General features: G+C 51.4%; 122 protein-coding genes and 1 tRNA gene (1 of these 123 running past the window's edge). 36 read left to right on the forward strand and 87 right to left on the reverse strand.

The window, feature by feature from the left end; genetic code table 11:
• The 6 genes from QGG23_03535 to QGG23_03560 form a co-directional block, all read right to left on the reverse strand.
• On the reverse strand, positions 1-1,516 hold a 1,516-nt coding region (locus QGG23_03535; protein ID MDP6048498.1), incomplete at its 3' end, for a hypothetical protein.
• Between the two features lie 424 nt (positions 1,517-1,940).
• Positions 1,941-2,543, reverse strand: coding sequence for a hypothetical protein (locus tag QGG23_03540; GenBank protein ID MDP6048499.1), 603 nt, complete (start codon positions 2,541-2,543; stop codon positions 1,941-1,943).
• 5 nt (positions 2,544-2,548) lie between these two features.
• The gene (locus tag QGG23_03545; protein MDP6048500.1) at positions 2,549-3,124 is read right to left on the reverse strand and encodes a hypothetical protein; all 576 of its coding nucleotides are present in this window, start codon (positions 3,122-3,124) and stop codon (positions 2,549-2,551) included.
• A gap of 264 nt (positions 3,125-3,388) precedes the next feature.
• Complete coding sequence (locus tag QGG23_03550; GenBank protein ID MDP6048501.1) at positions 3,389-3,925, reverse strand: CDP-2,3-bis-(O-geranylgeranyl)-sn-glycerol synthase; 537 nt, start codon at positions 3,923-3,925, stop codon at positions 3,389-3,391.
• Entirely contained in the window at positions 3,883-4,563 is a 681-nt protein-coding gene (locus QGG23_03555; protein MDP6048502.1) for an ATPase domain-containing protein, read from the reverse strand. Before QGG23_03555 ends, QGG23_03550 begins: the two co-directional genes overlap by 43 nt.
• Positions 4,564-4,660: 97 nt before the next feature.
• Entirely contained in the window at positions 4,661-4,846 is a 186-nt protein-coding gene (locus tag QGG23_03560; GenBank protein MDP6048503.1) for a hypothetical protein, read from the reverse strand.
• A 291-nt stretch (positions 4,847-5,137) separates the two neighbouring features.
• Between QGG23_03560 and QGG23_03565 the strand changes: the two genes are divergently transcribed.
• Positions 5,138-6,349, forward strand: a complete 1,212-nt coding sequence (locus QGG23_03565; GenBank protein ID MDP6048504.1) for an MFS transporter — start codon at positions 5,138-5,140, stop codon at positions 6,347-6,349.
• A 72-nt stretch (positions 6,350-6,421) separates the two neighbouring features.
• On the opposite strand, the gene QGG23_03570 is transcribed toward QGG23_03565, so the two are convergent.
• Positions 6,422-7,444 carry a fumarylacetoacetate hydrolase family protein gene (locus QGG23_03570; protein MDP6048505.1) on the reverse strand — a complete coding sequence of 341 codons (1,023 nt, stop codon included), beginning with the start codon at positions 7,442-7,444 and terminating at the stop codon, positions 6,422-6,424.
• 328 nt (positions 7,445-7,772) lie between these two features.
• Positions 7,773-9,377, reverse strand: a complete 1,605-nt coding sequence (ggt, locus tag QGG23_03575) for a gamma-glutamyltransferase (protein ID MDP6048506.1) — start codon at positions 9,375-9,377, stop codon at positions 7,773-7,775.
• A gap of 107 nt (positions 9,378-9,484) precedes the next feature.
• Between ggt and QGG23_03580 the strand changes: the two genes are divergently transcribed.
• From QGG23_03580 to QGG23_03595, 4 genes are all read left to right on the forward strand, one after another.
• The gene (locus QGG23_03580; protein MDP6048507.1) at positions 9,485-9,733 is read left to right on the forward strand and encodes a hypothetical protein; all 249 of its coding nucleotides are present in this window, start codon (positions 9,485-9,487) and stop codon (positions 9,731-9,733) included.
• 46 nt (positions 9,734-9,779) lie between these two features.
• The gene (locus QGG23_03585; GenBank protein ID MDP6048508.1) at positions 9,780-11,045 is read left to right on the forward strand and encodes an MFS transporter; all 1,266 of its coding nucleotides are present in this window, start codon (positions 9,780-9,782) and stop codon (positions 11,043-11,045) included.
• A gap of 353 nt (positions 11,046-11,398) precedes the next feature.
• A complete protein-coding gene (gene acs / locus QGG23_03590) occupies positions 11,399-13,366 on the forward strand; it encodes an acetate--CoA ligase (GenBank protein MDP6048509.1) in 1,968 nt (655 codons plus the stop codon).
• A gap of 478 nt (positions 13,367-13,844) precedes the next feature.
• Entirely contained in the window at positions 13,845-14,042 is a 198-nt protein-coding gene (locus QGG23_03595) for a hypothetical protein (protein ID MDP6048510.1), read from the forward strand.
• 626 nt (positions 14,043-14,668) lie between these two features.
• Here QGG23_03595 and QGG23_03600 read toward each other — a convergent pair.
• The 32 genes from QGG23_03600 to QGG23_03755 all read right to left on the reverse strand — a co-directional run bounded on the left by QGG23_03600 (position 14,669) and on the right by QGG23_03755 (position 42,842).
• Complete coding sequence (locus QGG23_03600; protein MDP6048511.1) at positions 14,669-16,618, reverse strand: S9 family peptidase; 1,950 nt, start codon at positions 16,616-16,618, stop codon at positions 14,669-14,671.
• Between the two features lie 541 nt (positions 16,619-17,159).
• A complete protein-coding gene (locus QGG23_03605; protein ID MDP6048512.1) occupies positions 17,160-17,888 on the reverse strand; it encodes a succinate dehydrogenase/fumarate reductase iron-sulfur subunit in 729 nt (242 codons plus the stop codon).
• A complete protein-coding gene (locus QGG23_03610) occupies positions 17,889-19,589 on the reverse strand; it encodes an FAD-dependent oxidoreductase (protein MDP6048513.1) in 1,701 nt (566 codons plus the stop codon).
• Positions 19,590-19,598: 9 nt separating this feature from the next.
• Positions 19,599-19,988, reverse strand: a complete 390-nt coding sequence (locus QGG23_03615) for a hypothetical protein (protein ID MDP6048514.1) — start codon at positions 19,986-19,988, stop codon at positions 19,599-19,601.
• A 103-nt stretch (positions 19,989-20,091) separates the two neighbouring features.
• Positions 20,092-21,348, reverse strand: a complete 1,257-nt coding sequence (locus tag QGG23_03620) for an adenosylhomocysteinase (GenBank protein MDP6048515.1) — start codon at positions 21,346-21,348, stop codon at positions 20,092-20,094.
• Between the two features lie 49 nt (positions 21,349-21,397).
• Positions 21,398-21,706: a DUF424 family protein gene (locus tag QGG23_03625; protein MDP6048516.1), complete on the reverse strand. Its 309-nt coding sequence runs from the start codon at positions 21,704-21,706 to the stop codon at positions 21,398-21,400.
• Entirely contained in the window at positions 21,703-22,113 is a 411-nt protein-coding gene (locus QGG23_03630; protein MDP6048517.1) for a translation initiation factor IF-2 subunit beta, read from the reverse strand. The genes QGG23_03625 and QGG23_03630 overlap by 4 nt, the downstream gene beginning before the upstream one ends.
• Before the next feature lie 291 nt (positions 22,114-22,404).
• A complete protein-coding gene (locus tag QGG23_03635) occupies positions 22,405-22,596 on the reverse strand; it encodes an RNA-protein complex protein Nop10 (protein ID MDP6048518.1) in 192 nt (63 codons plus the stop codon).
• A gap of 11 nt (positions 22,597-22,607) precedes the next feature.
• Positions 22,608-23,393: a translation initiation factor IF-2 subunit alpha gene (locus tag QGG23_03640; protein MDP6048519.1), complete on the reverse strand. Its 786-nt coding sequence runs from the start codon at positions 23,391-23,393 to the stop codon at positions 22,608-22,610.
• Positions 23,394-23,404: 11 nt separating this feature from the next.
• Complete coding sequence (locus QGG23_03645; GenBank protein MDP6048520.1) at positions 23,405-23,605, reverse strand: 30S ribosomal protein S27e; 201 nt, start codon at positions 23,603-23,605, stop codon at positions 23,405-23,407.
• Complete coding sequence (locus QGG23_03650) at positions 23,605-23,880, reverse strand: 50S ribosomal protein L44e (GenBank protein MDP6048521.1); 276 nt, start codon at positions 23,878-23,880, stop codon at positions 23,605-23,607. Before QGG23_03650 ends, QGG23_03645 begins: the two co-directional genes overlap by 1 nt.
• 2 nt (positions 23,881-23,882) lie before the next feature.
• Positions 23,883-24,440, reverse strand: a complete 558-nt coding sequence (locus QGG23_03655) for a hypothetical protein (protein ID MDP6048522.1) — start codon at positions 24,438-24,440, stop codon at positions 23,883-23,885.
• Entirely contained in the window at positions 24,440-25,675 is a 1,236-nt protein-coding gene (locus tag QGG23_03660; GenBank protein ID MDP6048523.1) for a DNA primase small subunit PriS, read from the reverse strand. Before QGG23_03660 ends, QGG23_03655 begins: the two co-directional genes overlap by 1 nt.
• A 217-nt stretch (positions 25,676-25,892) precedes the next feature.
• On the reverse strand, positions 25,893-26,966 hold the full coding sequence (locus tag QGG23_03665; protein MDP6048524.1) for a DNA primase large subunit PriL: 1,074 nt from the start codon (positions 26,964-26,966) through the stop codon (positions 25,893-25,895).
• 85 nt (positions 26,967-27,051) lie between these two features.
• The gene (locus tag QGG23_03670) at positions 27,052-27,189 is read right to left on the reverse strand and encodes a hypothetical protein (protein MDP6048525.1); all 138 of its coding nucleotides are present in this window, start codon (positions 27,187-27,189) and stop codon (positions 27,052-27,054) included.
• A 395-nt stretch (positions 27,190-27,584) separates the two neighbouring features.
• Positions 27,585-28,337: a proliferating cell nuclear antigen (pcna) gene (pcn, locus tag QGG23_03675; protein ID MDP6048526.1), complete on the reverse strand. Its 753-nt coding sequence runs from the start codon at positions 28,335-28,337 to the stop codon at positions 27,585-27,587.
• Positions 28,338-28,407: 70 nt separating this feature from the next.
• Complete coding sequence (locus tag QGG23_03680) at positions 28,408-28,731, reverse strand: transcription factor S (GenBank protein MDP6048527.1); 324 nt, start codon at positions 28,729-28,731, stop codon at positions 28,408-28,410.
• Between the two features lie 573 nt (positions 28,732-29,304).
• Positions 29,305-29,592, reverse strand: coding sequence for an RpoL/Rpb11 RNA polymerase subunit family protein (locus tag QGG23_03685; protein MDP6048528.1), 288 nt, complete (start codon positions 29,590-29,592; stop codon positions 29,305-29,307).
• Positions 29,589-30,161: an exosome complex RNA-binding protein Csl4 gene (locus tag QGG23_03690; protein ID MDP6048529.1), complete on the reverse strand. Its 573-nt coding sequence runs from the start codon at positions 30,159-30,161 to the stop codon at positions 29,589-29,591. The genes QGG23_03685 and QGG23_03690 overlap by 4 nt, the downstream gene beginning before the upstream one ends.
• Before the next feature lie 264 nt (positions 30,162-30,425).
• Positions 30,426-31,424, reverse strand: a complete 999-nt coding sequence (gene dph2, locus QGG23_03695; protein MDP6048530.1) for a diphthamide biosynthesis enzyme Dph2 — start codon at positions 31,422-31,424, stop codon at positions 30,426-30,428.
• Between the two features lie 86 nt (positions 31,425-31,510).
• Positions 31,511-32,002 (reverse strand): 50S ribosomal protein L16, encoded by a 492-nt coding sequence (locus tag QGG23_03700; GenBank protein ID MDP6048531.1) that lies wholly within the window; start codon positions 32,000-32,002, stop codon positions 31,511-31,513.
• 579 nt (positions 32,003-32,581) lie between these two features.
• Positions 32,582-33,148 (reverse strand): DUF655 domain-containing protein, encoded by a 567-nt coding sequence (locus QGG23_03705; protein MDP6048532.1) that lies wholly within the window; start codon positions 33,146-33,148, stop codon positions 32,582-32,584.
• Positions 33,149-33,183: 35 nt separating this feature from the next.
• Positions 33,184-33,504 (reverse strand): hypothetical protein, encoded by a 321-nt coding sequence (locus QGG23_03710; GenBank protein MDP6048533.1) that lies wholly within the window; start codon positions 33,502-33,504, stop codon positions 33,184-33,186.
• A gap of 11 nt (positions 33,505-33,515) precedes the next feature.
• Positions 33,516-33,806, reverse strand: a complete 291-nt coding sequence (locus tag QGG23_03715) for a 50S ribosomal protein L21e (GenBank protein MDP6048534.1) — start codon at positions 33,804-33,806, stop codon at positions 33,516-33,518.
• A 10-nt stretch (positions 33,807-33,816) separates the two neighbouring features.
• Positions 33,817-35,142, reverse strand: a complete 1,326-nt coding sequence (locus QGG23_03720; protein MDP6048535.1) for a signal recognition particle protein Srp54 — start codon at positions 35,140-35,142, stop codon at positions 33,817-33,819.
• 268 nt (positions 35,143-35,410) lie between these two features.
• Entirely contained in the window at positions 35,411-35,770 is a 360-nt protein-coding gene (locus tag QGG23_03725; protein MDP6048536.1) for a C2H2-type zinc finger protein, read from the reverse strand.
• A 117-nt stretch (positions 35,771-35,887) separates the two neighbouring features.
• On the reverse strand, positions 35,888-36,973 hold the full coding sequence (locus QGG23_03730) for a uroporphyrinogen decarboxylase family protein (protein ID MDP6048537.1): 1,086 nt from the start codon (positions 36,971-36,973) through the stop codon (positions 35,888-35,890).
• A gap of 60 nt (positions 36,974-37,033) precedes the next feature.
• Complete coding sequence (locus QGG23_03735) at positions 37,034-38,101, reverse strand: hypothetical protein (protein ID MDP6048538.1); 1,068 nt, start codon at positions 38,099-38,101, stop codon at positions 37,034-37,036.
• 16 nt (positions 38,102-38,117) lie between these two features.
• On the reverse strand, positions 38,118-39,191 hold the full coding sequence (gene asd, locus QGG23_03740; GenBank protein ID MDP6048539.1) for an aspartate-semialdehyde dehydrogenase: 1,074 nt from the start codon (positions 39,189-39,191) through the stop codon (positions 38,118-38,120).
• An 11-nt stretch (positions 39,192-39,202) separates the two neighbouring features.
• On the reverse strand, positions 39,203-40,639 hold the full coding sequence (locus QGG23_03745; GenBank protein ID MDP6048540.1) for an aspartate kinase: 1,437 nt from the start codon (positions 40,637-40,639) through the stop codon (positions 39,203-39,205).
• Positions 40,632-41,921: a threonine synthase gene (gene thrC / locus QGG23_03750; GenBank protein ID MDP6048541.1), complete on the reverse strand. Its 1,290-nt coding sequence runs from the start codon at positions 41,919-41,921 to the stop codon at positions 40,632-40,634. Before thrC ends, QGG23_03745 begins: the two co-directional genes overlap by 8 nt.
• A complete protein-coding gene (locus QGG23_03755) occupies positions 41,922-42,842 on the reverse strand; it encodes a homoserine kinase (GenBank protein MDP6048542.1) in 921 nt (306 codons plus the stop codon).
• A 173-nt stretch (positions 42,843-43,015) separates the two neighbouring features.
• On the opposite strand from QGG23_03755, the gene QGG23_03760 reads away from it, so the two are divergent.
• Positions 43,016-44,161, forward strand: coding sequence for an aldo/keto reductase (locus tag QGG23_03760; GenBank protein MDP6048543.1), 1,146 nt, complete (start codon positions 43,016-43,018; stop codon positions 44,159-44,161).
• Positions 44,162-44,653: 492 nt separating this feature from the next.
• On the opposite strand, the gene QGG23_03765 is transcribed toward QGG23_03760, so the two are convergent.
• Positions 44,654-45,688: a DUF362 domain-containing protein gene (locus QGG23_03765; GenBank protein ID MDP6048544.1), complete on the reverse strand. Its 1,035-nt coding sequence runs from the start codon at positions 45,686-45,688 to the stop codon at positions 44,654-44,656.
• A gap of 94 nt (positions 45,689-45,782) precedes the next feature.
• Positions 45,783-47,027: a serine hydrolase gene (locus QGG23_03770; GenBank protein ID MDP6048545.1), complete on the reverse strand. Its 1,245-nt coding sequence runs from the start codon at positions 47,025-47,027 to the stop codon at positions 45,783-45,785.
• Positions 47,028-47,523: 496 nt separating this feature from the next.
• Between QGG23_03770 and QGG23_03775 the strand changes: the two genes are divergently transcribed.
• Complete coding sequence (locus tag QGG23_03775) at positions 47,524-47,868, forward strand: Sjogren's syndrome/scleroderma autoantigen 1 family protein (protein MDP6048546.1); 345 nt, start codon at positions 47,524-47,526, stop codon at positions 47,866-47,868.
• Here the strand turns inward: QGG23_03775 and QGG23_03780 are convergent.
• From QGG23_03780 to QGG23_03820, 9 genes are all read right to left on the reverse strand, one after another.
• Positions 47,865-48,716, reverse strand: coding sequence for a DMT family transporter (locus tag QGG23_03780; GenBank protein ID MDP6048547.1), 852 nt, complete (start codon positions 48,714-48,716; stop codon positions 47,865-47,867). The two genes, QGG23_03775 and QGG23_03780, sit on opposite strands and share 4 nt — an antisense overlap.
• Positions 48,717-48,906: 190 nt before the next feature.
• Entirely contained in the window at positions 48,907-49,671 is a 765-nt protein-coding gene (gene tmk / locus QGG23_03785; GenBank protein MDP6048548.1) for a dTMP kinase, read from the reverse strand.
• 81 nt (positions 49,672-49,752) lie between these two features.
• Positions 49,753-50,895 (reverse strand): Xaa-Pro peptidase family protein, encoded by a 1,143-nt coding sequence (locus tag QGG23_03790; protein MDP6048549.1) that lies wholly within the window; start codon positions 50,893-50,895, stop codon positions 49,753-49,755.
• A 72-nt stretch (positions 50,896-50,967) separates the two neighbouring features.
• Positions 50,968-51,378, reverse strand: coding sequence for a DUF126 domain-containing protein (locus QGG23_03795; GenBank protein ID MDP6048550.1), 411 nt, complete (start codon positions 51,376-51,378; stop codon positions 50,968-50,970).
• Complete coding sequence (locus QGG23_03800; GenBank protein MDP6048551.1) at positions 51,375-52,562, reverse strand: aconitase X catalytic domain-containing protein; 1,188 nt, start codon at positions 52,560-52,562, stop codon at positions 51,375-51,377. The genes QGG23_03795 and QGG23_03800 overlap by 4 nt, the downstream gene beginning before the upstream one ends.
• A gap of 54 nt (positions 52,563-52,616) precedes the next feature.
• Positions 52,617-53,957 (reverse strand): UbiD family decarboxylase, encoded by a 1,341-nt coding sequence (locus QGG23_03805; GenBank protein ID MDP6048552.1) that lies wholly within the window; start codon positions 53,955-53,957, stop codon positions 52,617-52,619.
• Positions 53,950-54,291, reverse strand: coding sequence for a hypothetical protein (locus QGG23_03810; protein ID MDP6048553.1), 342 nt, complete (start codon positions 54,289-54,291; stop codon positions 53,950-53,952). The genes QGG23_03805 and QGG23_03810 overlap by 8 nt, the downstream gene beginning before the upstream one ends.
• Positions 54,260-54,406: a hypothetical protein gene (locus QGG23_03815; GenBank protein ID MDP6048554.1), complete on the reverse strand. Its 147-nt coding sequence runs from the start codon at positions 54,404-54,406 to the stop codon at positions 54,260-54,262. Before QGG23_03815 ends, QGG23_03810 begins: the two co-directional genes overlap by 32 nt.
• Positions 54,407-54,486: 80 nt before the next feature.
• Positions 54,487-54,732, reverse strand: a complete 246-nt coding sequence (locus QGG23_03820) for a hypothetical protein (GenBank protein ID MDP6048555.1) — start codon at positions 54,730-54,732, stop codon at positions 54,487-54,489.
• Positions 54,733-54,940: 208 nt separating this feature from the next.
• On the opposite strand from QGG23_03820, the gene QGG23_03825 reads away from it, so the two are divergent.
• Positions 54,941-56,887, forward strand: a complete 1,947-nt coding sequence (locus QGG23_03825) for an STT3 domain-containing protein (GenBank protein MDP6048556.1) — start codon at positions 54,941-54,943, stop codon at positions 56,885-56,887.
• A gap of 20 nt (positions 56,888-56,907) precedes the next feature.
• On the opposite strand, the gene QGG23_03830 is transcribed toward QGG23_03825, so the two are convergent.
• Together QGG23_03830 and QGG23_03835 are read right to left on the reverse strand one after the other, a co-directional pair.
• On the reverse strand, positions 56,908-57,057 hold the full coding sequence (locus QGG23_03830; GenBank protein MDP6048557.1) for a hypothetical protein: 150 nt from the start codon (positions 57,055-57,057) through the stop codon (positions 56,908-56,910).
• A gap of 302 nt (positions 57,058-57,359) precedes the next feature.
• Positions 57,360-57,524 (reverse strand): hypothetical protein, encoded by a 165-nt coding sequence (locus tag QGG23_03835; GenBank protein ID MDP6048558.1) that lies wholly within the window; start codon positions 57,522-57,524, stop codon positions 57,360-57,362.
• A 16-nt stretch (positions 57,525-57,540) separates the two neighbouring features.
• Here QGG23_03835 and QGG23_03840 point away from each other — a divergent pair, with 16 nt between their 5' ends.
• The 7 genes from QGG23_03840 to QGG23_03870 all read left to right on the forward strand — a co-directional run bounded on the left by QGG23_03840 (position 57,541) and on the right by QGG23_03870 (position 63,141).
• The gene (locus tag QGG23_03840) at positions 57,541-57,702 is read left to right on the forward strand and encodes a hypothetical protein (protein ID MDP6048559.1); all 162 of its coding nucleotides are present in this window, start codon (positions 57,541-57,543) and stop codon (positions 57,700-57,702) included.
• Positions 57,692-58,123 (forward strand): peptidylprolyl isomerase, encoded by a 432-nt coding sequence (locus QGG23_03845; protein ID MDP6048560.1) that lies wholly within the window; start codon positions 57,692-57,694, stop codon positions 58,121-58,123. The genes QGG23_03840 and QGG23_03845 overlap by 11 nt, the downstream gene beginning before the upstream one ends.
• Positions 58,124-58,373: 250 nt before the next feature.
• A complete protein-coding gene (locus tag QGG23_03850) occupies positions 58,374-58,772 on the forward strand; it encodes a translation initiation factor IF-5A (protein ID MDP6048561.1) in 399 nt (132 codons plus the stop codon).
• A 15-nt stretch (positions 58,773-58,787) separates the two neighbouring features.
• On the forward strand, positions 58,788-59,714 hold the full coding sequence (locus tag QGG23_03855; protein ID MDP6048562.1) for a deoxyhypusine synthase: 927 nt from the start codon (positions 58,788-58,790) through the stop codon (positions 59,712-59,714).
• 84 nt (positions 59,715-59,798) lie between these two features.
• Positions 59,799-60,809 carry a carbon-nitrogen hydrolase family protein gene (locus QGG23_03860; protein ID MDP6048563.1) on the forward strand — a complete coding sequence of 337 codons (1,011 nt, stop codon included), beginning with the start codon at positions 59,799-59,801 and terminating at the stop codon, positions 60,807-60,809.
• 363 nt (positions 60,810-61,172) lie between these two features.
• Positions 61,173-62,555 carry a hypothetical protein gene (locus QGG23_03865; GenBank protein MDP6048564.1) on the forward strand — a complete coding sequence of 461 codons (1,383 nt, stop codon included), beginning with the start codon at positions 61,173-61,175 and terminating at the stop codon, positions 62,553-62,555.
• A gap of 154 nt (positions 62,556-62,709) precedes the next feature.
• Positions 62,710-63,141 (forward strand): nitrilase-related carbon-nitrogen hydrolase, encoded by a 432-nt coding sequence (locus tag QGG23_03870; GenBank protein MDP6048565.1) that lies wholly within the window; start codon positions 62,710-62,712, stop codon positions 63,139-63,141.
• A gap of 40 nt (positions 63,142-63,181) precedes the next feature.
• Here QGG23_03870 and QGG23_03875 read toward each other — a convergent pair whose 3' ends face one another.
• Positions 63,182-63,346, reverse strand: a complete 165-nt coding sequence (locus tag QGG23_03875) for a hypothetical protein (GenBank protein ID MDP6048566.1) — start codon at positions 63,344-63,346, stop codon at positions 63,182-63,184.
• 146 nt (positions 63,347-63,492) lie between these two features.
• On the opposite strand from QGG23_03875, the gene QGG23_03880 reads away from it, so the two are divergent.
• Together QGG23_03880 and QGG23_03885 are read left to right on the forward strand one after the other, a co-directional pair.
• Positions 63,493-64,038, forward strand: coding sequence for a dihydrofolate reductase family protein (locus QGG23_03880; protein MDP6048567.1), 546 nt, complete (start codon positions 63,493-63,495; stop codon positions 64,036-64,038).
• Positions 64,039-64,273: 235 nt separating this feature from the next.
• Complete coding sequence (locus QGG23_03885) at positions 64,274-65,038, forward strand: creatininase family protein (GenBank protein MDP6048568.1); 765 nt, start codon at positions 64,274-64,276, stop codon at positions 65,036-65,038.
• Positions 65,039-65,281: 243 nt separating this feature from the next.
• On the opposite strand, the gene QGG23_03890 is transcribed toward QGG23_03885, so the two are convergent.
• Positions 65,282-65,548 (reverse strand): hypothetical protein, encoded by a 267-nt coding sequence (locus QGG23_03890; protein MDP6048569.1) that lies wholly within the window; start codon positions 65,546-65,548, stop codon positions 65,282-65,284.
• Between the two features lie 215 nt (positions 65,549-65,763).
• On the opposite strand from QGG23_03890, the gene QGG23_03895 reads away from it, so the two are divergent.
• On the forward strand, positions 65,764-66,465 hold the full coding sequence (locus QGG23_03895; protein ID MDP6048570.1) for a membrane protein: 702 nt from the start codon (positions 65,764-65,766) through the stop codon (positions 66,463-66,465).
• 81 nt (positions 66,466-66,546) lie between these two features.
• Here QGG23_03895 and QGG23_03900 read toward each other — a convergent pair whose 3' ends face one another.
• From QGG23_03900 to QGG23_03925, 6 genes are all read right to left on the reverse strand, one after another.
• Positions 66,547-67,317, reverse strand: a complete 771-nt coding sequence (locus QGG23_03900; GenBank protein MDP6048571.1) for an HD domain-containing protein — start codon at positions 67,315-67,317, stop codon at positions 66,547-66,549.
• A 116-nt stretch (positions 67,318-67,433) separates the two neighbouring features.
• Positions 67,434-67,519: transfer RNA gene (locus QGG23_03905), tRNA-Leu, on the reverse strand.
• An 8-nt stretch (positions 67,520-67,527) separates the two neighbouring features.
• Entirely contained in the window at positions 67,528-67,935 is a 408-nt protein-coding gene (gcvH, locus tag QGG23_03910) for a glycine cleavage system protein GcvH (GenBank protein MDP6048572.1), read from the reverse strand.
• Positions 67,932-69,056 (reverse strand): glycine cleavage system aminomethyltransferase GcvT, encoded by a 1,125-nt coding sequence (gene gcvT, locus QGG23_03915; protein ID MDP6048573.1) that lies wholly within the window; start codon positions 69,054-69,056, stop codon positions 67,932-67,934. Before gcvT ends, gcvH begins: the two co-directional genes overlap by 4 nt.
• Before the next feature lie 80 nt (positions 69,057-69,136).
• Positions 69,137-69,670, reverse strand: coding sequence for a hypothetical protein (locus tag QGG23_03920; GenBank protein ID MDP6048574.1), 534 nt, complete (start codon positions 69,668-69,670; stop codon positions 69,137-69,139).
• Positions 69,671-69,737: 67 nt separating this feature from the next.
• Positions 69,738-69,968, reverse strand: a complete 231-nt coding sequence (locus QGG23_03925; GenBank protein MDP6048575.1) for a hypothetical protein — start codon at positions 69,966-69,968, stop codon at positions 69,738-69,740.
• Between the two features lie 245 nt (positions 69,969-70,213).
• Here QGG23_03925 and QGG23_03930 point away from each other — a divergent pair, with 245 nt between their 5' ends.
• On the forward strand, positions 70,214-70,849 hold the full coding sequence (locus tag QGG23_03930; GenBank protein MDP6048576.1) for an MBL fold metallo-hydrolase: 636 nt from the start codon (positions 70,214-70,216) through the stop codon (positions 70,847-70,849).
• A 45-nt stretch (positions 70,850-70,894) separates the two neighbouring features.
• Here the strand turns inward: QGG23_03930 and QGG23_03935 are convergent, their stop codons facing one another.
• Positions 70,895-72,319 carry an amidohydrolase gene (locus QGG23_03935; GenBank protein ID MDP6048577.1) on the reverse strand — a complete coding sequence of 475 codons (1,425 nt, stop codon included), beginning with the start codon at positions 72,317-72,319 and terminating at the stop codon, positions 70,895-70,897.
• A 328-nt stretch (positions 72,320-72,647) separates the two neighbouring features.
• Here QGG23_03935 and QGG23_03940 point away from each other — a divergent pair, with 328 nt between their 5' ends.
• Positions 72,648-73,331, forward strand: coding sequence for an HAD family hydrolase (locus tag QGG23_03940; protein MDP6048578.1), 684 nt, complete (start codon positions 72,648-72,650; stop codon positions 73,329-73,331).
• A gap of 15 nt (positions 73,332-73,346) precedes the next feature.
• Here QGG23_03940 and QGG23_03945 read toward each other — a convergent pair whose 3' ends face one another.
• Positions 73,347-74,777 carry a M28 family peptidase gene (locus QGG23_03945; protein ID MDP6048579.1) on the reverse strand — a complete coding sequence of 477 codons (1,431 nt, stop codon included), beginning with the start codon at positions 74,775-74,777 and terminating at the stop codon, positions 73,347-73,349.
• A gap of 221 nt (positions 74,778-74,998) precedes the next feature.
• On the opposite strand from QGG23_03945, the gene QGG23_03950 reads away from it, so the two are divergent.
• From QGG23_03950 to nadA, 4 genes are all read left to right on the forward strand, one after another.
• Positions 74,999-75,871: a hypothetical protein gene (locus QGG23_03950; GenBank protein ID MDP6048580.1), complete on the forward strand. Its 873-nt coding sequence runs from the start codon at positions 74,999-75,001 to the stop codon at positions 75,869-75,871.
• A gap of 161 nt (positions 75,872-76,032) precedes the next feature.
• Positions 76,033-76,512, forward strand: a complete 480-nt coding sequence (ndk, locus tag QGG23_03955; protein ID MDP6048581.1) for a nucleoside-diphosphate kinase — start codon at positions 76,033-76,035, stop codon at positions 76,510-76,512.
• Positions 76,513-77,381: 869 nt separating this feature from the next.
• Positions 77,382-78,239, forward strand: coding sequence for a carboxylating nicotinate-nucleotide diphosphorylase (gene nadC / locus QGG23_03960; GenBank protein ID MDP6048582.1), 858 nt, complete (start codon positions 77,382-77,384; stop codon positions 78,237-78,239).
• A gap of 1 nt (position 78,240) precedes the next feature.
• A complete protein-coding gene (nadA, locus tag QGG23_03965; GenBank protein MDP6048583.1) occupies positions 78,241-79,167 on the forward strand; it encodes a quinolinate synthase NadA in 927 nt (308 codons plus the stop codon).
• A 349-nt stretch (positions 79,168-79,516) separates the two neighbouring features.
• Here the strand turns inward: nadA and nth are convergent, their stop codons facing one another.
• A complete protein-coding gene (nth, locus tag QGG23_03970; protein MDP6048584.1) occupies positions 79,517-80,167 on the reverse strand; it encodes an endonuclease III in 651 nt (216 codons plus the stop codon).
• A 374-nt stretch (positions 80,168-80,541) separates the two neighbouring features.
• Here nth and QGG23_03975 point away from each other — a divergent pair, with 374 nt between their 5' ends.
• Positions 80,542-82,317: an amidohydrolase family protein gene (locus QGG23_03975; protein ID MDP6048585.1), complete on the forward strand. Its 1,776-nt coding sequence runs from the start codon at positions 80,542-80,544 to the stop codon at positions 82,315-82,317.
• A gap of 860 nt (positions 82,318-83,177) precedes the next feature.
• Here the strand turns inward: QGG23_03975 and QGG23_03980 are convergent.
• The 6 genes from QGG23_03980 to QGG23_04005 form a co-directional block, all read right to left on the reverse strand.
• A complete protein-coding gene (locus QGG23_03980; GenBank protein ID MDP6048586.1) occupies positions 83,178-84,119 on the reverse strand; it encodes a Gfo/Idh/MocA family oxidoreductase in 942 nt (313 codons plus the stop codon).
• A 105-nt stretch (positions 84,120-84,224) separates the two neighbouring features.
• Positions 84,225-85,043 carry a hypothetical protein gene (locus QGG23_03985; protein MDP6048587.1) on the reverse strand — a complete coding sequence of 273 codons (819 nt, stop codon included), beginning with the start codon at positions 85,041-85,043 and terminating at the stop codon, positions 84,225-84,227.
• Positions 85,044-85,109: 66 nt separating this feature from the next.
• The gene (locus tag QGG23_03990; protein ID MDP6048588.1) at positions 85,110-86,291 is read right to left on the reverse strand and encodes an ATP-grasp domain-containing protein; all 1,182 of its coding nucleotides are present in this window, start codon (positions 86,289-86,291) and stop codon (positions 85,110-85,112) included.
• Between the two features lie 107 nt (positions 86,292-86,398).
• Positions 86,399-87,490 carry a DUF354 domain-containing protein gene (locus QGG23_03995; GenBank protein MDP6048589.1) on the reverse strand — a complete coding sequence of 364 codons (1,092 nt, stop codon included), beginning with the start codon at positions 87,488-87,490 and terminating at the stop codon, positions 86,399-86,401.
• A gap of 56 nt (positions 87,491-87,546) precedes the next feature.
• Positions 87,547-87,795 carry a hypothetical protein gene (locus QGG23_04000; protein MDP6048590.1) on the reverse strand — a complete coding sequence of 83 codons (249 nt, stop codon included), beginning with the start codon at positions 87,793-87,795 and terminating at the stop codon, positions 87,547-87,549.
• Positions 87,792-88,700: a hypothetical protein gene (locus QGG23_04005; protein ID MDP6048591.1), complete on the reverse strand. Its 909-nt coding sequence runs from the start codon at positions 88,698-88,700 to the stop codon at positions 87,792-87,794. The genes QGG23_04000 and QGG23_04005 overlap by 4 nt, the downstream gene beginning before the upstream one ends.
• 580 nt (positions 88,701-89,280) lie before the next feature.
• On the opposite strand from QGG23_04005, the gene QGG23_04010 reads away from it, so the two are divergent.
• The 3 genes from QGG23_04010 (at position 89,281) to QGG23_04020 (ending at position 92,757) form a co-directional block, all read left to right on the forward strand.
• Positions 89,281-90,087, forward strand: a complete 807-nt coding sequence (locus tag QGG23_04010) for a GNAT family N-acetyltransferase (GenBank protein ID MDP6048592.1) — start codon at positions 89,281-89,283, stop codon at positions 90,085-90,087.
• A gap of 667 nt (positions 90,088-90,754) precedes the next feature.
• A complete protein-coding gene (locus QGG23_04015) occupies positions 90,755-91,618 on the forward strand; it encodes a M14 family metallopeptidase (protein MDP6048593.1) in 864 nt (287 codons plus the stop codon).
• 2 nt (positions 91,619-91,620) lie between these two features.
• Positions 91,621-92,757 (forward strand): Gfo/Idh/MocA family oxidoreductase, encoded by a 1,137-nt coding sequence (locus QGG23_04020; GenBank protein ID MDP6048594.1) that lies wholly within the window; start codon positions 91,621-91,623, stop codon positions 92,755-92,757.
• Between the two features lie 5 nt (positions 92,758-92,762).
• Here the strand turns inward: QGG23_04020 and QGG23_04025 are convergent, their stop codons facing one another.
• On the reverse strand, positions 92,763-94,001 hold the full coding sequence (locus tag QGG23_04025) for an amidohydrolase family protein (GenBank protein ID MDP6048595.1): 1,239 nt from the start codon (positions 93,999-94,001) through the stop codon (positions 92,763-92,765).
• A 133-nt stretch (positions 94,002-94,134) separates the two neighbouring features.
• Here QGG23_04025 and QGG23_04030 point away from each other — a divergent pair, with 133 nt between their 5' ends.
• Positions 94,135-94,929, forward strand: coding sequence for a creatininase family protein (locus QGG23_04030; GenBank protein MDP6048596.1), 795 nt, complete (start codon positions 94,135-94,137; stop codon positions 94,927-94,929).
• A gap of 58 nt (positions 94,930-94,987) precedes the next feature.
• Here the strand turns inward: QGG23_04030 and QGG23_04035 are convergent, their stop codons facing one another.
• Positions 94,988-95,170: a hypothetical protein gene (locus QGG23_04035; GenBank protein ID MDP6048597.1), complete on the reverse strand. Its 183-nt coding sequence runs from the start codon at positions 95,168-95,170 to the stop codon at positions 94,988-94,990.
• A 284-nt stretch (positions 95,171-95,454) separates the two neighbouring features.
• Between QGG23_04035 and QGG23_04040 the strand changes: the two genes are divergently transcribed.
• The gene (locus tag QGG23_04040) at positions 95,455-97,059 is read left to right on the forward strand and encodes an amidohydrolase (GenBank protein MDP6048598.1); all 1,605 of its coding nucleotides are present in this window, start codon (positions 95,455-95,457) and stop codon (positions 97,057-97,059) included.
• A 182-nt stretch (positions 97,060-97,241) separates the two neighbouring features.
• Entirely contained in the window at positions 97,242-98,732 is a 1,491-nt protein-coding gene (locus tag QGG23_04045) for a leucyl aminopeptidase (GenBank protein MDP6048599.1), read from the forward strand.
• Between the two features lie 36 nt (positions 98,733-98,768).
• Here QGG23_04045 and QGG23_04050 read toward each other — a convergent pair whose 3' ends face one another.
• Both QGG23_04050 and QGG23_04055 read right to left on the reverse strand, forming a co-directional pair.
• Positions 98,769-99,533 (reverse strand): NAD(P)-dependent oxidoreductase, encoded by a 765-nt coding sequence (locus tag QGG23_04050; protein ID MDP6048600.1) that lies wholly within the window; start codon positions 99,531-99,533, stop codon positions 98,769-98,771.
• Positions 99,530-100,414, reverse strand: coding sequence for an MBL fold metallo-hydrolase (locus tag QGG23_04055; protein MDP6048601.1), 885 nt, complete (start codon positions 100,412-100,414; stop codon positions 99,530-99,532). The genes QGG23_04050 and QGG23_04055 overlap by 4 nt, the downstream gene beginning before the upstream one ends.
• A gap of 410 nt (positions 100,415-100,824) precedes the next feature.
• Here QGG23_04055 and QGG23_04060 point away from each other — a divergent pair, with 410 nt between their 5' ends.
• Positions 100,825-101,949, forward strand: coding sequence for a M20 family metallopeptidase (locus tag QGG23_04060; GenBank protein ID MDP6048602.1), 1,125 nt, complete (start codon positions 100,825-100,827; stop codon positions 101,947-101,949).
• Positions 101,950-102,211: 262 nt separating this feature from the next.
• Here QGG23_04060 and QGG23_04065 read toward each other — a convergent pair whose 3' ends face one another.
• From QGG23_04065 to hisG, 9 genes are read right to left on the reverse strand one after another with little or no spacing between them, the layout of a single operon-like run.
• Entirely contained in the window at positions 102,212-102,547 is a 336-nt protein-coding gene (locus QGG23_04065) for a phosphoribosyl-AMP cyclohydrolase (protein MDP6048603.1), read from the reverse strand.
• Complete coding sequence (hisF, locus tag QGG23_04070; protein ID MDP6048604.1) at positions 102,544-103,344, reverse strand: imidazole glycerol phosphate synthase subunit HisF; 801 nt, start codon at positions 103,342-103,344, stop codon at positions 102,544-102,546. Before hisF ends, QGG23_04065 begins: the two co-directional genes overlap by 4 nt.
• A gap of 3 nt (positions 103,345-103,347) precedes the next feature.
• Positions 103,348-104,064 carry a 1-(5-phosphoribosyl)-5-[(5-phosphoribosylamino)methylideneamino]imidazole-4-carboxamide isomerase gene (hisA, locus tag QGG23_04075; protein MDP6048605.1) on the reverse strand — a complete coding sequence of 239 codons (717 nt, stop codon included), beginning with the start codon at positions 104,062-104,064 and terminating at the stop codon, positions 103,348-103,350.
• On the reverse strand, positions 104,061-104,675 hold the full coding sequence (gene hisH / locus QGG23_04080; GenBank protein ID MDP6048606.1) for an imidazole glycerol phosphate synthase subunit HisH: 615 nt from the start codon (positions 104,673-104,675) through the stop codon (positions 104,061-104,063). The genes hisA and hisH overlap by 4 nt, the downstream gene beginning before the upstream one ends.
• Complete coding sequence (gene hisB / locus QGG23_04085; GenBank protein MDP6048607.1) at positions 104,675-105,250, reverse strand: imidazoleglycerol-phosphate dehydratase HisB; 576 nt, start codon at positions 105,248-105,250, stop codon at positions 104,675-104,677. Before hisB ends, hisH begins: the two co-directional genes overlap by 1 nt.
• Positions 105,251-105,252: 2 nt before the next feature.
• The gene (locus QGG23_04090) at positions 105,253-106,392 is read right to left on the reverse strand and encodes a hypothetical protein (protein ID MDP6048608.1); all 1,140 of its coding nucleotides are present in this window, start codon (positions 106,390-106,392) and stop codon (positions 105,253-105,255) included.
• Positions 106,389-107,483 carry a histidinol-phosphate transaminase gene (hisC, locus tag QGG23_04095; protein MDP6048609.1) on the reverse strand — a complete coding sequence of 365 codons (1,095 nt, stop codon included), beginning with the start codon at positions 107,481-107,483 and terminating at the stop codon, positions 106,389-106,391. Before hisC ends, QGG23_04090 begins: the two co-directional genes overlap by 4 nt.
• Positions 107,480-108,760, reverse strand: coding sequence for a histidinol dehydrogenase (gene hisD, locus QGG23_04100; GenBank protein MDP6048610.1), 1,281 nt, complete (start codon positions 108,758-108,760; stop codon positions 107,480-107,482). The genes hisC and hisD overlap by 4 nt, the downstream gene beginning before the upstream one ends.
• Positions 108,757-109,740 (reverse strand): ATP phosphoribosyltransferase, encoded by a 984-nt coding sequence (hisG, locus tag QGG23_04105; protein MDP6048611.1) that lies wholly within the window; start codon positions 109,738-109,740, stop codon positions 108,757-108,759. The genes hisD and hisG overlap by 4 nt, the downstream gene beginning before the upstream one ends.
• Positions 109,741-110,364: 624 nt before the next feature.
• Here hisG and QGG23_04110 point away from each other — a divergent pair.
• Positions 110,365-111,270 (forward strand): site-specific DNA-methyltransferase, encoded by a 906-nt coding sequence (locus QGG23_04110; protein MDP6048612.1) that lies wholly within the window; start codon positions 110,365-110,367, stop codon positions 111,268-111,270.
• 287 nt (positions 111,271-111,557) lie between these two features.
• Here QGG23_04110 and QGG23_04115 read toward each other — a convergent pair whose 3' ends face one another.
• The 3 genes from QGG23_04115 to QGG23_04125 form a co-directional block, all read right to left on the reverse strand.
• Positions 111,558-111,794 carry a sulfurtransferase TusA family protein gene (locus QGG23_04115; GenBank protein ID MDP6048613.1) on the reverse strand — a complete coding sequence of 79 codons (237 nt, stop codon included), beginning with the start codon at positions 111,792-111,794 and terminating at the stop codon, positions 111,558-111,560.
• Positions 111,795-111,869: 75 nt separating this feature from the next.
• Positions 111,870-112,304 carry a rhodanese-like domain-containing protein gene (locus QGG23_04120; protein ID MDP6048614.1) on the reverse strand — a complete coding sequence of 145 codons (435 nt, stop codon included), beginning with the start codon at positions 112,302-112,304 and terminating at the stop codon, positions 111,870-111,872.
• Between the two features lie 68 nt (positions 112,305-112,372).
• The gene (locus QGG23_04125; GenBank protein MDP6048615.1) at positions 112,373-113,434 is read right to left on the reverse strand and encodes a hypothetical protein; all 1,062 of its coding nucleotides are present in this window, start codon (positions 113,432-113,434) and stop codon (positions 112,373-112,375) included.
• Positions 113,435-113,942: 508 nt separating this feature from the next.
• On the opposite strand from QGG23_04125, the gene QGG23_04130 reads away from it, so the two are divergent.
• The 3 genes from QGG23_04130 (at position 113,943) to QGG23_04140 (ending at position 115,284) form a co-directional block, all read left to right on the forward strand.
• Entirely contained in the window at positions 113,943-114,827 is an 885-nt protein-coding gene (locus QGG23_04130) for a serine hydrolase (protein ID MDP6048616.1), read from the forward strand.
• A 96-nt stretch (positions 114,828-114,923) separates the two neighbouring features.
• The gene (locus tag QGG23_04135; GenBank protein ID MDP6048617.1) at positions 114,924-115,100 is read left to right on the forward strand and encodes a hypothetical protein; all 177 of its coding nucleotides are present in this window, start codon (positions 114,924-114,926) and stop codon (positions 115,098-115,100) included.
• 52 nt (positions 115,101-115,152) lie between these two features.
• Complete coding sequence (locus QGG23_04140; protein MDP6048618.1) at positions 115,153-115,284, forward strand: hypothetical protein; 132 nt, start codon at positions 115,153-115,155, stop codon at positions 115,282-115,284.
• Positions 115,285-115,309: 25 nt separating this feature from the next.
• On the opposite strand, the gene QGG23_04145 is transcribed toward QGG23_04140, so the two are convergent.
• Positions 115,310-115,343, reverse strand: partial view of a DUF362 domain-containing protein gene (locus QGG23_04145; protein ID MDP6048619.1) — the end only. It continues 797 nt past the right edge of the window; 34 of the gene's 831 nt are visible here — the last part of the coding sequence; its start codon lies beyond the right edge, outside the window — the gene reads right to left on this strand; the stop codon is at positions 115,310-115,312.

A 115,343-nucleotide genomic window follows, 5' to 3' on the forward strand; every position in this document is an offset into this window, starting at 1 on the left:
TATCAGCAGTGTATACATCACCAGTAACATCCGCGCTATCGGTAGAGTTAGCCCACATAACGGTTACAGCGGTTGCATCCGTTTCAAGGAAGCCCTCACCGGTTAGCGTTAAGTTTTGACCGATTGCAACCTCGATTGGTGACCCAGACAGAGACGTGTCTTCAGTTACCTCGTAGGAGGTAGACATCGAGTTGGTTGCGTCTGTAACGGTCACTGTGTAAGAGCCAGCGGCCATGCTTGGTACGTAAAACGTATCGGATAGGAACTCGTTGGCGGCTATACTGCCGTTGTGTATAACGAGTGTATCACCCATTGTGACGTTATACTTTCCACTAGCCTCGAAGCCAACTCCGGATACGACTACACCAGATCCTACGTCTCCAGAACTCGTGCCTAAAGTCATAGACATGAGACCTATCTTGTAGGTGCCTGTATCGCTCACACCGTATACTAGATCCTGAGCAGTTACCACGTAAGTAGTGAAGACAGCTGATGGAACCGTAAGGGTTGCACTGAATGTACCGTCAGCTTCCACATCGGCAGTTACTGATGATGTGGCAAGGGAGACGGTTATATCACTGCCTTCTATCTGGGTGAAGTTAACCCCGGTCACGGTGACCGTGGTTCCCGGGACTCCGTGAGTCGGTGAGACCGTTATCGTAGATTCACCGCCATTGCCAATCGTGAAATTGGCGTAGGCCGTGTATGTGCCGTCTGTGACAGAGATGGGGTATTTGCCCTCACCTGCGGAGGGTATAACGACAGTTCCGGTGAACGCTCCGTCATCGTCTACGGTGAAATCATCATCTGTGATGTTCATGATATTTGCGGCTAAAGCTACTGCTGAATTCCATGCGACATAACCATCTACAGCGGTCTCATTGATTTCGACATCCGCAGTAAAGCCTCTCCCCGTGATTGTAACTTGGTAACCTTCGGGGCCCTCATCCTCTGTGAGGGTAATAGCTGCGCCGATCGTGAAACTATGAGTGGAAGTGTTATTGCCATCTGTCACGTTGATTGTATAAACCCCATAATTAACATCGGGAACGTCAAAGGTGATTGCGACACCACCGTTTGCATCTGTCTCCGAGTTATTTACTATTGGGTTGGTGTAAGTAGCATTCCAGAAGGTGGTGTTTACGTCTTCTTGATCAGCGAAAAAACCTGTAATGGTAACGATGAGATCGTCACCAGGTATCCCACTGTCAATATTTAGGTCAATCTCTGGACTGACAGTTATGGCTTGAGACATTGCATTATCAACGGTGTCACTCACCCAAATATAGGAGGTGCCAGCCGGTGTATCGGGTACAAGAACATCCATTTCATATGTTCCGTCGTTGGCGACCGTGGTTGTGTTTAGAACTGTGCCACCAGTCACTAGGTCCCAGTAAGCTGAGACTGTAGAGCCTGGAACAGAGGATGCTGCACCACTAATACCGATAATATCTCCAACTTGGACAGTAGTATCATCGGGAACTACGGTTGTGGCTAAGACAGATATGAATGGCATAGCGAACGAAAGGGTTAGAATTGTTAGTACGAATATTGATAAAATCTTTTTAGAGTATTTTTTCATTTTTCTTTTCACTCTTTATTTATCGTTCGAGCCAGAGATGAATTATACTCAAAGAGTAACCTCCACCCTACTCGACGATTGGTTGAAAAGCATAAATCGATTACTTAAGTCTATGTCTACAGGAACCTATCCTGTGTATACAACACACGCAAAAAAATGGTTGAAACAGGAAAGAATAGGGGTTGCAGAGTAAATATAGGGTCTTAGCATCCATATAAACTGGTATAAAAACCCTAAGCAAGACCTATACTCCTCATATCCCATAAAATAGAAGGATTAAAAGATTTAGGGCTTTAATAAATACGTTAAAACCAACCCCAATTGAGATAAAAATTAACAGGTAACAATAAACCCTGATTCACCGTCTGTTATAGGTATGAAAAACCCTCTTGAAGCTCAACTTTGCGAGACCCCTAATAAAGTGAATCTCATCCTTCTCGTAGCCTAGCGGAGCCATAAGACCTACAACATAGCTAACTAAGAGCTCTGTCATCTCCTCGGAGAGGGAGAATGAGGCAAACCTTAGCTCAACTTTCATCTCGTCGTGCGTCATCTCAACCTCGTCAAGGTTCCAGGAGACCTTCAACGCCCCTCCGATCACGTCGATAGCATTCTCACCGAAAAGGGTCCGGAGATACTCCCCGTTCCATCTCCCAGCCTCGTCCCAGTCAGAAAGAGTAACCTCCTTTTCAGTAGAGTATAAGGCCTTAACTACCTTATCGAGAGTCTGGCGGGGAACTTGGATCGCCCCGGCAGCAAGCTGGACCCGGTGAATCCGGTGTGATTCAACGGCCTCACCTAAGGGCATCAAAATGTCCTCGGCTCTCAGGGCCTCCTCGAGGTTCTCCGCTGAGTACGCAGCCAGGGACAGCCCCTTTCGGGTAGCCGCCCGCTGGAGCCGGTCCAGCAGCTCCTCAGGCAGAGATAGGAGTTTATTATCAGACGTTGTCTCAGGGATCATCATGCTCACCGTGGGCTCGTGAAGGTGAGCCGAATCATCCCTTTACTATTCTCAGTCTCTGTATGCTCCCAGCCGAAAGTCTCCATGACTCCCCTAATGAAGAGGCCATGCATCTCGGTGAACCCGTCGGTGTACATCTCCCCAACGCAGGAGATCACGATGCGCCCCCCATTCTGCTTCTCGATGCTGGTGACAGGTTTCCCCAAGGAGAGAAGTTCCAAGGCACTCTTGAAGGAGGGTACAGGATCGCCCCCCTTATCAGCAAAATACCTTCCATACCACCTGCCAGTCTCATGCCAGATCTCAGCGAGCTCATCCCTGGCCTTCTCATAGGCGAGCCCTACCACCTCGTACAGAAGCTTTTCTACGGTGAAAGTAAAGCCCAGGGTCTTGGCCTTCTCAATCTTCTCCCGGTTTTCGATGATGTTATTGAGACTGAGTCCCATTCCATCCGCTCGGAGCACCTGCTCAAGGATCTCGTTAAGCGTGCTATAGACCGTAGAGCCCCGCCTCTTGGCGATCTCGACGAGCTTGTTGGCGATTTCTTCATCAGCGGCAAGCATCTTTCTTCTGGATGACAAGGGCCTGTTTCACCTCAGGAGGGCCTATGGCCCCCATTATAGAATGCAGTGGGTGATGTCCTCAACAACCTTGCCGGTATCCTCATCGTCAACCGACCCTCTGACAACGAACCTGGATAATCTACCCCCGATTGATTATAAAGCTATAGATTATAACAAGAAGGTGATGCACCAATATAGTAGTCCTTCCCTAGCAATCATATTAGCCCCTCCGCGTGCGGTTGGTTACTGATACGGATATAGGGAGTACGGAAATGCACGCGGTTACCATGGATTGCTCTTAAGTTTGAGAGTCCAAGCTACTATATTGCTGAGGTAGTGGATAGGGAGAGTCGCGATTAGGATCCCTACGGCCTGATCCCATCTGGGCGCCTGAGCAGTAAATCCAACAAGGATCACTGCGAAGACGATAAACCCCATCTGATCGGCGATGGGGAGGAGTGCTCCCGGCTTAAGATTCGCTCTCCTCTTGAAAAAGGACACGATAAGATCGCCCCCGATCGCTCCGATGGAGAGTAGGGCGGCCTTGAGTGGGCTCCCCTGAATTAGACCAATGAGGAAACCAGCTGCGAGACCAGAGATAGTCCCCCGGAGGGTCTTATGGTTCCCGAAGAGGGGCTTTCCGTCGACCCAGTTCTTGCCCTTGTCAAGGGGGCCATCGCCGCTCAGCACCACAGGGGTTGCGTTAGCTATGTAGGCGGGGAGGTAGATGTAGACGGTCTCCGCGAACCAGGTCAAGAGAGGGAGGTTCATGGTATTTAGGCCTCCTCGATGCCGGTCTCCCCCAGTTTGAATCTGCATGACCTCTGCTCATCTCCGGGTTTCTTGAGGATCGCCTGGCGTACCCCCTGCATTGAGGTGGTCTCAAGCTTTAGGATGGTGTCTGACCAATATCTTAGGAGTCTCTGGGCCACAGGCTCCACCTCCGGGGGGTCTCTATCCAAGATGCTGTGGACCTGCCCTGTGACGAGTATTGCTGAGTCTTTGATTTTAGCGGTCTCTGAGAGAAAGCCCAACTGCCGATTAAGCTCTTTATTAGATCTAAATGTCCTCTCAGAGCGCCCTGTCTCGAGGCGGTAGGGCCCTGTTATTGAATCGACTACGATGGGAATATTCCCGTTGTGAAGGAGGTCGGAGAGGCTCTCAATGGTCCTGCCCTGCTCATGGAAGCTCATGGATCTCCAGATGAGCAGGCGCTCCAGGGCCTTAGGGTCCTTGGTGATCTGGGTTAGCCGTCGTGTAGAGAGCTTGTTATCTGAGTCGATGTAGTAGGCCTTAGCCCAAGGGTCTCTCTCGAGGTGTCTTACCAGACTTGTGAAGGCAATAGTTGTTTTCCCCGTAGAGGCCTCACCATAGATGAGGGAGACGGATCCGTACCTGAACCCTCCCCCCAGTAGATCATCTAGCGGGGATAAGCCTGTAGGGAGACGTCGTTCCATCTAGGGTCATGTTGGTAAGCGTTCACGTGTTTATATAAAAGTCGCTTTCCTGCTGGATGCCGGTTCAACGCTCTTACCATTGTCCTTTATCTGTGAGTTAACGTTCTTCAGAGTCACCGCGGTCGTTCTCTAGGGGGAGGCGACGCAGGTAGCTACCACCGCTGATCCCCTGAGCAGTTATGCCTGCTTCGTCGAAAGTAATCCAGTAGATATTCTCGAGGATATGACAGGCGATGAATGAGTAAATTAGAGATAGAGGGGGTAGGCGTATCATAAACTCCAATGCGGATCTGTAAAGCTTTCAACGAGACAGTTCAAGATGAAATATCCGGAACATGATTCAGGGAAAACCCGATTTGAAGCATGTGGCGATTGATTCTGATCCTAGGATTGACAACGTCTTAGCCCTTCCCTCGACTTTCAGCCCCCCAGAGTTACGCATTGAGAGTCTCACTATTGTCGCCAATAACGTGAGTCTTGCCAGGGGATCTTCCCGTAAAGGTATGGAGGTCAATCATTTTAGCTGTTGCCGACGGGGGAATCCGTTATTATCATCGGTGGATCATCTTGATCTGTGGAGGGAAATGGTTCCAGAGGGCGAGCTCTCCTCGTCCTATCAATCTCCCTATTCCTTGGGCTCACGTTATGGTTCAGCTCTGGTACGGTTACCTCCCAGTTAGCATCCGTCTTTGATGCCTCAGGGCATGGTAGGGCTCTCTTGGGCGTGGGGCTCACCGGAGGGTTCGTGGTGGGATGTTTAGTTTATGCCTTCCTGAACGTGGCAGACGTCTATGACGCAAGGAGTGTTTACGTGGCCTCCGCGTTGGCAGGGGGGCTTGCTAATGGGGTCGCTGCTTTGGGGTGGTCTTTGGGGGTGGTGATTCTATTCCGATTCTTGACGGGTTTCTTCCTAGCAGGGGTCTACCCCGTGGGTATGAAGCTAGCGGCCTCCTGGTTTCAAGAGGACCGGGGGTTAGCGCTGGGAGTGATGGTGGGTGCATTGACCCTAGGTTCTGGGCTTCCTTACCTGATAGGGATGCTGGGGTTCCCGGGCTGGAGAGGTACCATGCTTGCATCGTCAGGGTTGGCGGGTTTAGGGGGGTTACTAGTCGGGCAACTCTTCCGGGAAGGGCCTCATGGGGTGGGGGCCGTAAATTTTGAGGTGGGTAAATTTGCGGAGATACTGGGGAACGGAGCTCAGAAACTAGTGTTCGTAGGTTATTTCGGACACATGTGGGAACTCTACGCAATGTGGGTCTGGGTGCCAGTGTTCCTGAGAGAGTCGTATCTTGGGGCTTATCCGAGTTCGGACCCCATGGGGTTCGTGTCAGTAGGGGCTTTCCTGGTGTTCCTGTTCGGGGCGGTGGCTACGGGAGTAGGGGGGAGAATCGCGGACTCATGTGGGCGTACAGTTTTTACGGGGGGTATTCTGGGCTTGAGCGGGCTGATTTCCCTGGTGATAGGTTTTTTTTTCGAATATCCGTATTTAGCGTTGGCTGTTGCAGTGGCGTGGGGAGTAGTAGTGATTCCTGATTCACCACAATATTCGGCGATGGTGGCAGAGTTGGCGGAGGAGGGATATGTAGGGACGGCATTGACCCTGCAGATGGCCTTGGGATTCCTTTTGACGATCTTCTCCATCCGGATGGTGCCGTGGTACGTTGGGATGGTTAAGTGGCGATATGGGTTCACGATTTTGGGTGTGGGCCCTCTGGTGGGGATCGCCTCAATGTACTTTTTGAGAAGGCATCCGGACTCTGTGAGGATTGCAGGTGGAAGGAAATGACCAGCCAGCTGGGGTTTACCCTTCGCGCAGGGTCCGCAACGATGTTTTATTCCAGAAATGGTTTATGGGTGGCTATTCCCCCACAATTTCATACCTTAGAATCCCAATGGAGGGGATCTCACACTCCAGGACATCCCCAACATCAAGGTACCCGTTGGGCCAGCTGCGGGCTACCCCGGCCACTGTCCCTGTAGAGATGATGTCCCCAGGCTCTAAAGTGGTTCCATTAGAAAGGTACTCAATGATCCGGGGTATCCTGATGATCATCGTGGATAGATCCCCGTTTTGCCTCGTATCCCCGTTCACCCGAGTTATGAGTTTCATGGGCGGGTCGTAGGGGTCTGGGACCTCGTCACGGGTTAGTATGCATGGGCCCATGGGACCGGCATTGTCCATTCCTTTCCCTTTAGTCCAGTTGATGTCGTTCTTGAATAGCCTAAAGTCCACGTCTTGGGGGAACCCCTGGTCCCGAGCACTCACGTCGATGAGGATGGTATAACCCGCGATATGATCATATGCTTCCTCCTGAGAGATGTACTTCCCCTGCTTTCCTATGACCACCGCGAGTTCGCACTCATAGTCCATCTTGTCTGTTGCCCGCACCTTGATTACGGGCCCTTGGGGGCCCACCACTAGCCCGGGGGGTTTTTGGAAAATATCGGGGACACTCAGCTTCATCCCTTTGAGCCTTATTATCTCCGCAGCCCTTGCCTTAGGATCCTTTATACTCTCTGTCGCATGGCCGTAGAAGTTCACTGCAGTACAGTACAATTTCCCCGGTGAAGGAATAGGTGCTTCTAGCCTTACCTCTTCAAGCTTAAGCCAAAGTCTCTCTCCATCTAGGCCCTCTTTGTCCCCAGACTGGTCCGCCATGTACTCGAGGGTCGCCCTCGCAGCCTCCATAGCCACCTCTCCGCCAATTAGGAAGGCTCTCATCGATGGCGGGATGAGGCCAAGGGCCAATATGCAAGCGTTCATCCTCCCGTGTGCCTCCCTCAGGTACACAGCATAAGCTGAGGTAAGATCTAACACCTTGGCGCCCACGAGGGCCCCGATTCTCTCCTCGGTGTGCATCTTGAATGTAACGAGCTTCATATGGTAGAGCTAGAGAAAGGTCGGTGTATATTTGCTTTCAGATAAAGTGGATCTCAGTTCGCGCGTGGTGATAGCAGTAAAGAAGACTTTGCTCACGCGGCTATACGCTGTCATGTGCGTCCTGTCGTATTGATCAATGAGACTCTCCATCTAGAGGCTTATGACGACGAAGGCAACCATGAAGCTGCTAGAAGATAGGCCCATGGAAGCAACGAAGAATATTAGTCCCAACATAAGAATAGGGCTGGATCGGAAAATACTCTTCTCTCTTGGGGGACCGCCTTAGATAAATGAGAGGATGCCAGGGGGTGGTTAGTAAATTGGGCCTTCACCAGCCAACTGCCTGGCCATCGGCCCGGGAGTCGGAGCCCGCGCATAGAATCCCTGTTTCAGGGTCCCTGAGGATGATCTGACCTCTCCCGAAAGATACACGGGTGTACCCAGAGGCGGGGACCACCTTGTGGCCCAAACTTGTGAGGGCGGCTATGGTCTCCGGGGCAATCCCCTCTTCGAGGAGGATGTTGCCCCCGCTGGTGCCGTCAACGATATTGAAGCGAGGGGCATCGAGGGCCTCTTGGGGGTTCATTCCGTAGTCCACCATATTCACCACAACCTGAACGTGACCCTGGGGCTGCATAAAGCCCCCCATTACTCCAAAAGGACCGTGAAGAAGCCCGTCCCTGAGCATCATACCAGGGATGATCGTATGGTATGGACGTTTTTCGGGCTCCAATCTGTTGGGATGGCCCTTCTCTAAGGTGAAATTGGCTCCTCGGTTCTGGAGGGTAAACCCACAGCCCTTGGGTATAAGGCCCGTCCCGAAGCCCATATAGTTGCTGTTGATGAAGCTGCACGCGTTCCCTTCACCGTCCACTGTGCAGAAATAGACAGTGTCCGATCCTGCAAAGGGGCTCCCCCTCCCAACGGTCACTAAGGCTGCGGCGGAGTTTATGAGCCTCCGGCGCTCCGCTGCGTAGCCCTTGGAGATGAGTTCATCTATCGGGACGTGAACGATGTCAGGATCAGCAATGTACCATCTGGCGTCGGCGAAGGCGATCCGCATCGCCTCTATGAGAGTATGGAGGTGACTGACGCTGGAGTGCTTTATTCCCTCCAAGCTATACCCCTCAAGGATGTTTAGGGCTATCAATGCGGTGATCCCCTGGCCGTTGGGGGGGATCTCTACCACTTCGGTGCCTTTGTAGTCAACGCTAATGGGATCGGGGAATGTACTTTTGTGGTATTTGAGGTCTTCCGTTGTCATGACTCCACACTTAGAGTCTAGGAGCTCTACGATCGCCTCGGCGATCCGGCCCTCATAGAAGCCCTGCTTCCCATGATCGGCGAGAGTGCGGAAGGTCTGGGCAAGGGTTGGGTTCCTCATGAGCTCTCCTGTTCGGGGGGCCCGGCCGTCAATTAGCATCTCCTCGGAGTGAGGACCCGACTTGAGGCTCGATACTCCAAGGGCCCACGCCCTGGCTGTGAGAGGGGCAACGGGGAATCCGTCCTCCGCGAGTCTGATGGCCGGCTCCAACACTTTGCCGAGTTCCATGGTGCCGAAGCATTCTAGGGTGTCGACCCAGCCTGCTGCGGCCCCAGGAACGGTGACAGTATAGACCCCATTCCGAGGCATCGTGTCATATCCCAAGTTGTATAGAAGATCTGGCGTGAGGGCTGCAGGGGATCTACCGCTGCCGTTGAGACCCAGCACCCGCCCTTTCTCGGCGTGGTAATAAAGACAGAAACAGTCCCCTCCGATACCCGTAGAGGAGGGCTCGGTGACGTTGAGGGCCGCTGCGGTGGCGACAGCAGCGTCCGCAGCATTGCCACCGACCTGGAGGATATGCAGGCCCGCCGCAGAAGCGAGGGGCTGGCTTGAGGCTACCATACCATGGGTGGTGTAGACGGGGCTGCGCCTTGAGTCAAACTTCATAGAGGGGGGGACGTTCTTTGGGTGTGATAAGCTTGGTGGTTATGAGGAGTGGATAGAAGGGGAGGTTCCGGGAGATTAGAGGCGAGGCTATATATGATCCCTGTGACGTGGGGGGAGAGCCCAAAGCTTGTCCCGAACGCCTAGAGCCCCTCCCACGGTGGGCCCCCATCTGCACCACGGAAAAGGAAATTCCCTCCACGTTGAAGACCACCTACAGGACACCCGCCGCCATAATGGAGGCCACGATGGATTTGTACGTTAAGAAATCTATGGAACACAACTCTAGGTTATGGATTGGAGAAGGATTAAGGCATAATATTACTTTTTATGGACTAACCCGGCACAACAATCATTAAAGGGGAAGGGGAAACCGACAGAAAGAAGTTCTGAGGGTTGCATGACATGACAAGTAAATCCTATTTTCGCATCACAAAGGATGTTTTCTCTAACAGGAATATCCTCACCATCGCCCTAACCACCTCGGCGTTTACCCTCATGGAGCAGGGCTGGCGCCCCTTCTGGAACCTCTATCTCAAGACTGAGCTAAACGCATCCATCCCCGCTCTAGGCCTGCTTGCAATGATCCAGTCCTCGGAGCGCCTCCTGTTCCAGCTCCCCGGGGGGCTCCTAGCCGATAGATTCGGCCGCCGGAAGATCATAGTTTACGGCACCGCGCTGCGGATCATCCCCCCTCTAATATTCATTCTAGCCGCTGACTGGCGCCACATTATTCCTGGGCTCCTAATAAATGGGGCCGCGAGCATCTACATGCCAGCGTATAACGCCATTATTGCTGACAGTCTCCCCGAGATGCAGCGGGGCGCTGGCTTCGGGGCGTTCCGGATGATCATCTCAATCCCCAGAATCGTCTCCCCCATCATCGGTGGAGTGGTTATGGATGCCCTAGGTTATAGGAAAGGAGTCAGAGTATTCCTTTTCCTTACAGTCATTGTCTCTATCATTGTGACAGTGGTAAGGAGTAGGGTCATTACCGAGACCTTGGTGGACGACAAACCTAAGATCACTAAGGAGGAAAAGCGGGGCATGCGTGCGTCACTCGCCGAGAAATTCAATCTTCCTAGATCCATGTGGATTATGGTGGTGGTCGCCGTAATGGGGAGCTTCGGGGTTCGAATGGTTCGGGAGTTCCTCCCCATCTATGCAGTTGAGGTCGTGGGGATCACAAACACCCAGCTCGGCCTTGTCCAAACAACTGTGGGACTTATCACTGCGGCCATGGCACTCCCAGGGGGAATGTTCGCCGACCGCTACGGGCGAAAGCCTCTCATCCTCGCATCTAGAATAATAACCCCACTCACGATGGGCGCGATCACCCTCACATACAACTTCCCCACATATTATCTCGCCCGTTCCCTGAGCAGTGTCGGGGACGCCCTGGGGGGTGGTGCCAACAACTTCGCTGGGGGGCCCGCCTGGGATGCCCTTGTCACAGACCTCGTGGAAAAGTCAAAACGAGGGACAGTGATGGGCACCATCGGAACCGTCACTGGAATATTCGGTGCCCCTTCCTCTATAGTAGGGGCATGGCTTTGGCAAACCTATAGTCCCAACCTCCCCTTCCAGCTAAGTATGGTCTTTGGGCTAATAGGCGCTGGGATCTTCGCCTTGGGAGTCAAGGAGCCAAAAAGAAAGAAGACCTTAGACTGACGGATGACACCAAGTTCAGACACTCGCGTGTACAAACATCATATGTGGATTAATATCAACCTGTATCAGATTTCCTGCGCGCGATATAAACGGAAAAAGAACGGTCCCTATTTACCCAATAAAAAAACAGGAGATCCACCGATAATAATGAAACGAAGAAGGAACAAGGGCCTCCTTTTATCTCGGCGTATACAAGATTCAAACAGAGCATAGATAAGTGGTTTTATCGCACATCCTGATCTTCTTTAAACATTCAGGGAAAGACTCGCTTGGTTAATCAATCGTAGAAATTGGAAAAAAGGAGAAATTCTAAAAGTTATATTTAACTTGCTGCTAATTAGACTTGGCCTTTCATGAGCGAAGATACTCTTGCAGCGCTCCCCGTGGATGAAAAGTTTGAACCTAACCAAAAGCTGAGGGAGACCTGGAAAGCCTCCATAGCGGACCCCGATGCATTCTGGGCCGAGGAGGCTAAGCAGCTCGACTGGTTCAAGAGTTGGAACAGAGTCCTAGAGTGGGAGGATAGGCATGCCCGCTGGTTCAACGGTGGAAAACTAAATGCAAGCTACAACTGTTTAGACCGTCATGTAGCCACGGCGAAAAAGAACAAGGTCGCCTACATTTGGGAAGGTGAGCCCGGAGACAAGAGAGTGATTACCTACGGTGAGTTATACCGGGAGGTCAATAAATTCGCCTCTGCCCTAAAGGAGCTGGGAGTGAAGGAGGGTACTTTCGTCGCGATGTACATGCCCATGATCCCAGAGCTCCCCGTTGCAATGCTAGCGTGCGCCCGCCTAGGAGCCCCATTCACTCAAGTCTACTCCGGCTTCAGCGTCAAAGCATTATCAGAGAGAATTCGGAGCACCGAGGCGGAGATCATTATAACTGCTGACGGAGTTTTTAGGCGAAATAAGGTCATCGACCTAAAGGGGGTCGTAGATAAGTCCGCAGACCAGTGCCCTAGCGTCAGGAAAGTTATCACTGTGGAGAGGACTAAACACGGCGTGGAGATAAAGCCTGACAGGGATATCTGGTACCACGATGCTATAGCAGAGGCAAAGGAGAAATACGTCGAACCTGTGCCAGTGAACTCGTCCCATATCCTATATGTCCTATACACATCGGGAACCACCGCGAAACCCAAAGGAGTCCAGGTCTGCACCGGCGGATATCTCACATATACGGCCTCCACATTGAAATGGGCATTCGACGTGAAAGATGAGGACGTTTGGTGGTGCTTCGCCGACGTAGGATGGGTTACTGGCCACAGCTATATCGTATTTGCCCCCTTGGTCTTGGGCCTCACCAGCGTGATGTATGAGGGGGCCCCTGACACCCCTGACCCCGGGAGGACGTGGAGGATGATCGAGAGTTACGAAGTCAACAAGTTCTATACATCCCCCACACTATTAAGGCTCCTAATGAAGTTTGGGGACGAGATCCCCGCAAAATCTGACCTTAGCAGCCTAGAGATCCTGGGCACAGTCGGGGAACCTATTAACCCAGAGGTCTGGAGATGGTATTACAGAGTCATTGGAAAGAAGCGTTGCCCTATCATTGACACCTGGTGGCAGACTGAGACCGGGGGATTCATGATCGCCCCTGCCCCCGGCATCCAGCTCTTGCCCCTGAAGGCGGGCTCAGCCACATTCCCTATGCCTGGAATAGACCCCATAGTGGTCAACGAGGACGGGGACCCTGTGCCTGCGGGGGAAAAAGGTTACATGGTCATCAGGAAGCCTTGGCCTGGCATGCTCATGACTCTATACAAAGACGACCAAAGATATCTAGACTATTACTGGAACAGATACCCTAACGCCAACGGGGACCGCTTCTACACCGGAGACTACGCCGTCCAAGACAAGGACGGCTACTACTGGCTCTTAGGCAGAAGCGACGATGTCCTTAAGGTTGCAGGGCACAGGCTGGGAACCATCGAGCTCGAGGACGCCCTAGTTAGCCACCCAGCTGTCGCGGAAGCCTCCGTCGTGGGCATAAAGGACCCAATAAAAATGGAGGTGCCCATCGGCCTCGTGATCCTCAGAGTGGGGAAAAAGCCCAGCCCTAAGCTCGCCCAAGAGCTGAGGCTCCATGTGAGAAAGGTGATCGGTCCCCTAGCAACTCCAGCAGCTATCTACTTTGTAAGGAGTATGCCAAAGACCCGGAGCGGGAAGATCATGCGGCGGGTCATCAAGGCCATAGTTGAGGGGGAAGCCGTGGGAGACACGTCAACCTTGGAGGACCAGGCCGCAGTGGAAGAGGTCAGAAGAGTCGTTGAAAGCAGCAGGGCTGACTCAGGGTTAGGTAACGCCGTTTCCTAGACCCATTTCCATTAAAAAATAGTAACTAATGCATCGTACGACTCAGTGGCCGCTAGGTTAGTGAGGATTGGTGTAAACATCTGCGCAATATCAGAGATTTTGCTTTGGATGATAGACCATGAACATAGGATGCTTAGTACATAAGGTCTTTTTCCTGGAAAACTGGCACTAGGGAATGATGCCAAGAATCATTGTCAGCTAGTTGATTGACCCAAGGATAGAACCGCAAGGCCATGATCCCCTGGGAACGTGTATCTTCTAGATCAGAGGGGTGTATGATTAACAACTTATTCAAACGCAGGATCCCAGTCTATCATCTCGACCTCAATCCCACATGCTTTTAGAATATCTACAGATAGCATTGTAGAGTAATAAAAGAGTTGCAAGGTGTGTAAAGTACCTGTTTAATCTAAATGTTATTTGCAACAATCACATATGGAAATAGATTTAAATGATGCTTGAGTTTCGAGGTTAATCAATGGATCAGAAAAAAAAATATAGGGTATTCTGGCTGGTCTGGGGCCTCGGCATTAGCGCCCTCACGCTGGCCCTTATTAGGAATTACATGGTAATCAAAACCCTTGACCCCCTCTGGATAATGGCGATTGCCCATAGTTATGCCTCCACCGCTATCATAGCGGGGATCATCAAAAAGAGTGAGAAGATTCCGGCCTAGAGAACGGACCATGATTATTATCCACTATCAAATTTCATGTCTCACTTGAAAAGAGTAAAAGACAGCTAAACATTTTTCTCCTCTTAAAGATAAACCAATTAGAAACAGTGGCCTATATCAAGTTCCTCCTAATCCTGCTCATCATAAGCTGTTCACACCCCGTACGGGCAGAGAAACTTCGTTAAATATCCTACTTGGAGGACTCAGGTGATAGTCTACGGCTCGTTGGAAACGGGAAAGAAGGGAGAGACCTATATTGAATCCGCCACGGAGATTGACGCCTACCAGAGCATAATGCCAGCCACCTAAGGAGGGCGGGTCAGTCCTGGATCGCGTACATAATCAATGCGACTAGCCCCTCAAAATCCACATAATTTCAAATATTTAAAGAACTTAAAATTCATGGATAAACGCCGAGCTCAGAAGAATTCTAAGTAACTATTTCGTCACTTTATGAACGTCAAGTCATGACGTGAACATGCACACTAATGCATACATCTAGGAAAGTAATGAGAATAACACACACGCTGGTTTGATCACTATATCTGAATCAACGCTATGCGCAGCGTACATGGTGATGACCTATATCTTTAATTGCGAGCGGTGTCGAAAAAGAGAAGAAGAAACTAGAGGTATTTTTTAAACCAGCGGATTATATGGTTGAGCCGTTCCTCCTTGTGCTTCGGCTTGTGTATGCCGTGACTCTCCCCCGGGAAAATGACCATCTCGCTGGGGATGCCGAGGACCTTGAGAGCCGTGAACCACTGCCAAGCTTGGTCTAGGGTGCATCTGTAGTCCAACTCGCTGTGGATGATTAGCGTCGGCGTCTTCACCGAAGCCACATACCTTATAGGCGACATGGAAAGGTATTTTTCCTCATCGGCCCAGGGCACTCCCTCCATATCGTACTTTCCGTGAGTCCATCCGATGTCACTGGTGCCAAAGTGGCTGTACCTGTTACATGTACTCGCCTGGGGTATGGCCGCCTTGAATCGATTGTCGTGTGATATGATCCAGTTGGTCAAGAAACCACCCATGCTGCTGCCCATGACACCCAACCTCTGGGGGTCGATGAAACTATAGTGCTCTAGCACGTGATCAACGGCATCCATAAGGTCTGCGTACTCCTGCTTACCGTAGTGGCCTGAAACCTCCCCTTGGAACTCCTCGTTATAACCACCGTTCCCCCACTGGTTGACGTACATAACGACCCAGCCCTGGGCTGCCAGCACCTGAAACTGATGCATGAAGCCGTAACCGAAGCACCCTGCAGAGCCTCCTCTGATGCAGAGCACCAAGGGGTACTTGTCATCCACCTTGAGGCCCTGCGGCCTCATCAGCCAGCCCTCTACAGTGTGGCCTCCAGAGGACTTGAACTCAAACCTCTCGTGGCCGCAAATCTCGGTTTCCTTTACGTATCTACTATTGAAATCAGTGATCCGCCGCAGCTTGTCCTCCTCCTTTACCCAAAGCTCTGTAGGAGACATAGTGGAAACAGCATTGTAGGTGATAACGTCGTTTCCTGAAATGCTCCAGGCCTCAACGCTGTGGTCGATACCGCCTAGGACGACCTCGACCTCCCCGCCTCTGCTAGGCACCCTGTAGAGGCGGACCGCGCCGCCATACGTCGAGTTGAAGTATATAGCCTCGGCGTTCGCAGACCACTGAGGGTTGGGATTAGGCGAGCGGACCCTGATGTCACAGCTCAATTTGTACCCGATATCCTGATCGAAGCTCCGGGTGAGGTTCCTGGATTCCCCGCCCTCTGTGGGGATAAGCCAGATGTCTTGGTTGCTCCACAGCCGCCGCCTGTAGTCATGACCAATGTAAGCGATGACATTACCCTTGGGGGAGGGCTTGAGAGAAGTAATGACTCTTTGACCATCCGTCAGCCTTCTTGGCTCACCTCCCCGCACGTTCACGGAGTAGATGTACTGATCTCGGGTCATGTCTGCGTTTTCTTCAAGATTGCCTATGAAAGCGATGTCTTTGCTGTTATTCAGCCACTCGGCGGCGTTGACATCAAACTCGCCCCTAGTTATCTGCTTGAGTTTTCCACCCTCAGCGGAGACGGTGAAAAGGTGATTGCTCCTGCCTTCTAGATAACCGACGCCATTAAACTTGTACTTTATATGTTTAATGACCATAACGTCGCTCTCCGGCGCCTCATCTCTAAAGGAGGAGGTGAAAAGGATCTGTCTGCCGTCTGGGGACCATCGGGGGGAGGCTGCGCCCCCTTCCACTTCGATTATCGGTCTCGCTTTGCCGCTCTCTAGGGGTATTACGTGTATATGGGAGGTATTTGTCTCCCTCCCAAGGGGGGTGGAGGTGAAAAGGAGGAGGCTTCCATCAGGAGACCAAACAGGGTTCCTGTACTTCCCCACTTCAGATGTGAACTGGACTATCCGCCCTGTCTTGAGATCTGCCGTCCAAAGGCTGCTCATATAGTCGTTCTTCTCATAGTCCATAGTAGTGTGAACGAAGGCTATCCGCTCTCCATTAGGAGAGACCTGAGGATCAGACACGAAGCGCAGATTCCTTAGATCTACGACCCCTACGTTCCTCTTCCTCATCATAAAAACCACTTATAACCCTAATTCGTAATCAATAAAAAGGATTAGTTGTAGCTTACCAACAAACAAACACATATTCTCCCACCAATACTGCTCTATGAAAAAGAGTTGAGAGAACGTCATAACAGTTGATGATTCGTCTTATGACACTGAAAAAGGGCTGCTCTTATAGGGGATTGGTGTTCTAGCAAGTGAGAGCGGATTTATTGCCGATTTGCAGGTTTAATATTGAGGTTTCGAAGGTTCCAAGGGTACCGAAAGAAAAGGGGTAGAGAACATACAAATGAGGGTGAAAACTTGGAAAGATGAAACTTCCTGGATTATATGATAATTTGATCCTCTAACTACAGAGTTCCAATGACCTTTGAACCCGGACAAATAATCTTTTATTTAGAAATGCGCACTAGAAGAAACCCATCCACAGCGCGCAATGCAGGCATACATCCACCTTAGCGAGCATTACAGGAGGTATGGTCACCGGGTATCTCAGGAGGTCAAGGTTGTAAAGCTCCAGAACCTAGACGGATTGTCTAAGCCTTAGGTCTCAGGTTCTTCCTATTAGCCTAGATCTGAGGATCAATCTCCTGAGTTGAGCTATATGTTGGCCGGGGTTGATATCCTTTGGGCAGACCTCTGCACAAGTAAAGGCATGATGGCACCTCCAGACCCCTGAGGCAGAGCTATCTGCCCGAGCCAGCCTCAGGCGCCTAGTTTCCTCAAGGTCTCTAGAATCAACGACAAACCTATAGATCTGGGCGAGGGCAGCTGGGCCCAGGAAGTAGGGCTCAGAAGCGGCGATGGGACAGGACGAGGAACATGCTCCACACCATATACACCCCGAAGGGGATCTGTATTTACGGAACTCCTCAGGGTCGACCCTAGGCGCCTCCACCTCAGGGTCGGGGTGGATAAAGGGCATCGCGGCCTCAATTTGCTCTAGGAATGGATCTATATCCACCACAAGGTCCTTGATGACCTCGAAGTGGGGGAGAGGCTCCACCCGGATCCTAGAGCCTAAGGAGGAGACCTGAGTTTCGCATGCGAGCATCTGGACCCCGTCCACCAGCATCGCACATGAGCCGCAGATCTTGAATCTACAGCTGTACCGTACGGATAGGGTGGGGTCGAGCTCCCTCTGGATATGAATTAGGCAGTCAAGCACCGTCATCCCAGGGCGGACAGGGACCTTATAATCAACAAAGTAGGCTTCCTGGTCCTTTGTGGGGTCAAGCCGATAGATTATAAACTCAACTTCATCCCGTTTGGCGACCATCTAGTATTCCCTCACCTCCGGGGGCCACCTTATGATATTCACGGGTTTGTACTCAAACACAGGCCCCTCCGGTGAGGAAAAGGCTAGGGTGTGCTTGAGCCAGCCCTCATCATCCCTCTCCCTGTAATCGGTCCTGTAATGGCTCCCCCTGCTTTCCGTTCTCCTAAGGGCGCCCTCCACAATGGTGAGGGCAACGTCGAGCATCCCCTCCAGCATCAGGGCGTCGATGATACTGAGGTCAAAGATCCCTGACCCCGTGGGCACCCCCGCCCTCGAATAAAAATCGTTCCTGAGGGATTGAACTCCAAAGACTCCACGGCTGAGGGTTTCAGATTCCCTGTAGACACCAGTGTTCTCCCACATTGTCATCTGCATTACGTCCATTATGCTGTAGGGATTGAGAAAATCACCGGCTTCGGCCTTCCCATGAAGGGAGGCAATGGTATCCTCAGCCTCTTTAAGTGCAGCGGCGATGGCAGTATCCCCACTGAATTCTCTCCAAGGCGCATCCTGAGACGCTGCAACGCCCGCCCTGGCGCCGAGGACGATACAATCGAGGAGACTATTCCCCCCGAGCCTGTTAGCGCCATGAACACTAACGCAGGCGCACTCGCCAGCGGCGTAGAGTCCCTCGACCCTAGTCCTGCCATCTACGTCGGCCTCAATGCCGCCCATGGTATAATGCTGTCCAGGCTGGACGGGGATGGGCTCCTTCCGAGCGTCTATCCCAGCGAAGCTGAGGGCAAGGTCCCAAATCTGGGGGAGATCATTCATAATAGCCTTTTCCCCGAGGTGAGTGATGTCTAGATGGATGTATTCTCCCTCTAAGCCTCTTCCCTCCAAGAGCTCAGTATGGATGGACCGAGCAACGATATCTCTTGGGGCAAGCTCCATCTTGTCCGGGGCGTACTTCCTCATGAAACGACACCCATCAGAGTTGAGGAGATAGCCCCCCTCCCCTCTGGCCCCCTCGGTGACCAAAATGTTGGTTCCATACAGGGTTGTAGGATGAAACTGAACGAATTCCATGTCCATAAGGGGGGCTCCCGCCCAGTACGCCATCGCCATTCCGTAACCCATACTGTGATGAGAGTTAGTGGTCCTCGAGTAGATCCGCCCTGAGCCCCCAGTCGCCATAACCACGGCCCCTGTCTGGTAAGCCTCCAGCTCCCCGGTTCGGATGTTTAGCGCAACTACACCCTTGACCCCTCCCCCGTCCACCGCGAGTCTCAGGGCCACTCTCTCATTGTAGAATTCGACGCCCAGCCTCAGAGCCTGCTGGTAGATGGTGTACATCACCGCGTGCCCCGTATGATCCGCGGCGTAACAAGTCCGGGGAAAGACAGCCCCCCCGAAGGGCCTCTGGGCAATTCTCCCGTCTGGAAGCCTGCTGAAGGGGCATCCCCAGCGGTCAAGCTCCAGGACCCTGACGGGAGCATCCCTGCAGAGGACCTCAACGGCGTCCTGATCCGCTAGGAAGTCAGCACCTTTCACAGTATCATAAGCGTGTCTCTCCACATTATCGGAGGGGTCGGCGTTCCCAAGGGCCGCGTTGATGCCGCCCTGGGCCGCGACTGAGTGGGATCTTACAGGGTAGACCATACTAAGAACGGCCACATCCCTCTCCAGAGATTTGGCCTCAATGGCCGCCCTAATCCCGGCAAGGCCGCCGCCCACGATCAATATTTCGTGCGTCTTCATGTAGGCCCCTCAGAGACCGACGACGGCGAACCAGTGAGCTAAAAAGATGAGGGTGAGTCCAAGGACCCCTATGAAGAGCCGGTCTTCGTTTACAGTAGCCCAATCGAACGCCTCTACGAGAATTACCCGAACCCCGTTCAGGGCGTGGTAGGCCCCGGGGATGATAAGGAGGTCAATGGTAACCAGCCTTCCACCTGGGACATGAACGCCAAACTGGTTCTTCAATATGTGGAGGCTGATGATCCCAAGGAGCATGATGCCGGTTATCCGATGGAGGAGCCAGGCCCACATCCCGAGCCCCTTTCCCCTTGCATGTGTGACCCAGTGGACTACGTTCCGGGTGCTCGCCGATGGGTTCCGGACATCCCTTTGCTTCGGGCCATCTTCTTCCTCTGACATAGGACCACATGGAAAATACAGATCAGGTTATTGAAAACAGTTGCACTATTTGAAAGGCTTATTCTAATTAAGTAAAAAGGGATGAGTAAGGAAAAGGGGTAAGTTAGACTGTACCCTCTTTCCAGGAGGTGAGGTATTTGACCTGCTCTTGGGTGAGGGTGTCGATCTCGAGGCCCATACTACTCAGCTTCAGCTTCGCCACGGTCTCGTCGATGCTCTTAGGGACGTCGTAGATCTTCGGCGGAAGCTTATCCCCAGTCCACACCCACTCGGCAACCAAGGCTTGGTCGGAGAAGCTCATGTCCATCACCTCGCTTGGGTGGCCCTCAGCCGCTGCGAGGTTGACCAGACGCCCCTCTGCGAGGAGGTAAAGCTTTCTGCCGTCCTTGAGCTGGTATTCGTCCAGACTATCCCTGAGTCTCCGCTTCCCCGTGGACAGCTCCTCGAGGGCGGGTATGTTCACCTCAACGTTGAAATGACCCGAGTTCGCCATGATGGCCCCGCTCTTCATCGCCTTGATGTGGTGTCTGTCGATGACATGGACGTTCCCAGTACTCGTAACGAAGATGTCCCCAACCTTCGCCGCCTCTGCCATGGTCATCACCCGGAACCCGTCCATGACCGCCTCCAGCGCCCTCAGCGGGTTCACCTCAGTCACAATGACGTTAGCCCCCATACCCCTGGCCCTATCGGCAATGCCCCTAGCGCACCAGCCGTATCCCCCCACCACAAAGTTTTTTCCAGCGAGCAACACGGCTGTGGCCCTCAGGATGCCGTCGATGGTACTCTGACCCGTACCATACTGATTGTCAAACATGTGCTTGGTGGCGGTGTCGTTTACCGCGATGATTGGGTATTTGAGCTCCCCGTCGGCCTCCATCGCCCTGAGCCTAATGACACCGGTAGTGGTCTCCTCGCTTCCCCCTTTGATATTATCGATTAGGCCCTGGCGGTGGCTGTGAATGGCGTTTACTAAGTCAGCCCCGTCGTCTGTAGTGTAGTTTGGCTTATGATCCAGCACCTTGTCGACGCACCAGTAATACTCATCGGAGGTCTGTTCCCTCCACGCGTAAACCGAGGTCCCGTCACTGACTAAGGATGCAACCACGGCGTCATTGGTCGAGAGGGGGTTAGATCCGCAGAGTATTACCTTAGCCCCCCCAGCTTCCAGGGCCTTCACGAGGACCGCTGTCTCCTTGGTGGCGTGGAGGCAGGCCCCTAAAATGACTCCCTTTAGGGGTTTCTCCTTCTCGAATCGCTTTGTTATCAGAGCCAGAACCGGCATATGAGCCTTGGCCCATTCGATGAGGAGCGTCCCGTCGTTTGCAAGTCCCTCGTCCTTTATCTTATAACTCGGCAAAAAATACACCAGCTTGACTTTGCGTCTCGAGTATATGGAGGTTATGGCATTATAGGTGGACGATCTGGGCGTGGGGCACGTCACCGAGGTAGATGATCCCTGCCTCCTGAACAAGGTTATACTCGATAGCCGCCTTGACGATCCTCACTCCCACCATGTTAACAATCGTGGCCTTCCCCATAGCCTCTATAGCCTCCGTGAGGCAGCAGAGGGTACCCTTATAGAACCGTTCACTCACCTCAAATGGGGTTCTCCCCCCTTTCAGGGTCATCCCCAAAATCTCCGCGTCGCATACCGCAACCAAGAGGTCCCGTCCTTGGCGAATCGTGTTAACGTAGACCTCTTCCAACGGTCTCACTTCCCACCTATGGAGCTCCGGGCCCCACAGGCATCGCATTGAAGGAAGAAGAGGCGCCTCTCTTTCACGATCTGGGTGTCAGGTCGCTTACAAACGGTGCAGACCACGTACTTGGCGGAGTAAACGTCCAGAAGGTTGCGGATGGAGTCACGTCGGAAACGGCCTTGGAAAATCGCCCGGGTACCGTCGAATCGGGGCAATGTGGCCATCTCCCCAGAGAGGAACTTGAGAAGATGCTCCGGGTCCCTACCAACATAGTCTGCGATATACTTGAAGTTCATGATTACGGTTCGCCGTCCAATGCTTCTTACATCGGGGCGGGGGACAGTCCACCTCTCATAGATCTTAACTTGCTCAGGGATTTCCCCGTAGGCCCTGTCGAGCATAGCCCTGTAATCTTTTTCCATTAAGATATGTTCTCCTTTACTCCGATTTAACCCAGTTGCCTAGGCTTCAAATTCTACGCGGAGCCATCCTCAAAAAGGTTTCCGCGCGCTTTAGTCTCCCATTTTGGGTATCCAGAGGGAGAAACCTGTGACGAGGACTCCCACCTTTTAGAACACACACACATATCTTAATCGCTTCAACAAAGGACGTACTAGATATCTTCATATAACTCTTAATAATCCATTTCACCTATATTGTAATGGTAAAAAACAAGTTTCAAAATGCTCCCCCACACGGAAAGCATATGTGAATCATGCAGAAACAGTCTTTTTGTCCTTATCGCGCCCAACTCGACGCATTTTAAGCCGGTATTTCCGGTATTTATCCTCCAATGAAAACTTGGCGGGATAAGGAAGCTTGACTGGCCCTCCGCACTTTGGGCAAGAATCCGTTTGGAGGGTGTAAAGGCCACATAGTTTACACCGTCTTAGAAGCAAGACCAAGGTGAATCTCCCTAACTTCTAGAGAATGAGATATTACCCTCTTGACCCTCCCAGGCCTCTGTAGCGAACTGGATCACTTCGCCGAGGGCAATCTCTGCCTTCCTGTAATCTTCTGCAGTGACCTCAATCCTGTATTTCGGCGAGGCTAAGCTGTAGATACTAGCCTTGGCATTGAGGTCTATTGCGACATTCTGCGCCTCGTTCAGCGTCTCCTTAATCTCATTGATGCCCCTCGGGGCCAAAGATGTGATCTCAAGCTCCCCTTGGATAGTTACACCTTTGATAACAATTTTATCCAAAGCGATCGCGGCGAGAATCTTAGAGGCCTTTTTGGTTACCCCGGCCTCATGAAGAGCTTCGGCCCCACGCTTAGCAGCTGCTTCAAGGCCATCGTAAAGGCTGCCGTAGTACTCTACTATCTTGGTCCCCCTCTTGATATAGAAGTCATTAACGTCAACTTTGAGCTTGGCCGCTGCGGCCGTTATGAGAGTCTCGGCCTTGCGGTGCTTCTTCCACTCTTCCAGCTTTCTCCTCTTATCGTCTTGGCTGACTCGTCTAAGAGATAAGTCTATCTGGCCCTTAGAGGGATCGACCCGCTGAACCTGAAGGACGGCCTTTTGCCGCTCCCTAACGTGGCTCCGGATGTTCCTTACCCAACGAGACGAAATCTCCGAAATATGGAGGAGCCCTTCCTTCCCCCTATGCTCGTCGAGGGAAACATAGGCTCCGTGACCCACGATTCTCGTGACCGTGACGACGACGATGTCCCCGACCTCAGGCCACTCGGGTTTTCCCATGCTCAATCGGTTTACCCCAAAACGGCTAAGATTGGACTATGGATCTTTGCCTTTCCACCAGTCGGCTCAGCCATTATCTCCCCACAAGTCCTACAATTAATGACGTGGGTTGTGTGACTGAAAATTATCTGTTCACTCTCGCAGGTCCTGCAACGGACTCTGAGAAACCTAGAGGATGGCCGGGGTATAAGTGTCTCCCACTTCATGGACATCAAACGACCTCCAATTTCCTGAGCCTAATACCCTTCCTCTGGAGTGTGTAATTACACTCAATGCACTTCAGCATCTGGGTCTGCTTCTTGGAAACCTTTGCCTGATTATGTTGGAGAGGGAATTTTTGGCCGCCGAAGCCTTTCTTTCGCCTCGCCTGATGTCTCTCCCCCTTCTTTGCGCCTCTCCTCTTTCCAGCCTTGTAGATGGAGACTGAGTGATCTGTGTGGGTATTGCACCTTGGACAGTAGGTCCGCATGGAACTAGGAATCTTCATCTCTAAATATCGACCTCTTTTGCGATGCCCCGCCTTATTAGGTTTTCAGCGTTCTCCACGGGGAGGGATACTACGTCCTCAGGCTCAAAGGGGCCGTATGTCTTCATGTCAATCCCCATGATCGCAGGGACTGCCTGGAGGAACCGGACCACCTTAAGACCCGCCTTTTGTGGGGGCTTTGCGTCTACATGAGGTAAGCGCCCCATTAATATATCTTTCAATCCCCCCTCGTAGCTCATCAGAAGACTCCGGAGGTCGCTGAGAAAGCTTCTCTCTATCTGAGTTAAGGAAGATCCGGCTATCGCAATCCTGTTAAGCTCCGCCTCTACAATCTTCCTAAGCCTCCTGCTGGAAATTTCTTTGAGGAGTCTCTCAACGTTAACCTGTTCCTTCTCTGAGATCCGCCCCTTTAGGGAGGTTTTATCGAGCATTCGATTCTCCCTCCTAAGTTCTGCGAGGTACTCAGTCATTTTCCCAAAAAAATTATCTGGGAGAGCCTGGAGTTCCCCAGAACGCTTCTCCCTCTTACAAACATCTAGGAGCCTTGAGTATTTATCCATCAGTTCACAACCCTCGCCGACTTTCTGCACAGGAAAAACATCGCGACCGCCATGGGAAGCTCTTGGGTCTCCTCTTTGAAGGGCCCATAGCTCTCCCCCTGGAGACTGATCTCGGGGGCATGTTTAATGTAGATCTTCTTATGCCCCTCTTGGAATGCAACAGCTTTGGTAAGAGGATCATAATCCGGGAGGTCCTCGATGGTGACGTTCTGGGTGAGCCATCCCGTCTTACCATGGAGAGTATTGGGAAGCCGTATCAATCTTTTGAGATCAGTGGTCACCACGGTATCGATCGCCGAAGCCTGCTCTTCCACTGCTATATTCAGCAGATTTCCCATGGACTTTTTGTCAATATATCGTACGATGCGGCTGGGATGCTGATTCATCAAAGAAGAGAGGATCTTGTCTTTCTCCACGACCAGATCCCGGGTGGTTTTCCTGCTCAATCTCAGCGCTTTAATCTCATCAGGGGTCGACTTTCCGATGAAATCGTAAAGGGCCCTGATGGTTCTTCCCCTCCAGCCACCGCGCTCCAGCATGGATCCGCCCCCCGCATGCCTCGGGGTAAGGCCTTGATATTGGGCCTCTATCCCTATCCCTAGGATGTAATCCACCACCTCCCGCCTTGCCAGCTGATCGAGTTCCTTTGCCACCGGGCTCCTCACATGGACATGGTACCCCCGATTCCCCGAAAAGTTAACCGAGAGCTCGGAGGGCTGGAAGCCAAAATCCTGGATCAGCATATCTATGAGCTTCTGGGCCTCGTACTTCGCTGCGTCAAGGCAGTTCCCGCATATCCAATTCTCTAGGAAATAGGTTGCTTTACCACAACCCGGGCAACGTTCCGGGGGATGCCCCTTCCCTGCCTCTCCGCAGGCCTTACAGGTCCAGCGGTCATGGATCTTCTGGCAGGAGAGAACAAAGTGGTCTGCGTCTATGTCAAAAATAAGGTCCGCCCCAATCCAGCCCTTTTCCACCATTGAGGCCCGGGGTTTATTGTAATAAGCTGCCGAGAAGTAAGAGTGGGCAGGGGAGTAGTTCCTCAGATATCCCCTGAGCTCCTCGATGACCTCGAAACCGATGTGGCGGAACATGGTCCTTCCCCTGAATGAGAGAAACCCGAACTCACGATGCTTGATCTCTGGGGGAGCATCCACGCACTGAGCTCCGGTAGAATAAAATTTACCGAACTGATTCGAGACGTACTCTACGCTTCCCAAGTCCTGCTCGATCATTTGTTCACACTTAATAGAATTTTCGAAACTTTAAAAACCACTTTCCTTAAGGGGAGGAATATTAATCCTGAAGTCATTGTACTCACAATCTCCACATAGCTCCGGGTTGTACCTCACGAGATTGTCATACTTCCTGCAGAAATGAAGACCGTAATTGACAAGCCGTAAAGTCTTATCATTCTGCTCCTTGGCTCCTATCGCTCCCTTCTCCTGCACATTAATTATCCACGAGCGCTAAGTCCGCACTTTCCAGACTTTGTTTTCTCTGGATGTCCCTCACCTTTATTCTGTAAAAGTGTAAAGGATGCTTGGTGTGCTGACAGAGCCTCTCAGGGTTAATGCAAACGCTGTGGGTCTTGAATGTGGAACATGTGGGCGGCGTATATTTGGTCCGACCCCCCCTGAGCCCGGCTATGTGCTCTATCTGGTACCGAGTAAACTCCTCATCGAAATCTGTAACGGACATAAAGAGACTCACGATCTCGTCAATATCCATCCCCACATTGATCAGGAAAGACGTAAGGCCGAACCGCTCCATATGGCTGAGCCTCTTTCCCACCATAAGTCCCTCGTACGCATGCCGAATGCATGGGGGAAAAGCTTCGTTCACGAGTTTCGGGGGAAGATCACCCCCCATTAGTCTCATCCTATTCTCCTCGAAAATCTTCTTGAGGATCTCCACTTTAGCCCCAAGGGGACCGGGGAGAGATATCTGGCCGCGTTTTGAAACCAGATTTTTGATTCGCCCTTGGATCTCTTCCTGTAATAGCCTGCTTGCCTCCCTCCTTGTTAGAAGAACGTAACCTCCCTTCATAAGCCGGTTCACGATCTTCCACTTGGGCTCTCTGAAAACCGCAGCATTCCTCAGGTAATCACTAAAAAGCAACTCAAACTTATACACACGTCCGTCAAGCCTCTCGTCAACAAGTCTGAGGGTCCAACCGAATTCGAGTCTTGCGATCTTAGCCAATCGCTCCTCCGTCTCGTCTTTCAGGAGTCCTTGAGCCCTCACCGCCTCCGAGAGGGCATATCTTCTGAAGAGGAATTCCTCTCCCAAGGCGGTAACGAACATGTTGCCTACAGGAAAAGATAACAGCTCCATGATAGTGTCTTCTAGCTCGGAGGTAGTCTCACCGTTTATTATGGCCTGAGCGACTCGCTTCTCGGCCCGGTCCAGGACTTTTGCGTGTCCTGGATCCATAAGATCCTCTAAGGTTAGGTCTATGGCATGAACGAGTGTAACAGCGTTGTGGAGGAAAGGGTATTTAGCAGCCTCCCTCTCGGAGATCACTTTTGGGCCACTTCCAAACCTATGGAAACACGGGGGAATATTATCCTTTTCCCAAAAAGTGCCAGGCTAGATTGGACCTTTGACCCTAATAGAGGCTACACGCGTACCCTCGCTCAAGCAGTAGAATGCCATTTCCAAGCGTGTTCCTAGAGGTCGCCGTCCCTCTAGTCTCCGTGGTCTTGCTGAATATCAGTGCTACCGTTTTCTTTTCGAAAAGTAACATCAACAGGGATTACGAAAATAGATTCATTAGTTGAGTGAACTGGTCGGTCCCCTTCCATGTGAACGCTAATCCCTCCATCGACTTGATGGCAGTTATAACGCATCTGACATAGACATGTTGGGGGGGGTTAACGTGATAGAAAAAGAGGTAGAAAACAATTCTCTCAACGGGGATGATGTCAGTCATAAATGCGAACTACTCGGGTAGTGCATTCAGTCTTGCGCGCGCGTCAAATCCCTCTAGATCAGGTCTAACGAGGGCATTAATGGATCTTAGGAGATGCAAAAGCTCCATCATTAAAGGTATAAAAACAGAAGAACCGGACAATTTGAGATTCCTCTTGGCAATTTATGTTAACAAGTGAACCGTGAAAGTAAAGATTTATTACAGAAAAGTTAGACGCCGATACAGGGCGCCAAATAGTATAACAGATGTCCTTGGGGGAGCTCGAAATCCATCTTAATGGGCATATCTGTAGAGATCTCCAGGTTGGCGACCTCGCTGGATGCCGTGACTGCGTTAACGATGTCCTGGAGGTAGCTTAACGTGAAAGTGGCGCTCGCGGCCTCCTCCATTTTGATCTCTAAAAGTTCGTCAGAATCCTTCGCCCACTCGCTATGAGCGCTCCCCATATCCCCAGTGGCGTTCACTTTGAAGATGTCGCTCGCGACCTCCATCTTAACATGTTCACTTACCAGGGTAGAGTCCCTGATGGCCCTCCGGAGGCTCTGAGTTAGGATTCGCGCTGAAGCCTTGAAGAAAATCTTGGGCTGAGGTACCTCGTCGTCTAGGGGCTCTAGGATTGGCATAGAGAACCTGCGGGTGTGTCCACCCCTCTTACAGTGAATGTTCAGCCTAGCGTTGGGCTCATCTAGTCTAATCCGAACATTCTCGTCCTTATCTACTCTGTCAATGAACTTGAGGAACTCACCGATGTTCAGGGTGAGCCTATTCTCCCCCTCACAGATGTATTTGTCAAAGAACTCACTAGGGAGCTCAAAGTCTACCATGGCTACGTGGCTCGGGTCCATAGCTAGTAGCTTCATCTTGGCCCCGTCTATATTGAAAGTTCCCTCGTCGACGATGACCGATAATGCTTTTACCAGGTTTCGGAAGGTGTCGATTCGTGATAATTCTACTTCAAACAATGGAACCCCTCAGTTTTGATGGTGGTTATGACTATACTTAGGCATGGAGTTATCTAAAAAGATGCCCCCTTCAGGCATAGCTTCGCCATGTATGTGAACATTTGGTGCAGCGGAAGAATTGAGTGGCGCTCTCGTCGATGCCCCGGGTTTGAACCATCCACCAGAAGGCACTGGCGTTGTCACATTTTTGGCATTTGATCTTGGTCTGGGGGAGGACATTCAGATTCTTCTCCTTCGTGCCGATCATGATGATCTTTTCTTGGCCCTTGTTTTCTCTGGGGATGGATCTCTCGGCCTCAATCTGCTCTTCTGCCCCGCACTTTTTACAGACATACATCTTTTGATTAACGTCGAGTACAAGCATCGTTTCACACTCTGAACAGAATTTTACCAAGAATACCCTCCTGCTGCCAACCTCTACTCTAAAAAGTTATTTTTAAAGATTATGTTTGTTAATTTAGTTTGAATGAATCGGCTAAGAATCGGGCAATCCAAAAAACCACGAAGTATATATTATGGTTCTTGGACTGGACTTCAGGATTCTTGTTACTTTGTTCTCATCTACCTTGAATACGGGGGGGGCTTGGAACTTGCGTTTCGGCGAGGTGGCCTTGAATCATAAGGCTAGAGCGGGCTTCCCTGTCCTCAGAGATAATCTCTAGAAAAGCGATCTCTGCGCTGTCGTCAAAAAGGTCTCGGTGAAAGAGGATACCCCTTGTCTAAGGGTGATGGCCGGAGATTTTCGTCGCCCCGACTATATCTGTGGTTAGGGATTGGATCCCCAGAACTGGTCTTTAAGACTCCATCTAGCCAGTACTCCTCCCTAATACAACACTAACGGTTTCATAGATACTTTTAGGGAGGACTCTGAATGATGGGATCTGATGACCCGTATCTCTTTCTTGATTCTCTGAGTCTTTATCACACCTCTGAGGCATCAAATCTCTAAGGGCGTTTTTTCATGGTACTAGTTTCTCTTAGCGATCTCTGCCTTAAATTTCTTTAAAAAGTCTGCGAGGCCTTTCTTGGCATCTTTGGCGCCCCTGATGAGAACTCTATCGAAATCCGACCCCCTCTTCAGCGTGACATAAAATACGGACCTGTCCATTAAGGGGTGGGGACGGGAGTATCCTGCTAACTTTACGTTACCGATCCGGAGTAGGGAGCTCTGCAGTAGGTTGAGGAGAGTGTGTCCCTCACCACCGAACTCCAGCTGAAGCTGCTTCCCATTTACACTGACTTTGTTGAGCTTCACACGAGATCCTCCTTCCCGTAGGTGGATGCAATCTTTCTCCTCTCGCCCCGGTCACATTTAAGACAGTTGAGACGGCCCTGCTGCAGCTCCAAGATGGAACCGCACCTAGTGCAATAACCAAAGACCACACCATACTCAGGGCCCCTGACCGAGAGCAGGATCATCCTGTTCTTGGTATTGATTATCCTGGCTTTGATGATATCACTACTCTTCATGGCCATAGCCATATCTCTAGAGAACTCTCTCTCTACGCTACTGATGTGGATCTCCCCCGTCCACGGCTTGGCTATATTCTCGCCGTCTATCCTGAAAATATCCACCCTGGCGTCCCTCCTCATCACGGAACCTACCTCAGCCATAACGTCTGAGCCCTCCAAAGGGAGGATAAGATCCCTTGTCTTTTTTTCTACTTTAACGCGCCTGTCTATGAGGTCGTAATGGGCCCTCCCGAGCTCAGCGGATCGAACATCCCCATGCAGTTGATAGGCTCCTACCCCCTTTTGGAAGACCTCAATCACCGCTAGTTCCGCGCCGGGGAATACGTCCTTATCTTCCATCTTTTTCGCCATTGTTTTCGGAAACCCTTAGTTTTGTGTTGAATCCTTGAGTATGTTTGAACCCTCTATAGGATCGTTTGGTTAAACTTTGAGAGCTCAGGGCCTCTAATCGCTCCTCTTTTTAATAAACCCTATGATCTACCAAATCACATTGGATATTATCGCCAAATTCTATGCACGCGCGAAACGTTTAATCTCTTTTATAGCATCAGTAACTTTACTCACCCGCTTACTAAGACTAGTTAGAGTAGGAGACGTTTGTCCTTTTTCTTTTTGTTAGCTAGTTTCTAGATAGCCTTTGGCCCAGGAGTCTTCCCATGTTTTCTTGTTGAGAGAGATGAGGACCTCGTTTGGAGTGAGGGTGGGGCGGGTGGTGTCAGGGGGGTTATCAATAGCGATGCGGGGGCATGCGGTATCAACATAAGCTTGAGGCTCAGTGAAATTGGCGAGGGCGTCCGAGGTGATCATGTCAAGAAGAATGATAGAAGCTTGTCTACCGTGCTCTGTGAAGAGCCTCTGGAAGCGTCTGGCCAGGGGGATGTGACATTGTCCAGGCTTGGTGCTAACGAGGATGCCCCAGGTCTGAGCATTCCTAGCAGCGTGGATGGCTGCCATACGTTTCATGGCGAGGACTTTTACCTCCCGCTCAGGGAGCAATTGAGTTTCCATGGTGTAGGGGTTTGCAGTGGCAATGGGTTTCCCGGTAGTGGCGGCGAGGCCGAGTGGGTGAAATCTGCCGGCGCCGATATGGAGATATCCCTGTATGTCATCGGCAATGGCCCGGGCGGCAGTATAGTCACATCCTAGGACCTGACCGGGGTAGGTGGGGTTGCCGTTACCTATGGATATGAGAAGCCCGTTGGCTTGAAGGGTATCAGCGACCTCCCTAAGACGGTGGACGTGTTGGACAGTGGTGGTGAGACCGACTTGGGCCCAGTTCTTTATGAGGGGAAGGGCTTTCAGGGCGAGGGCGGGTGCGTCGAAGTCGTATGCTGCCTCGACGTATAGGACGGGAGTCTTAGATTTGATCATTAGGCTGTGACCATAGTGTACTATGAGGTCAGCCTCGATGGTCTGGGCCGGGATAAGGGCGAGATCGCATGCCCCGAAACAGGAGTCGCCGCTGATTATGATTTCTGCGCCGGTCTCCTCGGTGAGAGTCTGGGCCAGGGTGAAGGCGGTGGGGCGGAGGCCTGCGGGGACCTGAAGGAGGACCCTCGTGGCCTTACGTTCCTTAATTTCCCGAGCCACTCGATCCTGATCTAGGTTGTACATAGAGTCCACTGTGGGAGCTTGTGGGACTACCTGTTTTTATCCTTATCAGTGGGAAATCTGGGAGGTTGGACTCTGGGCTCAAAACTCTAATTTTTCTTGACGATTATCCTGCATGGAACAGGGAACTTGTCCTTAGCCCGTTTAAGGGCTGTTCTGGCGCTCTCGATGTTTTCCTCGTCTACCTTCGCGATGAGGATGGGCTTGTTCATCTTGAGCCGAGCCGCAGTGCCGACAGCTTTACCATAGGCCTTCTTCATGCCTTCCTGAAATCGGTCTGCCTGGGCAACGTTAAGGCGTTTGTGCTCCCTTAGGACCTGATGAGGGAAGGGCACTATTTTCAGGAAAAAGTTTTCTCTTCCTAGTGGTTCAAGAGTTCGGTTGGCCGCGATGCGAGCAGACTCTAGGGCGTTGTGGCGGATTTGCCCCGCCTTGAGATTGCGAAGCTCGACAGTATAATTAAACTCCTTGTTAGGATTACCCATGGTGAACTTTACGATCTTGCTGCCGGGTATGCCACCCATATACTCTCGACGGGCGTATGACATATTCTTCTTGACGCGGAAGTTGCTGGCGTTCATCGTTACCGTGATGCTGGAGAGGTTGAGTCTTAAAAACTTGTTGGAGGAGTTGAAGTATATATTTTCTTAGAATTTGTTACTTAAGAGCCTATTTTTTATTTAAGTTCAGATCGATTTGGAGCGCTTAATGGGTCCTTTTGGCATTTGGTGGTGTTTTCTTAGGTGATCTCTAAGACCCCCCTCCCTCTATTGTACAATATAGAAAATGTGTAAGAGAAGAGATCTTTATATTTGATTGATCGGATTAAAATAGTCCAGAATCATCAAGATCAAAAGAGAAGGTTATCTAACTAATCCCCCTTTACTTTGATGTTTGTTGACATTTTTCCATTCAGCGACTTCTTGAGTTGCCATATCCTGTCAGGAGATATGCGGGGAAAAGGGCGGTCACTGCTTCTAGGAGGCCAGGGTTACAATTCAACAGGAAAACTAACTGATTCCAATTGGGTTTGGAATCGCGCTCCTCGAAACCGCATTCGGCAAGGAAACATTCCTGAACCAAGCTAGTGAGGTATTGTGCATCTCTCCTACAGGTAGATCTGCCTGCTTCTGAGGTTTGTTTCAGACAGCAAGCGTACTCTAAGCAGAACGGACAAAGAGCTGGTATTTTTCCTCCTCAGAAAGCTCCTTGATGATCCTGCGACCAAGCAGCTTCACAGGGTCCGTGAGGTTCACCCTGCCCTGGAGGTCCTCGAACCCATTGAAGGGTTTCCTCTCCCTCTGCTCTATGATTTGCCACATAAGCCGCTTCCCGATGCCTGGGATTAGCGATATAGCGTGCATCCTGGGGGTCAGGGACTGGGAGTTGTTGAAGAAATGGATGAATCGAAGCTCGTCAGCCTTAATTATCGTCTCTAATATGACGGGGAGCTCAGCCCTCGCCTCCGATGTAAGCTTATGGTAGCTGATGCGCCCCAGAATGTGCTCCACTTTGGTACGCCCCTTTTTCCCTACATAGATCCGCTCCCCCTGGGGGAACCTCGTGTCCTTGTGGGGGACGGCCTCGAGAAGGGTGAAGAAGGAGTCTCCGATGATCTGAATCACTTCCCGCCCTGGAAACTGTGACCGATGTACCCCTAACCTGCCGTGGGTGAACTCATCGAGAACGTATGCGTATTCCTCGTACTTTTTGGGGGATCTTAGCATAGGGCTTACCGGACCTAAAGTATATTGTTAACTACTTATTGGGACCTGTATTTCTCAATTATCCCCAATATAGTCGTCATTAGGCCCTCAGCGATGATCCGGCGCCGCCCCAAAAAGGTCCTTATCTCGCCGATGCTCTCCGGGAGAGCGTTCACGATCTGGACTGCTAAGGTCCTTTCTATGCCTATCTTCATAAGATCATCCAGCATGGCCTTCCCCCGATCGGCCTCCAATTTGCTGAATCTCACAGTGTAGTCGTGGACTCTTCTCTGTAATGGATCCAGATCATCGATACCGGCCTCTAGCAGCTTCTTCACTTCTGCGACAGTGATAGGCTTCTTTTCTTTAATGGACAAAATCGAGAACCTCAACTATGCCTCTGGATATGCTCTCGGCGGGCGATCACAAGCTTAGACGTCTTCCTCTGAGGGATGTCAAGGACGAACGCGTTTCCCCTCTTTTCCACCACCGTCGCGACCTTCCCCTGGAACCGTTTATGGGGCATCCCCTTCTGGATCGCTGGGTCTATATTGATAACCACCTTATCCCCCAAATCATACTCAACAAGGAGCCTGCTGAGGCCTAACTTACCTTTTTCCCTCACCCTCTTGGTGAGGACACTGCGGCTTTTTCTTCGCGGTCCACGTGATTTAGGCATTGAAACAACCTCATCCGAACTTGAAGGGCAGCCTATTGAGCATTCTCCGTCTACCCTTTAGCTGCCGGAACATCTTACGCACCGCGTTATACTGCTTTATAAGTTCTCTTACTTCTTTCTCGGTGGTCCCGGAGCCCTGGGCGATCCTCCTGACCCGGGAGGCGTTAAGGATCTTGGGGGTCTCCCGCTCTCCAGGGGTCATGGAATCGATGATGTACTTCCACCTGTCCATCCGCTCCTCTGCCATTTCAAGTTGAGCCTCCGGAAGCTTATAACTGAAACCCGGAACCATACTGAGGACCTTCTGGAGGGGGCCCATGCTCCTCATCGCCTCGAACTGATGATACATATCCGAGAGGGTGAACTTTCCGGATAGTATAGAGTTGATATCCTTCTGAGAAAAATCCACCTCCGCCTCTTTCACCTTTGTGACGAGACTCTCGATATCCCCCATCCCCAATAGTCTACCGATGAAACGACTCGGGACGAAAGCCTCCAAGTCATCGATCTTTTCCCCAATGCCGATAAATTTAATGGGGGCCCCTGTTGCTGCGACGCTACTCAGGGCGCCCCCGCCCCTGGCGGAGCCGTCAAGCTTCGAGACGATGATGGAGCCCACCTTGGTGGCTTTTTGGAAGGCCGAGGCCTGAACCGTCGCCTGCTGCCCAATAGTGCCGTCCAGAACTAGTACGATCTCTTGGGGATTAACGGCTTTGACGATTTGCTGCATTTCGACAATAAGGGACTTTTCCTCCTTATGGCGCCCCGATGTATCTAGGATCACTACTTCATAATCACGGAACTTTTTAACTCCGTCTCCAGAGATCTTGATGGGGTCATGGTTCCCAGGCGCCCCATAGAAGTCCACGTTTATAGATTCGGCGAGCTGCTGGAGCTGGTCATGAGCCCCGGGCCTAAAGGTGTCGGCGCAGATGAGAGCAGGCTTCAGCCCCCTTTTCTGGAAGTAGCGGGCCAGCTTGGCGGCATGGGTGGTCTTCCCGGAACCCTGGATCCCAATGAGCATGATGATATTCTGCCTGCCGGGACGGATATCAAACTGACGGGGCCTTTCCCCTACCAAGTTTGTGAGACTGTCGTAGACCGTCTTCACGACGTGCTCCCGGCGGCTGATGCCGGGAGGCAGCTTTTCGTCGAGGGCCAGCTGCTGGATCTCCTGGCTCAACTCCATAACGAGTTGGACGTTAACGTCAGCCTGGAGTAAGGCCCTCTGGAAGTCTCTTACAAGCTCCTTAACTAGGTCTTCATCCACCACCGCTGCCCTGAAAACCTTCTGGAGGGCATCGTAAAGGCTCGAGCCCAACTTCTCCAGTACCATATGCGGCTCTTTCCCTGCGTATTGGTATTTAAACCAGACCCTTGTAAAGATTTTCTAACAAATTGTTGTCTTCATCCTAAACGGGATTAAAACAAATAATCAAATGATGATTCATATGTGGCATTCCGAGTAAATTGGAATGATAAAACCCTACAAGGATTACAGAGCGCGGTAGACTCGCGCGCGCGGGGAATATCTTGAAGAAGAGGAGCCAATGTATCAGTAATGCAGCCGTCTTTAAATATGGTCATACGGAACAATGGTTTTTTCAGCTAGAATTTTCCTTGGTCTTTTTCTTCTTTTTAGGGGGTATCTTCGTTTTAGTTGCTATCCTTTTTTCCTTCGGTTTATCTTTATTGTGGACCATACGAACGTGCTGCCTCATTCCCAGCATGGTTTTAAACCCTTTCTCGCAGACAGGGCAGAGATGACTGATCTCAGAGATCTCCACTTCCTTCCCAAGGAGTTCCTTCCGCATCTTGGTGATAAGCCGCTCGCCTTGAGCGTATGTGAGCCCACCTTTCTTCAAAGTAAGCCCCACGGTAATGCTGAAGGAGTTAAACTTGCCTTTGTTTCTCTCTAGGCTGACCTCTCCCACGATCCCCTTGATCTTCTCGTTGGCCTCCAATCATTCACCCCAGAAATCCAAAAAGCTCGATGCTTCAAAATCTCAATGTGAACTAGCTTAAAAAAAATTCTGTTGTAGGCTTTATGGATCCGCGAAGCAGAGAAATCGCGTGCGCCCTTAACTCTTGTATTTACCGTACTTTTCTACGGCCCGAGCCACGGCATTATAGTTCTCTACAGGCGTAGACGCGTTCAGGGTACATCCAGGACCCACAATGAAGCCTCCACCCCTACCAGCCCTGTCAATGGCGTCCTTAACCGCTACCTCCACTTGATGAGGGGTTCCCTCAAAGAGAGTTTTCTTCCTGTCGATTCCCCCAACGATGCAGAATTTGCCCCCGTAGATCTCCTTTGCCCTCTCTACAGGTGTAAAAAGGGCGTTGTCCCAGTTGATGGCGTCCACCGGGTAGTTCTTGAACCAGCCCTCCTCCATGTAGCCCCCGTTCCTCTGGGGGTCCTCACCTCCCGCGCTGCAGATATGGAGGAGCTTTACAGGGGCATCGCTGATAGCTTCCAGTACCATCTTATCGTATCCTAAGGCGTACTCCTCGAGTTGCTCGCGAGTCATACGGGACCAGAACTTACCCCCGCCGCCGATTCCGAAGAAGACCCCTGTAGCCCCCTCGGCAATCACCTCCTTCGCGAAGTCTATAGTGGTCTGGGTTATGGTCTCCAGCCCCTCCCTGAGGGCGTCTGGGTTCTCCACCATGTCCTTATAGACCCTCTCGGGATTCGAAACGCCGTGGAGGGCTTGGACGATGGGGCTGGGAATGGTGTAGATGAAGGGCATCCCATACAGCTCCTTGGAGAGGATCTCTACGCATCTTAGGGATTCCCGGAGCTCCTTCCGGGGATCCAGTACCCAGAGCTTCTCCCAGTCACTAGAGGTTTTTACAATGACGTCAATCGTTGGAGGTGACTCGTTGTTGTCCTCCCAACGGAACTTGGAGCCCCATTGACAGGCCATGAACCTGTAGAACGGGGTAACCTTGAGAAGGTCCATCTTGTAATCCAGGGATCTTAGGAGGGCTAGGTGGGCCCGAGCGGACTCCTCGCCGTCCCTGTTCGCCTTCTCCCAGCTGTAGTACTTGAGAAAGGGGACAGCTGGAAAGTGGCCCCAGAGGGCCCAGGGAACCCTGTCCGGGACCCCTAGACGCATCGTTACCATGATTCGCTCATACCTATCAGACTCCATAACAATCATAGATGGAGTCCCTCCCTGATTGAAAAAGCCCTCGAAAGAGAGGATGAAAAAAATGGTACCTTAATACACGTTCTCAGCTACGTTCCGGAGACCTCGGATCAGACCGGATGCAGTCTCTGTTGGTCCCGCCCCAGGACCTATAATGGAGACGGGTCTTGTCCATCCCTTTGGGTAGAGCGTCAGCACGTTATCAGAGTCCCTGCTACTAGTAATGGGGTCGTTCGCTGGGAACTTTGTGAATTCTATAGAATATATCCTCTTGACAAGATCCGCGGTCCCTACATACCAGATAACATCTCCGTTTATTCTGGCGTCCTCGAACCTTGTCCCCAAGGAGTGGTCGAGGTCCCCAAGACTCTCTAGGAACTCCCCGAGGGGCAGCGCCTTAAGGTGTGGGGGCACCAGGTTTTGGATCTCCACATCATTGATTTCAACTGCCTTCCCGCATGTTCTTATGAGGATCACAAGCTTCCTCCCAAAGTCAAGACCCCCCAGATCAACCCGAGGGTCCGGCTCTGTGTAACTCCGCGGGGGCTCCATGGCAGCTTTGACTGCGGAGGAAAGAGTATGCCCCTGGTTCAGTCTCTGGGATATGAAGCTCATGGTCCCGCTGAGGCATCCCATGAAACGGTTCACGCCATTTGATCCCATCTCCATGATCACGTCGGGTATCCTCATACCGGCCCCCACGGTGGTCCCGAAGTCAAGAATCCGCCCCTCTTTCCTCGCCTTGGAAACCAGTTTCTCGTACTGACCATAATGTACATCCGCTATCGGGATCTTGTTCGCAGTCACCACTGAGGTGTAATTCAGAGATCGGTTGATCAGATCGAAGGTCTGACTCGCGGTTGCATCCACAAGTGCATCGACATAATAATTGCCCAGAGCCTCCCCAACGCCCTCAAGATGATCCGAGGTTCCCCAGTGGTCTAAAATGGAACTTCCAGACTCTTTAAGTCGGATAATCTCAGCGATCTCGCTGTCCGCGAAGCCCTCTTTCTTGGCGACAGCTCCGCTGCTATCCCCAAGGACCACAAACTTGAATCTGAGGTCGCCATGAGTTGCCTGGAGGAGGGCTCTGCCTATTGTGCCCACGCCAAGGAGAGCGACTTTCAATGGTTCCGCCATCTGTTGTTTCATCTCTCTAGAGATATCCTTTGACCTTAAGGAACTCGGCTGTGTTAACGACTCCCGCCCCAGCTCCTTTCTCTAGGTTATCACTAGTTACAATATATGTGAAACCGTTCACTAAAACGGGATTCTCTTGCAGCCTTCCAACCTGAGTCACCATATAACCCTGCTCTCTATGGAGCCTAGGCTGGGGCATGTCCTTCTCGTCGAAAACTAGGATGGACCTCTCTGGGGTTGATGGAAGCCCAAGCCTCTGTGGCTCTGACTCGTACATCACAAGTACCGCCTTAATTTGATCTAGGGTTGCAGGCTTCTCCGTCTCGACGTCTACCACCTCAGTATGGACCTTGTCGACGTAGACCCTAGTACATGTAGCGTGGATATCAATCCCAGCGTTGACGATCTTTCCATCTGCGATGCTCCCCAAGATCTTGTTAGTCTCCCTGACAACTTTTTCCTCCTCCCCCTCAATATAGGGGTATACGTTCATCTCTACCTTTGCCCGATAGGGGGAGTCAATCCTGAGGCCCTTCTCCCCTGCCCCAGAAAGGCTCTGCATAGAGATCATCCTCACTCTCTTCACCCCGAAGGCGTCCATGATGGGCTTCAGGGTCGCGACAAGTCCCACCGTCGTGCAGTTCGGTCCTGGAACAATGTACCCCTTCCACCCCCGGTTCCGGCGCTGCACGTCGATAAGAGCTATGTGTTTGGGGTTGACATCAGGAATCAGCACCGGGACATCGTCCTCATACCTATAGGCCGAGGCTGTGCTAAACACCGGGATGTGTGCAGCGAATTTTGCTTCGAGTCCTTTCGCAACCCCCGAGGGGAGGGCAGTAAAAGCTAGGTCATAATTCAGAGGATCGATCTCATCCACGTTCAGAACCGTCATGTTGCGGACTTTGTCTCCCGGTGTCTTCTCAAAGAAAACGGCTTCCTTTATAGCGTCTCCGTATCTCTTTCCAGCGGACCTGCTGGACGCTGCCAGGGCATCTATCTTGAACCAAGGGTGGTCGGTAAGGGATTCTACGATGTTCTGACCTGCAGCTCCGGTTGCACCCAGGATGCATGCCCGTTTTATTGTCATTCTATTCTACCTCAGTTGAAAAATTCACTGTAAAGCGCGGTCACCGCGATGGGGATATCCCTATCGTCGACGCTGAACCGAATGATGTTCTCTCCATAGGGCTGGGTGGCTTGCTCGATGTTAACCCCATTGAGGCCAATGGTGCCCGTCACCCTGCTAAGAAGACCCTTCACCCCCTTCATCCCTGAGCCCACCATGCTGAAAGTGCCCTTGGGGCCGTCCAGTGAGGAGAGATCTAGGGCGACGTCAAGGTTTTCCAGCGCCTCGATGGCCTTGGTGAGATCTAGCTTAGGCATAAGGAGGGAGATCTGAAACCCTGATATTGATATGTATCGGACATCCACCTTCTTCTCCGCGAGGGACCCAAAGACTTTCGCGTAGACCTCGGTAGGTGTGCGGGATTGGGTGGGAAGAAAACGGAGCCCCGAGAGGTTCCTCTGGAACGTGATGGCCTTTGGCCTCCCAGACCAGGTCTCGTCATGGTTACCGTCCTCAGGGCCGATAACTGTGCCGGGGTTCTCGGGGTGGAGAATGTCCTTGATGTGGAACCTGATATCGCCCATAATCAGAGGATTGAGCACCTTATAGTGAACTACCTTTATCCGCTCCTCCCTCATCATCTCCGAGGCCTCAACGTAGGTGAGGTAGGGCACCACCTTCGGCTCCGGGAGATTCTCAAGCGCCCCGTTAAACTGGGGCATTTGCTTTACCTCATCAAGGAACTGGGGGTCAATGGTCATAATACCCTTCTGATCCACGTACTTGATTACCTGGTTGGCCCCAAGACAGAAGGCGACACAAACTGCAGTGTCGTCTGTACCCCCCCTCCCGAGGATGGAAACCCTGCCGGACTCGCTCCTACCTGAAAAACCTGCTATTAAAGGAACCATTGGAACCCTGAGACAGCCTTCTAGCTCTTGGAGAATCTTCTTTCTGGTTTTGTCTAGGTCTACTAGAGCATCCCGATAGTTCTCGTCGGTGACTAGGATATCTTCTCCAGCGAAGCACTCGTGCTTCACCTCCCTCGCAAAGAGATGCTCGGATAAGATAAAGCTAGAGAACCTCTCCCCTCGTGATATAGTAAAGGCAAAGGTAGAGTCATTTAGCTCCCCCGAGGTCTCAACGTATCCCAAGACGTGCTCAAGGTTCTCGAACTCCTCCATGAGAGCGGGCGGCAGGTTGTCAGGGTCTGGCAAGAGGTCGATGTGCTCCTTGACCATGTTTTTAATTAAGAGCCCATAGTCTATCTCACAGCCGTCCTTAACTCCTTCCACAATCTCAACAATACGGTCGGTGACACCCTTTACGGCGGAGACCACTGGGATGGGGAGGTTCCCCTTAGCCAACTCTCCAGCCACGATGTCCGCTACCCGCTCAAAGTCTTGAGCGTCCTTGAGGATTGACCCCCCAAATTTAAATACCCTATAATCCATCGCAGCTTCACTCATTCCTTGAACCTATAAGAGCTCGGTTATTCAGAACCGCTTCAACGCTCGCGAGATCAGCGTTCACAACCATGGCGGTATTGGCAAACCTGGGTCTGACCCCATCAATAACTCCGGTGTGGTAGTTGACTGTAGCCCCAGGATCCTTGAGTAGATTTCCCGTAAGGACGCAGACCACGTCATCCTCGGGATTGATGATTCCAACGTCCACCAGCTTCCTCGCCCCCGCGACTGAGGCGGCTGAGGCTGGCTCACACCCAACGCCGCATCGTCCCACTACCGCCTTGGCGTCCATTATTTCCTGATCTGAAACCTGCTCCACAACCCCGTTAGTCTCCTCAATAACCCTGATGGCCTTCTTCCAGCTCACAGGGTTCCCGATCTTAATGGCGGAAGCCACGGTGTGAGGCTCTATGGGGATCAGAGACTCCTCTCTTTCCGCCCAGAGACTATAGAATGGGTTGGCCCCCTCAGCTTGGATCGAGGCGAGGCGGGGCATCGCGTCAATGAGCCCTTGAGACTTTAGTTCCCTAAGGGCCTTGCCAAAGGCCGACGTATTCCCTAGGTTCCCAGCAGGAAGTACGATCCAATCAGGGGACTCCCACCCCCTCTGCTGGATAAGCTCGAATATTATGGATTTCTGCCCTTCGATCCTCCAAGGGTTTACAGAGTTGAGGAGATAGAGCCCTAGTTCCGCAGAGGCTTCTTGGACGAGCCACATCGCGGCATCAAAGTCCCCCCGAACTTGAAGCACAGTTGCCCCGTAGCTTAGGGCCTGGGCTAGCTTGCCGTAGGCGATCATCCCTTCGGGGATAAAAACGATGCAGTTCATCCCGTTGGTAGCCGCAAAGGAAGCGAGGGAAGCCGAGGTGTTCCCCGTAGAGGCACATGCTACGGAGGAGACCCCAAGGCGCGCAGCCTCGGAGATCCCCACAGTCATCCCCCGGTCCTTAAATGAGCCGCTTGGGTTCTCCCCCTCATGCTTGACAGTGATCTTCCTTATCCCTGTGTATTCCTTGAGACGTTGATGTGCGTAGATGTTGGTGTTGCCCTCTTGCCTAGAGACAATCCAACTCATATCTAGCCCTGAATAGACAAGCTCCTTGAACCGCCACACTCCACTCCTGTACGGGCCGCTACGTTGCGAGAGCCTCTTGTCGAAGATAGCTCTATCCATCCAGGGGAATTCGTGCACCACCTCCAGGAGACCCCTGCACTTGCATCTCAGCCGCAGTCCCAGCTCAAAGTTTCGGCCGCAGTCCACGCACATGAATCTTGAGACCATCTAGATCACCCTTGCACCCTGCCTACTTGGCCGGGTTAGATAGATTTCGCTTGCGACCCCCGCCCCCTCAAAGGCCTCGGCCATCGCCATTCCTACCTGGGCGGCATCCCCCCCAACGGCGAAAAGGGAGGGGCCTCCTCCAGAGATGGAGCAGCCGTGGGCGCCTGAGTCTAGGGCGGCCTGCTTAACCTTCCAGAAGTCTGGTATCATCTCAGCCCGCCTCGGCTCCACCAAGTTGTCGCTGATACTATTCCCGAAAAGCTCGATGTCACCTATAGCAATAGCAGCCGCCATCCTAGAGGCGTTGCCCACATTATGGACCGCGTTCTTAAGCAGGACCTTCTTGGGGAGGAGGGACCTTGCGAGCCTTGTCTTGTTCTCGTAGTGGACGTCAGGAACCACCACCACGATATCGAACATAGGGGGTTCCAGGCGTACCACATCATACTCTGCGCCCACCATCACGAATCCCCCTAGTAAGGAGGCTGAGACATTGTCCGCGTGGGGGCTACCTGCTACGGCTGCCTCTCCTTGAGCGGCGAGCCTCACTGCCTCGCTGGCTGAGAGCTCTAGCTCTAGTAGCTGGATTGAGGCATATGCTGCTCCAGCTGCGGAAGCGCCTGAAGAGCCCATCCCTTTTCCAGGGGGTACTCCCTTCTCTATTTTGACAACGAACCCATCGCTTGAATCATAAGTGTCTAGCACGTGTTGAAGGACGGCTCCAGCGCTGTTCTTGTCGGGGTCTGCGGGGATCAAAGTCGCCATTTCATCTCCCATGATGACTTTGACTCCGGGATCAGGGACTAGTTCCACCGTCAGGGTGTCCCCTATTCCGTCGAGGGCGATTCCGAAAACGTCGAAGCCCGGGCCGAGGTTTGCAATGGAAGCGGGAGAAAACACCCTAATCTGTTTGGTACTCACCTGGCAACTCCAGCACCTAACACCGTTAGATCCATTCGCTTCAAGTATAAATCTTGTGGGTTTAGTTGGCTGGAATGAGAGAGTTTAGTTAAAGAGAAACCAACACTCGGGAAGATTTGGGAATGTCTATAAGGAAACGTCAAGATGATAACATTGACTCTAGGGGATTTTTCTTGAGATATCGCAAATTTGGGAAACTTGACTGGAAGGTCTCTGCCTTGGGATTTGGGGCCATGAGACTCCCCGTGCTTGACAGGGACAGCTCTAAGATTGATGAGCCCGAGGCCATCAAGATGATACGCCACGCCATCGACTGTGGTCTCAACTACGTGGACACCGCCTATCCCTACCATGGTGGCAACAGCGAGAGGCTCGTAGCAAAAGCTCTCAAAGACGGCTACAGGCAGAAGGTGGCTCTCGCCACTAAGATGCCTCTCCGACACGTTGAGACTCACGAGGACTTTGATCGACTTTTGAACGAGCAATTAGACAAACTCGAAACGGATCGTATCGATTTTTATCTTCTTCATGCACTCAGACGGATGAGTTGGCCTAAAGTTCGGGACCTTGGGATAATCGCATGGGCCGAGGAGAAGATTTCTGAGGGTAAGATCGGACATTTCGGCTTCAGTTTCCATGATACATTCGAGATGTTCAAGGAGATCGTTGACGCCTATGACGGATGGACTTTCTGCCAGATCCAGTACAACTATATGGATACCGAGTCTAGCAGCAAGGCCCCAGGGATCAAAGGGCTCAAGTACGCCGCCTCTAAGGGGCTCGCGGTCATCGTCATGGAGCCAATCCAAGGAGGGCGCTTAGCAATGGCCCCTCCTGTAGAGATCCAGAGGATCTGGAATGAGGCCGAGACAAGGAGGACTGGGGCAGAGTGGGCGCTCCAGTGGGTCTGGAACCAGCCTGAGGTTGCTGTAGTCCTCAGCGGCATGAGTATTATGCGCCATGTCGAGGAAAACCTGGTGAGCGCGGGGCGTTCCGGTCCGAAGACCCTTACGGAGAAGGAGCTAGTCCTCGTGAAGAGAGTTAAGGGAAAGTACAACGAACTCGGATACATTGGCTGTACCAAATGCAACTATTGCCAGCCATGTCCCGAGGGAGTCCTCATCCCCGATATAATCGAGGTCCTTAACCAGAACTACACCAGCATGATGGAGGAGACGAGATCAGCCTACCATATTGCGATCCCCGTGGAGGGAAGGGCTAGCCTCTGTGTGGCGTGTGGAGAGTGCGAGGAGCAGTGCCCCCAAACCCTCCCCATCACAAGCCTCATGCAGGGGACCGCAAGGTCTCACGATAAATAAGCCCGGAGATCGGATTCATTGCCGAGATAGGGTACAGCCCCTCAAAATATGGAATAGAGGTATTGATCCAGTGCATGGTCCTTTAACTTCATCGTCATAATATTGCCGTCAATACCCTGGGGGTCAGTGCGCCACCAGGCTTGAGGTTGAAACCCGGCGAGATGACTCTCGAGGAATCCCAGCATATGCCTGAAAAAGTAAGGAGACTATATGCTGACGACGACTCCATGGCTGAGGCATTCTCTAAAGCGTGGTCATTCATCGCTCTACTGGATGAGCGGAGTGTTACGGGTCAACGGTTCAGCACAAAGTTTCTAGCAGATTATCTGGGGAAGAACGGGTGGGAGGCAGCTCTCGCGAATTGGACCCGCAAACCCACAAGGCGGTATACGTATCCTATGACTTCCCGGAGAGTGTGGAATACCAGACACGGGATGGAAAATACGCGGAGAGAAGATTCTCGTTTCAAAGGGATCAATGAAACCAGCTACATCATCGCTGATAGCCGAGCTCTTCTCTCACCTGGGAGACAACGTCTCCGAAGAGGATATCTTCCTCTAGATTGGAGCTCAGCAGCTCGATGTCCTCGATGCTGGAGCTTCCTAGACCCCTATCCTCTCCTAGGGTGAAAGAAGTGTGCTCCCTGACTGGGGTATCTTCCATTCTGTGCGAGTTATGCTGCTTCATGATACATACCGCGACGGCATCGGCGGCCACCCTGTTGTTCCCGACTATGGTTAACCCGGGTTCAGCTATAACGTTGTGGACGGGTCCTTTGTCTGTGAAAAACTTTTGGGCGTCGGTCACCACAAGATCCGTGGAGAACGCGAGGTTGATGTCAATCATCCTGTTCATCAAGTCCTGATTCTTGTTCCAGTGGAGCCACTCCCTCCCCACGGAGTCTATGAGCCCGACACAGAGTTTGAGGGCAATAGTGAATATTGGGCTACGGTGAGGCCTCATCACGGGGGTGAGAATGACTCGCCCCGCCTCGTGAATCCTCCGGGGGATCTTTATCCCGTCAGGCCAGGATATAGATCCCGGGGGCTTCACGGTGACCCATTCTTCCTCCTCGAAGTAGCCTACCTGGATGCCGAGGTCATCAGCAACCGCTTTGATGCCCATCTCCTCAATGGTGTTACGGGTGGGCAGCCCCCGATATCTCCCAGACATGTCACCCACGCAGATCTTATCCGCCGGAAACCCGGTCTCGATCAATTCTTCGGCGATAACCCGGACCGTCTCGTGATGAGAGTTTCGGGGAAAGGCGTCGTCGGTATTACAGTTGGGCTTAATTATAATCTCGCCTTTAACTCCATCAGTCATCTTTCCCAGTCCACCCATCAGACGATAGGCTTCTCGTATGCCATCCCTGCGATCGTCTGACCTAACGATGGCAACGGTATGCTTCCCGTTTATTGAATACACTTCGCTTCGTAACGGTTTGAATGGGACGAGGGGTCCTGGAATCGGATCCTGTATCAGGCGATGGTACTCAGCATCAGATTCTTCGTGGGTGTTCTTCATGTAATCACTTCCCCTGAAATACTTGTCAGAAGTTCAACCATAGATTAATAATGTTATTATCAAACACGCGCGCGCCGGTGATTACCGTTGTCCACTAAAGGTTCTCTGGAAATGCTGTCACGATATTCTGAATGAGGGAAGTCCTGAATATTTGTCTCTCGTCAATTGTGCCGTTATTGTTACCTTGTCGGACGACGACCAGGTCTAGGCTCGGGACAACGAAGCAGTCATTCATGTTGTTTCCGCGGGTCCCGAATGCATCGTTTGGCACACCCTCTACTTCATCCAGGATCCAGAAAGTATAGCCGTAGTCGCTCGGAGTTTCACCGTCATCTCGAACGTATCTGCTGGTCGCCAGTTTTATCCAATCTTCTGGAACCAGCTGCTGGTCCTTCCATCGCCCTTTCCTCAGCCAAAGGTAGCCCAATCTTGCGTAGTCACGTGAGGTACAGGGGAAAGTGCTGGAGACTATTGTGTTGTATCCGTATTGGCTGTGGCTTCTGTCCGCACCATATGCGTTACATCCTTCACTCCCGCCTGCTCCCCACCCAGGTTCATAGGAGAAGTTCAATTTTCTATCAGACCTGTAGGTTACCTCTCTGAACTGGTTGTCCCTGATACCGGGGGGCATCCCAATCTGCTTCAGAAACCTCTCGTAAGCCCAAGGCCCCACCATCTCGCCGGTGATGTTCCGCATGGCGAGGGCGAATTGCTCCAATCCGAAGCTGCTATAGTTGAACTCTTGCCCCGGATTGAACAGCAATGTATGATGGGAGGGTATCCCCTCGTAATGCCACCAGCCAAAACAGTACTCGTACATCTGGTGTGAGCCCGTGTACCCGGGATAGTGGTGTCTGGGGTTCGGTGCCAGCCAGGGCTCTGGGCCCTCATGCCCCGAAGTCATGGAGAGGACATGCTTGACCTTGATCTCCTTCTTCCTCTCGTCAGTAAGGGGCTGATCCCATATCTGAGGGATCAAAGAGTCTTCCCGGCTCTTCCCCACGAGATCGGTGTCAAGAGTTACCAGGTTCTTGTATTCATCGAGGAAGACCCCAACCGCGGTGCCGAAGACAGATTTGGCGGAAGACTTCATATCGTTGCACATAGAAGGAGTCCAGGGCCTAGGCCCTCCCTCGGTTCCTCTCACATAGCTTTCGCTGATGAGGTGTCCCTTGTAGATTATTACGAGGGCTCCACCGTGTGTCTGAGTGAATTTTGCGTTATTATGGAAGGTGACAGCGACTTTGAGCTTCTCAACGTCTACTCCCAAGGCTTCCGGGTCTCCGACTCGCCATCCCCCTTCCGTTTGGGGGGGTGGGTAATAGTTTTCATCAAACATTTCTGCACACCATTAGTCGCGTATCCATTATCATTCTCAGAACCCCGTTTTTGGATTCGAGATCCGTGTAGAAGCAGACCACAATTTCGGACCTCTTTCAAATCAACCTTTGGTAATTTATATGGTTCGGATCATAATTTGGTTTTGAGCCAGAAAGTTCGAACACGCGCGTTATATATTCATTTTTGATGTTATTCGGTGTTATTCTCGTTTCCTATGATATTATCTTATCTTTGTTTTCATTATCGATCGCGATTTTTTAGGAGTGTAGTTAGAAATAGGAATTTTATGAATTCTGTAGGAAAATAACATTTTTTTCAAATGTTAGATCCGCATTTTCTAGAAGGGATAAAATTGTCAAGTGGGAGATGGCCCTGTTGATCCATTCTTGGCTCATTCTAAGACATGAATTCACTCAACGAGTTAATAGCATCGCGAAACATAGGCACAACTCTAAAGTTAAGGATGCATCCATGATGGTTGAGGTGCTAGTCTGTTGACCGTTGACATAAAGGGTATGGCCAACCTCCTCCGTGACGGTGTCACTATGCTGAGCAGGAGCTGCCCCGAGTGCGGAACCCCCCTGTTCCGGCTGAAATCTAAAGAAATTGTTTGTAAGAACTGTAAGAGGCGGGTTGTCATAGTCCCTGAGGGGGAGGAGGCAACCGCTGAAGCCGAGATGCGTCTCAATTCATTAGAGAAGGCCATAGTCGAGAAGCTGGTCACTCTGGGCCAGTCCATGTCATATGAGAGCGACTTTAAGGCCCTAAGATCCCTCTCGGAACTCATGGATTCCCTTCTAGGGAACCTAGAGAAGATCAGGGCTAGCCGTAAAGCCTAGAATAGGGTTATAACTATCGCCCCCGCAACGATAGAGAGGCTGCCGGCAACTATCCTGGCATTGAGCTCGTCCGAGCCCTTGAGCAGCATCACGCTGAGGATGACCGAGAAGAGGGGAGTGGTGCCCCCGAGAGCGGAGACCACAGAAACCTTCCCTAGTATGAGCGCTGTAAACATGCTGAGCCACGCCAATGTTACTACCACCCCATTGACCACCCAAAACCCGCCGCCCCTACAGTTGACCCTCAGCTCGTAGGTCCTCCGGCTCACGAGGAGGTAGACCGAGAAGACGGTGAAACTCGCCAAGGCTCCCACCAAGGCCCCAAAGACGGACTCGGGAAGGAGATTAAGGGCCGCCTTTCGGGTCACTGATGAGGCTCCGTAGAACACCGCAGAGGCGATGGGGAGCATGAGAGCTCTGTTCTGAAGGTTTTTCACGGTCTGCCCCCCGCTTCTTGTCAAAGCGATCCCAGCGACGATGAGCACAGTACCTATCAGGGTAGCCGCGTCTATCTGCTCTCCCAAGAATACCGCCGCAAGGAAGGTGGAGAATAGAGGGCTGGAGCCTATGATGGAAGCGCTAAGAGCAACTCCGAGTCTCTTAAGGGACACAAAGTTGAACATCCTCCCCAAGGTGGACGCTAGGACTCCCGATGCAACGAAAAGTCCGACGGCAGTCCAGTTGAAGGAATCCGGAGGGTTGGCAATCACCAGCGCGCCCAGGAGGATTACCTGAACGAAAGACCCAACGACGGCCCCGGTTAGGGGGTTTGAGTCCTTTATCCCCTTCCGGGCCAGGATGCTACTGGTACCATAGCAAAGGGCCGTGAAGAGGCTTAGAAGTTCCACGATCAATGAGTGCACCTAGAAATATTCCTGATGCTTATCATCAAGATTATATAATGCGTGGTCCGGGTCAGACTCTTCTAGTCTCTTTTTTATGCACGCGATAATAAGTATGAGAAAAGGAAAAGATTCTCGGACGATATTTCCTTTTCCTTAATTATATAAATCCTGTTGCATTTGGAAGGTATTTGACTCAATTTGTTCTCCTTTTGTTTCCGGATATTTCAGATTCCTTAGAAACAGAAAAGAACTCATTGAGATTTCCGTTGTTTCTACTAATATCGTTTTTCCGCTCTATGGTTTTCTTCTTGAGAAGCATTGAGACGCGTTTCCCAATGAGTTTTTTAATTTGTTTAACAGGTAGTTTGCCATCGATCCGCATAATTTTCATGTTTTGTGCTTCAGGTTCTACTCGATGAAAATTGAAAATATCGTAATAGGCGTCTCTGATGTTTGTCTGAACTTCTAAGTTCTCAAAGAAACTAAGGTCTTGAACCCTTTTTTGGCCATTTTGAAGTCTTGACATTGCATCTTCTGGGGGTACATCCAGAAAAATAACCAAATCTGGTTCAATTGCAGCTTGATTAAGTACTCGGATCCAATTTATATCAAGTCTTTTTTTCATTCCTCTGCTCTGATACGCTAAAGAACTATAGACATATCGATCAGAGATCACGATCGATCCTTCTTCTAAACCTGGAATTATGGTATTGATGGTATGGTGTGCCCTATCAGCTGCAAATAAAAGGGCTAAAACTTCATCAGGGACGGACTCATTATTATATAATATTCGTTTCAGTAAACTACTAATGACACTTTTATTTGTTGGTTCTTGAGTGGTTATAACTTCATATTTCTTCTTTTGAAGTTTTGAACCCAAGTCTCTAACTTGGGTACTCTTACCGGAGCCATCTAGGCCTTCAAAAACAATGAAGCATCCCTTCCTATGAATACTCATGTAGTTGATGCTCCAACGGTGAAAAGTAAATCAAAGCACATATATAACTTAGGAGTAGAAACTCTTTTTTCCAGAAAAAAATTAAAGCTGGAACTGCTCCCGGTCATAGTTAGTGAGGAACTCGGCCCGGTTCTTGTGGATAAGGACCATGTCTTCGACTCTGAGGTAGTATTCCCCTGCCTTCCAGAGCTTAGGCTCCAGGCACATCACCATCCCCTCCTGAAGCTCCTGCATATTATCGGGCTTGAGCCAAGGGTTCTCATGGACCTCGACCCCGATCTGGTGGCCCACCGTACCATCGGAAAGCCTCGCTCTCAGATGGTCCCCGTAACCATCCTTATCTAAGAAGCCCTCTATGATGGGGAAAACGTCGCAAACCCTCATACTCCCCTCGTACATCTTGTCTACTGTCTTCACCACTGCACTCTGAAGAGCCACGTAGCCCTTCCTTATATCCTCCCCCACGGGGCCCCAATAGAGGCTTCTCCCCCAATCACTGCAATAGCCGTCCAAAACGAATCCCACATCCAAGGCGATGCTGGTCCCGGCCACCAAACCCTCATCCCTTGGGTAGCTGTTAGGCTCCGGCGTGGGCTCTGAGCCATTCTTGATGAAGAGACCGGTGGGTGGAAAGGATACATCCGTTACTCCAGCCTTCCGCCCTAGCATATCGATGAATATACTTAACTCGTTCTGGGTGATTCCAGACTCAATTTCTGGGATGACGTCCCCCATGACATTCTCAGTCAACCGGGCCACCCTCCTGAGGGCCTCGATCTCCCCGGGATCCTTGATCATCCGGAGATCATCCATCAGCGATGAGGCCCCTCGGAACCTAGCCCCAGGGAAGGATCTTGCCACCTCAATCCATGTGGAGCCGAAGACGTGTTCCCCGACCCCGATCCTCCCCGCCCTCCAGTCCAAGTCACTAGCCACCTTCTTCACTAGGTCAGTATAACTCTCCTCCTTTTCAAGGACCCGTGTGTCTCCTATCCACGAGGCCTTGCCGTGCCTCCCAGATCTCTGGGATAATGTGAGAACTGGCGCCCCCTCTTGGGGGACAAAGACATTATCATCGGAATGCATCAGATCGACTCCCCCCCTCCACTTAATGGGAAGCCCCGTTATGTACTGGAAATTCTGGCACGAACCGTAGACAACAAGGTCAATGCCCTCCGCCAACATCCTCTCCTGGAGGCCCGCCAGTCTCCGGCTGAAATTCATCACCAATGCCTAGAAACTCCTAGAATTAGCAGGGACTAGGCTGATAAATCACTTTGCTTGGACGGGGGAGGCTCAACTCGGGCCCGCGACAATCTCTATGATCCCTGCTTCGGCGTCCACCCTCAGAGTCATTCCGGACTCCAGCCCCATGAAGGCCTCCTTCCCTATCCTGTCCACCAGGGGGATGTCGGAGATGACGCATCCAGTTGCCAGGATCGCCTCCGTCTCCAGATTAATAATAGCCGCAGGCGCAGTGCCCAGCTTTGCCATCCTGTAGATCACATAGCTCCCCACAGTGCTCCCTTTACCAGTGGGAAACACGAATACTTTCCCGATGACAGACTCCCCCTCCACTGCGTGCCCAGGCTCTGTAACAACACCTGCGACCGGGTCTATTCCACCGTAGAAGCTCACTGGATCCCTGCTCACCAAGGCAAAACCCTCAACTCTGCCCCCGACGATCTTCCGGCCCTGTATTATCATGGGTTTCCCCCCAAGAGTTCCCTGATGGGCCCTATCCGGGTTTTCATCCCCATGCCCGCCATATAGTGGCCCGCCTTGAAGCTATTAGTGGCCACCTCAGTCCAGCCCATCTCCACCAGAGGAGCCACCACCATACAGGTGTCTCTAAAGACTCGCCCCCCCGCCGCCATAATGGCCCCGACATGCCCTGCTTCCTCTGCCAAGGAGTAGACGCCCCGACTTGTGAAAACCCAGAGCTGATCCTTGAAATCTTTCCCTGCCACAAGGCCTGCGATCTCCCCCAGCTCCTCTAGGCTGGAATGAGGGCACCCCAGAGCGATAACGGGGTCACATAGAGGACTCGTCAGGTGGGCAACGGCCTCTTTGATATCTCCCGCAGTAACAGAGATCCTCTCAAGACCTGTTAAGTGGGCCTTCATGCATTCCGCCTCGGGAGTCACCCCCTCTCCGTGCCAGAGGGCAATACCACCACTTGTTGCACATGCAGCTCCCAACGCCTTCTTCGACTCGAGGCTTGGGCTTTCTAAGCCCTTGAAATATGGGACCGTAGTCCCCAAACTCTTCCCGGTGATATAACCTAAGGCGCTATAATCCATGATTGAGGCCAGTTCTGTCTCGATCTCCACGACAGTTCCGGGCCTCCTGTTATCGTTGAGGCGGTAGCCGTATAGAGCAGCAAGCCCCGTCACAGCGCTCGCGATAGTTGTGGGTCCAGACTCCCTATTGGTTTTAGCCCCCAACACAGAGTTGGAAAAGCAGACTGCAGAGGACTCAGCCCACGCGATCTGGCTCCCGAATCCGGGGACGTGTCCCACAAGGTAGGGAGTACATGTGCAGGTTGCCTCGAACTTCATCCTCTCAAAAGCCACAAGGACCCGCCGCTGTCCCTCGGCGAACTCCTCTGGGACGCCCATCTCCCTCCAGAGCTCCATGTCCATCCCAGCGGGATTAAGGGTCGCCTTTATTCGGGACCTCGCGCCGAGATCGGCCTGCTCCTCGAGCCAGCCTAGGCCCGCCTCCCCTAGGTTCTTGTAGGAAACCCCAGAGATGTGGGCGCTTTCCACCGGGATAAGCCTCTCTGCCCCGAAGACCTCCCCTAGGGCCACGAGGAGCTCTAAGAACTTCGCAGCCCCCGGGCCCTCGTTGCCCCCGAGAATCGCCTCCTCTTTTTTCGTCAAATGCATGCTGTTATCCACCTGAGTCTGAACTCAAATCCCGATCCGGGGTAAAAAACCTAACTAGGGGTTAGAGTACTTGTCCAAGAGCCTCTTGACCTCATCCGAGACAGGGATACCCGGCCTTTTGAAGCCCTCCCCAGTCATAGGCTTGGTGGCATCGAACCCTACCTTGCACCCCAGCTCATTCTCCTGGTCAGAAGTGGGATCAAGGCTTGAAACCCTCACCTTGGGGATCACGAGGAGATCCTCATCCCCCCGGAACCTAGTAGCTAGGGCCCACTCCACCTGATCCATATCGTAAGGGTCAATGTCTGAATCCACAACCCAGGCATGTTTGAGACTCGGGTGGGCGGCGAATATAGCCATTAGCACGTTCTTGGGATCCCCTTCACGGAACTTTTCAAAGCTCACTACGCAATGAAGCCAGCCCATTCCACCTAGGGTCATGTTCACGCCACGCACCGTAGGGACCACGTTCCTCACATATTCCCAGATCCGCACCTCCCGGCCCAACCCCATCAAAAGCCTGTGCTCGGCACCTGCAGGCAGCAAACCCTCGTAGATATAATCCTCCCTGTGCAATGCCCCTACTAGCTCAATCACAGGCTGTTCCCTTTCCACATCCGCAGTCCCTGAGAGATCCACGAATGGTCCCTCCGGTGCCGTTTTGTTCAAGTGTAGCTTTCCCTCAAAAACCAGTTCAGCATCCGCAGGGGCGAGCGCGTCGACATGAGGACACTCAGTCAGCATCAATCCTCCATCTAGCAGTGTGTTCGCCATCTCGAACTCGCTAGTCCCAAAGGGTGCAGGATATGCGGCGGCGATGTAGATCGCAGGGTGAACCCCAATGGAGATGCTCAGGTCGAGGTAATCGTTTCCAGCCTCTCGGGCCATCTGATTGAGCCTATAAAGGTGCCGGGGGACCACTCTGATCCCCATCCTACCGTCGTCCCTCACAAGGAGTCTGTGAAAGGAGACATTTTCTACCGAGCCATCGGGGCTCCTCGCGTTGATGATGCCAGCCGTGATGTAGGGCCCGGCATCTGTCTCAAAGTGGGTGAGTATTGGGAACTCGGAGAGACTAGGTTTGTCATGGATCACCTCCGTGACGGGACCGTCACCTATTTTGCATGGCGTAGGATTCCTTACTGCCTCTAGGAGATGACTGTATAGTTCACTCGACTTCACCCCAAGGGCCTCCAGTATCCTGGAGCGGGTCCCACAGACCCCTCCCACGATGGGTCCTTCATGCTCCTTGGCCCTCTCAAAGAGAACGATCTTGCCTCCGTCGAACCTTCTCAGCGCCTCTGGAATCTCATGCCTCATCGAGAGAGGCTCCTTGATACGAATGAGTTCTCCCCTTCCCTCGAACTTTTTCAGAAACTCTCTCAGATCAACCATCTTCCTCACCTTCTCCTCCGATAAGCCCGCGGGCTAGATCTAGCAGGGCCCTTCCGGCATTGTTGCCGAGCCCTATTGGCAGGTTCACGCTCACTAGGGCCATTTTCCCTGTTAACGCTGAGAGATGGGATCCCAAAATCAGCCCAAGCTGCCTGTCCCTTTCTCCCAGCAGAGATGACGAGTTCCTGTCCGGTAAAGTCACTGTCAGCGTCCCCATACGGGGCACATTCCCCTCCCAAAAGAATGCTACTACAGCGTTTTCCAGAACGGCCACCTCCCCGTGGAGCCTTCTCTTGTCGTACTCAGCCTCGCCTGTCATAAACCCAAGGCTCATCGATATCGGTTCTCAAGACACCTCTAGGCCAGTTAAGGATTCCCTTCTCTGTTACGACTGCTAAATAGGGCCAAGGAACAGGGGGGTCCGTGGACCCTGTGAGGTTCCTCATCATCTTCGGATCCACAAAACAACGCTATTTATTATGGCTAGTCCTGAACTTTGCAGTCCTCCTGCGCGCGGAAATACCGTGGGCTACGACCCCATCACAATGAGTGTGTCGACGCCCTCCAGGACAAAGGCTTCAGATGCATTTTTGCGAACTATGGTCACCAAGTCATCGTTGGAGAACCGCCTCTCATGTGAGCGTTTCCTGAAATATCCACTTCTAGCCCCTAGGCCACATCTATAAACCATATGCCCTTGAGCCGGTGACTCTCTGATCCTTAACCCTGGCTCTATAGGGTAGACTAGAAATAGATCCATTACACGCCAGAGCATATAGGATGCGAAGACTGGAATTACAATGTTTCTTAGGGGTAAAGCGTGAGTTAGACAACTAGTTGAATATTCCGTGGTTCTGTAAATGGCGCGCTCATAGGAATTTAAATAAAGCATTCCACCTCACATATTGGAAGCGGGGAAAAATGAGAAAAACTACCGACCGTGGCAAATTCGGTTTACTGACCGGGATAATGGGGTCTCTCTGATGCCCCGGATCACACGGAAAACCGCAATAGAGCTGGCCGTCCTTGGTCTGGTCGTCGTCATCGCCATTTTATTCAGGGTTATACGCGTTCAATGGGGCGCTTATATGGACGCCTTTGATCCCCTCTTCCAGCTCAGGGTCACGGAATACATAGTGGAGAACGGCTATGCTTCATGGTTTTCGTGGCATGATACCATGAGCTGGTACCCTTGGGGGAGGAATATCGCAAGATCCTCTTATCCCGGCGTACCATTCACTGGTGCCTTCGTCTACTTCGTCGCCCGAGCCATGAGTCTCGACCTCACGGTCTATCAGGTCTCCCTCTATTTCCCGGTGCTCATGGGGTCTATCACATGTATTTTCGCCTATTTTATAGGAAGAGACTTTGGTAATAGCTCCACTGGGCTTATGGCCGCGTTCTTTATGGCCATCAGTGAGGCGTTCGTCGGGCGCACCTTCCTTGGATTCTACGACACCGAGAATATAGGCATTTTCGGGATGGTCGCCATTACGTTGTTTTATCTCCGGTCCCTAGACTCAGAGCGTTCGTTCAATGAGAGGCTCATATACGGGATAGTAGCGGGAATTACCCTAGGATACACCTTCGCCTCGTGGGGTGCCACGAGGTATATTGTGGGTCTACTGATCTTATTCAGCCTTGCAGTTCTAATAACAGGAAGATTCGAGAAAAAACATATCATCTCTTATGCCCTAACTCTGGGAATCGGGTTAACTATCACACTTTTCATACCACGACTGGGAGTAAAATATATCCAGAGCACCGAGAATGTTGCAGCCATCCTACTGGGCGTTCTGATCATAATATACGAGTATACTCGCCAAAGACTGGAAGAACGGCAGACCATGCGGTTGATCAGCGGTCTGGTGATAGCTCTGATCCTGGGCGTTTTCATGCTTGAGGCACTGGGGGTAGCTAACCCTATAACGGGTAAATTCTGGAGAGTCATTAACCCCATGCAATCTGCCGGAAATCCTCTGTCTCAGTCAGTAGCGGAGCACAAAAGATCTGTGTGGTCCAGCTTCTTCGGGACCTTCGGGATCGCCTTTCCCCTGGCTATCTTAGGGACATATTTCTCTATAAATGAACTTGATGATAGACGCCTATTCGGCTCGATATTTTTCATCACAGCCGCCTATTTCGCGGGTTCTATGATCCGGCTCTCTCTTCTCCTATCCATCCCAGTGGGCCTGATGGCCGCGTTCGGACTCACGGAGCTCCTTAAGCCCTTCGTGGCCCTTTCTAAGAGGAAAGCGGTTAAGGGGAGACGGCGGAGAAAGGTTATATGGAAGGGGCTTAACAGGGAACTCTCCATCATCTTTGCTCTATTTATGCTCCTTGCAATCATGCCGACCATCTGGGGCACATCTGAAATCTCTATAAGACCTACCTCCATGGCGTCCTCTAGCGTGCCCGCCCTCTTTGGTGATAGGTACCCTCAGGACTGGCTTCAGACCCTCAACTGGATGAGGGACAACCTAGAGGACAACGCTGTCGTGGTCTCTTGGTGGGACTACGGGTACTGGATCGAGGCTATCGGCAAGCAGACGACCCTCGCCGACGGCGCCACAACCAATCGTTCCCAGATTGGATACATCGGCAGAATAATGATGCTCAATCAGACGGAGTCTCTTCCCATGCTCGAGGCCTACGACGCCACCCATATCGTGGTATTCAACACATTCAACCCCAACAACCCGGGGAACCAGTGGCCCTTTGGGGACAACGCCAAGTGGTCTTGGATGGTCCGAATAGGGGAACTGAACATCCTCGATTATGTCAATATAACAAACGGTGAGACCACGGCAAAGTATGATGAGTCGACCCTTAATAGGCTAATGAACATGTTACCAGATCCCGGTTACAAGCTGGTCTTTGCCTCTGAATTCAGATACGTTTTAGTCTATGAGTTAAACTATGACGCTTAGACGTAGAAGGGCAGAGGTCTTTATTCGTGTTTTAGGCGGCCGAGCACATTTTGGATGCCCCCTAGAAACTCGGTCTCAGGAAGGCTAGAGACCTTGACGGTCTTGTTAAAGGCTGCTATGAGATACTCGTATTCGAGTAAGTTGAACGTGTTCATAACCTCAATTATCACCTTTTTGTTGAAGTCAGCTTAGGGAGCTATGGTTTAATATGGAAGGGCGTTTGCGTTAACCTTACCGTCTTTCTTTTACCAGTACCAAGTCCGGTCTCGACTCTGATAGACGTTCATATTAAGTTTAGTGTCGATAGGCTATTGGGAGTAGAGACACCGGGTTTCCTCCTATGATCGTAATTTATGTCTGGAAAACCAATGTGGCCGGACGTTTTAAGGTCCTCCTCAGATTAAGGTATATTGTATAGGGGTCTACTGAAGGGAAGTACTAGGGATTCATGGACTAGGGGCAATTTGGATAACTAAGATGTGAGTATCTTGCGGGTTCTTGAGAATGATACTCCTAATAGTTTTGGGGATATCGCGAGGGCCCTCAGGGTTTCCCCTGATACAATGATCAGGAGGTTCCGGAGGATAAAAAGATAAGGAATGATCCAGAACTCCACAACTGTATCCATTCCCACCAAGCTAGAATACTAGAGAGTGGAGGCTTTTAACATTGATATAGATCCTTACTATCCTAACGGGGATGGGAAGTCCCGGAGGGTGCTAGGGACGTTGATCAAGATCCCGAACATCATAGTGGAGATGAGGACCTTGACGGATTACGACCTGTTGGCTCTTGAAGTTATCTTTGGGGGATAGCATCGCGTGGAACTCTGAGGAGATCGGGAAAATCCCTGAGGTGAAGGAGTTCCGAGTCTCCATCTGGGAAGCAGATCTCCCACGAATTCTTCAGCCTTTGAGGCTGGTCTCAATCCTTATCAGTGGGGAGATAATACCGAACACCATGGCATTGAAGATCAAGGCGTCCCATATTCTGGTGGAGAAGCAGTCCCAGGCACTCAAGATCTTGGAGGAGCTTGGCGCAGGCAAAGAGTTCAAGGGACTCGCAAGAGAACACTCTACCTGTCCTTCGGGAAAACGAGGTGGAGACCTAGGGAAGTTTGGTAGAGGTCAGATGGTAAGGGAGTTTGAGAAGACGGCCTTTGCTCTCAACGTAGGGGAGATCTCAGCAGCCGTGAAAACCCAGTTTGGCTACCACATCATCAAAAGGACAGGTTAGTCGGCTCCCTGAGTGATGGGCGCGTGGGTCATATCTCCCCTACGTATAGGCTGACTGTTTGCCAGATTCCGCAGGTTGTGCATCTGCTGTTTCACCGAATGTAAGGATGAAATTGGAGATAGACAAGGGGCGGTAGGGCTTAATAACCGAGGGTATATTTCAATTTTGTTTAAACTATATTTTTTGAGTGGGCGTAACCTTTATAGCAATTCGCCCGGAAGTAGCTTCAAAAATCCAGAGGTCATGTGTCGTGTCATATAAGATCGCAAAAGTCGGAGACCTCAAAGTAGGCTCCTACGCTATAGTAGACGGTGAGCCAAGCCGGATCATGTCAATTCAGAAGAGCAAGTCAGGAAAACACGGAAGTGCAAAGTACAGATGCTCCGCTGTGAGCCTCTTCGATGGTAGCAAAAGGAGCTTTGTAAACCCTGTCGACACAAGCATCAATATCCCCATCGTCGAAAAGAATGCTGCCCAAATTGTCTCAATGACTCCCGACGGCCTCCAGCTCATGGACTTAGAGACATATGAGGTCTTCGAGGTAGCCACACCCAAAGATGAGGAGATCGTGAATAAGCTCGCGGCAGGAAAGGAAGTCGAGTACTGGAAGATTATGGGCCGGTACAAGGTCCAGCGGGTTAAGGGTTAGTAAAGGGTTTTTTAAATGAAGCGCATCGAGCAGATGCGTCTAAAATCCGGGATGACCGTCGGCGAGCTAGCTGAGGAAATGCGCCGGGCCGGGGTTATTGGCGCAGGTAGAGTCGGCAGGGCAGTCGAAATTGTCGCGGAGATGTTCTCTGATCCGGATTATTTGACGTTTATTACCCTCTCGGGGCCGTTGGTACCAAGCGGGATGCGCCTCATATTCAGGGACCTCATCATGGAGGGCTATGTAGACGCCGTGGTCTCCAATGGGGCTAACCTAGTTCACGATATTGTAGAGGCAATAGGACGGAGACACCTAGTGGGTGAGTTAAACGTCGACGACCAAGTACTCCTAGAAAAGGGAATCAACAGGGCCTATGATATTTTCATCAAGAGCGATACCTGGGCCGCCCTAGAGGAGTATATCGGCGGAGTCCTCGACAATATCCCAGAGGAGGGGAGGGTCGGGATACCTATCCACGGGCTGATAAGGGAGATTGGGCTCAGTATCGAGGATGATGGCTCAATTCTCAGGGCGGCGACCCGGAAGGGAGTGCCCATCTTCAGCCCTGGATTTTTGGACTCAATGATCGGGATCCCCCTCTGGATGTACTCCAAAAGAAAAAAGCTAGTTATCAACCCCATCAAGGACTTTGATCTCCTTGGGGAGATGGTCTACGACGCTAGAAAGTCGGGGGCCATCATCCTAGGCGGTGGGACCCCGAAGCACCATACGCAATATATGAATACCCTAAGGGAAGGGCTAGACGCTGCAGTGCAGATAAGCTCGGCTCGGGTTGAAGATGGGAGCCTAAGCGGAGCGCCCTTGAAGGAGGCGATAAGCTGGGGAAAGCTCAAGGAAGGGAAGACCTCCACTATATTCGGGGACGTTACAATCGTCTTCCCATTAATAGTTGCGGCTGCCCTCGAAAAGATAAACGGTTAGACCTTGCTCTTAAATGATTTCTCGACCCCCACGTTCAGATCTTTTTTCGAGAAACTAAAATAATGAAAAGTGACTATATGAACCATGGGCGATGCATTCCCAGTAGTGAAAGCAGCCGTAGTACAGGCCTCCCCCATCCTCTTTGATCGTGAGGCAACGAGTGAAAAGGCCCTCCATTTGATCTCTGAAGCCGCGCTAAACGGATCCAAACTAATCCTCTTTCCTGAGGCATTCATTCCGGCATATCCTAGAGGATTAAGCTTCGGCACTGTTGTGGGCGGCCGGAAACCTGAGGGACGTCTGACCTGGGAGAGATACTGGACAAACTCGGTGGACGTGCCTGGACCCACCACCGATATATTGGGGGAGGCGGCGAGGAAAGCCGGTGCCTACCTAGCTATTGGGGTAATTGAGCGGGACAGTCAGTACAGTCGCGGCACTCTTTACTGCACGCTTCTCTACTTCGGGCCTGATGGCCGGCTGTTGGGCAAGCATCGGAAAATCATGCCCACAGCCGCAGAGCGGCTGATCTGGGGAGTCGGAGATGGCAGCACATTAACCACGATAGATACGGAGATCGGGACCCTTGGAGGATTGATCTGCTGGGAGAACTATATGCCCCTGGCCAGGACCTTCATGTACAGCAAGGGCGTGGAGATCTATCTTGCCCCTACAGCCGACGCCCGGGAACGGTGGAACAGCACCCTCCGACATATCGCCTTGGAGGGGCGTTGCTTTGTCCTAGGTTGCAACCAGTATGTAACCAAGAGCATGTACCCCGAGGACCTAGAGGGGATTCAGGACCTCAAGGAGTACCCTGAGACGGTATGCCGGGGAGGAAGTGTCATCATCTCCCCTTTGGGTGACGTGTTAGAGGGTCCCCTCTACGATCGGGAGGGCATTCTATACGCCGACCTGGATCTTGCTCAAGTGGTACGGGGTCGTTTCGATTTCGATGCTGTTGGTCATTATTCTCGACCCGATATCTTTCAGCTGCAGGTAGACGAGCGCTCAAAGCCAACAGTTCTCTCAACCGGCGTCCCATTTAAATCGCTCAAGAGATCCAATGAAACTGTAACAAATAAAAACACCTGACGGGAAAACCGTTTCTAGTGGTGCGCGAGGGTGCAGACCCACCGTGGTACGCCCTTGAGCACTTGTCTAAGGTCAAAATAATCTCCATGACAACCTTTTCTCTTTGATACTGCATGGGATCCAGGAGGAGCTCTCTCTTGCCATCATCCACTAAACTCAACTTAGAGGAGATGTTATCTATCTACTTTTCTTAGCTCCCGCTTTCTCCATGGCAATCAGGGTCTCCTTGGAGGCCCCCCGTAAGGACTTGGGTTGTCCTTCTTACTATAGGCCCTGAAACACAGGGTCGTCGTCAGGGTTTGAGCGGTCTCGGGTTGGCTTGTCTCCCGCTTTTTAGCGTCGGATTTTCATAAAAAGTAAAATATGGTAAAGTCAAACTCTGAAAGGATCCCGTTGACTTGGACGCCGGTACCCTTGGGCAGATGGCTGAAGATGTTCCTTGGAATGGGCTTGTTGTTGAGCTGTTTGTTCCTAGCTGGCAGATCGGTTTTACGCCAATCCTCAAGCCTAGATATAGATGAATCTTTACAACCTAAACCAACCCCTTCATCCTCACCTTCACCAAGTCCAAGTCCAAGTCCAAGTCCAAGTCCAAGTCCAAGTCCAAGTCCAAGTCCAAGTCCAAGTCCAAGTCCAAGTCCAACCCCTGACCCTAAACCTGACCTCTTCACCGGGGGGCATTACACGATTTATCAGGGCGGCGGGGGATACGGGTTTTATCAGGGCGAGCTTCGTCGGGAGGGGGAGACCTCCCCGGATGCGAGTTATATCATCCAGAGGGTGTTTGAGTTGGCGAGGGGGGGTGGGAAGATCGTTCTCCGGAAGGGGGTCTACCGTCTATCGAGGGGGCTGGTGATCCGGGAGGGGTGGCATTTCTACCTGGAGGGGGACGACGAGTACTCCACCATCCTACTGTACTCGGGGGAGCCTGCCCTGTATATTCTGCAGCTTCAGGGGAACAACCAGGGGACCAGGCTGAGTGGTTTCACTCTCTCGGGTTCCGAGGCTCGGGTGGCGCTCATCGTCAACACGACGTCCTATCAGAGTCTTGTGGAGCTCGACCATCTCCAGATAGGCTGGAATTATCGCTACGATGAGTGGGGCGGCGAGTACGAAAGGACGGACTTTGGCCTCTTCGTTTACATGAGCGATGTGTTGAGGGTCTCCGATTCGGATATTTACGGGAACGACGTCGCGGTGAGGATCGGCTCCGGGACGGATATGTTCTTCACGGATACGGATTTCGCGGTGCTGCCCATCGGGGGGGAGAAGTACAGGATAGGTTTCTGGGCCAACACGGTGGCCAACGATGGGTGGGGGATGAGAGTCTTCGAGGGCACGGTCTACATCTCCCGGTGCACCAACAACGCTCCCCTCTCCACGGGGTACCTGCTGAGGAGTTTCGCGCATCTGAGCGACAGCTACATGGAGAACGGGCGGAATCCGTTGGTGTGTGAGAACGCGGTGTTCAACGTCGAGAACAGCAACTTCATGAGTGAACCCGGCACTGTCGCGGTCATCAACGCCATGGGGAGCACGGGGTTCTTCGAGAACAATTTCGTCACGATCCATCCCGAGAACACGGAGATAATGTACCTCCTCGCCCACAGCTTCGACACCCCCACCGGGATGATCCATTTCAAGGACATCCGGGTTTTCGACTATGCCGGGAATCTGCCTGCGGAGTATTTTCTTGGGAACCCTGAGCACAGGGTCACGTCGGATATAATAATCGATGTTCCCTGAATGGGATCGGTGACCTAGCTCCGGCCAAGGGGAGATGCGCCGCGTGCGGGGACTTTTACTTCGACGGGGACGCCTCAAGGCTCCTGGACTTCAGGCTAAGAGTTGGGTAGTCTGGCGTGGGTCGCCATGGCTCGTTGGGCTGTTGGCCTAGAAGATGCCGAAGAAAAGCCTCAGGAATCAGATGAAGATCCTGAGGGGTAGCAGGGCTAGGTTCACTATGAGGCCGACGAAGATCCCGATGCTCATGACGGAGAGGGATACGAGCCCCAGCAGCATGTACCCCGAGGACCTAGAGGGGATTCAGGACCTCAAGGAGTACCCTGAGACGGTATGCCGGGGAGGAAGTGTCATCATCGCTCCTCTTGGCGAGGAGCTGGCGGGGCCCCTTTACGACAGTGAGGGCATCCTGTATGCCGATCTGGATCTGGCCCAGGTGGTACGTAGCCGCTTCGACTTCGATGTTGTTGGCCACTATTCTCGCCCAGACATCTTTCAGCTGCTGGTCGACGAACGCTCCAAGCCATCCGTCCTTTCAAGGGTAGGAGGTCCGGCTGAGTCGCGCACGGAAATCGATGAAACGGAATAATCGTAGAGGCCGTTAGACCGGCTGTCTACGCGCGGGTTAATCACGCGAGGAACTTGAGGGCGTTTTCCCCGAGTACGAGGGATTTCTGCTCGTCGGTGAGGAGCGGGAGCTCGCTGATCCTCTCTGCTTTTGCGTCTGAACACCCTGCCGCCTTGAATGACGCCAAGGAGATCCGACTCAACCTTTCCGCTGATATCGTGACCATGTTATTACAACCTTAACGAGAAGTTTGTCGTCAAATCGTATAAGGTATCTCATAGGTGGAGCGTCGGGTCATTCGCGTCTAAGGGGGCAGCGCGCGCGGCCCATATTCTTTTCTTGACTTTCGGCAATGTACATTGTGAAGTTTCTTTGGTTAATTACGTCTATATTGCTGCAAGTCTGGATGGTTTCATCGCCACAAAAGACGGGGGTCTCGACTGGCTTAATGAGATTCCTAATCCAGATCAAACCGATTACAGGTACGCTGAGTTCAATAGTGGTATCGATGCTATCGTGATGGGAAGAAATACATTTGAAAAAGTCTTGACCTTTGGTTTCTGGCCATATGATAAGCCTGTATTTGTTCTTAGTCATACTCTTGAAAGTGTACCCGATGACATTGTTGGTAAAGCTGAAATCGTTAAGGGTGATTTGAGGAATCTTCTTGACAAGCTGAAGAAACGAGGGCTTCAGAATCTCTACATTGATGGAGGGCGCGTTATTCAGAGCTTTCTCGAAGAGGACCTTATAGACGAAATGATCATTACGAGGGTTCCGATTCTGCTTGGGGAGGGCATTCCGTTATTCGGTAAAATTGAGAACAGTTTGAAGTTTAGCCTTAAGAAGACTGAGGGCTTCAATGAAACACTCGTTAAAAATCATTACATCCGCGTACGTGAGAAGAACCAGAGTTGACAAAGAACCCTGATGTGCGCGCAACGGGGAAGAACATTCTCCGGTGTGAGGACCCGTATTCATATTCTCAGTAAAAGTCTTTCAATGCTTCTCGCGTCTCTGTGGGGAAGTCTCTCAGGGGTGAAATCGTGGTCATAGAATCACGTATTATTCTTTGTTTTATGGAGATAAAAAAGTTAGCGGCCCTGCGTTCATGTTAAAAACACGGTCGATGAGAACTAGGGATGGTGTTTGAATGGTTCAGCTTGCCGAGAAGTCGTGGCCCGAGGCGGGAAAGATCTTCGAGGAGAACGATGTTGCGATCCTCCCGGTGGGGAGCACGGAGCAGCACGGCCCCCACAACCCCCTGGGGACAGACCACCTCATAGCTTCGAGGATGTCCTTAGAGGTGGGGGAGAGGACCGGAGTCCCCGTGCTCCCTTTGATCCCGGTGGGGGTCTCCGTCCACCACAGGCAGTTCCCGGGGTCCCTCTGGGTGCCTCCCGCTGTCTTTAGGGACTACATAAGGGCAATCGCCCTGTCCGTTGCAAGCCACGGTATCAGGAAGCTTTTGGTGATCAACGGTCACGGGGGGAACACTCCGAGCCTTATGGAGGTCGCCGGGGAGCTCCGGAGGGAGCACGGGGTTTTCGCGGCTGTCGCCTCCGCCTTTCCGCCGATGGATGGCCATGCGGGGGAGGGGGAGACCAGCGCCAACCTCTACTTCCACGGCCACCTCGTGGATATGTCCAAGGCAGTGGACACGAAGCAGAACGAGGAGCTGGGAGGCCTCAAGGTCGAGGGATTCAACTTCATCTACCCGGGGAGATTCGCATGGGACACCCCTGATCTGAGCCCCACCGGGGTGATAGGGAACGCCGGGGTCACCATCAGAGCCACCACCGCTTCCGAGGAGAAGGGCCGGGAGGCCATGGAGCTCCACATCGACGACCTATGTGCCCTGGTGGAGGAGCTGAAGAAGGCGGAGATTAAAGGGCTCCTTCCAAAGCCACATAAATGACTCAAGCCTGAGAGAGAGAAGTTCCCCCTAGAGAATGGGGTCCCTAGCCATGGCTGCTCAGAACCCTAACTAGGTGGGTATGATCCACCAACGCGCGCGGCTATTTACCTCTGGAATGACACACTCAATAAGGATCTTTATGAATTTGAAGCACTCAGCTTAATCTTCCCCAAGCTTACTCAGGGTGATACCGTGCACGAAAAAACCTATAAATTGTTTACGCGCTTGAACGGGAGCAGTATACTAAATTTGGATGGTCTGAGGGCCGTCCCAGTAAAATAGGAGGATAGTCTCTTTTGAACAGTTCGAGGCTCCATGTTTTTCCCCCTTAAGGGTGTATGTAGATACCCCGTCCATGGTAGTTTTGACCCCTTGAGGTGACTTAACCTCCCCCTTGATGCAGTAGAAGAGTTGGTTGGCATCGGGATGGCTGTGAATCCTGTCTGCCACTCCCATTGGGAACTTTAGCAGTGCCATCATGGCCCCTGTCTCATTGTCTCTCCAGATCACCTTCTACTTCACGTCGGTGAGGTAGTAGCCCCTAGGCGGGTCCTCCCACTCAATCCCTTTAGTGTCCACCGTTATCATTTTCATTCCTCGTAGAGGTTATTTTGAAAGTTAGGGAAAAATCGTGGAAAAAGGTTTGTATTCCAACCGATTGTATTTCTGCATCTAATGGGAGTATTGGTTTTGGGAGAATAAAGGGCACCAACGAAGGGTTAAATGTGTTGAATGTGAAATGTCCGCCTGTGGTCTCCAAACTCGTGGAGAACTGGCTGAAGTTCCTGGGGAGAATGCCCTCCCTCCTCCTAGGTCAGTTCCTCTTCTCCTTAGGGGTAGTGGCCAATCTAAACGCGGGGCTTGGGGTGAGACCGTGGGACGTCCTCTGTGTAGGCGTGATGGGTTATACGCCGTTCACCTTAGGGCGGGTGGCCCAAGTTCTAAGTCTAGTTGTCCTGGTATTTGGGTGGATGTTGGGGTATCCCCCTGGATTCAGCACCGTCACCAACACATACTTTATCGGAGTCTTCATCGACCTCATTATTGTGTGGGACGTGGTCCCATTACCAACCAAAGCGTTTTTGAAACTGGAGCTTCTGATCCTTGCGATAGGACTCTTCGCCGCTGGGTCCCTCTTCTATCTTCGGGTGGGGCTCGGCGCAGGCCCCCGGGATGGCTTAATGATGGGTCTCACAGAAAAGCTAGGCTGCTCTATATCAAGAATCCGTGGGATGATGGAGCTAACGCTGGTCACGCTAGGCTTCTTGCTGAAAGGTCCTGTGGGCTTGGGGACTATAATTATAGCGCTGAGTCTCGGTCCCGCAATCCAGCTCGCGTTCAGAGTGGGGAGATTAGACTCTGAGAACACGGAACAACTGAGCTTTCCCCGGCTCGTAAGCGTTCTCAGAGGTCGCGGGGAGTTCTAGTGTCTCTCCTAGACTGGAGAGACCATCAAAAATCGGTCTGAAAAAGGCACACTGATTCGTGGTGGGATATAGGGTCTGTTTTCAGAGGGTCTTTATTTCCTCTCCTTCCATCAGAGCGACAACGTTAAGATACTGAGAGATGCCAGATGTCCGTATCTTACGACCTAGTACCTCCTCTATCTGGAAGACCCCCGACGGGTTTTTCATGTGTACTAGAATGTGGACGGGCTCCGGATCCCCAGACTCGATCTCGACGCTCTTTATTGATAGCGCGGAAAGCGAGTGAATATCTACCTTTCCAGCGTTGTATGGCACCCGTGCCCTTCCCTCTGCCATGTCAGTTCCATCCCCAACGGTGATAGCGCCAGCCTCCAAACTTAAGCACTGGACCTCGGTGTGGTGGGCGAAAATGGAGTGGAGAGCCTCGTGCCTTATTCTGAGGGCGAGCTCCCCGTCGTCTGGGACCACTTTAGTAAGGAGCCTGTCCAGGATGGGGCGGGCGATATTACACCCGTGTATATGGTGATCAGCTCTGTGGATTGAGTTCCCGATATCATGGAGGTAAGCCCCACAAAGAACAATGAGACGCGCGTCTTCCTTGGAGATTCCGTTCTGCTCCGTGTTGCGCTCCATTTTCTTGTCTAAGAGATCGAAGATCTCCAGTGAACTGCCAGCAGTTATCCTTGAGTGAACGGCTCCATGGTCGTTATATCTCAGGCGGTTGACAGTCATCATGTTGGACATTTGGAGGCAGCCCTGGACCTCAGAGTCAGTCTCTAGGAGATCAAACATCTGTTTAACGCGGGGTTCTCCTAGATGGGAATAAACGAGTTCAGTGGTAACTTCTATCATATATATTCCTCCCTAATACTCAGACTCAGTGCAATAGACATAAAATACGCGTTGGGAGTTAGGGTTATGTTTTTCCCTTTGCTGGCATGCTGATAATAATGCGAGAGATTCAACCGTGGTGCGGGAGGTGGGACTCGAACCCACGGAGGACTAGTCCATCAGGACCTGAACCTGACCCCTTTGGCCACTCGGGAACCCCCGCAAGAAAGCCTAATGGGAAGACTCAGCCACGTGCCTAATGTACGAAGTGGAGTCCATGAGGTGGACCTTGTCTCCCTCCCAATCCGAGGGCTTTAGCTTCGCGATCCACCCCTCCCCATAAGGAGACTCGTTGATCAGCTCAGGGCTGTCTAGGAGCTCATCATTCACCTCGATGATGGTGCCCCCCACGGGATTGTTCAGATCAGAGACGGCCTTTACTGATTCAAGCGCGCCAATGACTTCCATCAACTCTGCGTCTCCCCCCGCTTCAGGAAGTTCCACGTAAACGATCTCATGAAGCTGCTTCGAGGCATAATCTGTGACTCCTATGACCACGGTGTCGTCGGCCTCTAGTCTAGCCCACTCATGTTCCTCCGTATATAGGAGGTTCTCAGGTATATCAAACTCCTCGCTCATTGTTTATCCCTTTTCCATCCATATATAGAATCATCATAAAAAGGGTGAGACTTAACAATCTTTCCCTCCACAAGCTTCTTCCGGACACGGATCATCACAGGAGTCCCCACTTTACGATATTCGACGGGCACATACCCGATGGCTATACCATAACCTAGAGTAGGGGCAAAACCCCCACTCGTCACCTCCCCGATCACCCTCTCACCGTCACTTTCGAGGATATCATAGTGCTGCCGGGGCAACCCCCTGCCCACCATCTGGATTCCCACTTGGATCCGTTTGATGCCATCCGCTCGGGCTGCCTGGAGAGCCTCGATACCGATGAAACCCCCCTTCTTTTTAAACTTCACCGCCCACCTGAGCCGAGCCTCCAACGGGTTCGTGGTCTCCCCGATATCGCTCCCATATAGGTTGAGCCCGGCCTCCATCCTGAGACTGTCCCGGGCCCCAAGACCACATGGAACTGCACCAGCCTCCACGAGATCGTTCCATACCTTCAACGCTTTATCAGGCGAGCTCACCGGGCAGTCAAGAATAAAAATCTCGAATCCGTCCTCCCCCGTATAGCCCGTTCGAGCCGCCATACACTCCAGTCCAGAGATAGTAAGTTTCGCGATACTAAATCGAGCCACTTGAGAGACGTCCTCCTCTGTGACCTTCTGAAGAGTCTCCACCGCTTTTGGCCCCTGGAGGGCAATCATAGCAATCTCGTCAGAGACATCTGTAAGCTTAACATCTAACTCCGAAGTGTTCTGCTTGAGCCAGTTAAAGTCCTTCTCTCGGTTCGCTGCGTTATAGACAATGAAGAAAGCGTTGCCCTCCCTTTTATAGGTGATAAGGTCGTCTACGATCCCAGCATTGGGCCTTAGCATCAAGGCATATAGGCCCTGGGAGGGCTTTAGCTTGGATACGTCATTGGTCACGACCCGGTTTACGAACCTCTCCACATCTGGCCCTCTAGCCATCGACCTCCCCATGTGACTGGTGTCAAACATGCCAACGCTGTTGCGTACAGCGTTATGCTCCGCGATGATCCCCTTGTACCAGACGGGCATAGCCCATCCCCCAAAGTCCACGATGTTACCGTGCATCTCGTGATAGGCGTAGATATGGGTCTTCATGAGCTCCAAAAGTAAATCCTCGCTACCCAATATGCACCGCACGGTTAAATCTGTTGTCTGAGAGCCGCTAATCCTCCATTTCAGGGGCCCGAGGATTTCCGGTACCCATTCTCCCGGTGCCCCTCCATGAGCTTCAAAAGGATCTCCTCGGGCCTGTTCTCAATCATCCTCCGGATCATAAAGCTGGTGGCGTTGTCCACCTGATAACGGGTGATGCTCCTATAGGTGGCCTTCCTCACGACCCTGAGTCCCTTCAACCCCAAGGATCTCTCCTCCTGTAGCTCCGCTGAAAACTTATACCTATTGTACTCAATAAGCCCCACCCCCGGAGGGAGGTTCCCAGGGCTGACGAGGCGCATTGGGGTGAGGAGATAGTTGTAGTTGCACCCCGTACAAAAGAACCCGTTCCTGAAGTCCCCTCGAGAGACCTTCACCTCGATCCCCCGTAATACGTTCTGTCTGACCTCTAGGCGCCGGGGGTCCACCCCCTCATCTGGGATGCCTTGGGGCCTTACGAATCGTTCCCCGACACCGCAGACATCGATGATATGGTGCTTGTCTAACTCGTGGATACGGCTTTGCCCGAACCTGCTGAGGGGAACCTCAGTGTCCACGAGGAAGCAATCCTGGTTGAGGAGGAAGGCTAGCCCAACCTTTTTGAGGAACGCGTGGAGGTCTGACTCACCCAGTCCCAGGCCCCCCTTCCTGCCCGGGTATCCACTCGATCAACTTTCTGCTTTGGAGGCCTCCTCCTCCCCAGAATACGAGACCCTCAAAGGACATGAGACCACCCTGCCCTGTCGCCCTCACAAGATCCACGTATTTCTCCAGATCCACCAAGCCCCTGTATCCCACTGACCTCACTATTCTAAAGGAATTTCCGTGATCAGCGTCCACATACACATAATCCAAAGTTTCCCGCCGCCATATTTTTCCCCACTATCGCGCACGCAATTCTGTAACCAGTCTTGGAAGGATCATAAGGGGGATCTCAAAGTTACTCGAGCATGCGAGTCTAGAGGAAGAGAGGTTCTCGCCTCATTGAAAAAGATAATATAAGAAAGGTCTGAAAAAATTGGCTCGACTTTATTCCCTTTTGGAGTTCATTTTGAGAAAACAGATAAGCATGGCAGGACTAAGGTCCTTCGATATAGTCTATGATGTTGAAGTGGCTGGGCCATGCAAGCTGGAAGATAAATACGGGTGATAAGACGATCTATATAGATCCCTACCAGGGGAAATACGAAGAGGAAGCCGATCTGATCCTCGCGACCCACTCTCATATAGACCACTGTGAGCCCTCTAAGGTCAACATGGTGAAGGGTAAGGAAACAGTAGTGGTGGCCCCCTCGGACTGCGCTGAGAAGATCGGGAGCTCCGTGAAGAGCCTGAAGCCCAGGGAGAAGGTCATCTATTGTGACGTGGAGATCAAGGCCGTTCATGCGTACAACGTTAAACGATTCCGATCTCCGGGGATACCTTTCCACCCCAAGGGACTTGGCGTGGGCTATATAATTAGGGCTAACGGGAAGACCGTTTACCATGTGGGGGACTCGGACTTCATACCAGAGATGAGGGGTTTCGAGGAGATCGATCTACTGCTCATCCCCAGCGGGGGGACCTATACCATGGACAACAAAGATGCTGCTGAGGCTGCCGTCGCCATCCGCCCTAAGAAGGTGATTCCTATGCACATCTGGGACACTGATCCCAAGAAATTCAAAAAGCACGTTCAGAAGGCCTCAGACGTCCAGGTCGTAATCCTGAGTCCTGGCGACACCTACGAACTTTAATCCCCTTTTTCCCTTATTCAGGGAACTCAAGATCCCAAACTCGCGTCAGATCCACTGATCCAAGGGAGGCTTGGCATTCGGAGGCAGGGGTGACGTATATTTTCTCCCCGCGAGCCTCTCCTTCAACTCATCTTGTGCCTTCTTCAAGAGGTCCCTGTCGGTCATTAGTTCCAGAGCCGCTCCCGCCATAGTCTTTGCTGCGAAGAGTAGACTCTTATGTCCTATACTCATCCCGGAGGTGGCGACAGTTGTCCACGAGTGGCCCGGGGTGCCGAGAACGACCGTTGTGGTACTGAACTCCATGGTGGGGGTGTTCCATGATACATCGGCGACGTCTGTACTACCTGCTGAAACATTCCCCTCGTTCCAAGGGTTGAGGATGTCTGTTACAAGATTCACGTCTACATACCTCTTCCATTCAGGGATCTTCCTCTTCCTGAGGCTGTCCATCTTCGCCTGCATGGGAACCACTTCCGCTATCTTAGCTGCAAAAGCAAGTTCTTCATCACTGTATGTAGGGGCCCCAATCTCACGCATGTTAGCAATCACAAGCTTGCTCAGGGTTTTGTTGGGCATCTTGTTGTAAATGGCCTTTTTGAATTCCACCTTATGGGTGGTTCCAGTCATGAGGGCAGCTCCCTCGGCTATTCTAAGAACCCAATTATATATGTGGTCCACCTGGTCCCTCTCTGGGGCCCTGATCAGATACCAGACCCTGGCGTAGTCTGGGACCACGTTGGGCTGATATCCGCCCTCCTCGATGATATAGTGGAGACGGGCCTTCTCAATAACGTGCTCCCTCATATAGTTCACCCCGATGTTCATCAATTCTACTGCATCTAAGGCACTGCGTCCCTGCTCAGGACTCCCCGCTGCGTGGGCTGTCTTCCCGTAAAAATGGAACTTTACCGAGTTATTCGCGTTGCTGCTCTGAAGGCTGGCGGTGTTCAAACTATTAGGATGGTGGCTAAGGCAGGCATCGACCCCGTTGAAAACGCCGTCCCTCACCATCCAAACCTTGCCGCTGAGCATCTCCTCAGCGGGACAGCCGAAAAACTTGATTGTCCCGGGGACCTTCACCTTATCCATTGCTACCTTGACCGCAAGAGCCCCTCCGAGCCCAGAGACCCCGTGGATGTTGTGACTACAGCCGTGGCCCGGTCCACCTTCAATGAGAGGGTCCTTAACCGGGACGGCCTTATTGGAAACACCGGGGATGGAGTCATACTCCCCCATGATTCCTATAACCGGCCTCCCGCTGCCCCAAGTCGCCACAAAAGCAGTGGGTATCCCGGCCACCTCCATCGCCACCTTGAAACCTTGGCGCTCTAACTCGTCGACGAGGAGCTTTGCAGACTTTACCTCTACGAATCCTAGCTCGGCGTACTCCCAGATCTCGTCGCTGACCTCGATAAGCCTCTCCCGGTTCTGATCGATCCAGTCCCAGGCTGCTTGCTTCAAACCCGACATTGACGAATCTTCCAGAGTATGTTCAATGTACTATTTATTGACTGGTTAATCTCATTTACCAGATTTGCAGGGATCCATTTGGGGTAAGTATTCCTGAAATTTGGGAATCCTTTCAAGTGCCTCCGTCTTTGCAATTCTGAACGCGGGGTAATAAATAGTCCTTGAGGGTTCAGAGTGTTACGGAGATGTGAAACTTCATTATAATGTTCCCTATCAATCATGTCGAGCTCCGCGGACGCGGCCTTTGGGGGAGCAGTGTAGCAGACTAAAGGAAAAAAAAGCGGTCCTCTGAAAAGCGATTATAAACAACAGAGTTGTATCTCTTATAATGGGTCAATACAAGGCCGTGATTTTTGACCTTGACGGCACCCTCCAGGACTCCAAGATAGATTATCAGAAGATGATTGAGTGCGTGCGGGTGATCCTGATAAGAGAGGGCATAAATCAGAGCGCCATTTGCGACAAAGGTGGAGTCTATCGTATCATCCGCGGCGGTAGAGCCTCACTATTTGAACTCGGCGTGAGAGACAAGCGGGTCCAAACAGTCCTCGACCTGATGACCGAGGCCATGAATGCGACCGAGCTGGAAGCTGTGGATCGTGTAGAGCCAAAGCCCAATGCTCTCCAAACCCTCAAAATTCTCCGTCAAAACGGTATCCTAATGGGAATAGCAACCAGGAGCCATCGGGTATACGCCGAGAGATGTCTCGCCAAGATGGGGATGCGCAAATATCTGCAGGGGATTCTGGCCAGAGACGACGTGTCCTATCCAAAACCCGACCCTCGCCATCTGTTTGAAACCATATCCCTCCTTAACGTTAACCCTAAGAATGTGCTCTTTGTAGGAGATACAACCACCGACTTTGAGACAGCCCGAGCTGCCGAGGTGGATTTTATAGGCTACAGAAGGGATGATGAGTGGGGGCAGCGTCTCCTGGACGCTGGATGCACGGTAATGGCTGAAGACCTCCTCGAGGTTGCTGAGATGGCTCTGAAGTCAAGAAAAGGATAAAAAAAAAGTTGGGTGCTACCAGTCAGATTTCCTGTTGAGCCAAGCCTGGGTCTCAGGGAGAATCTCTTTCCAGGTTTTAATGTATTTCTTGGTCTTCTCCGCGAGCGTTACGGTCTTGTCGAAGCCTTGTTTCTTTATAAACTCCTGGATCTCCTCAGGATTCTTCCTCCTCGCTGGCCACTCTTGGACATTAGCAATCCTGAAAACGAACCGTGAATAGTTCGCAGCTGCGAGCCGGAGAAATTGCTGGTCTACTTTGTCGACGGTGTCATATTTCGTGTGGCCATAGCCCCTCCCTGTTCGGGTCCTCCTAGCCTCAGGGTCTCCCCCACTCCCGCAAGGTACGCTACTTAGGAAGAACGGCCAGTGGTCGCTGTAGGGGCTTATTTTCTGATCCGTGGGCATCTCAACGTTCATCTCGGCGGCCCATTGCCTGAGGAGGGTTTCGAGCTCGGGGAAGTTGTGGAATATCACCCCTTTCTTCCCGGGGCTCCCCCCTGAGTCGAGGTTGAGCATGAATCGAGCTTTGTCCATCTCGTTTCTGTGCCTTGCAACGTAGTTATAGGAGCCGTACAGACCGATCTCCTCAGCACCGAAGCAGATACACCGGACACGACGATTCAGATTTTTCTTGACTTTATTTAGGACCCTAGCGATCTCCATCACGGTGACGGTCCCTGAGGCAGGATCCATGGCGCCTTGGCTGATATCGTGGCCATCGTAGTGGCTCCCAACCACAACGTACTCGTCATCCACCGGGTCTTTTGGCTCCACGTCGCAGATCACGTTAAAGGTATCAACATCATAATTTGTGTCCGTGGTCCGGAGTTTCACGATGACCTCATCACTTCTCTCGGTGAGCCTCACGAGATAACTACCGTCCTCATAGCTGATCCCAACCGCAGGGATGACGGGACTAACTCCCCCCGTAGGGGGCCCGTAGGCTTGGTAGTGGTTCATAAAGATCCAGCCCTTGGCCCCCGCAAGGACGCTCCTCATATACTTTTCAGACCTGTGGAGGAATCGTTGTATCCCCATGGGGTTCCTACTTGTCACCAGCACAATGTTCCCGTCGATCTCATCCTTCCTGCTTTCGTAATCAGCTATGGCCCCGTCCCCGAGGTAGACTAGCTTCCCCTCGATCTCTCCTCCGAGGCTGTGGGGGAGGCTGATGACCTCGAACCTCTTCTTGATAGGACCTGTTACCCGGAGCTGGGCGGGTCCCCTCTTCCACCCTGGGATTGTGTAGGTCTCATAGTGGGCGTTCTTGAGACCATTTCTCTTTAGTTTCTTGACCATCCACTTGACCGAACCGAAATCCCCCTTAGTACCTGGGAAGCGGCTATCGTAGACATCACAAAGAACCTTGAGGTTGTCCATGGGCTCCGAGGAAGTATAGACCTCAGAGACAATCTTCTTGTCCACCTTGAGGTATGGGTTTTCCACTAGAATTACACCGGAACATAATCGCCCATATATGTTATAAAAACATCTGAACAGGACGTAAAAGAGGTGAAAAGGGAGTTAAATATGAAGGGCCTCCCGGTCTGGTTTACCCCCTCTTTTTAGTTTACGGATTACGAGTTGAAAATGTCTCCCCCGCGTGCGATGGTCCTTCTAGGAGCTAATTCTTTAAGGCAAGGAACGGAGTCTGGCTGGGAAACCTCTTGGAAATAATAATCTTCACCGACAACCCAATGGTTACGGAGACCCAACTGGTCATTGAGGAGCTTAAAAGTAGAAACATCCGGCACCGATTCTTAGCGCCTTGGGACATTGCCCTGCCGGAGCTCCAAAAACTTGATGCGGATATGGTCTATGTTCCCAGCAACATGTTCAATCGGGGCTCCACCTTCGAGCTCATCCACCGGCTACTAATCCTTCGGGAGTTTGAGAGTCAGGTAGGCAATATCGTGAACCCCGTGGATAGCATGCTCATCTACTCCAAGGGGCACTTCACCCTCCAGTTAAGCGACCTTGGTCTCCCCCATCCCCCGACCATTGTGACTGAGAACATAGGTAATGCCCAAGAATTCGCGTCAGGACTCCTCGACGCGGGTAAATCTGTTGTCCTTAAACCCATCTGTCGGGGCCGGGGAATTGGGGTGGTCAGGCTCGATAGGATCCGGAGTCGTAGCGATCTCCTTCAGTACCTCATGTGGTACAACAGATCTTTTGGTCAGGGCGTCTTCTATCTCCAGGAGTTCATTCCGAATCTGGGCTACGATGTGCGGTGCATGGTGGTGAACGACGAGGTTGTGGGTCGAGAGAAGCGGTCGAATCCCCAGGACTTTAGATACAATGTGAGCACAGGGGGTTTGGCTGAGGCCTTTGATGATCCCACCTATGATGAGATCTCAATAAATATCGCAGAGGCTGTGGACCTCAGGATCACAGGCATCGACATCCTTCCCACAGAAACTGGCCCATACCTTTTGGAGGCGAACTGCTTCCCAGGATATACCGCCCTTATCGATGCCACCGGTATCCCTGTCCACGCTAGAATAGTGGATTATTTCCAGAGCCTCATGACTAGGTGACCGGTGTCCAAGCCGTTTGTCCCACCATCAAGATTAAGTAGTTTTCTGATCCATTCAAGGGAGGGGACTAGTTTGGCCCCGCGTTCCGTCCACGGCTAGTGCACAGAGTCACAAAAGAGGAAGGTAGAAGGACACAGCATATGATGGAGATAGGGAAAAAAATGGATAATGGAACCCAGTCTGGGCAGAATGGCGAACGGGAATTTGTTATGGTGAAGCCTGACGGCGTCCATAGAGCGCACGTTGGGGATATCATTACCAGGATAGAGAGGGTCGGACTCAAAATTGTCGCCATAAAGATCCTTCAGGTGACCAAGGACCAGGCTGAGAAACACTACGCAATCCATAAAGACAAACCTTTCTACAAAGGGCTCATAAAATACATCACAAGCGGCCCCTCTGTTGCGATGGTAGTGGAGGGTCGGAATGCAGTGAGTCATACCCGGAGGCTTGTCGGAGCCACTGATCCCCACAACGCCAATCCTGGATCTATCCGTGGGGATTATGGTCTAGACATCGGGAGAAACATAGTTCACGCGGCGGACTCGGTGAATAATGCCAAGATTGAGTACTCGATCTACTTTGACGAGGAGGAATTGATCGCTTACACCCGGATTGACGAGTCCCAGCTCTATAGCTGAGACGCGAAATTAAGCGTCGGAAAAGGGGTACTTTCTTTCCAGCGCCTCAACTTAGATGACGACGACAACGTTCGTCATCGCGATGCCGTGGATGAAAAGGCAAGGATACGCCCTTGAACGCTAAATATTTCTGAGCGTTTTTCCGGTGATAAAAGTTATATAATCTCCCAGTGAGTTTGTATCAGGTAACAGTATTGAATTGTCCAGTATGTAGTGGAGTTGCTCAAGCGACTGGTAAAGAATTTAAATTCGGGGTTTTCGATGGGAAGCAGCATAAGTGTCCAATTTGCGGTAAAATTTTTAATGCCTTTTACAGGGATGGCAAATTCACTCACACGGTGCCCAAGTCTAAGAAAGACTAGGGACCTTTACCTCTTTGTTTACGCGTTTGATTAAAAAGGAGTTTACAAAACCAAGTATTCAATTTGGTTAAGAAGGGTAACAGGGGGCATCTACAGATTATAAGTGTGAAGCTGGAATTTGTGCGATTAGAGGGAGCTCAAATCATGCAAACGAAGTCTATTGTTCTACATCTGAGTCAGAGTAGTAAAATATCCTTTCATGCTCAGATTTGTCTCTATTTATAAGGAAAGACCTAGACAATTCGCCCTGTTTCCGGGACTCATGTTCTCTGTGCATGTGTTGGATATTAGAATTTGGTTGATTTGGGGTTATTTAGTTCCGATTTGATTATGGAGGTATTGTTCTTTTATATATGCGCGTGTTTTTGTGTTATTGTGTTTTTAGAGAGAAAGTAAGAAAGAGGGGGAAGGTGTGTGGGTGAATAAGCTGTTTCCCCGCCCCTAAAGATATAAAAGCGAGGATAAATGTCCAATTACGAACTTAGATAGATTCGAGGAGGCGAGACATTGAAAAAAAAAGCTCGACTTAACCTAGTAAAGATTAGGGACTTCCTGATGGAGGATATTGGGCATGGAGACATAACCTCATCCTCCCTCATCGGAGCGGATCAGATGGCCAAGGCACGGCTATTTATCAGGGAGGCTGGTATTGCTGCAGGACTCGAGGAGGCGGCAATGATTTTCGAGCTCCTCGGATGCGACGTCATTACACACGCCTATGATGGAGAGAGCGTTAACCCGGAGAAAATCCTTTTGGAGGTAGAGGGTTCGGCTAGAGCTATATTGTCGGGGGAGAGAACCGCCCTCAACATCATGGGTCGAATGGCTGGGATAGCGACCGCAGTAGCGGAGGCCCAGAAAATCGCAAATGAGGTGAACCCCTCGGTAAGGGTTGCTGCCACGCGGAAAACCCTTCCAGGGCTGAGGGAACTCGACAAAAAAGCCGTTTTACTAGGGGGAGGAGATACCCATCGGTTGCGACTCGATGACTGTGTTCTCATCAAAGATAACCACTTGAAGTTAGTCCCTTCTATCACTGATGCCGTTAGGAGAGCCAGGAAGGGGGTGAGCTTTACAAAGAAGATCGAGGTAGAGGTAAGAAGCCCCGGTGAAGCTGAGGAAGCGGCAGAAGCGGGGGCCGACATAGTCATGTTCGACAACATGAGCCCGAGGGAAATCCGTATATGCTTCGGTGTACTGAAGAAGAAGGGACTTCACAAAGGTAGGCTGTTCGAGGCGTCCGGAGAGATCACCCGCGAGAGCTTAGCCAACTACGCCGGCTCAGGAGTGGATATCATCTCAATGGGAAGTCTCACCCACTCCGTGAGGAGCCTAAACGTCAAATTAGAGATAGAGATGGTTTAGAATGGAACTCAACACGATCCAGAGCAAAATAGTGGCGCTAAAAGAGGAGAAAAACGCACTCCTCCTCGCCCACAACTATCAGACAATCGAAATACAGGAGGTTGCCGATTTCGTGGGGGACAGCCTAGAGCTCTGCCGGAAGGCCCAGGGCGTAAAAGACCGGGACCTCATCGTCTTCGCCGGTGTAGACTTTATGGCAGAGACTGCATCAATCCTCAACCCGCAGAAGAAGGTCGTGATCCCTAGCACCAAGGCGATTTGTCCTATGGCCGCAATGCTCCCACTTAAAATCCTTAAAAATATGAAGAAAAAATACCCAGGGGCACCCGTGGTGCTCTATGTGAATACCCTTGCTGAGGCGAAGGCCGAGGCCGACGTCACATGCACATCAGCAAACGCCTCTGAGATCGTGGCCCAATTAGAAGGGGATACCGTCCTTTTCGGGCCAGACGTAAATCTGGCCTGGTACGTCTCCCAGAAAGTTCCAGGAAAGACGCTTATCCCTGTACCGGATTACGGGCATTGCCGCGTCCACCGCTTCCTGGGAGATGGCTCCGAGGCCATGGAGCTTAAGAAGAAATATCCCGACGCCGAGCTTTTGGCTCACCCAGAGTGCGAGCCGGAGTTCCAAAAGAAGGCTGATTTCGTCCTGTCCACAGGGGGAATTTATCGGCGCTGCCAAAAGTCCTCGGCCAAGATATTTATAATCGGTACAGAGGTCGGGATGGTAGATCGCCTTACGAGGGAGATCCCAGGTAAAACCTTTCTCCCTGCAAAGAAATATTCTGAGTGCGCCTCCATGAAGAGGATCACCCTAGAGAACATATTCTCCTCTATGTTGAACGAGGCCCCTGTCATCCACGTTCCCGAGGAGATCGCAGATAAAGCCCGAATACCAATCCAACGAATGCTCGAGATGAGCCGCTAGCTTAGTAAACATTTTTCGAGGTATTCAAATCTTTTATCCGGGTTATCAGAGATGTTGATTTTTGTTTAGGGGGTAAGAAACCAAGGAACCATCCTTCTGTCTTCTTGACCCTTGGATCCCTCGTCATCGGGAAGGTCATCTTTGAAGAGGGAAACGGGATCAGGAACTGCGCGCTGAGATGAGCCAGTCATGTCTATCGGAACACCCATCCCCTGAACACTCTAGCTCAAGAGATACCCGTTAATCCAGTGCGTGAGAAAGGGGGCTATAATGCGAGACAGATGACCATATAGAAAGTACGGCCTGTTTCAAAGACCGAGGAGAACAAGAGATTATACTCAAAGGGACACTATTCCACGGTGTTATGGCGGAAGGTGAATGCCGAAGGGCAAAGTTCACAGAGGATGCATGTTGCGCAATCTGGCTTCTTGGCATTGCAGACCCTTCTGCCGTGCTCAATTAGCAGGTAATTCACTGCGAGCCATTTCTCCCGGTCGAAGACCTCCATAAGATCCTTCTCGATCTTGTTTCGGTTCTTCTTGTCGCTGAGCCTGAGCCTATGGCTGAGGCGCCAGACATGGGTGTCTACTGCAATTCCCTCTATGATGCCGAATGCGCTCCCTAGTACGATGTTCGCAGTTTTCCTTGCCGCGCCTTTCAGATTCGTGAGCTCATCCATTGTTGATGGAACCTCACCTCCATGCTCCTCTATAATGACTCTACAGGATTCCTGTATGGCGTCTGCTTTCCTCCTGAAGAATCCGGATGACCTGATATCGTTCTCGAGTTGCTCTCGGGGCGCGTAAGCGTAGTCAGCTGCGGTCCTATACTTCTCGAAGAGGGAGACGGTAATCTTGTTGATCTGCTTGTCAGTGCTCTGGGCGGAGAGGATGGTTGCCACGAGGAGGTCGAGAGGTGTCTGCCAGTTGAGGGTTGTCCCTGAAGTTTCAGGATATACTTCCTCCAATAGGGCAATGATGTTCCTCCCCTTTTCCTTCATGCTAGTGGTCCAAAAAGCATAGGACTAGTGGGGTTAAAAGCTTCTTTTCGCTGACTAGGATTTGTTCCTAACAATAGCCAATAAAAGGAGAAATAAAATCAAGCTACCGGAAAATTTTCAAAACTTCCAGATTGAAGAAAAACCAATATTGATGCGCAAACGTATTTCATCATCCAGGAGCCTTATGTGTCAGAAAGAAAGATCTAGTGCCCTCTGAAAAAAATAGAAAGGGGGCTTGAGAAGATCATAACTGAATAGATAATTCAGAATTTGTTGAAGATGACCCTACGTTTTTCCCCCAATGTTAGTAAAAATGCAAGCTTCGCGCATGCATTGTTAAATTGTCTTAAGGGGAATTTCATATTGGCGGTTAGATGACTGAACTCGATGTTCTAATCAAAAACGCAAATATAGTGGATGGAATGGGCAATAAGGCCTACAAAGGAGCCATCGGAGTCCAAGGGGACAAGGTGGTCGCCTTGGGTAAAGTAGAGGACAACGCAAAAAGGACATTAAATGCAAAAGGTCTCACCGCGACGCCTGGCTTCATCGATTCTCATAGCCATGGTGACTGGACCCTGCTCTGGTTCCCTAAGGCTGAAAGTTACGTTATGCAGGGGGTTACAACCTTCGTTGGTGGCCAGTGTGGAGGGTCACCCGCACCCATCGGGGAGCACATCAGGTTGCCCCGGGGGCTTCTGGATCATCTCCCCGACCTAGACCCATATAAGTTCTATCCGAGGCAGCCTTTCTTCCCGCTGGAGAAGGCCAACGAGTGGATGAAGAAAATCTACGGCTGGACCCTTGATTGGGAGGATATGGCGGGTTACTTCAGGAAAGTTGAAGAGGTTGGTGTCTCAATGAACTACGCACCCCTTGTGGGCCACGGCACCATTAGAACTAAGGTAATGGGTCTGGACTACAAGCGCCACAGCACGGAGGAGGAAAAAACTAAGATGAGGGGGCTCATCCACGAGGCGATGAAGCAGGGATGTCTGGGTATGAGCACTGGTCTCGATTACGATCCCGACGTCTTCGCATCTCATAAAGAGATCATCGATGGGGTCACTGTGCTCAAGGAGTACGGTGGAGTCTACTGTCCTCACTGGAGGCGAACGGGCCGGAGGAGGGGCATCTCAGCTGGGCATATCCCCAACGAGAAGATCACCGCTCTTATGGAGTGCGTTGACGTCTACAAGAAGACTGGGGTTCGTCTTCACTACGCTCACATTTCAACTGGATGGCAGATCTATCCCCCACCACCTGACGAACTCGAGAAGGCAAACGTGAAGACCACCCTTGACATGATCACTGCCGACTCAAAGGATGAACTTGATATCACATGGGACGCGATTCCCCAGTTGACGAGGAGCGGATTCGCTACGATGCCCTACCTCGCCTCCCTTTACGCTCCCTGGCTCAGGGAACTCGGTGGTCTCGAAGGGTTCGGGAAATGGCTCAAGGTGAAGGATTTCCGGGAGGAGGTAAAGGACGCAATCCGTTCCGGGAAGTGGTTCATCAGGGTCGCCTATAACCCAAACACCGCCCCCAGATGGGCAGAGAACATCATAGTCCTAAAAAGCAAGGTGCCTGGTATTAACGGAAAAACAGTAGCAGAGATCGCGGAGGAGCGGAACACTGAGCCCTGGGACACCTATTTTGACATCATCGCCGAGGACCCTTTCACTCGGGGAGCCACGGACTCGATGAGTCCTGGAGCCCCCTACCTCCACTACTGGACGCACCCCAAGGGCATGGTGGGTCTAGACACGAGCGTCTTTAATGCCGAGTGGCAGTCTAAGAATCCACCTTATAGCATCCCGGGCATCAACACCTTCAGCGCCTATCCGATGTTCTATATCAAATACGTTAGGGATGGTAGCATCTTTAGCCTAGAGGAAGCCGTTCAGAAGACCTCGACGCTACCTGCGAAGGTCCATAACATCGAGGGCCGAGGGATCCTCAAGGAGGGCGGATACGCAGACATAGTTTTAATGGATCTCTCAAAACTAAAGGTCCGTAGCAACGAAGTCGAGACCAGAAGATATCCCGAGGGCATCGACCATGTATTCGTGAACGGCAAGCAAGTCGTTGAAAAAGGTAAGCATACAGGAGCAACTCCGGGGCGGGTCCTCAAAAGGACCATGTAACTCCTCTCGAGCTCGCTTATCCAATATATTCATCAACGTGAAAATCTCAGTTTATTCAAGTCTAACAGGATTGCTAATTGAGAAAGTATTGATTAAAGTGAAAAAAGCATCTAGTGTTGAAACCCGTTCACATGTGAAGAGATAAACGGAGGAAGAAAATGAAGAAACTCGTCAATGAGCTAATTAACCCAACCAATATATTTTCGCAAGTTCAAGCGCTCCAAAGAGAATGCCCTATTCCACGATCTCCGGGGGTGTACGCATGGGTCTTCAAGGAAATTCCGCCAAACATCCACTTGATAAATGTATAAAACGTGACGATCTTCATCTATTGTATGTGGGGATTTCTCCCAACAAACCTCAGAGAATTGGAAACCCCAGTAAACAAAACCTCCGATTGAAAATTAAAGATCATTGCCAAGGTAATGCAGAAAGCTCTACTCTAAAGCTCACACTAGGGTGTCTATTATCAAATAAGTTAGGGATTGAACTTCGCAGGGTGGGAAAAGGAAGACGGATGACGTTCCATGATGGGGAGGATATACTATCCCAGCGGTGAGTGAGAACGCGTTTGTCGCATGGATTGTTCACGAGGAACCATGGCGAGTTGAGGATCAAGCGATAGGGCAATTGTCCTTGCCTCTAAATCTGCGAGACAACGAGAGCCACCCATTTTATCGACGACTCACCTCTATCAGAAAAGATAGTAAAAAGAAAGCGAGAGCAAAATCGAGTATTCCTCGCGTACGAGGGATACTTTAGAGGATTGGTAAAACAACAACTATCGAGCTATACCTAACAGTAGATATCCTTCATAACAAGGGACTAACAGAATTTCCATGTAGGAGTAGGTTCTCTTTCTAGAGCGTGACAGGCTTCCCGATCCGTGAAGACTCAAGGGCTGCCTCGCAGATCCTGAGGGCCATGAGACCATCCTCCCCTGTGACCGCCGGCGGCTTGTCCTCGAGGATCGCTTCCACAAAGTTCTCCAGTTCCAGAGTAAGTGGCTCTTGAGGCTTCAAGAAGGGCTGGTAACGCCCCTCGTCGTCCTCCACGGTAACCTCCTGAGTGATGAACTCAACGGTGATGAGACCTTCGGATCCTGTGAGGATAAGACGACGGATCTTGTGGGGAGTAAGCCAGTTGGTCTCGATAAAAGCGCTCCTGTTACCAGAGAATCTCAACACGATGTTCGCATAGTCCTCAAACATGTGCACGAGGTTGCCGGCGGTGGCATAGACAATCTCGGGGTCCTCTCCGAAAAGCTGCCTTACTAGATCAGCGTCGTGGATGGCCAGATCTTTCACGACCCCCACGTCGCTGATCCTTAGAGGGTATCTGCTCACCCTGTGCGCTCGGGCCAGGATAACGTCCCCAATCTTTCCTTCTCTGACCAGTTTGAGGGCCTCAATCACCCCCGGGTTGAAGCGCTCCACGAACCCCACGGTGAGCTTCACTTTCGCCTTCTCAGAGGCAGCAATCAAACCCTCCGCCTCGGCCACAGTGCTGGTCATGGGCTTCTCCACCAAGACGTGCTTCCCCGCCTCTATCGCTGCCAATGCAATGTTCGCGTGGGTTACCGTCGGGGTGCAGATGGAAATCATGTCAACATCACGTCTTCTAAGGAGCGCTCCAACGTTCGAGTAATGGTCGGCCCCGTATCTCTCCCCGAGACTGCACGCCGCATCCTCATTAAGATCCGAAACTGCAACAAGCTCAGCAGTCTCGAGATCATTGTAGACTCGGGCGTGGTTCCTCCCCCAGAACCCGCAGCCGATAACGGCGACGTTTAGTTTATCCAAAGCACATTGACCTGACCTGAGATGTTAACCAACCTAGATTCAAGGCGTGCCCTTAAAATCGTATTCATAGTTTGTAGAACGAGTGATAAACCCTATTGAGCGGATCTAGACCGGATTCCCGTTAAAAATACCCAGCAATCCCTCCCCCGTTTTCACAGTTACGTCATCGGTCGAGGCGAGATATTCGACGACTTTAGGATATTTCCTCCCGAACCTCATCTTGAGGGAGCAGTTGTGCCAAAGAATGGTGAGAACCCTCCCTCTGGGCAGACCTTTGCAGAGATCGACCACTTGTTGAAGTCTTCTCAGGACGTCCCCTTCATCCACCAGGTCCGTGAAGATGAGGGCATCCATTATAGTTATAGGGAAAACTCTTAAACCATCTATCCCGAAGCTCATACAGTCCCTCTCGGTCACTTGATCCCTGCAGTACTTAATCGAGGAATCATATTTGATCCCTGCACGTCTCAGATTACTAAACAGGGAGTCGTGGCGTTCTACACCGACCGTATAGTGGGTCCTGTTTCCTAGTATTGTCGTCCCTGAGATGTCTTCGAGGAGATTCTTCTCATCCGTGAGGCTCTGGGATTGCTGGATAGAGAGGTGATCCGAGTGGAGCCCCACCTCCCAGCCTCCCGACACCATGGACCTGATCTCTGCGCGATACTCTTGGAGATCATATGAGGGAGGAGGATGCTGCGTATCCATTCTGGTCCTAAAAAAGAAGGTGGACCGGAGTCCATGTTTTTCCTCAATCTCCATGATCTCCCGAATATTCTGATAAGGATTCTTTTCGTCTAGTTTATCCATAACAGCTTCATTAAAACGACTCCGCCTCGCGATGACATGCTGTCTGGGGGCGCCGGCCTTCCCCCAGTCGACGTCATGACTCAGAAATACCGGGATGGGTTCCTCAAGGGTCACACTACACGCTCAGTCACCTGGCGATAAAAAGGTGACTTGATAATAAAAGGCCAAATGAGCACGACCTCAGCGAGAGAGTGGATGCTCTAGCATCTTTTTGTACCTCGTCAGCCTACCGATGCACTCCATGAACTGCAATAAGTGGGGTTTCACATCGTCAAGGTGGAGATCCGTCAATCTCCGCTTATTGGAATCTCTAAGAGCCGCCGCGATCTTCCCTCTTTCTCTGATGAATGCGAAAAGCAGCTGGGGAAAGTGCGCAGATGTCCACCACATCTGGAGACCCTTCTTGTAACGAAAACACGACTCCACGTCGCCGTGCTCAGCGATCTCGTAAAGAAGGCGCGGGAAATCGACCCCGGACGCAATGGAAAGCTCCAGGGTCCCCCAGAACTTGGAGTTGACTTCCATAAGGCGTGGGATGCCCTCATAATCCACCTTGAACTCCACCTGGGCCACCCCGTGCCACCTTATCTCCTCAAGAAGGCACAGGGCATTTTCTATGAGCTCTGGATCACAGATGGTCTCGTTAACAATCCCTACTCCCCCCCCTGGAGGGAAGGTGACGATCCTCCGTTGAGCCATCGCCGCTCTCGGCTCTCCCCGGTTGAACAGGACACAGACATCCCTGATCTCACCTGGGATATACTCCTGAATCATTGGCGACTTGAAGTCTAGGATTACATTTGAGATCTTATCCTGAAACTCTAGGAGAGCCTGTCTAAGCTCCCCCCTGCTCGTAGCGTAACGGGTCCCTGTACCGGCGGCCCCCCTCCTTGCCTTCACCACAACGGGGAAGGGTCCAGAGTAATCTATGCCGCCATTGTCCGAGGTCACCGTCTCCGGAACGGGTACACCGATCCTTCTAGCGATCTCGAGGGACTTCAGCTTGTCGTGAGCCATCTCCAGCACCGCGTAGTCTGGAACAGGTATATGGACGTAGTCCGCAAGGGCGTCTTTATAGAAGGAGAGAGAGACCGTTGTGTCAACACCTATTGGCATGACGATGTCGATCTTCTCATCGACGGCGATCCTCTTGATATTTTTAATGAACCTCTCGATGGAAACGCTGGGGGGGATGTAGGTTTTCCATGCAGAGCAGTATTTAGAGACCGCAGCTACCCTTCTCCTTGGATCCCTGCCCCCTGCGACGACGTTGACTCCTGCCCGACCTAGGGATCTTACTGCTGCGAGAGCGTTCTTGTAGCTAAAGTTGGTAATAAGGACGCTGGAAGGCAAATCAATCATGTATGGTTCAAGAACTCCATATTTATTTCTTTGATACTAGTTGCTCCGATGATCCACTTCCTCATAAAGACCTAGAGGGAGAGATCTTTTGTCCAATTTTTTACGGATTAATTGGCGATTATCTTGCCCAATCTCTCGATCTCATCAGAAATGCCCTTCACAGGGTCCTCAAAGTCTTTGATAAGAAACCTTGCCCTCTCTTTTTGAGCCTCCCTCTGGGACTTTCGATCCACCAAAAGCTCGGAAGCCCTCTCAATGAGGGATTCGATGTTTGTCTCCCTCTCGTTAAGGCCATGCTTTATGAGAAAGAGTTCCACGAGGGTGGGATTCCCAGGATAGCAAGAAATTGTAGGGACACCGAGAATCGCCGCCTCGGCGCTCATGGTCCCCCCTGCTCCGATGAAGAGGTCGGAGAAATAAAGTAGGCTCGGGCCATCAACAGCCTTATCCGGAACTATGACCTCTCCCCCATAAAATCCCCTAAGGGCTGAGACCTGCTCTAAGTATCGGGGGATTACCACAATCTGGACTTCCTGGTCCAGTTCAACTAACCCGTGAATCAGGTTCTTGATCGCCGACTCCTCTCTGTTGGTTTTCAAAAGATACGCTGCGAAGATCTCAGCCGACCTGATTGTGATCACAGGTTTCTCCGGGTTGATACCTAGTTCGTCTAGGATCCCTAGGTCTGGCTTGAAGTCCTTCAGCCAAGCCCACGGGTCGAGGGCGTTGTAGCGTACAATGAATTCCGGCGAGATGCCGTAGCCTGCCCATGCTTCCTCGGGGATCATCCACGGGGTCATCAAGGTATCCGAGAGGGGGATCGTGAGCTTCATAACTGCCTCGGCGTGGGGAGAGTCGCTGATGCATAGATGCGGAATCCCAAGTCCGAACGAGACCCTCGCAGCTTCAGGGGATGAGAAGGACACGACTATGTCCGGGTTAAACTCCTCGTAAATCGAGATAAGACCCGTAATCCTGTTTACGCTCTCGAGGAGTTTGCTTCTCAAGTTCTTCCCACCGTGCCTCCCGACAGCGATCGCCTCGATCCCTCGCCTCGTGATGATCTCGTCGACTTCTCTATAACTCCTCGTGGTCATGAGGACCTGGTGTCCCCTCTCCAGAAGCTCGGTGTGAAGCACCTGGAACATCATACACTGTTTTGGCGTGAGTATATCGATGATGATTTTCAACTTGACCACTTCAGTCCCTGAATCGCCAGGAGCTCCCCGTTTCTTGTCTCATTCGTTGTGCCCATTTAGTCTATAAGTCTACGGTCTCCAATAGCACGCCAGAACATCCATGTGGCAAGCCTCTTCCAGAGGAGCAACCATGATAGTACGAGCACTGTGCTGATCACCACCTGCACAATGTTGATGATATGAGCCTCCTCTACGCCCGGGATCTTTAATGGAATGATCCAGTTGTTGATGACCCAGAGACCCCCAATCATACAGAACCACACGAAGAGGAGTAATATAACAAAGTCAAGAACTCTGCGACTCATGTGGACACCAACATTAGGGAGGCCGTTATCAGGGCGAGACATCCCGCTATGATCGAGAGGACCATGAAAACGAGGGACGCCTGGTTCTCCCTCAATGGTCCACGCGCCAAGATGAATCGGGCTAGTGTAATGGGCGCCCCCGAGTCAGTCCGGGCCATCATCCGTCCATCCTCCATAAGTCTCGTCGGCCTAGCCACCTCCCTCCTTTCGTACAGGTGGCCGATGCTAGATAACCCGTAGAAGGCGTTCATGATCTGGGGCATAAAGGCCACCATGGCCACCACCTCGAGGTGCCCAAGGACTGCGATAGCCCCAATTGCCGTACCTACGCCAAGACTCCCCACGTCCCCGGAGAACACTTTAGAGGGATACTTATTGTAATAATAGAAGGCTAAGAGGACCCCCAATAGCGCCATACTGAGGATCACGCCATCAGTCTTCCCCAAAATAAGCGCTGAGAGCAGTAGCGTCAGGGTGATTATTGAGGTTGAACCTCCCATCACCCCGTTGAAAGGGTCCATCATATTCACTGCGTTAGATGTAACTGCCATGACGATGGGGAGGAGTAGTGGATAGACCATAGTGAGTCGGGTCGCCCCAATGAATGGAAAGACGATACTTGGTGTATATGTGCCCATAAGGAGGATCGGGAATCCGGCAAAGGCTGTTAGTATGGGTTTCACCTTTGCATTAAGAGGTTTCAGATCGTCATACGCACCGATCAACCCAGCTATCAGCACCGTGGACAGAAAGCTCAGGACTAGGGATAGTTTTTCAGGGAAAAGAATCGATACAAGTATTGAACTCACGACGAGACCAACGAGGATCGCAATGCCGCCCATCTCAGGAATAATAGGATGATCAGTCTTATGGGCATCACGTCCAACAATGTTCAGCTCTCTCATCTTTGTTATCACGATAGGAAGAGATAGAAAGGTAACCCCAAATCCGGTGGTCAAAATTAATACAGTTTCATATAGAGGAAAGGCATTACCCATTGGAATCAGTCCTTATTTAGTTTAGATATTTATTCTTATATCTTGCTTGATAAAAGGGCGTCAACTATAAGGATTTCACGTGGACAATAGTGGATTTGCGTGATTCTCTATCCATGGTTAGACATAATGGAAAGTATATGTTTTCTGAAAAAAGAAAACAAGGCACCTTATGTTTGAAAACAATCGATGTCTCAATTAGCCTTAGGTAGCTGCGAACAGTTTTTTCTCCTGAAAGAAGGTATCTATCCTGGGCTAATCTTTCTGATAGATGTGATTTGACAGGCGGTCTTAATCGGTTCTTCTTAACCCCAATATTACTCGGAATTATGGTTCATCTATTGTTTATTTATTTTCCATGGTTTTATTCTTGTGCGCGTCAGGTATATCAAGAGTGATGTCAAGGTCCCATAGTTGATTCTTTCTTCTTTGAAAGGACAAATAGTAACGGAGGTTCCGTATCTGTTATAGATGAGACACCAACATGTTGATGGGGAGAATAGTTGGCGTGAAAGACAAGGTACAACTGGTGGATGTTGAGGTTAGTGACGCTGAGGTCCTTGCGGAAATATCGAAGAGGGCATTCGATACCGATATCAACATAGGGTCCCCTAGCAAAGGAGGGCCTCTAGGATACGACGACCCTGAGTATCAGGTTAAGGTCATGGAATACTTCGACTGCTACAGGATAATTCTCAACGACAAAACTGTAGGAGGGATATATGTGGCTTCCAAGAACCCGGGACACAAGATGCTTGAGAATATCTTCGTGGACCCTAACCATCACCGGCAGGGCATAGGCACTCGAGCCATGGAGCTCGCGGCAGAGAGGTACCCGCAGGCACGGCTCTGGACCCTAGGGACCCCCGAGTGGAACATCAGGACCACCTCCTTCTACGAGAAGCTTGGATTCTCCCAGGTGGGCTGGGATCAAGGTGAACCAGAGTCCCCGAGACGATGGTATGAGAAAACGGTAGACCCTTCGCAACCCTACGAGATGACTCCGACAGGGGAGCTCAAGGATGGAATGAAAGATGTTGACGTGGAGGGGGAGATCCTAGAGAAAGGGGTGGCCCGAGAGGTGAGATCGAAGCGTAGGCGGTGGCAGACACTGTCGGTGGCTAATGCAGGGTTTGGGGACAACTTTGGAAGGATCGTGTTGGTGCTCTGGAACAAGCAGATCAAGCAGGTGAAGGTGGGAGATAGAATGCGGGTCGAGAACGGCTACGTCACCTCCTATCGGGGCATAAAGCAGCTAAATGTGGGCAGGGCAGGAAGGCTAATTCACTTACTCTGAGTTTAAGGATCAAATAGTCTCCTCGGGTTGACCTAGCCCACGGGGCCCGGAGGGTCTTAATGCCAAGAATCATGCAACATGTTTCGGCAGGGGGTTAAGGGGGAATCTTTGCTCTATCTGATTCTATGGAAAGAGGATCAATTGTAGGCGGAGAGTTTCCCCTTCTCTCAATATTGCTCGAAGAGGTCTCGATACCACCTTAGGGCGTACTCATCCATCTAGTTGTAGTCGTAAAAGTTGAGGCGCGCGCTATGCACTAGTCAGAACCCGTGGGCCGTCCTAATGATGATTTTCCCCTAGTAGATACTGAGGAGACGCGCTCTGCATAGGTCACCATAAATAATTCTGAAGAGCCTGCCAAGGACTTAGGTCAAAGTGAGTGTGGTGAGGTTCCCCCCCATGAAGTCAAAAATAGGGAGTGTGATCCCCCGGAAGGTCACTGATGCAACTAGCTATCTGTCTTCGCGTTGTCTAGTAAATTAAGGGGGAAAGGGTTTAGTTGTTACGGGGAGCCCGCAACCGGTTCGAGTTGGGGAGACTCGCTGCTTTAAATCTCTTGAATGGGGATTCAATATATCTAAGGCTGATCGAATTGGTGAGACTATCAGAAGCAGTTTCATGGGAACATTATCCCATATCAGTAGGGGCTGCAGGTGGGCAGTTCAATTTGGCAGTTGGAAAAGTTGGCAAGGGCTCCCCCGAGGTCCTAGTCACAGCGGGCATACATGGTGATGAAGGGCCCTGGGGTGTTTGGGCGATCCACAAGATGCTGGGGGGCGTCATCCTGGATGAGTTGAAGGGGACCCTCCGGATTGTGCCAGTAGCGAATCCCCTTGCTATGGAGGTCGATGCTAGATGCTCTCCTGTGGATGGGCTTGATCTTAACAGAACGTTCCCTGGGCGTCCCCGTGGATCCCACACTGAGAGGCTTGCTGATGCAATAACGAGGCATGCCCTAGGGGATGCAGATTCAGTCATCGATCTCCATGGAGGGGGGAGCTGGTGCGTCAACTCCTTCGCGTTTCAGTTCCCCGGCGGCGAGGATCTGGCTCAGGCGTTCCAGCCCCCTATCATTGTCGACGGAGCCCTGAGAGATTCGACCCTTACAGGTGTGGCTCGCTCCCAAGGCGCCAAAGTTACAGCCATAGAGATGGGGGGCAGGTGCGGGAACGAGGAGAAGTGGGCGGCCAGGGTCGCAAGGGGGTTGAGAAGGGCCTTAGGGGTAACGGGGGTTATGACCTCTATGCCGAAAGAGCCGGGGCTCCCTAATCCCGTTAAAGTGGGCCCATCCCGGGTTCTTAGGCCTTCCCGGGGAGGCGTCCTCTTCCCTGTAATCGGTGCTAGAACTATCGGAACCATAGTTGAAGGGGGAACAGTTTTGGGGAAGCTACTGGACCCTATTACTATGGAGACATTAGAGGTTTTCGAGGCTCCGTTCTCTGAAACGGCGGTTCTGCTCCTTAGGCCGAGGCTCGCCGTGATAGAAGAGGGAGCGATGACATATGTTGTGGCGTCACCTGAGGAGGCTTGAGATTGGCGGATAAGTTGAAAGTGGGGGTCATTGGGGCTGGACGCTGGGCCAACAGAGCACACCTGCCCGGATTCACCCGGTCCCCCCTAAGTGAGGTGGTGGCCATCTGTGACATGAACCGCGGGCTGGCTGAGCAGCGGGCGAAGGAGTATGAGATACCAGATGTCTACACAGACGCCCGAGAGATGATTGGGAGAAACGACATAGACGTCATAGACGTCTGTACCCGGGGCGGTCCCGACGACCCGGACAACCACGAGAAGCTTGTTTTCACGGCTCTGGAGGCTGATAAGCATGTACTGTGTGAGAAGCCAGTGGCCCACGATTATAGAAACACCTGGAAGGCTCATAGACTGGCGGAATCAAAGGATCTGAAGACGAAAGTGGGATTCACATTTAGGTACGCGCCTGCGATGATGTATATGATGGAGCTCATCGAGGGGGGCTTTATAGGGGAACCCTACATCTTCAACGGATTCGAGCAGAACTCCCAGTTCCTCAGCCCAGAGGAGCCCGTGACCAAGAGGGACCTCATTCCCCCCACGAAGAAGTCGGATATCAAGGTCTCGTCCCTTGAAGGCTACGGGGCCCCCATCATCGACCTGAGCCTCTGGTTCATGGGGAGCCATCTCACCAGCGTGGTGGGGCTGCTCAAGAACTTCGTCCCCTTCCGCACAGACTACGATGGGAGCAGGGTGAGGACCAATATCGATGACGGGGACATCTACATCGGCGAGTACGAAAACGGGGCCATGTGCTCTATCCAATCAAGCTATGTTACCGTGGGGAATTACCCGGGACTAGAGGCGCGGGCCTATGGCTCCCAGGGAGCCTTGATCTGCCGCCTGGTAGATGAGTTTGGTGTCCGCCAGACACTGCACAAGGCCACCCCGGACGCTGTGGAGTTCATCCCTGTAGAGATACCCGGCCGGCTCTTTCCCCCGGGGCACACCCCCGATGAGCCCTGGCCCTCATTGTTCTACTGCAACCTTGTCCACAATTTCAACCAGGAGATCACCTCCTGCGGCGAGGAGAATCAGGGCAACTTTGCACAGAGCGCTATGGTCCAGGAGATCATAAACGCGGTGGAAAAATCCCACCGGGAAAGACGCTGGGTAGATCTGCCCCTCGACAGGTGACTCTTCTAGAACTCGACAATGCCGCCTTGCATCACCATCAGCGGGGATCTGATCCGGGTGATGTCCGCTGAGGGGTCCTCCTGAACCGCGATGATATCGGCCTCGAGGCCCACTCGGATAGTACCGAAAAGGTGATCCATCTTCATGGCTTTCGCCCCGTTTCCCGTTGCAGAGGCTATCGCCTGGATCGGAGTCAGCCCCGCATCAACCATAAGTTCCATGGTCCTTATAACCTGCGCAGAGTTCCCGAGGCCAATCCCATCTGAGCCCGCCACTACCTGCACGCCTAAACCTACCATTCGCATGAGGTTCTCAGATTTTCTCTTTATTTTATACTCGAGGCCCTCTAATATGCGCTCCTCATCTTTCGTGATTTTTTCTCCCCGATTCATCTTCCCCTGTAAGGCGTCCCTGCGTTGGGAGCCTGTCTGGAGCGTGGGATTGTAATAAAGCCCCCTCTCCGCCATGAGATTGGCGGCATCGTCGTCGAATCCTCGGGAGCCATCGGGTAGGATGAACCCGCAATGCTCGAGCACATCAACCCCTGCCCTAGCAGCGTTACCAATGGAGTCATAGGCCTCACAGTGAGCCATGGTGGTCTTCCCGAGACGATGGGACTCTTCTACGGCGACGCGCAGTTCGCCCTCGGTGAAGGACGCCTCGCTGTTGTTCGTCCCAACAGTGCCTCCGCCAGAGGCCATGATCTTGATGATGTCCACCTCCTCCTCCACGAACTGTCTCACTCTGCCCCTCACCTCGTTGAGTCCCCGGGCCTGGTTGTCGTTGCAAAAGTGGAAGTGTCCACCCGGGACGGTGAGGGGACGCCCAGAGATAAGGAGCCTCGGGGCCTTAATGAGCCCGCTCCTCCACGCTTCCCTCAGGTCCTTGGCTACATTGTCCCGGGCCCCGGCCTCCTTTATGGTGGTGACTCCTGCGGCGAGGGCTTTCTCGGCGTTAACGACCCCCGTTATGAGGTGGATGCCGTTACTTTCCTCCATCATAGCCATATAGCCGCCTCGGGTTCCCAAGGCGATGTGAAGATGGGAGTCGATAAGTCCTGGAAGGATGGTCCCATCCATGAAGCTCAACTCCTCAACGGTGTTTCCGCGAGGAAGCTTTACGGCGCTCTCCTCTCCCAGATCTAGGATACGTCCGTTCTTAACCACAACGACCGGGTAATCGAGGGGCTCCCCGCCGGTTCCGTCGATGAGCCTCCTTGCCCTCAGTATCTTGATGGAGTCCATAGTATTCAGAACTACGAGGTGTGTCCCACAAACTTAGCTTTTAGCATAGAGGCGCCGGCGGAGTAAAATAGATAAAGGGCATATCGGCCAATTGGGTCTGGAAGGTATTATAGTGAAATTCAGATTAGGGGATATGTCATGGATGGAGGCAGAGGATGCCTTCAAAAGAAGTGATACAGCAATCGTCCCCGTGGGCACGTTCCACGGCCATGGCCCCACGCCAATAAGCATTGACTCCAGATCTGTGGCCTGGCTCGCGGAAAAGGTTGGGGAGAAGACCGGCCTCATCACACTGCCGTTGAGTCCCTTTGGGGAGAACGATAAACAAAAGTTCTACCCAGGTTCTATCACAATTGCCCCGAAAACATTGGAGTGTTATTACACTGACATCTTCAGGAGCCTCAAAAGGAATGGGATCAATAGGATCATAGTCCTCAACGGCCACGGGGGGAATAGGGAGACAATCATTAGGGCCGGGAGGGCAGCTAGGGACTTCGGCATCGTGGTGGCTATCCCCGAGTGGTGGAGTATCGCAAAGGATGTGCTCCCAGAGCTCCATCCCGAGAAAGGTTCATATATGCAGGAGCTCGCCGTCTCTCTTTTCCTCAGCGGAAAGGATATAGCCGATTTCCAGAGCGCTGGGTACAAGGGGGAGTGGGGAGATAAGTACACGATGAGAGACGTCTTCGGGGAGGGGATTACCCCCGTCACATTCAATACGTTCAAGTTCAAGGGAGGGATCATCACAGTCCCCATCCAAGCTTGGGACCTCGATGAGGAGGGCCCCCCGGAGTTGGGACCGGAAGTGGTGGATGGTCTCTACGAGAGGGGGAAGAAGATTATGGAAGGGATGGTAGATTACCTCGCCGAGTTCTCCGAGGCGTTCCAGAAAGCGGATCTCTCCAAAGCCCTGGAGTCAAGAGACTGATATCCCTATTATCATAAAATTTCTCTGTCTCCACAATGGACTGGGATTTAAAAATTATCTATAAGGGATTGGTCCTTTTGCGCGCGCAACAGTTCCGCTGACCCCTCGTTAAGCCCTGAGCATCGAGGTGGCTGTCCCCATAAAGCTTGAAATCAAGAGGGGGTAGATCCACGAATCCGATGATGATTTTCCGGGAACCCCCGGAGAACGTGAGTTCCTCAAGGACTGGTATCAGAACCATGACTTTCAGACTCCTCAAGAAGTAGGACCCAAGCCCTATTGTAATAAGAGGGGAGCTCCCTTTAGGGTGGTCCTAAGCTCCTCCACCAGGTTGCCATTTGAGATGCAACTCATAGCTAAAGCGTACGCGCCGAGCGGAGAGGGCTTTAGGAGATAGGTCTAAAGTTCGTGTAATGGACCATCAAATCGGATAAGAGAGAAAATATGCCCCTTTCCCGCTGATTTCGAGAAGTTTGTTGTACAAGAGTTATTAAATAACGCACCAAAAAATGAAGGTGAACGTATTTGTCGAATGCTAAGGTGATAAGGTGCGGGAATCTTATAGACGGCACGGGAGCGCCGGCTCTGGAGGATGCTGTCATCGTCATTGAGGGGTCCACTATCAAGACAGTTGGCATTGGATCAGACGTGAGCATACCTGAGGGCGCCCAAGTTATAGATGCCTCGGGCAAGACTGTGGTTCCCGGCTTCATTGACTCCCACGTCCACTTCTTAGGGATAGGATATAAGATTGGCCACCTCCAGCTCAGCGAAGCTGAGTCGGTAGAAGAGATAGTCGCAAACCTGGAAAAGTACATCGAATCCCGCGGTCTTCCTGAGGACAAGTGGATCCAAGGTAGAGGGTGGGATGACCAGAACCTCAATGAGAGAAGATATCCCAATAGGTACGATCTTGACGCCGTCTCACCAGACAACCCAGTAGCCCTGACTCGGGTCTGCGGACACATGATTGTCCTCAACTCTCGGGGCCTTGAGGCCTGTGGGATCAGCAAGAACACCTCTAACCCGGAGGGCGGGGTCATCGACAAAGATGACCAAGGAGAGCCTACAGGGGTCCTCAGGGATGCTCGCAGACTAGTCACCCAAGTAATACCACTCCCCTCCTATGACGAGTTGAGACAAGGGCTCAGAGACGCCTCCATGCTCGCTCACAGCCTCGGCATTACCACGGTCCACGATGCAAGTCGCCCAGATGAGTCGGGATCCCACATGTCTACGGCACCCTATGTAGATGCAAGGGAGGAAGACGACCTCAGGATAAGAGCTCACGTGATGACAGGATATCCTCAGGAAGTGAGCGGAGACCAGTGGCTCAGCTTCGGCACGCTGAAGATAGGGATCGATGGCTCCATGGGAGCCCAGACGGCCCTTCTCTATGAGCCCTATGAGAACGACCCCTCTACCACCGGGGTCTATGTGGGAGACAAAGAGAGAAATAGAAAACTAGTAGCGGAGGCCCATAAAAAGAAAGGGTTCATTGCTATCCACGCCATCGGGGACAGGGCCATCACCGAGGCCCTAAACCGGATCGAGGAGGTCCTCACCGCTGAGACAAGGAAAGACCACAGATACCGGATCGAGCACTACGAGTACCCCATCAACGATGACATCAGACGGACTGTGGAGATGGGGGTGGTGGCCTCGATGCAACCTAACTTCGTGGGAGAGTGGGGCTGGCCCAATGGTATGTACGAGACCCGCCTCGGCAAGGAACGGAACCAGAGAACCAACCCCTACAACCGCCTCATGAACCTGGGCGTCCACGTATCCTTTGGCTCTGACGGCATGCCATTCCACGCCCTTTACGGCGTCTGGTCTGCGGTCAACCACCCGATAGCAAGGAATAAGATCACAGTCGAGGAGGCCATCCAGTGCTACACCCTTGAGGGAGCCTATGCGACCCGGGAGGAGCGTATCAAGGGCTCCATCGAACCTGGAAAGGTGGCGGACATCGCTATACTTGCATCGGACATAACCGGCCCGGATTTCATATTGAGTACAACAGAACCAGAGGTGATTGAGCGGGCGAAGAAGGAACAGAAGGAGACCAAAGCCTACATGACCATCCTCAATGGTGAGATCGTCTACCGCGCGCAAAAGTATCGATAAATAACGCAAGGAAAGAAAATAGAAACGCGCGCGTCTCTAAGGACTTTGAGGGGTAAGAAGGAGACACATGGAACTAGAAGCCTGTAAAGATAGCTCTAGAGCATTTACTGGACGTAGGGCTCGCGCAGGTTAATCTCTCCAATCAATAATAAGCACCATCACCAATGGATCAGCGTTAAACTATGAAGATTATGGTTGAAAAGGCTGAATTGACTGAGTTCAAGGTCCCCCTGATCCTCCTCGGCGTGTCCAAAGAGGCGAGAGAGGACTCTTTGATAGGGGGCATCCAAGGGCCCTTAGGAAAAATGATTAAGAATGTGATCTCCCTCGGTGACTTTACGGGAAAGAAGGGAGAGACATCCCTCATCTATACCCAGGGTGCCATCCCCGCTGATAGGGTGCTCCTAGTCGGGCTAGGGGAGGGGGAAAGGATCACAATAGAGGGCATGAGAAAAACTATAGGCAGTGTCTCTAGGAGAGTGAGAGATATGGGGGTCGAAAAGCTTGGAGTGAGCCTGCCTCATATTTCCCGAGGAGTCCTAGATAAATACGAGGTTGCCGAGACCATCACGGAGGCCTTTGTCATGGGAAGCTACCAGAACATCCACTACCAGACCAAAGACTTGGACAAGTTTAAGGAGATCGAGGCACTCACGATATTCAGCCCTGATGCTGATCCCAGGGAGATTGATAAGAAGGCATCAAGTGGCAGTATAATCGGGGAGGCCGTGAACCTGTGCAGGACCCTCGCTTGGAGACCTGGGAACTATATAACCCCTACAAGGCTCGCTGAGGAAGCGGGGCGTCTAGAGGGCCTAGGAGTGAAGGTCACAGTCTTCAACAGGGCGGAGGCAGAAAAAATCGGCCTCGGCAGCTTTCTGGCGGTTGCCCAAGGCACAGAGGAGCCCCCAAAATTTATCATCATGGAGTATGGGGCCGAAAAGAAGGGCGACACTGTGGTCCTTATCGGGAAGGGGATTACATTTGACTCAGGGGGCATCAGCCTCAAACCGGGGAGAGGGATGGAGGCGATGAAAGGGGATATGACCGGGGGCGCCGTGGTCATCGCAGCAATGGAAGCCATCGCGAGGCTCGGAATTAACCTCCATGTGGTAGGCATTGTCCCCGCCACTGATAATATGCCCAGCGGCAAGGCGCTCCATCCCGGAGACGTCGTCACCACCTATAGCGGTCAAACCTTCGAGGTTATCAGCACCGACGCCGAGGGCAGGATGATCCTCAATGATGCTCTCACCTACGCTGCTAAAAACTACGAGCCGGCAGCGATGTTCGATTTTGCCACGTTGACTGGATCAATTTCTATCGCCCTTGGAGAGCATGCCATAGGATACTTTGCCAACGATGATACCGTGGCTGAGAGGATAGAGGAGGCTTCTAAAACCAGTGGGGAGAGGGTGTGGAGAATGCCACTATGGGAGGTTTACGACAAGCAACTTAAGAGCACTGTTGCCGACTTTAAGAATACAGGGGGCAGGCCTGGGGGAGCCATCACCGCCGCCCGGTTCCTGAATAAGTTCGTGATGGACGTTCCGTGGGTGCACATGGACATCGCCGGTGTCGACGGCCAGAAATCAAACGAAGGATATAATCCGAAGGGAAGTAAGGGCCCTGCCGTGAGGCTCATCTTGGACGTGATCAGGAATTGGGGCTGAAAAACCCCGTTTTATTTAGGCTAAGACAGACTTGGCTTATTTCTCAGCGGCTCTATGCTCCTCTGCATTGTCCCGGGGCCGGTATCCTATAACATCCTTGCACCGGTCGATTCCCCAGAATCTCCACTTGTTGTCGGAGACCCCATAAAAGACCCCGAAGCCGATGTCCCGCTCAAGGCTCTTCCTAACCTGCTGGGCGAGATCCCTGTGGCTCTGCCAAGTGGCGTAGAACCTAACTGCTCCGAAAGGGTTGTCAATGGGACGAAGACTGCCAATCCTGAGGCAGGAAACAGATAGCCCGTGCTCCTCGCTATGAAACCTGCCTAGGGCCTCTCCGTACGCCTTGCTAACCCCATAGTGGCTGTCAGGCCTGATAAGAGACTCGTGGGTGATCAGTGGGATTGCCTCGGCGTCCACTTTGTCGTACTCCCCTTTCACGATGTGACTGTACGGGGGGTCATTCTCGTAGAGACCCGTGACGTGGTTGGAGCTCGCGAAGACGACCCTCCTAACGCCGCTGTCGACACAGGCTTGATATACGTTACGAGTACCCATGATGTTGTTTTTGAGAGCGGACTCCCAAGGGGTAGCGACGGAGCCGTTGGCGGCTAAATGGACCACGGCATCCTGCCCCTCGAACGCTGGGAGTATAGCTTCATAGTCATAGATATCCGCTTGGAAGTGGCGGACCCCATCCATATGCCTCCTAGCGATGCCCGTCACCTCGTGGTCTCGCCTAAGGTCCGCTAGGATGATCCCGCCGATGAGGCCTGTAATCCCTGTTATGAGGACCCTTTTCACGCCTGCCAATGGGTTCGACCTCCCATCATCTCCTGCATGACATCTCCCTCGGCCTCGAGGGATTCAAGAATACACCCAATCGTAAAAGGATGGGACACCCCCACGGTTTCGTGAAGCTCCCTGATGCTCATGAGATCGTTGGATTCTCTTAAGGCATTTAAAACCGCGGTCCTCAGATCCTTAACGGCTTTGATGCTCTCCTCAACTTGACGTCTCGTATCTTCCCCCCTGAGCACCTCTTTTCTGGAGGGGGGAAATGGATGACCATTCACGATGGTCTTGATGGGTTCTCCAAGGAGTCGTTTCATCGAGGCGATGTATGCTCTTGTGTCATGGAAGATCAGGGGGCGCCTCTCTCCCCTCCCCTGAATACTGTCCCCTGCAATGTACAGACCGAGTCCAGGTTCGACGATACAGCACGAGCCCGCGGAATGACCTGGTGTATGGACGACCTCCAGAACCCTCCCGTCGAGGGATATCCTAGATCCATCCGTGAATACGATCTCAGGTTCAACGGCGTCGAGGCCTGCCATGTTTCCCGAGGGTATTCCGGGAAATCTAGTTGTGAGGTCCTGGGTCACCTTCTCCGGGTCAGTCAGGTAGGCCTCCCCATTGACGTGTACAGCTACTTTGCAACTCGTCTCTTTCTTAATCTGGGCAGCCCCGGCGCAATGGTCCCAGTGCGTATGGGTGAGGATAAGAAGGGAAATCTCCTGAGGGTCCCTCCCTAGGGTCCTTATGGCGGGGTATATTGATGCCTCTGGGGACTCCACCCTACCTGCATCCACTAGGGTCAGACTCTCACCTACGATGAGGACCGAGCTCACGAAATAGGTGCTATGAGGATTCTTGATTAGGTGTATCCCGTCTTCTATCTCCAAGGGTCATCGCCGTTGCAAGCAGTTCTATACATAGCTGGACAGAGGGGTCAATTTAAGGATGAGACTCACCCGGAGATTACTGGTTGATGAATGCCCGTCGTCGCGCCCGTAACGGATAAACTGCAACGTATAAACAAGACTTTGTGGAATAGACACAGCGAGACTCAAAGCATCAAGATCAGCTTCTTGTTTATCTATTGCACCATCTCATCGAAGGACTTTGTCTTTATAAGGAAATGATCTAATTGATCAATCTTGATGAAATGGGTCTTTATGTACATAGGTATGTAAATATAACATCGGATTAATTCAGGATTTAACAAAAACAGTTGAGGTGGATCCGTTGAATTGCAGAAAATTTTTCTAAGAACATGTTTTATCAGACCAACGTCCTCTGGCAAAGGATCTAGTTGACGGTTATAGATATCGCGAAATCTCTCATCTCGTTTGATACTTCGGGGCCACCGGCAAAGGAAATGCCTCTAGCCAAGTGGATAAGGGACTTCCTCATGGACCTCAGTGTGGATGTTGAGCTCCAGGAAGTCGAGAAGGACAGGGCCAACGTCATAGCAAAAATCGGGGAGGGGGCAGGACCAGGCCTGATCCTGTCAGGGCACATAGATACTGTGCTTGCTGGGGATCCAGCACTATGGAGCGTTTCAGGGCCATTCGAGCCCGTTGTAAGGGATGGTAGGGTCTACGGCCGGGGGGCTAGTGATATGAAGGGGCCTTGTGCGTCCATGATCCAAGCTGCAAAGGAGATCAGGAAGGAGGGCCTCAAAAGGCAACTCACCCTAGTCTTCACGGCGGGGGAGGACACCGGGGGTTGGTTCGTAGACCGAGTACTGAAAGAGGGAAAAGTGACTAAGGAGGAGGCCCGCTTCGGTGTAGTGGGGGAGCCCACTATGCTGAAAGTGGGCCGCACCCATAAAGGGTATGCCTACGCCTCGTTGGTGGTGAACGGCAAGGCGGCTCACAGCAGCAGACCTGAAACGGGGATCAATGCGATCACAAGGGGAGCGGAGGTCCTCCGAGGCATCTCAGAGCTCCAAGACGAGCTCAACGGGAGCCCTCATCCCCTCATGGGTCCATCCACCATTAAGCCCACACTCATTAAGGGAGGCATCAAATCAAACATCATCCCAAACCGCTGCGAGATCACATTGAATGCTCGACTCATACCTGCCCATGCAGATGTGCATACTATCAAAGGCTGGTTGAGGAGGCTAATTGGGGGGAGTGATAAAGGTTACGAGGGCTCGGTGGAGGTAACCGTACCTAAGGTCAGGAATCCCCTGGATATTCCTGGGAACAGCGAGATCGTAAAGCTTCTTACAAGAGTCCTGGGATCCGAGCCCGTCGGGGTGTCATATTTTTCCGAGGCAGGAGACTATACCGAGGCGGGGATACCGACAGTGTTATGTGGCCCAGGCAGCATTGATCAGGGCCACACCGCTAACGAGTTCATAGCGATAGACCAGCTAAAGAAGGGCGTGAAGGTGTATAAGAGGATAATTGAGGAGATCTGCCTATAAACTGTAGAACATGAGGCCAAAAAAAATCTATTTCCTAGTTTGACATAAAATAAGTTCTTCATATCGTTTTACTGGCTATAATATATGGCGCGCGCTCTTTAGTTTCCTCGTAGCAGGTGTCACCATCTCTAAGGGACGTAGGCAAGGGATACTAGAAACATGTATCACTTCAAGCGGAATCGGGTTTAAAAATTGGTAAATAATGAGACGCAAAGAGGTCATAAGTTAGCTCTGCATACCTGAGGCCATCATCAAGAACCAGCTATCTCGCAGTGACTTTCTTGTGGAAGCAGCTTCTTTCTCTGAGGTGGCACGCAGGCCCCTTTTGATCCACGAGGTAGATGACGGCGTCGTTATCGCAGTCCGTCAAAATTTCAGTTATCCTTTGCACGTTACCGCTCGTCTCCCCCTTTTTCATAACCCTGCTGTGGCTCCTTCGATAGTAGTGGGCCCAGCCCGTCTCCTGGCTCATCTTCAGGGCCTTTTGGTCAATATATGCCAGGGTGAGGACTTCGAGAGTGCCTGCGTCCTGGGCGATTACCGGGATCAACCCCCCCATCTTTTCCCAGTTAAGGTCTCCGATGTTCACGTCCTTCATTTCCTGATCTCCACGCCCTCTGTCCGGAGATACTCCTTAACGACGGGAACGGGGTAGTTCCCATAGTGGAACACAGATGCGGCGAGAGCTGCGTCTGCTTTTCCCTCGATGAATGCCTTTAGGAAGTGTCTCGGATCCCCTGCTCCGCCGCTGGCCACAATAGGAACCCCAACGGTACAAGACAGCTCATTATAGAGGATGTTATCAAAGCCAGTCTTGGTGCCATCTCTGTCCATGCTTGTAACTAGGAGCTCCCCAGCACCTAGGTCCTCGGCCCTGACGGCCCATCTCAGGGCGTCCATTCCCGTCGCCTTCCTTCCTCCGTAGGTATATACCTCAAACCAGCAGGGGCCCTCTGGGGTCTGAACCATAGTCTGGTCCCCCCTTTCCTCATATCTCCTCCTGACGTCAATGGCAACCACTGTGCACTGGGAACCAAAGAGCTCAGATATCTCGGTGATCTGTTCTGGGTGCTCCACTGCAGCGGTGTTCAGGCTGGTCTTGTCGGCCCCGTTCCTCAAGATATCCCGGACGTCCTCCTTAGTCCTAATTCCGCCCCCCACGGTGAAGGGGATATCAAGCTCCGTAGCGACAGACCTGACGAGCCTGCTTAGGGTGCCTCTCCCCTCTATGGAGGCGGCGATGTCCAAGAACACTAGCTCATCAGCGCCGTCTCTGTTGTAGAGTTTGGCTAACTCCACTGGGTCCCCGGCGTCTTTCAGATCTATGAAATGGGTCCCTTTGACGACCCTTCCCTCCTTTACATCGAGGCAGGGGATGATGCGCTTAGCTAACATCCTTTAGGCCTCCACGCAGCGGATAGCCTCCGGCAGGGTGAAGACCACCTCGTAGAGGGCCTTTCCCACCACTATGGCCTTCACACCGGTTCCTAGTAGCGTGCCTATATCTCCAAGGGATCCTACACCCCCTGAGGCGATAATGGACGCGTGTCTGGATACTTTGGAATAAGTCTCTGTGTCAGGGCCCTCTAAGGTCCCGTCCCGACTGGTGTCAGTTATCAGGAACCATCTTAATCCGAGGCTGATAAAATCCCTAAGGGCATCACAGAGGGGCTTACCGGTGGACTCCTTCCACCCTTTGTCAAGGACTATGCCTTGCTTGTGGTCAAGGGCGATCACGATCCTGTCCTTCCCATTTTCCTCACAGAGACCAGATACAAGTTCGGGGGACTTAATGGCCAAGGAGCCAAGGATTATCCTGTCCACGCCCTTTCCCAATAGGGTTTGCGCAGATTCTAGACTTCTTATCCCTCCCCCTACCTGAATGGGGATCGAGAGGTCGTTGACGATCTCTTGAACCAAACCGCTGTTATCGCCTCGACCTAGAGTCGCGTCAAGATCTATTACGTGGAGATATTCGGCTCCCTCTTCCACCCAGTGCCGAGCCACGTCCAGAGGGGATCTCGAGTTTCCATAGTTGATCCTGGATTCCTCATCTCCTTGAGTAAGGCGTACGACCTGGCCGTCCATGATGTCGATAGCAGGTATCACCATCATCGCCTTCGCCTCTTGACTATATCTGCAAAGTTGCTGAGAAGCACGGCCCCCGCTTTCCCAGATTTCTCGGGGTGAAATTGGCAACCGTAGAGGGGGCCGCACTCCACCATAGAGGTAAAGTTCCCATTATATTCCGTGACAGCCAGAGTAACGTCACCCTCCGCGGGCTCCGGATAGTAGCTGTGCACGAAGTAAAAATATTGACCATCGGGTATCCCCTCGAGAAGGGGGCTCTTTTTTGCGGCCTTGATGGTGTTCCATCCCATGTGGGGAACCTTAAGTGCCCCCTGGAACCGCCTAACCCATCCCTTCAGGAGGCCGAGGCCCTTCTTAGGGCTCTCTTCGCTCCCCTCGAACAGGAGTTGCATTCCTAAACAGCTCCCCAGTATTGGTATATTTTCCTCCAGGGCCCTCTGGAGGGCCCCCGCGAAGAACTTAAGCTTAATTGATGCTGGTCCGAAATTCCCCACCCCAGGGAGAACGATTGCATTTGCAGAGGCTATTTCTTCAGGTTCCCTAGTGACTTTGACCTTAAGACCTGCCCTTTCAAGGGCGTTAGACATGCTGAAAAGGTTCCCTACGCCGTAATCCAAGACCGCCACCTTGGCCATTATATGACTCCTTTGCTGCTGGGGACGCCTTTCCTTCGGAGGTCAACTGAGACGGCCTGCCGGAGGCTCAGAGCAAAGGCCTTGAATGCTGCCTCAGCCTTGTGGTGGTCATTCCGACCGTAGTCCACCTTTAAATGAATGTTGGCACACATGCTGGTCGCCAAGGTCTCAAAGAAGTGGGTAAGGTCCTCTGATGCAGTGTCCTCCACCTTGGCTCCTTTGAAGCATAGATCTACCACGGCGTAAGGGCGGCCACCAATATCTAAGGCACAGGATCCAATAGAGCAGTCCATAGGAACAAGAGCGTAGCCAAAACGGGCTATTCCCTTCCCGTCTCCCAGGGCTTCCTTGATCGCGGACCCGATGCCTATCCCGACGTCCTCGACGATATGATGATAAAGGTCTCCATGGGCCTCCACCCTCAAGTCAATTAAACTGTGGGTCGCTAGGCTCCCTAGCATATGATTGAAAAAGGCGAGGGGGGTCTCTATCTTCCCCTCCCCAATGCCATCCAGATTGAGCCCGACTGATACAATCGTCTCGCTGGTCTCTCGCCTAAACTCTTGTCTCCTCATTTTCAGTTATCTCTCACATTTTCTAATATCTCAGGCAGATCGTTCACCGACAGGGCAACGATGTCAGAACCGCATGACATGAAGTCGTCTCTTGCCTCCTCAGAACCGTGCACGTTCCCGTGAACCCCAGCGAATAGGAAAGGGGGTTCCCCCGCATTCCTAACCATAAGCCTATCGGCCATGGTGTCCCCCACATATAAGACCCGATCGTAGGGTTTGAAGGGCTTTGAGGCTTTAAGCAGTGAAAAGGGATGAGGCTTGTGGAGGCCCACCATGCCCTTTATCGCCTGGGCCTCGTCGACGGCCTCATACCAGATCCGGGCATCCTCTTTGATCTCATTGATGGATTCCCCGAGGACGTGCATTGCAGTCGCGGCAAGGCTGCCGGATGAGATGCCCATCCTCGCCCCACCCAGAATCTCCGTGAGCCTCCTAAGGGTTTCATCATTGATTATCACACCTTCATTCTCGATAAAGCCGGAACCTTCAGCCCCATATATCCCCTCTATCCCAAAGCTCCGCTCAAATAGCTCTGCCCCAGAGAATATCTCCTCAAAGACTGTGGCTACGAGTCCCTCACCCACGCCACCCGGATATCCGAGGGTATCCCTGATCTCAGGGTAAACTTGGTTACAAAGCAACCTGTCGACAGCCTCCCAGCCCGTGGAGTCCAGCTCCTCGGCAAAGATGGTAAGACCCCTGTACAACGTCTTCACCGGAATTTCGGATGCTATTGGGTTTTCCCTAAGATGTTTGAACATCCCAAAAAGGGTCCCAGATTTTAGTGCCTCTACAGCGACCCTCCTTAGCCTCTTCAGAGAACCCTCCGGGAGCTCAGCCAAGGTCCTTATTATGAATGCATAGGTAAGAGCCCAATCGTTGTTGAATCCCCCTGTGCGCTTGTAGACACGGTTGAGCCGTGAATCGTAAAGTTCCTCGGGAACAGCGTAACCAGTCATAGTCTCAACTAGGGCACTCGTGGTCCTGGCGACGGCCCTGCTGTAGGACTCCCTGACATCAAGGAGGACGCCATCACAGTCGAATACCACCACATCAACCTTTGTCAAGTCCCTCAGACGATCCTGCCTGATGTAATAGGTCTCCCCTGTGGTGGTTTGAGATTCTACGTATCTAGGTTTCACGCTAATACCTCCCTCAGGGCTTCCAAGAACATTGAAGTGATTTCCCGAGGTGCGACGCTAACCCTGAGGCAGTCAGAATAGCCGGAAACATCTCCAATCCTCCTGATGATAACCCCTTTCTCGAGAAGCCTGTTGTAGACCTCCTCGTAGGGCTTGTTAGTAGTGAAAAGGACGAAGTTAGAGTCAGATGGAAAAGCCTCTACCCCCTCTATCTTTCCAAGGGAGTCCACGAGGGCCTCCCGTTCCCGCTTTACCTCCTCGATGGCCTCCAGTACCGCGGCCCTCTCGTCAAGAAGCTTCGCCCCAACCCGTAGCACAAAACTGGGAACGGAGAATGGCATCAAATACCTCTCAGTCAGAGTGCATGCGAGAACTTTGTTCGTAACCCCATATCCCAACCTCAGGCCGGCGAGGCCGTAGGCCTTCGAAAAGGTCCTGAGGATAATAAGATTATCTCTTTTGAGGGCCTCCCCGACCAGGGAGTAATTTCCGAACTCAGCATAAGCCTCATCTATGAGGACGAATCCCTCAAAGCCATTTACGATCTTCATTACCTCCCCCCGATTAAACTGGTTCGAAGTAGGATTGTTTGGGTTACAGAGAACGATGAGGCCTACCCCCTCTGCCTCCTCTAGCACCATCTCCCCGTCTAACATGAATCTGTTGTCCAAGGAGACAGCCCTAAAGGTCAGACCTTTGATCTTCGCCGTCCGGGGGTACATAGAGAAGGTTGGGGTGACTGCGAGCACCGTGTCCCCCTGCTTCACGAGACTGGACATTATCAGGTCTATGATCATATCTCCCCCAGATGCCAGAATGATATGGGCAGGGGAGGCACCGTGGAGGCTCGCGAGTTTCTCGGCGAGTACTGCTTCCTCTCCCCCGGGGTACAACCTAGGGTCTATCTCGGCGGCGGCCTCGGTCAGAACTCTCTGGAGAGTAGATCGTGGCAGGAAGAGGTTCTCGTTTGCGTTGAGCTTAAGGACCCTGCTGACAGGCAAATTTAGGCGTGCAGCAAGTTCCTCCACGGGTTCACCTGGTTTATAAATCCCTAGGCGTCTGGATGAGGAAACGAATTCATCCAGGGTCATTCCTTAAACCTCCCCTCGACAGCAAGGTAGTGATTAGGGAGTCCCTCCGCAATGGCGAGGGCCTCAACGTTCCCCCTGACTCCGGCGAGCCCTTCCTCCGAGGATTCTACCACAGAGAGGGTTCTTAGGTAGTCTAGCACAGTGATTCCAGAGGCAACCTTTCCGTATCCCCCTGTGGGGAGAACGTGGTTGACGCCCATACTGTAATCGGTAGCGGAGACCGGGGAGTATGGCCCCAACAGAACGAGCCCAGCACCTGTTACTTTTTCGGCAGCACCTCGGGGGTCATCGGTAAGGATCTCCAGATGTTCTGGGGCGTATCGGTTAGCGAAATTGACGGCATCATCGATACTCCCTACGATATAGATGAACCCTCTTCGGGATAGGAGCTTTCCAACTTCTTCCCCATCGGGGAGTCTTTCTAGGATCTCAACTAGAGCCCTTTCAACCTCATCAGCCAAAGCCGTTGAAGTGGTCACAAGGCCGTAGGATCCTCCATTCCCGTGCTCAGCTTGGCTGATGAGATCCAGGGCGATGAGCCTTGGATCCGCAGTCCCGTCTGCCAAAACAAGGATCTCACTGGGCCCCGCGGGCTTGTCAGTTGCCACAACGCTTGAGACGACCTGCTTGGCAGAGGTCACGTATCGATTTCCAGGTCCCACGATCTTGTTAACCTGAGGGATCGTTTCAGTGCCGTACGCCATAGCGGAAATGGCTTGGGCTCCTCCCGCCTTGTAGACGGCGTCCACACCGCATATATCAGCGGCCACGAGAGTGAGAGGTGAAGGGTGTCCATCTCGGCGAGGAGGGGTGCATATGATTATCTGATCTACCCCCGCCACCTTTGCAGGGACCACATTCATCACAAGGGAGCTCGGGTACTCCGCTTTCCCCCCAGGGACGTAGCAGCCCACGCTGTGGAGGGGGCGGACGGTGCACTGGATGCTGACGCCCTCTAGTTGTAGCTTAAAGGAGAGTAAGCTTAAGCGTTTAGTCTCCACGGTCTCGAGCCTCCGCTTCAACTCCTTCAGAGCAGCGATCTGCTCTGTTGTTACAGACTCATATGCGTCAAGGATCTCCTCATGCTTCACCCTTAGCTCGTCAATCGCTACGTTGTCAAATTTTCGTGTATACTCCTTGATGGCCTTATCGCCCCTAATCCGCACGTCCTCCACGATGGATTCTACATAGAGTTGGAGCTGACGGTCTGTGGCCTCGATATTTGGCCATCGCTTCACAAGAAGCTCTTGGGGGATATTGAAATATCTCCCCATCATTTTTGGCTGTTCTCCAACATTATCTCTTCGAGAGGGAGCACTTGTCGGGGTTCGTGGACCACGATGCCCTGGGAAAGAACCCGGAGAATTGGAAGGATCTCTAGGAATTTCTTTTTGTCGATGATTGTGTTGATAGCGCACCATTCTGGATCGGAGAGATCACTGATAGTGGGGCGCTTCAGGGCGGGCAACTTCTCTAGAAGCTCTTCCAAGTTGGTCTTCTTCACGTTGGCGAATACGTGGAGCTTCTTGGATCCGTCCACAGCCCCCTTTATGAGGGTGAGGATGTCCATGATCTTCTCCCTCTTGGAGGGGTCCTTCAGGGCCCGTTTATTGGCAATTAGGAGGGCACTTGTGTCCATGACTTTCTCAATGATCTTAAGACTATTCTGCTCTAGGCTTGTCCCAGTGTCTACCACCTCTATGATAGCGTCGGCGTCCTCAGGGGGCTTCGCCTCTGTGGCCCCGAAGCTAAGATAGATGGCGACTGCCTCGTTTTCCCCGACCCTCCACCAAGGACTCACCACCAAGGGATCGGCGTTGCCATAGGCCTCCCTGTAGACAGGGTTTGCCTTGATGTAGTCCTTCGCGGCATTGAGGTACTCCGATGATATCCGGAGGGTCTCTCCGCGCTCCATTTTCTTCCGTAGGAGGTCCGAGAGGCTGTTAACATCGGTCCAAGATTTTGGCACGGCTACAACGAGACGCACCCTGCTATACTCCAAATCCAGGAGGATCTCAACGTCGGCCCTGTTCTCGGCGATCCAGTCCTTCCCGCTGATGCCGATATCCTGGACTCCCTCATTGACGAATGTGGGGATCTCCTGAGGCCTCAGGACCTTGAGCTCTATGCCGAGGTCGTTGATGCTGGGTCTATAGGTCCGCTTGAGGTCGCTAATCTGATAGCCTGCCCTCTCAAGCATCTTCAGAGTGTCACCCTCAAGGTGCCCCTTAGGAATTGCAAACTTCACTTTTGTCATTGTTATTTCACCGCATATAGAAGTGGGAGAACCAAAAGGCACAGAATCCGCTGGATTACTAAGTTGCTTAGAATCGTCAAGGCGGATTCGAGGGTCAAAAGGAGATTGCTACCATCACTGATGAATGCAAGCGCCCCTAGTGAACGTACTCCCTCATTTTCTCCACTTCCTAATCTTCGAGGCATTCAAATAAAAATCTTTCTTTTCCCTAGTAAAGAGGTATATGACACTCAAAGGAGCTTGGTTGGAAATAGAGCGAATACATACTTGGGCTCCGTTTGAGTCCGCGTTGGAATAATAGGGTATAGGACCCCAACTACTTGATGCCCTTCTCTAGGATGCTGGGCTTTTCCTGGATATATGAAGTACATTAAGGTGCGCGCGGTGAAACTTGCAGTAAGACCGACTGCAATGTGTACTAATAGCGTGGTGAGTTAATGGGCTTTGTGTAGAACGTAAGCTAGATGCATAAGGGTTTGAGGAAGGAGAATGTCTCTTTGTAGGGGGCATCCGCGCTGAACTTTGTTTGAACTCGAGAAAGTCGGTTTAATAAGGTATACGACGCCAAATAGAAGAAAAGGAAGAATATGTAGAATTCGGAAAAGGAAACAGATACTGTGTAAAATGGAAAAATGTAAAATGGAAAAAAACAATAAAGGGACTAAAACAAGTGCGTTTGGGATTGGAAAAAGAGAACAACATGATTCATCGAAATTTTATAGTAGTAAATTATATAGGAATGTTAATATAAATGAAGATTTAGAGGAAATTAAAAATATTATAGATAGAAAATATTTGGACAGGGTAATATGGGCAGATAGTAGAGATATGAGTTTTTTACCGGATTCTTCTGTTCATTTAATGGTTACTTCTCCACCATATAATGTTTCCAAGGAATATGATGATGACCTAAGTCTAGAAGAGTACAAACATTTTTTAAAAGAAGTTTTTTCAGAAACGTTTAGAGTGTTAGTAAATGGAGGAAGAGCATGTATAAATATTGCAAATGTTGGAAGGAAGCCATACATTCCACTTCATAAATATATAATTGAAATTATGGATGACATAGGATTTATAATGAGAGGAGAAGTGATATGGAATAAAAGTGCTAGTGCTGGAGTTTCTACAGCATGGGGAAGTTGGAAATCTGCATCAAATCCAGTCCTTCGAGATGTGCATGAATATATTTTAATTTATTCTAAAGGAAAGTTAGGTAGAAAAAAGAAAGATAGAAACAATACAATAACTAAAGAACAATTTTTGGACTTTACTAAAAGCATATGGTCCTTCCCTGCAACATCAGCAAAAAAACTTGGACATCCTGCACCATTTCCAATTGAATTACCATACAGATGCATCCAACTTTACTCCTTTGAAAACGATGTTGTTCTAGACCCTTTTTGTGGAGTAGGTACAACAAATATTGCTGCAATAGTTTCTAACAGACGTCATATCGGCATGGATGTTGATCCAAACTATATTGACAAAGCCAAAAAACGAATTGAAGAGTTTATTCTTGAACAAAGTTAACAAGGATATAATATTCATTGAAAATACAAGATTAGATTTCGATAAATTAATTGCGCATGGGACATGCATGCAGCTCCGGTTGGTTTGACGTTTTCACATCACCGAAGGTCTAGGGGTGGATATTGAAGGGTTCAAGTTCTCTGCACTTTTAAGGACTTTTTAAGGCATTGATGAGTGGTCGTAAGATTTCAGGTCCAAAAATTAAGGATTAGATTGTACCAAGGGTCTTTTACGCGAGTGCGCAAGTAAATTTAAATTGAAAAAACCCATCTAACCGCATACGTGAGTTATTTTTTTTTCTTTACTAGGAATCGGTATTCGTTTAGACCCCGTTCTTCATAGGAGATGAGTTCTTGACCCGTAGCAATAGCCCATGTTGGAATGTCGGTTATACTACCGGGATCAGTGGTAAGAATTTCAAGCACACGATTAATAGCCATGTTTTTTATTGCCTGCATAGATTTTAAAATAGGCATGGGACAGGCGAGGCCCCGTGCATCAACTCTCTTATGAACGTTTATCATTAAGATTGCACTTTATTATTTACTCACGTGTGTAAAAGTTGTCATAGTTAATCATACTAACCTATTGAAAAAGTTCTATTCATCAGCGTTGGACCTAGTAGTGGGATACCCGCATTGATGCCATAAATCCGTGCCCCCTTTCAGACTCTTAACATCCGTAAAACCTGCCTCGGTCAATATTTCTACAGCGATCAAAGACATTCCACCTCCAGGGCACATAGTTACAATTGTCTTTTCTTTGAAGGATTGAAGATTTTCGAGATATGATGCTAATTCCAACAAAGGGATTGACCTGGCTTGGGGAATATGTCCATAACCCCCACTAAATTCCGTAGGAGATCGAATATCGATTAATAGTGGAAGGTAATTAGAATTTAAGAGATTAAATAAATCATAAACACTAATTTCAGACCATTCGGATCTGATCAATCCCGAGAAGTGTAAAATTAATTTGAGTATTTTTTTCCAATATATGACTATAGGTTTGAGATGATATTTTGCTACTGACATAATCTGACAACCTAAATAGTGATTATAAATGTTCAGTTTTGGATAATGGCAAAGCGCGTGAGGGGAATTCAGGTAAATTGGAGCATGCGCCCGGGATTTTTCTCAAGTATGGTGTGGATTTGCTCATCAGTAATGCATTGCATGCGCATAAGGAGAATAACTGTTGTCAAGATATGGTCATAACCAAATCCGCCGTATTGACGGAGGTCGGTTTTATTAAATACATCATGAGAGATCAGGATTTGATCAAGAAATCCACGATCAATGAGATGCTTGATACATCCGATTCGCTCCCAGTCAGAGAGCCCATACATGAGTTTATTGGGAAGCTTAATCGGGTTCTGTGATTGACCGAATCTATCGTACTCAATATAACACCCATTCTCAGCCAACTCTAAGGTCAGATCTATGTCATTTCCGTGTCTATTACCTACATGACTCATTACAGTCCGGTTAATATCCCCTCCATTATCACTAAGAAATTCTATGATCTCAATAGGAGAAGTCTGGCTTTGCCCTGGATGGATATTCACCGATATTCCTGTTATTTTCTGGGCTCGTGCAACAGCACCCAGCACCTTTACTTCAGTGTCTTTTAAAGGATATGAGCAGCCAATCTCTCCAAGTATCCCTGCTTTTATCCCGGTATCTCCTACCCCAATGGTTATATCACGCACAATTTCATCTGTTATCTGGTCTTCAGTTTTACTCGCCAGTTCCGGTGGATGACTTGTCCCCACGTAATATCCTGCTCCCATTATGATGTTAATGCCGGTTGCTCGAGATATGCGTGCCAGTCCCTCTGGATTACGACTGAGACCGATGTTCCCTACATCTACAACCGTTCCTCCGCCCTTTTTTTTATAATGATGCAGCTCAGAGATGGCGGACTCTTCGTTCAACAGACTCAAGTTATCAAGGCAGCTATTTTGATTTCTTTTAATCCAATCGAGATTCTCAATTTTGATTCGGGCATTAGCGAGTTCTTTCTGACTATCTATCTTAGGTTCAACAAACCTGTAGCTCGTGTCACATAGTAAATGCTCATGGGTCAGAGTAATGCCCATATCCCCTGCGTCAATCGTACCCAGCACAGTCTGGACTTTCCTCGATAGTTTATGCCTTGACATAATTAAACGTAGAAAGTGTTTAGATAAAAACTATATGAGAAAACATCCAACGGGTAATAAATCTCCCGTCCATTTCCCTTTTCCCGACGTTTGTGTCTTTAAGAATTTTGAGAAAGGGGATTCAACAGAAAAAATGAGAAAAAAAGGTTATTTCTTTTAGATTATATCTGTGACAAGGTTATGCCTGTTGGGGCAAGCTTAGATCCACTCGTTGGGGTCATGCCACGGGAACATTCCGTCCAGTGCAACTGTTGTGAGGATGGGGAAAAGGTTGTGATAGCACTAACCGCATATTCCGCCAGTCTCATGGATATTGACCTTAAAAGACCTCCCACCTCGTAGATGGCATCACAGCTCTCTATATTGGCTAAACATTAGATATGAACGCCGGTTCATTCCATCCAAGGGATAATACCTGATTGAAACCAGATGGCTGGTGATAAAAGCCTCAGCCGGGAAAGCAGCGAAATCGTTTAAGTGGTGAGGATATAAGTTTCTGTGATGCTTAATGGCTCTTATCGACGTTCTCAATGACGCTGTATCAGGTCTGAAGGGGACTTTAGGTGTATCAGTCAAGCACCTTGAGACAGGGGAGACTGCCTCCATCAATGGAGGGGATCTGTTTCCCACGGCAAGTGTATTCAAGGTCCCCGTCATCATCGAGTTCTTTAGACAGTTAGAATCGAAAACGGTATCCCTCGATGAGAAGAAAATGTTAGCGGAAGCGGACAAGGTCCCTGGGTCGGGGATCCTCAAGGAACTCTCCAATGGGTTGGAACTTACCTACGGAGATCTTCTGAGACTCATGATGATCCTAAGTGATAATACTGCCACAGACCTCGTCATCAAGAGAGTCGGAAAAGACAGGGTTAACGCGACCATCCGCTCACTCGGACTTGAGGAGACGAAGGTAGTTGCGGACTGCCGAGACATCCTTTTCGACCTCATAGGGCTGGGAGACCTCCCCGACGAAGAAAAGACCCTCGCCCTCTTCACAGAGAAGGCCCAGGGAACCACTCTAGTTGGCACTTGGTCCCTTGGGGTTGATGAAAATGATGTCACCACCCCTAGCGAGATGCTCCGGCTTCTGGAGATGATCGTCGAAGGGAAGGCGGCCAGCCGAGAAAGTTGCAACGAGATCATGGAGATCATGTCTAAGTGTCAAACTGGGGGAAATCGGATTCCCAAGTACCTCCCAAGGGCAGAGATGGAACTCACCCATAAGACAGGGAGCCTTCCGGGAATAAGGAACGACGCAGGTCTCGTTACAATCCAAGCCACTGGAGAGAGATATATCCTTAGCTGCTTCATAAAAGGGGCAGCGGACGTTTACGCCGCAGAGGAGACTATCGCAATGGTCTCAAAGAGTGTGTACAAATACTTTACAAAATAAAAATGGGAAAAAGAAGCTATTAGGTTTAATCCAGCAGACTGTTGAAGAGGCTCTTGTAGGAGCGGTGAGTCTACTAGATGCTGGGGACTAAAACTGATGAGAAAGCTACTACTCTCGCTACCATCATCCATGCTTTCCTCCGGTGCTTCCGCTCTCCTAGACGTCACACTTAAGGCAGCTCACAACAACCTTGTATATGTTTTTGCCCTCCGACAGAAGAAGGTCACGGGCCTTGCCGTCCAAATAAAGACTAAGGTGTGCCGGGGCATATAATATACGGTGAGGTGGCACAGGTCAATGTATATATTTAGAGTGGAGCGGAGCAATGGAACGCCCAGAAGTTCAGGCTCTTTACAACGTCTCTCATCTTGAACCTGAATCTGTTGAATGCGAACTCGCTGACGCCCCCGGACTAGAAGAGAGCGCCTCCATTCCGGGCGCGAGAAAGAGTTACTGAGTCGACCCCAGGGAAGCTCCCAAGCCTAAGGTCTCTTAAAGTCTCTCTTCACAGCCTCA

Source organism: Candidatus Bathyarchaeota archaeon (genome assembly GCA_030739585.1).
Classification (GTDB): Archaea; Thermoproteota; Bathyarchaeia; order TCS64; family TCS64.

What these genes read in the sequence shown, in the direction of transcription:
- QGG23_03540 (MDP6048499.1), bottom strand. Translation starts at nt 2,543, where the DNA reads ATGATCCCTGAGACAACGTCTGATAATAAACTCCTATCTCTGCCTGAG.
- QGG23_03550 (MDP6048501.1), bottom strand. Translation starts at nt 3,925, where the DNA reads ATGCAGATTCAAACTGGGGGAGACCGGCATCGAGGAGGCCTAAATACC.
- QGG23_03555 (MDP6048502.1), bottom strand. Translation starts at nt 4,563, where the DNA reads ATGGAACGACGTCTCCCTACAGGCTTATCCCCGCTAGATGATCTACTG.
- QGG23_03570 (MDP6048505.1), bottom strand. Translation starts at nt 7,444, where the DNA reads ATGAAGCTCGTTACATTCAAGATGCACACCGAGGAGAGAATCGGGGCC.
- ggt (MDP6048506.1), bottom strand. Translation starts at nt 9,377, where the DNA reads ATGAAGTTTGACTCAAGGCGCAGCCCCGTCTACACCACCCATGGTATG.
- QGG23_03585 (MDP6048508.1), top strand. Translation starts at nt 9,780, where the DNA reads ATGACAAGTAAATCCTATTTTCGCATCACAAAGGATGTTTTCTCTAAC.
- acs (MDP6048509.1), top strand. Translation starts at nt 11,399, where the DNA reads ATGAGCGAAGATACTCTTGCAGCGCTCCCCGTGGATGAAAAGTTTGAA.
- QGG23_03595 (MDP6048510.1), top strand. Translation starts at nt 13,845, where the DNA reads ATGGATCAGAAAAAAAAATATAGGGTATTCTGGCTGGTCTGGGGCCTC.
- QGG23_03600 (MDP6048511.1), bottom strand. Translation starts at nt 16,618, where the DNA reads ATGATGAGGAAGAGGAACGTAGGGGTCGTAGATCTAAGGAATCTGCGC.
- QGG23_03605 (MDP6048512.1), bottom strand. Translation starts at nt 17,888, where the DNA reads ATGGTCGCCAAACGGGATGAAGTTGAGTTTATAATCTATCGGCTTGAC.
- QGG23_03610 (MDP6048513.1), bottom strand. Translation starts at nt 19,589, where the DNA reads ATGAAGACGCACGAAATATTGATCGTGGGCGGCGGCCTTGCCGGGATT.
- QGG23_03615 (MDP6048514.1), bottom strand. Translation starts at nt 19,988, where the DNA reads ATGTCAGAGGAAGAAGATGGCCCGAAGCAAAGGGATGTCCGGAACCCA.
- QGG23_03630 (MDP6048517.1), bottom strand. Translation starts at nt 22,113, where the DNA reads ATGGAAAAAGATTACAGGGCTATGCTCGACAGGGCCTACGGGGAAATC.
- QGG23_03640 (MDP6048519.1), bottom strand. Translation starts at nt 23,393, where the DNA reads ATGGGAAAACCCGAGTGGCCTGAGGTCGGGGACATCGTCGTCGTCACG.
- QGG23_03645 (MDP6048520.1), bottom strand. Translation starts at nt 23,605, where the DNA reads ATGTCCATGAAGTGGGAGACACTTATACCCCGGCCATCCTCTAGGTTT.
- QGG23_03650 (MDP6048521.1), bottom strand. Translation starts at nt 23,880, where the DNA reads ATGAAGATTCCTAGTTCCATGCGGACCTACTGTCCAAGGTGCAATACC.
- QGG23_03655 (MDP6048522.1), bottom strand. Translation starts at nt 24,440, where the DNA reads ATGGATAAATACTCAAGGCTCCTAGATGTTTGTAAGAGGGAGAAGCGT.
- QGG23_03660 (MDP6048523.1), bottom strand. Translation starts at nt 25,675, where the DNA reads ATGATCGAGCAGGACTTGGGAAGCGTAGAGTACGTCTCGAATCAGTTC.
- QGG23_03670 (MDP6048525.1), bottom strand. Translation starts at nt 27,189, where the DNA reads ATGTTACTTTTCGAAAAGAAAACGGTAGCACTGATATTCAGCAAGACC.
- QGG23_03690 (MDP6048529.1), bottom strand. Translation starts at nt 30,161, where the DNA reads ATGGCGAAAAAGATGGAAGATAAGGACGTATTCCCCGGCGCGGAACTA.
- dph2 (MDP6048530.1), bottom strand. Translation starts at nt 31,424, where the DNA reads ATGTACAACCTAGATCAGGATCGAGTGGCTCGGGAAATTAAGGAACGT.
- QGG23_03700 (MDP6048531.1), bottom strand. Translation starts at nt 32,002, where the DNA reads ATGAACGCCAGCAACTTCCGCGTCAAGAAGAATATGTCATACGCCCGT.
- QGG23_03705 (MDP6048532.1), bottom strand. Translation starts at nt 33,148, where the DNA reads ATGCTAAGATCCCCCAAAAAGTACGAGGAATACGCATACGTTCTCGAT.
- QGG23_03715 (MDP6048534.1), bottom strand. Translation starts at nt 33,806, where the DNA reads ATGCCTAAATCACGTGGACCGCGAAGAAAAAGCCGCAGTGTCCTCACC.
- QGG23_03720 (MDP6048535.1), bottom strand. Translation starts at nt 35,142, where the DNA reads ATGGTACTGGAGAAGTTGGGCTCGAGCCTTTACGATGCCCTCCAGAAG.
- QGG23_03730 (MDP6048537.1), bottom strand. Translation starts at nt 36,973, where the DNA reads ATGATTGTTATGGAGTCTGATAGGTATGAGCGAATCATGGTAACGATG.
- QGG23_03735 (MDP6048538.1), bottom strand. Translation starts at nt 38,101, where the DNA reads ATGGCGGAACCATTGAAAGTCGCTCTCCTTGGCGTGGGCACAATAGGC.
- asd (MDP6048539.1), bottom strand. Translation starts at nt 39,191, where the DNA reads ATGACAATAAAACGGGCATGCATCCTGGGTGCAACCGGAGCTGCAGGT.
- QGG23_03745 (MDP6048540.1), bottom strand. Translation starts at nt 40,639, where the DNA reads ATGAGTGAAGCTGCGATGGATTATAGGGTATTTAAATTTGGGGGGTCA.
- thrC (MDP6048541.1), bottom strand. Translation starts at nt 41,921, where the DNA reads ATGGTCTCAAGATTCATGTGCGTGGACTGCGGCCGAAACTTTGAGCTG.
- QGG23_03765 (MDP6048544.1), bottom strand. Translation starts at nt 45,688, where the DNA reads ATGAAGAACACCCACGAAGAATCTGATGCTGAGTACCATCGCCTGATA.
- QGG23_03770 (MDP6048545.1), bottom strand. Translation starts at nt 47,027, where the DNA reads ATGTTTGATGAAAACTATTACCCACCCCCCCAAACGGAAGGGGGATGG.
- tmk (MDP6048548.1), bottom strand. Translation starts at nt 49,671, where the DNA reads ATGAGTATTCATAGGAAGGGATGCTTCATTGTTTTTGAAGGCCTAGAT.
- QGG23_03790 (MDP6048549.1), bottom strand. Translation starts at nt 50,895, where the DNA reads ATGAATTTCAGCCGGAGACTGGCGGGCCTCCAGGAGAGGATGTTGGCG.
- QGG23_03795 (MDP6048550.1), bottom strand. Translation starts at nt 51,378, where the DNA reads ATGATAATACAGGGCCGGAAGATCGTCGGGGGCAGAGTTGAGGGTTTT.
- QGG23_03800 (MDP6048551.1), bottom strand. Translation starts at nt 52,562, where the DNA reads ATGCATTTGACGAAAAAAGAGGAGGCGATTCTCGGGGGCAACGAGGGC.
- QGG23_03805 (MDP6048552.1), bottom strand. Translation starts at nt 53,957, where the DNA reads ATGGTTGATCTGAGAGAGTTTCTGAAAAAGTTCGAGGGAAGGGGAGAA.
- QGG23_03810 (MDP6048553.1), bottom strand. Translation starts at nt 54,291, where the DNA reads ATGAGCCTTGGGTTTATGACAGGCGAGGCTGAGTACGACAAGAGAAGG.
- QGG23_03815 (MDP6048554.1), bottom strand. Translation starts at nt 54,406, where the DNA reads ATGATGAGGAACCTCACAGGGTCCACGGACCCCCCTGTTCCTTGGCCC.
- QGG23_03820 (MDP6048555.1), bottom strand. Translation starts at nt 54,732, where the DNA reads ATGCTCTGGCGTGTAATGGATCTATTTCTAGTCTACCCTATAGAGCCA.
- QGG23_03825 (MDP6048556.1), top strand. Translation starts at nt 54,941, where the DNA reads ATGCCCCGGATCACACGGAAAACCGCAATAGAGCTGGCCGTCCTTGGT.
- QGG23_03855 (MDP6048562.1), top strand. Translation starts at nt 58,788, where the DNA reads ATGAAGCGCATCGAGCAGATGCGTCTAAAATCCGGGATGACCGTCGGC.
- QGG23_03860 (MDP6048563.1), top strand. Translation starts at nt 59,799, where the DNA reads ATGGGCGATGCATTCCCAGTAGTGAAAGCAGCCGTAGTACAGGCCTCC.
- QGG23_03865 (MDP6048564.1), top strand. Translation starts at nt 61,173, where the DNA reads ATGGTAAAGTCAAACTCTGAAAGGATCCCGTTGACTTGGACGCCGGTA.
- QGG23_03870 (MDP6048565.1), top strand. Translation starts at nt 62,710, where the DNA reads ATGCCGAAGAAAAGCCTCAGGAATCAGATGAAGATCCTGAGGGGTAGC.
- QGG23_03875 (MDP6048566.1), bottom strand. Translation starts at nt 63,346, where the DNA reads ATGGTCACGATATCAGCGGAAAGGTTGAGTCGGATCTCCTTGGCGTCA.
- QGG23_03885 (MDP6048568.1), top strand. Translation starts at nt 64,274, where the DNA reads ATGGTTCAGCTTGCCGAGAAGTCGTGGCCCGAGGCGGGAAAGATCTTC.
- QGG23_03900 (MDP6048571.1), bottom strand. Translation starts at nt 67,317, where the DNA reads ATGATAGAAGTTACCACTGAACTCGTTTATTCCCATCTAGGAGAACCC.
- gcvH (MDP6048572.1), bottom strand. Translation starts at nt 67,935, where the DNA reads ATGAGCGAGGAGTTTGATATACCTGAGAACCTCCTATATACGGAGGAA.
- gcvT (MDP6048573.1), bottom strand. Translation starts at nt 69,056, where the DNA reads ATGAAGACCCATATCTACGCCTATCACGAGATGCACGGTAACATCGTG.
- QGG23_03930 (MDP6048576.1), top strand. Translation starts at nt 70,214, where the DNA reads ATGATGTTGAAGTGGCTGGGCCATGCAAGCTGGAAGATAAATACGGGT.
- QGG23_03935 (MDP6048577.1), bottom strand. Translation starts at nt 72,319, where the DNA reads ATGTCGGGTTTGAAGCAAGCAGCCTGGGACTGGATCGATCAGAACCGG.
- QGG23_03940 (MDP6048578.1), top strand. Translation starts at nt 72,648, where the DNA reads ATGGGTCAATACAAGGCCGTGATTTTTGACCTTGACGGCACCCTCCAG.
- ndk (MDP6048581.1), top strand. Translation starts at nt 76,033, where the DNA reads ATGGATAATGGAACCCAGTCTGGGCAGAATGGCGAACGGGAATTTGTT.
- nadA (MDP6048583.1), top strand. Translation starts at nt 78,241, where the DNA reads ATGGAACTCAACACGATCCAGAGCAAAATAGTGGCGCTAAAAGAGGAG.
- nth (MDP6048584.1), bottom strand. Translation starts at nt 80,167, where the DNA reads ATGAAGGAAAAGGGGAGGAACATCATTGCCCTATTGGAGGAAGTATAT.
- QGG23_03975 (MDP6048585.1), top strand. Translation starts at nt 80,542, where the DNA reads ATGACTGAACTCGATGTTCTAATCAAAAACGCAAATATAGTGGATGGA.
- QGG23_03990 (MDP6048588.1), bottom strand. Translation starts at nt 86,291, where the DNA reads ATGATTGATTTGCCTTCCAGCGTCCTTATTACCAACTTTAGCTACAAG.
- QGG23_04000 (MDP6048590.1), bottom strand. Translation starts at nt 87,795, where the DNA reads ATGAGTCGCAGAGTTCTTGACTTTGTTATATTACTCCTCTTCGTGTGG.
- QGG23_04005 (MDP6048591.1), bottom strand. Translation starts at nt 88,700, where the DNA reads ATGAGAGAGCTGAACATTGTTGGACGTGATGCCCATAAGACTGATCAT.
- QGG23_04010 (MDP6048592.1), top strand. Translation starts at nt 89,281, where the DNA reads ATGGGGAGAATAGTTGGCGTGAAAGACAAGGTACAACTGGTGGATGTT.
- QGG23_04025 (MDP6048595.1), bottom strand. Translation starts at nt 94,001, where the DNA reads ATGGACTCCATCAAGATACTGAGGGCAAGGAGGCTCATCGACGGAACC.
- QGG23_04030 (MDP6048596.1), top strand. Translation starts at nt 94,135, where the DNA reads ATGTCATGGATGGAGGCAGAGGATGCCTTCAAAAGAAGTGATACAGCA.
- QGG23_04035 (MDP6048597.1), bottom strand. Translation starts at nt 95,170, where the DNA reads ATGGTTCTGATACCAGTCCTTGAGGAACTCACGTTCTCCGGGGGTTCC.
- QGG23_04045 (MDP6048599.1), top strand. Translation starts at nt 97,242, where the DNA reads ATGAAGATTATGGTTGAAAAGGCTGAATTGACTGAGTTCAAGGTCCCC.
- QGG23_04065 (MDP6048603.1), bottom strand. Translation starts at nt 102,547, where the DNA reads ATGAAGGACGTGAACATCGGAGACCTTAACTGGGAAAAGATGGGGGGG.
- hisF (MDP6048604.1), bottom strand. Translation starts at nt 103,344, where the DNA reads ATGTTAGCTAAGCGCATCATCCCCTGCCTCGATGTAAAGGAGGGAAGG.
- hisA (MDP6048605.1), bottom strand. Translation starts at nt 104,064, where the DNA reads ATGATGGTGATACCTGCTATCGACATCATGGACGGCCAGGTCGTACGC.
- hisH (MDP6048606.1), bottom strand. Translation starts at nt 104,675, where the DNA reads ATGGCCAAGGTGGCGGTCTTGGATTACGGCGTAGGGAACCTTTTCAGC.
- hisB (MDP6048607.1), bottom strand. Translation starts at nt 105,250, where the DNA reads ATGAGGAGACAAGAGTTTAGGCGAGAGACCAGCGAGACGATTGTATCA.
- hisC (MDP6048609.1), bottom strand. Translation starts at nt 107,483, where the DNA reads ATGACCCTGGATGAATTCGTTTCCTCATCCAGACGCCTAGGGATTTAT.
- hisD (MDP6048610.1), bottom strand. Translation starts at nt 108,760, where the DNA reads ATGATGGGGAGATATTTCAATATCCCCCAAGAGCTTCTTGTGAAGCGA.
- hisG (MDP6048611.1), bottom strand. Translation starts at nt 109,740, where the DNA reads ATGACAAAAGTGAAGTTTGCAATTCCTAAGGGGCACCTTGAGGGTGAC.
- QGG23_04110 (MDP6048612.1), top strand. Translation starts at nt 110,365, where the DNA reads ATGGAAAAATGTAAAATGGAAAAAAACAATAAAGGGACTAAAACAAGT.
- QGG23_04115 (MDP6048613.1), bottom strand. Translation starts at nt 111,794, where the DNA reads ATGATAAACGTTCATAAGAGAGTTGATGCACGGGGCCTCGCCTGTCCC.
- QGG23_04120 (MDP6048614.1), bottom strand. Translation starts at nt 112,304, where the DNA reads ATGTCAGTAGCAAAATATCATCTCAAACCTATAGTCATATATTGGAAA.
- QGG23_04125 (MDP6048615.1), bottom strand. Translation starts at nt 113,434, where the DNA reads ATGTCAAGGCATAAACTATCGAGGAAAGTCCAGACTGTGCTGGGTACG.
- QGG23_04130 (MDP6048616.1), top strand. Translation starts at nt 113,943, where the DNA reads ATGGCTCTTATCGACGTTCTCAATGACGCTGTATCAGGTCTGAAGGGG.
- QGG23_04135 (MDP6048617.1), top strand. Translation starts at nt 114,924, where the DNA reads ATGAGAAAGCTACTACTCTCGCTACCATCATCCATGCTTTCCTCCGGT.
- QGG23_04140 (MDP6048618.1), top strand. Translation starts at nt 115,153, where the DNA reads ATGGAACGCCCAGAAGTTCAGGCTCTTTACAACGTCTCTCATCTTGAA.